Raw genomic sequence first — 114,021 nt, 5'->3', positions numbered from 1 at the left:
CGCCCGGTCCTTCGGCGCCACCCGCGCGCTCGACGGCGTGGACATCGCCGTGCGCGCCGGTGAATCGCTCGCCGTGATGGGCCCCTCGGGCTCCGGCAAGTCCACGCTGCTGCACTGCCTCGCCGGGATCGAACGCCCCGACGCCGGGCAGGTCCTGCTCGACGGGACGCGCGTGGACGAGCTGCGCGAGCCGCACCGCAGCGAACTGCGCCGCACCCGCTACGGCTTCGTCTTCCAGTTCGGCCAGCTCCTGCCCGAACTGCCCGCCGTCGAGAACGTCGCCCTGCCGCTGATGCTCGGCGGCACCGCGCGCCGCGAGGCCGAGCGCCGCGCCCGTGAGTGGTTCGAGCCCCTGGGCCTGGCGGGCAAGGAGTCCAGCCGCCCCGGCGAACTGTCCGGCGGCCAGGCCCAGCGCGTGGCCCTGGCCCGCGCCCTGGTCGCCGGGGCCCAGGTCGTCTTCGCCGACGAACCGACCGGCGCCCTCGACCAGGCCACGGGCCAGGACGTGATCGCGCTGCTCACCCGCGTCACCCGCGACCAGAACGCCGCCCTCGTCGTCGTCACCCACGACGCCACGGTGGCCGGCTGGTGCGACCGTACGGCCCACATGCGGGACGGCCGGATCGTACGGGAGGACGTGGGACGCGAGGGCGCGCAGGTTCCGGCGGGGGCCCTGTCGTGAGCGCCTTCGACCGGACCACCTGGACGCTGACGTGGCGCCTGCTGCGCGGCGGCGGACGGCACGCGCGCCTCGGCGCCGCGCTCTCCGTGGCCGCCGCCGCGGTCTCCACCACGCTGCTGCTCCTCTGCGTCGCGGCGAACCTCGGCTTCGACTCCCGCGCCGCGCACGCGGACTGGCGTACGCCCGCGAAGGCGTCGGCGTCCCACGCCGTCGCCGTCCAGGCGACGGGCACCACCTTCAGCGACGGGGAGCCGGTGACGGTCGTGGACGTCGCCGCGATGCCCGGCAAGGGGGACCCGGCGCTGCCCGCGCCGCCCGGCATGCCGCACTTCCCCAAGCCGGGCGAGGTGTGGACGTCCCCGGCGCTCGACGGCGAACTCCCCGGCGTGGGCAAGGCGTCGGGCACCCTCGGCCGCGATGCCCTCGTCCGGCCCGGCGAGAAGGTCGCCGTGGTCGGGCACCGCGCCGACGACCCCGCCGTCACCGCCTCGCGCGGCACCGACCCGCGCCGCGACGGCGACCTCGCGGCACCCACCCCCGTCGCGGACTTCACGGGCGAGCGCACCCCCGCGGGCCTCGGGGAGCGCTATCTGGGGCTGATGAAGTTCGCGACCGTACTCGTCGTCGTACCGCTGCTGGTGCTCGGCGCCTCCTCGGCGCGGCTGTCGGTCGCGCGCCGCGACGCCCGGCTGGCCGCGCTGCGCCTGGTGGGCGCGACGCCGGGCCGCATCGCCGGGATGACGGCGGCCGAGGCGGCGCTGACCGGCGCGGCGGGGGCCCTCGCGGGCGTGCTCGGCTACGCGGCGCTGCTGCCGCTCGCCGCGCGCGTACGGGTGGGCGGCGGCGACTGGTACGTGGCGGACCTGTGGACGGGGACTCCCGTACTGCTCGGCGTCGTCGCCGGAGTGGTGCTGATGGTGGTCGTCAGCGCGCTGGCCGGGCTGCGGCAGGTGGTGGTGGGCCCGCTGGGCGTCGCGCGCCGCTCGCGCCCGCCGCGGATGAAGGCCGCACGGGCGCTGGTGTTCGCGGGAATCCTCGTCGTCTACTGGCAGGTCTCCGACGACAGGGACGTCGAGATCAACACGATCGTCTACCTCTTCGCGACCGTCTTCCTCGCCCTGTCCCTCGTCGGCCCCTGGGTCGTGAGCACGCTGGGCCGCCTCGTCGCCCACCTCGCGCGCCGCCCCGCGACGCTGCTGGCCGGGCGGCGGCTGACCGACGACCCCAAGTCGGCCTGGCGCGCGGTCTCGGGCCTGACGCTGGCGGGCTTCGTCGCCGGGTTCTTCGCCCTCTTCTCCTTCTCCTCCGGCCCGATGGCCTGGGGCAGCCAGGACACCCTCGCGCTCGCCGTGCCGAAGGCCCGCGTCGCGGCCGTCCAGCACGAGGCACGCGAACGGCTCGAACGCGCGGGCGTACGCGCCGAGGTCGGCGCCGACGACGACTGGGTCGCCACCGGCTCCGCCGGCCCCGGCGCCCGCTCCGAACGCCAGGTCACCGCCCAGGTCGCCGACCCCGCCCGGCTCGACACGGCACGCGCCGCGCTGACCGGCCTCGTCCCCGGCCAGTACCCGGTGACGGGCGAGGACGTGGACTGGCAGGACCGCGTGTTCAGCGGGGACTTCAAGCCCGCCACTCTCGCGGTGCTCGGCGCGAGCTTCGCGGTGGCCATCGCCTCGGCGGGCATCACGGCCGCCTCCGCGATCCTCGACCGCCGCCGCACGTACGGCCTGCTGCACCTCGCGGGCACGCCGCTCGCCGTACTCAACCGCGCGCGCCGTACGGAGACGCTGCTCCCCGTCGCGATCCTCGCGGGCGGCTCGGTCCTCACGGGCCTCTTCTGCGCGGCCCCGCTCACCTTCGCGGGCGGCACACCCGACTTCGACGGAACGAGCGTGGCCCTCCTCGCGGCCTGCCTCGCCCTCGGCGCAACAGGCATCGCAGCGGCAAGCGCGGCCACCCGCCCCCTCCTCCGCGCCGTCGCCACAGGCACGGGCCCCCGCCCGGACTGACCCCGCTCCCCGGGGGCCCAACTTGTGGCTGCTGGGCAGGGGTAGCCCCTCGCCGCGCGTTGCAGGCTGCGGGTTGTGGGTGGTTGCTCGCGCAGTTCCCCGCGCCCCTGAGGCCTAAGGGGCGCGGGGAACTGCGCGACAAGCCACGACGCACCCGCGGACTGCATGGCACGGCGAGGGGCAGCCCCTGCTCAGCAGTCACAACACAGCAGTCACTCCGACTGCCTACGGGCATCGCGGTACCACGTCAGAAGGACCAGCGCCGCGGCGACGTACATGACGCCCGCGGCGTTGGTCACGGACGACACATACGACTCGTAGCCGTCCGTGCGCAACTCGCCCGCGAACACGCCCAACACGGTCCCGAGCGCCGCCAGCGCCCCGGCCAGAGCGCCGAACTGAGGCTTCCCCATTACCTCTCCTCCAGACAAGCAAGCGAGCAGAAACGATCACGCCGAGTCTACGAACCCCCGGCCACCTGCGACACGCCTGCCCCGTCCGGCGAGGATCAACAGTCATGACCGCCATGAACAACGCCATGAACGACAACCCGGAGGACCGGCCCTCCTGGACCGTCACCCTCATCTGTGGCGCCTCGGGCGTCGGCAAGTCCCGCGTCGCCGCCCCGCTGGCCACGCGCTACGGCGTCCCGCTCGCCGAGGCCGACGACCTCGTCACCGCCGTCCAGGCCCTGACGACCCCGCGGCAGGCCCCGCTCCCGCACTTCTGGAACACCCACCCCGAGGCGGCGTCCTGGGCACCGGAGAAGGTCGCCGAGCAGCACTTCGCGGTCGCCGCCGCGCTGCGCCCCGCGTTCGAGGCGGTGATCGCGGACCACCTCGCGTTCGACGCGCCCGTCGTGTTCGAGGGCGACTATCTCGTGCCGGAGCTGGCGTCCGGGCACGGCGGCCGGGTCCGGGCCGTCGTCGTCGACGAGGCCGACACCGCGCGGATCACGGCGAACTACCGGGAACGGGAACCCGGGGCGGGCGACCAGCGGCACCGCGCCGCCGTCAGCGCCCTCGTCGGCGCGCGCCTCGCGGAGCGCGCCGCGGCGGCCGGCGTGCCGGTCGTCCCCGCCCGCCCCTGGCCGGACGGCCTCGCCCGCGTGCACGCGGCACTGGAGGCCACGGTCTGACCACGCCCTCCGGCCACGCACGGGTACACGAATCCCGTACGGGAATCCGTACCGCGCGGCGATGAGTTCCGCGGGCGGCCCCGGTCTATCTTTCGACGGCACCGAAAGCCGTACAGACCGACCGGAAAGAGGCCCGACATGGCTCGCATGATCTTCGTCAACCTGCCGGTGAAGGACCTGGACCGCGCCAAGGACTTCTTCACCAAGCTCGGTTACGAGTTCAATCCCCAGTTCACCGACGACAACGCGGGCTGTCTCGTCCTCGGCGAGAACATCTACGCGATGCTGCTGACCGAGCCCTTCTTCCAGGGCTTCTCCCAGCGGGACCTGCCGGACAACATGAAGACCACCGGGACGATCGTCGCGCTGAGCGCGGAGAGCCGCCAGGAGGTCGACGAGTACGTGGACCGCGCTCTGGCGAACGGCGCGACGGAGGGGCGCTCCGGGGTCGACGAGGGGTCGATGTACGGCCGCAGCTTCCACGACCCGGACGGGCACCTGTGGGAGTACATGTGGATGGACCCGTCCGCCGTCGAGGGCTGAGCCCCGCCGGAACCCCGCCGGAACCCCGGCGGCTCAGCGGAAGTCCGCGACGTGGTCGCGGGCCCATCGCGCGTAGGTGCGGGCCGGGCGGCCGGTGATCCGTTCGACCTCCGGTGACACCTCGGGGTGCGTGTCCACGCAGCGGGCCGCCAGGTCCAGCAGCGTGTCCGCGACATCGCCCGGCACCCCGGCGGCGGTCATCGCGGCGCGCGCCTCCGCCGCGGGGATCTCCTCGAACCGCACGGGACGTCCGAGCGCCTCGCCGATCAGCCGCACCTGTTCGGCCTTGGTCAGCGCCTCGGGCCCGGTCAGGACCGGGGCCTGTCCGGCGAGTCCGCCGGTGAGCAGGGCTCGTGCGGCGACGGCGGCGACGTCGTCCTCGTGCAGGGGGACGGAGCGCGACCACCCGTAGGCGTCCCGCACCACCTCGCCCGCGCGGATCTGCGACGCCCAGCCCCGCGTGTTGACGGCGAACACGTCGGCGCGCAGATGCGTCCACTCCATCCCGGACGCCTCGACCTCCGCCTCCAGTTCGTGGTGGTGGCGCGAGATCGGGTTGTCCGCGGGCATGTCGAGCGTGCCCGTCACGGAGGACGAGGAGAGCGCGACGACCCTCCGTACCCCACTCTCGCGCGCCTGCCGCAGCAGCGGTCCCGCGCCGCCGTCCCAGACGACGGCGGCGTTCAGGAAGAGGGCCTCGACGCCGTCCATGGCCGCCGGATCGTCCGTACGCGCGGCCTCCACGCCCTCGGGGAACCGGGCCGCCGCCGGGTCGCGGGTCAGCGCGCGGACCTTGGCGCCCGCCGCGGCCAGTTCGGCCACCAGCGGGCGTCCGACGTTCCCCGTCGCGCCTGTCACCAGAAACACATGTCCTCCTCGGTGGTGCGGTTCATCGGTCTCTTCAATCGGCTCCCGTACTTTCATCCATCGGGTTGAAGTTGTCAAACGGTTGGATGAAAACGCGGAGACGCGGCTACCCTGACCCGGTGACGACGGAGCGAGAGCAAGGGCGCGAGCGAGAGAGAGCCCAGAACCGGACCCGGCGCGCGCCCGCGCCCGGCGAGCGCAGGCAGGACGCCGAGCGCTCGCGGCGGCTGCTGCTGGACGCGGCGAAGGAGGAGTTCGCCGCGAAGGGATTCGCCGGGGCCCGGGTCCAGGACATCGCCGACCGCGCGGGCCTCAACAAGCAGCTCATCTCGTACCACTTCGGCGGCAAGGAAGGCCTCTGGAACGCGCTCACGCAGCAGTGGCTGGAGCACGAGAAGGCGCTCGACGAGCCTGAGGTGCCCCTCGACGAGGTGGTGGAGCGCTATCTGCGCGCCCAGTTCGCCGACCCGCGCGGCCCCCGCCTCAGCGCCTGGGCCGGACTCACCGGCACGGCGCCCACCGGCCCGGACGAGGACCTGACCGGCATGGAGGCGCGCCAGGCGGCCGGGGAGATCGGTGCCGACCTCGACCCGGCCGCCGTCCTGCTGATGCTCACCGGCGCGACCGCGGTGCCGCTCGTGATGCCGCAGGTCGCCCGCGCCATCTGCGGGCTCGACCCGGACTCCCCCGAGTTCCAGGACCGTTACGCCGAGCAGCTACGCCGCATCGTGCGCCGCCTCGCATGACGCCGACGTCGGCGCTGGCCCTGGCGCTGACCCTGGTCCTGGTCCTGGCGCGGGCGCGGGCGCGTCCGCCGCGACCCGGCGCGCCAGCCCGTACGACCCGGCGAGCAGCACCGTCGCCACCGCCGGGACCCAGGCGGCCTCGCCGCCCCCGATCTTGAGGATCAGTCCGCCGAGCGCGCTGCCCACGCCCGTGCCGAGGTACATGGCGGAGATGTTCAGCGCCATCGCCGTCGTGGCCGCCTGTGGCGCGATGCCCATCAGGACGCCCTGCGCGGGCGGGTTGAAGGCCCAGGCCACCACCGACCACGCCCCGACCACCAGCACGAGCCCCGCCAGGACCCACACGCCCCCGCCGCCAGGCCCGGCCAGCCCCACCCCCGCGGCCGCCGCCATCGCGAGCACGTGCCCGCCGACGGAACGGCGCAGCGTACGGTGCGGCCCCCAGACGTCCACCGCGCGCCCGCCCAGCAGCGCTCCCGCGACGCCCGTGACGCCGACGAGGAAGAGCGCCCCGACGACGAGGGGCCGCGCCTCCTGAGCCGTCCGGTCCGCGACGTCCGCGACGTAGGGCGCGAGATAGCTGTAGAACATCAGGCCGCCGGTGGCGCCGACGAACGTCACGCCCAGCAGCCGTACGACCGGCAGGCTGCGCAGCGGCGCCAGCCGTTCCCGCAGGGGTGCCGCCGCGCCGCCCGGCAGGTCGGGCGCGGTCGCCCGGACGGCGACCGCGGCGACCGCGCCGACCGCCGTGATCAGCCAGAACGTGCTGCGCCAGCCGTACGCCCCCGCCAGCCAGGCGCCCAGCGGCACCCCGGTGAAGAGCGCGACGGTGATCCCCGCGACCACCACCGACAGATACCGCCCCTGCCTGCCCTCCGGCGCGCCCTCGGCGGCCACCGCGAACGCCGCCGAGGTCACCACCGCCGCGCCCACCGCCGACAGCACCCGCGCCGTGAGCAGCACCGCGTAGCCCGGCGCGAGCGCGGCCAGCGCGTTGGCGAGGGTGAAGACCACCAGTCCGGCGACCATCACCGCACGGCGCGGCAGCCGGTCGGTGATCAGCGAGAGCAGCGGGGCGCCCAGCGCGTAGACGACGGCGAACGCGGTCACGAGCTGGCCCGCGGCGGCGACCGGGACCCCCAGGTCGCGGCCGACCTCCGGCAGTACGCCCGCGATCACGAACTCGTCCGTCCCCGCGGCGAGCAGGACCACGAACAGCACGAACAGCCACCCCGGCAGCCCTCTCACGAGGCGCCCTCCCCCGCCTCGTGGGCCCGTTCCGCGAGCGCGCGCAGGTGCGCCAGACGGCCCGCGATCTCGCCCCGGTACTGCTCCAGTTCGGCGGCGCGCTCGTCCAGGACGGCCAGCCGCTTCTCGTACATCCCGATGGCGTGCGCGACGTCCTCGCAGGCCAGGAAGTCCGCGTGCTCCTGCTGCAGGCACGGGGCCACGTCCTGGATGTCCTCCAGGGTGAGCCCGGCTGCGAGGAGGTCGCGCACGTTGCGGACGCGGTCGACCGCGTCCTCGTCGTACTCGCGCCAGCCCTTCGGGGACCGGCGCGGGTGCAGCAGCCCGTGCTGCTCGTAATGGCGAAGGGACCGGCGGCTCGCTCCTGTGCGCTCCGCGAGCTCACCGATCTGCACAGCGACTCCGTTCATGGCCGTGACCGTAGGTACTGACACCCGTGTCAAGGTCAACCCCGGCGGGCGGCGGGGTCTTCCGGGTCTTACGTCGTAGGACCGGCCTAGGCCGAAGGGCCGAGCCGGAGGGTGAAATTCCACGCGGTGGGCGGGAGTTGAGCACAGTGAACGCGACAGCACCGAGCGTCACCAAGGAGGAGTCCACCATGGCCATCGACCTCAACCACACCATCGTGCACGTCAGGGACAAGAAGGCGTCGGCGGAGTTCCTGGCCGGGCTGCTCGGCCTCAAGGTGGAGCCCGAGTTCGGCCCGTTCCAGCCCGTGCTCACCAGCAACGAGGTCGGCCTCGACTTCATGGACGTGGAGGGCGAGATCGTCCCGCAGCACTACGCGTTCCTGGTCTCCGAGGACGAGTTCGACCAGATCTTCGGCCGCATCAAGGACGCGGGGCTCACGTACTACGCGGACCCGTCCCGCTCACGCCCCGGCGAGATCAACCACAACGACGGCGGCCGGGGCGTCTACTGGCTCGACCCCGACAACCACGTCCTGGAGATCATCACGAGGCCGTACGGGAGTGGTGGCCGCCAGGGCTAGCCGCTATCCGCTAGCCGCCACCGTTGCCCGCCGTGTCCTGATCCTTCTGCTCATCCTCCCCGTCAGGGCACGGCGTCCCGCGCGGCAGCTTGTACGGCGCCGCGATGCGGTACGTGCCGGGGCGCGGGGCCTCCAGCATCGTCCAGGTGTCCAGCACCGGGTCGTCCTTGCCCTCGGGCGGCCGTCCGCCGAAGGTCGGCTCGGCCTTGCGCAGGCACCCGTGCTCGTTCGCCGAGGGCCACTCCGGCGGCTGGATCCGCTCGCCGTCCTTGTCGACCAGGCCGAGCCACGGCGAGTACGGGACGCGGACGAGGACCGGCCCCTTCTCCCGTACGCGCACGGTCACGCCCTCCGCGTCGGCCCGCTTGACCGTGGCGGGCGGCGCGGCGAGCGGCGTCGGGTCGGAGACCTTGTAGAGCCGCCAGTTGGCGTCCGACCAGATCTCCTTCAGGAACGGCAGGCCCTTCTTGACGAGCCGCGCCTCCTCGATGCCGCCCGAGATGTCCGGGTCGTCCGAGGGCAGCACCACGTAGTGCACGGCCCAGCGGCGCAGCCACTCGTGGTACTCGTCGGCGCTGAGGTCCTTCTCGTAGAAGAGCGGGTTCCGGTCGAGGTCGGCCTGCCGGTTCCAGCCGCGCGCGAGGTTGACGTACGGCGCGAGGGCGGACGCCTCGCGGTGGCTGTTGACCGGTACGACCTCGACCCGGGCCTTGGCGGCGTCGCGCTGCTTGAGCTGGTGCACGAGCGGCGCCAGCTCGCGGGCCCAGGAGGCGTCCGGGGTCGTGTGCACGACGTCCCAGGTCGGCTTGGCGATCTGCCAGCCCGCCGTGACGATCAGCGCGGTCACCATCGCCACGCCCTTCCACGACAGCCACGCGCGCCGCCCCGGCCCCATCACGACGGGGATGGCGGCCAGCAGGGCCACGGTCGCGAAGAGCAGCCCGAGCCGCTCGACGTTCGAGCCGACCTGCGAGGGGATCAGCCAGGTCAGCACGATCCCCACGGCGTAGATCGCGCCGCCGAGCCGCACCGCCATCCACCGCTTCGGCATCAGCAGCACGGTGACCACCGCGCCCAGCACGGGGAAGATCAGCGAGACGAAGGGCATCGGCATGTTGCCCTGGAAGGGGAAGAGCAGCGCCGAGACGGCCACCACGGCGGGCATCGGCACGGCGAGCGCGAAGGCGGCGGCCCGGCGGCGCTGCAGCAGCAGCGCGGCGGCCACGACCTCCAGGAAGAGCCCGGCGACGGGACTCGCGGCCGTCGCGAGCGCGCCGCACAGTATGGCGACGGCGGCCCGTACGTACCGCTGCGACTTGCTCCCGGGACGGAGCCAGCTCTCCGGCCAGGCCCAGACGGCGACCACGGCGGCGAGCCCGAAGAAGACCCCGAGCGCGAAGGTCACGCGCCCCGAGGCGGCGTTGCACGCGAAGGCGAACGCGCCCCACAGCGCGGGCGGCATCGGCCTCTTGACGCTGGGGATGCGCGTGAGCAGCCAGGCCAGCAGCCCGGCCGAGAGCACACCGGAGACGATCAGCGTCGCGCGGACGCCGATCACCGCCATCAGATACGGCGAGATGACGCTGTACGAGACGGGGTGCAGGCCCCCGTACCAGGCCAGGTTGTACGCCGAGCCCGGGTGGCGGCCCGCGAACTCCGCCCACGCGTCCTGCGCGGCGAGGTCGCCGCCGCTGCTGGCGAAGAACCAGAACCAGACGAAGTGCAGCACGGTCGCGCAGGCCATGGCGGCCAGCGCGACGTTCAGCGCGGGCGGCAGCCGCCGGAAGGGGCCCCAGGGGCCGCGCCGGGAACCGCGTGCGGGTAGGCGAGTGGACAGCCCGGCGTCTCCTGCTGGGCTGTCTGTCTCACCGGCGGCTTCGTCCTCGTCGTCCTCGGACGTCCAGGGCCGCTGCACAGTGGTCACTGCGCTTCTTCTCCCCGTGCGGCTGCTACGAACTGCCGACGTTACCGGACACCCGCGGGAACACGGCCCGCGGGTGTCCGACGGATCACAGGATCCGGCCCAGGATCACAGGATCCTGGTCAGCTTCGAACCGAAGCCCGGCTCGGTCATCGGCTCCTGGAGCGCCACCGGAACCTTGACCTGTCCCGGCCCCGCGCCCACGGTCAGCGTGCCGACCTTGTCGCCCTTCTCGCCGGTGTGCGGGATGGACTTGTCGCCCTCGGTGAGCCCGAGCTTGACCTTCAGCCCGGACCAGCCCACTGCCGTCACGTCCTTGGTCGCCACGACCGGCGTCTCGCCGCCGAGCTGGTCGTCGACGTGCCCGACGACGTCGCCCTTCTTGACGACCTTCCGGGCCTGGAGCGCGTCCTGCCCGGCGTCTATCAGCTTCTTGCTCTCGCCGAGCACCGTGTCCAGGATCGACGGCTTGTACTGCCCGAGCACCGCGCCCACGATCAGCTGCTTGGTGCCGCCGATCTCCTTCTCGGCAGCGAACAGCAGGTTGCCGCCCGCCTTGGTGGTGGTGCCGGTCTTGATCCCGACGACGCCGTCGAGGGGGACCAGCTTGTTCCAGTTCGGCTGGGTCTTGCCGTTCAGGTCCTTGTACTGCGGCTGCTTCACGATCTCCCGGAAGAGCGGGATCTCCATGACCTTCTTGCCGAGCTTGACCTGGTCGGCGGCGGTGCTGCGGGTCTCGGCCTTCAGACCGCTGGGGTCGGTGTAGGTCGAGTTGGTCATGCCGAGTTCCTTGGCGGCGTCGTTCATCTTCTTGACGAACGCCTTCTCGGAACCCGCGTCCCAGCGGGCCAGCAACCGCGCCACGTTGTTCGCGGACGCGATCATGATGGCGTTGATCGCTTCCTTCTCGGTGAGCGTCTGGCCCTTCTTGACGTCGACCGTCGACTCGTTCTGCGCGCTGAGCCCCGCGTCGTCCTCGGCCTTCTGGTCGACCGGGATCTTCGCCCCGGTCGTGCCCTTCTTCACCGGGTGGTCACGCAGGATCACGTAGGCCGTCATGACCTTCGCGACGCTCGCGATCGGTACGGGCTTCTCCTTGCCGTACGAGCCGAGCGAGCCCAGCCCGTCGACGTCGACCACGGCCTGCCCCTCGGACGGCCACGGCATGGAGGGCTTGCCGCCCGCGAAGCCGTACGTCTTGGAGGCGGTCATCTCCAGCTCGGCGGCGGGCAGCGGGCGTACCGCCTGGGCGACGACGAAGAGCACCAGGAGCAGCAGCGCCAGCGGCGTCCAGATCTTGACCCGGCGCGTGAGCGTCCGGATCGCCGTCTCGGGCGGCGGCGGGGTGTTGGTGAGCTGCGCGAGCAGGTCGAGCGGCTGCGGCTGCCCCCCTGCGGCGGGCTGGCCGCCGTCCGGCAGCGGCTGCTGCCGGGTCCGCTCGACCTCGTCCGGCTGAGCCTGTGGCTGAGGCTGCGCCTGCGACTCCGGCTGAGCGGCGGGCTTGCCCGGAGGCTGCGGCGGCCGGGGCGGCTGCGGCGGCTGCGCGGGCGCCTTCTTGGGCTCGGCCTTCGGATCGGCCTTGGACTGGGCCTTGGACTCGGCCTTGGCGCCCTGCTTGGGCTCCAGCTTCGGCTGCGCGGGCTTGCGCGGAGCGTCGGTGGACTTCAGCGGAACGAACTGGCTGGTCCTCTCGGACTCCGACTCCTCCTCGCGCCGGTACGGGGCACGGGGATCGGCCTTGGGCCTGTCCGTGGAGGGGAGCTTGAGGACGGTGGTGTTCTCGTTGACCGACGGCTTCTCGTCGGACTTCTCCCCGTCCGCCCCCTTCTTCCGCTCTTCCCTGTCCTCCTTCGGATCCTTCTCTTCCTGCGGCTTCGTCCGGAAGGTCGCGGTGGGCTGGTCGACGGCCTTGTTCTCGCGCGCCGCCTTCTCCCCCTCGGCCGGCTTCTTCCCGGCCTTCTCCTCCGGGTCCGAGGTCTTGGCCGCGGTCTTCGGCGCACCGAAGAACGCGGTGGTCAGACGCTCGGCACGCTCGGCGGCGTCCTCGACCTCGTCCTTCGGGCGCAGGACCCCGAACATGGCCGTGGGCGGATCGCCGTCGTCGCTCTTGTCCGGCTTGCCACTCTTCGGCTCCCGCACGGGAAGATCGCCGGACGAAGGGCCGGAATCCGCCCCCTCCGCCCCCCGCGCATCGGCCTGACCGCTTCTTACGCCTTCACCGGCATTGCCACGCTTGACACCTGTGGCGCCATTGCCGCTCGTAGCACGCTCGTCACCCTTGCCCTGCTTGGCGCTCGCGGCACCTTCGTCAGCCTTGGCGGACTTGGCGGACTTGGCGGACTTGGCGCCGGTGGCACCTTCGTCACCAATGCCTCGCTTGGCACCCGCAGCACCCTGGTCGCCCTTGCCACGCTTGGCGCCTGTGGCGCCTTCGTCGGCCTTGGCGCGCTTGGTGCTCGCAGAACCACCGCCGGTCTTGGCGCCGCCGGCATCCTTCGCGCCTTCGCCGCCCTGTTCGCCGCCGGGGCCCTCATCGGCCTTGGCACGCCCGGCGCTCACGGCACCTTCGTCGGCCTTGGCGCCATTGGCACCCTTCGCACCCTTGGCACCTTCGCCGCCCTTGGCGCCCCGCGAGCCGTCGGCACCCTCGTCAGCCTTGGCGCCGTCGGCACCCTCGCCGACCTGGCCATCCGACGCACCCTCGGCGCCGTTGGCGCTCGTTGCACCCTTGGCACCCTCGGCTCCGCCGCGCCCCTCGGCCGCCTTGCCCCCCTTGCCGGACTTGCCAGACTTGTCCGTCTCACCGGAATTCACGGAATCACCGGAATTATCACCCTCGCCGGAATCATCGAGCCGGTCGCTCTTGCCGCTGCCGCCTTCGCGGGCGACCCAGGCGGCCACGGCGGACTTGAGCCGCTCGTCGCCCTCATCGCCCCCGTCGCCGCTGGCGCCGCCCTCGCGGCCGTCCTCCGCTTCCGGGTCGGATTTCCCGGGGTCGGCGCTCCCGTCGCCCTCAGTGGGCGTCGAGGCGTCCTCCGGGGCATCCTCGGGGGTTACGTCCGCCCCCGCCGCGCGCTCCTGCGCGCCCCCCTCGGCCGTCTCCTCGGCAGTTTCCCCGGCCGTCTCCTCGACGGCCTTCGCCGGGGCCCCCGCGTCACGTTCGTTTTCGGCCGTGTTCTCGGGGCGCGCAACCCCGTCACCGCTCTCCGTCGTCTCCCCCGACGACCTCTCCCGCTCCACCTTGTCGGGGGACTCGCCCGCCACCGATGCCTCCTGCTGATGCTCGCCCGTCGCCATACCAGTTAACAGTGTCCTGTGCACCGCGGCCGCCACCCGGTGTGGCGACGCTCCTCAGAGTCGACCTCTGGCCTCCCCTACCGGCAGACGAGAACGACATACCTACTGGTTCCCGCCCATAACACCCGCGCACTCTCGACAGACCATTGTGAGAGGGGTCACCCTGTCATTCATCCACGCGGGGAGGCATGGATGGGCAGGAGCCGCAGAACAATTCCGGAGGAGCTTCTGTTGCTCGCCTTGGACCCGGCCACGGGCACCACGGCGCAGCCTCAGTCGCTCGACCTCGGCCTGGCCGGGGCCCAGCTAGTGGAGCTGGCTCTGGCAGGACGGATAGCCCCTGATGGGGATCGTATCGCCGTGGTGCTGCCACGGCCGACCGGAGATCCGACGCTGGACTCCGCACTGGAACTGCTGCGCAGGCGCGGCAGTCCCGTGCGCGCTGTCCACTGGATCGGCGGGCCCCGGCTGGGGCTTCGCCAAACCTATCTCACGCATCTGGAGCGCTGCGGCATGGTGCATGCCGTTTCCGGCCAGATGTGCGGGGTGTTGCCGACGACTCGCTACCAGGCGACGGAGACGGCCATCAGCCGGGAGATCAGGACCCGGCTGGATTCCGCGATCCGCACCGGCGTACCGCCGGACCCGCGGACGGCGGCGCTCGCAGCGCTGGCGCACGCGGTCGGCCTCGGCAAGCACCTCTATCCCGGGAACGAGGGGCGGTCGTGCCGCTCCAGGCTCCGGGATCTGATCAGGCACGACCCGATGGGCGGCCTCGTCGCGCACGCCGTGATGGACGTGCAGAACGGTGTCGCGGCGCAGCCGCGGCGGGCACCGGGCGGCGGAGCGGCAGGACGTCCCGCACCGGCACGTGCGACGGCGCCACCCGCGCCGGCTCGTCACGTTCCGGAACAGGCACGGCACGCGACGGCGGGCGGCATGGCCCGCGCCGGAGTGCGCTGAGCCCGGCGGGCTGTCACACCCCCGGCAAGACAGCACCGCGGGGTACGGAACCGTACGTACCGACAGCACGAGCGTGACGTACAGACAGCACGAGTACGGAGCGCACTCGACGCACCACCAGCACCAGCATCAGCACCACCAGCACGCGATTCCCTTGTCCGCAAGACCATTCCGGGAGCCGCTGAGACGTGCGGGGTGGCGGTCCGGCCGCCGAGGACGACGGCCGGATTGCCACCCCGCGCGTGCGCTTTCTGAGCCGACTGCTGTACTCGGGCCCGCACTCTCTGTTGCCATTTGCCAGCGGTGGTGCACATGTTGGTGGCAACCTGCTGGAAGTAGTCGTACTTACGCGGAGGTGCGGTCCCGTGGCGTCGAACGTCAATCCCACAGTCCGGCGACGCCGACTGGGCCAGGAGTTGCGCCGCCTGCGTGAGCAGAGGGGCATGACGGCCGAGGAGGTCGCGGACCGGCTGCTGGTGTCCCAGTCGAAGATCAGCAGGCTGGAGAACGGACGGCGCAGCATCAGCCAGCGCGACGTACGCGACCTGTGCGGGGTGTACGAGGTCGAGGACCGCCGGATAGTCGACTCCCTGATGCAAATGGCGAAGGAGTCGCGCCAGCAGGGGTGGTGGCACGCGTTCGGCGACATCCCGTACAGCGTCTACATCGGCCTGGAGACGGACGCCGCCTCGCTCCGCGTCTACGAACCCCAGGTGGTCCCGGGCCTGTTGCAGACACCGGCGTACGCGGAGGCCGTCGTCGCGGGGGCGCTCCCCGAGGCGAGCGGCGCGGACATCGAGCGGCGTGTGCAGGTGCGTATGCGGCGCCAGGAGCGGATCCAGGAGGGGCGGCATCCGCTGCGGCTGTGGGCCGTGCTCGACGAGTCGGTGCTGCGGCGCGAGGTCGGCGGCAAGGCGACCATGGCCGAGCAGCTCGAACACCTCAACACGGTCTCGCGGCTGCCGCACATCACGCTCCAGGTGATGCCGTTCTCGATGGGCGCGCACCCGGGGGTGAACGGGCAGTACGCGATCCTGGAGTTCCCGGACGCGTCGGACTCGACCGTCATCTACCTGGAGGGCGTGACGAGCGACCTCTACCTGGAGAAGGCGAACGACGTGCAGAGCTACAGCGTGATGTACGAGCATCTGCGGGCCCAGGCGCTGAATCCGGACCAGACCCGGGAGTACATCGAGAAAGTGGCGAAGGAATACGCCAGAGGCTGAGGCCTCCCGCACACCCTCTCCTTCACACACCTGCTCCTGGGCCGGGCCCGGAGGTTACACCCCGTCAGAGTCCGGTGTGAAGAGCTGCCTGGAATATGCCATCCGGTCGAGTGAACGACCGCTTCGTGGCCCGAAATTGCCGCGTAATGTCACCCACACGTCACGAACAACCGGAACACCGGAGCAGACATGTCTATTCAGCAGGGAACGACCCACAAGTGGACCAAGTCGAGCTACTCCGCGGGGAACGGCGCCTGCGTGGAGGTGAGGTCCCCCGAGACGCGCGTGGTCGCCGTGCGCGACTCCAAGGACACCGGCCTTCCGGCGCTGAGCTTCGGCCCGGACGCGTGGAGCGGCTTCGTCGCACGCGTCAGCCGCGGCTGAGTCGCGGCTGAGTCGCGGTTGAGCGGCGCCTGAGCGCGTCGTTCGACGTCACGCAGGAAGTCACACAGGGAGTCACACAGAAGAGCCCTCTCGACTGGTCGCCGTCCCGGCCGAGGGGGCTCGGCCCTTCCCGCGCAAGCCTCCCCGCTCAGCGCAGCTCGTCCACGTACATGTCCGTGCCCGGGATCGTCGGGACGAACGGGGCCATCAGTTCCACCCGCCCCAGCCCCGACCCCGCGACGTCGCCGCCCAGGCCCGCGAAGCTCTCCTCCCAGCACTCGCGCGGATCCGCCTCCAGGAACCAGAGCAGCGTCAGCCGGGTGTCGACGCCCTCGACCTGCTTCACGTACGTCATCCGGTCCCCCGGCAGCGGGGTCGGCCGGAACACCGTCACCATCGCCGACGCCGAGCCCTTCAGCCGGGCGGGCAGGTGCTCGTCGCGCAGCCACTCCAGCAGCTCGGCGCGCTGCCCCGCGTCCGCGCTGTCGATCACCTCGACGACCAGCCCCTGGTAGGGGTGGTCCAGGGCGTGGAAGTCCCTCGGGCCCTTGTCGGCGTCGCGGTAGAGCGTCGCCTCGTGGTTCTGGAAGCTCGTGAAGACGTGGGTGCGGTCCTGGTGGACGCGGTCGTCGCGGTTGAGGCGCTTGTTGATGGCGACGGTCCACTTCATGTGCTCGTCGTAGCGGCCCTCCGTGATCCAGTACGTCGAGATGTAGCACCCGGCGGTGACCGGCCGGGCGACCGCCGAGTCGGCCGGGTAGCGCAGGAGCTGGAGGTCGCGGGTGGCCACCCAGCGGCGTCCGGCGTAGATCCAGGGCATCGCCATGGCGCCCGCGATGTAGTGGTCGTCCTCGTACCAGCGGTTGTAGGCGCGTTCGTGGCCCGGGTGGGGCTCGACCATGGTGATGAGCGCGTGTCCCGGGCGTACGCCGTAGGGCCCGACGGCGGCGAGTTCGGCGTACGTCTCGCTCCGAGTCTCCTCAGACATTCCCTCTCCTCCCGTCTCCCCCTACGGTGTATCTGACTTGCCGTCAGATAGCGAGAGGCGGGACGCCATGCTGCTGCGTGACAGGACCGTGGTGGTGTCCGGGGTCGGGGCGGGCCTCGGGCACCGGGTCGCCGCCGCCTGTGTGCGCGAGGGCGCGCGGGCCGTGCTCGGGGCGCGGACGGCGGCGAACCTCGCGCGGTGCGCCGCCGAGATCGACCCGGGCGGCGACCGTACCGCCCACCTCGCCGTGGACATCGCCGACGAGAAGCAGTGCGAGGCGCTCGCCGCGCTGGCCGTCGAGCGGTTCGGCGGCATCGACGCGGTGGTCCATGTCGCCGCCCTCGACACGGTGATGGGCGGCCTGGAGGACGCGGACTTCGAGGAGTGGAGCCGGGTGCTCGACGTCAATCTCCTCGGCACCCTGCGGATGACCCGCGCGTGCCTGCCCGCGCTGAAGGAAGCGGAGAGCGGCTCGGTCGTCATGATCGGCACGCAGTCGTCGGTGGCCGCGCCGACGCAGGTACGGCAGGCCGCGTACGCGGCCTCCAAGGGCGGCCTGGTCTCGGCGATGTACTCCCTCGCCCGCGAGCTGGGCCCGTACGGCATCCGCGTCAACACCGTTCAGCCCGGCTGGATGTGGGGCCCGCCGGTGCAGGGCTTCGTCGCCGCCAGTGACGACGGCGAAGCCCTGCTGGCGCGGCTGAACGGCCGTATGGCCCTCCCGGAGATGGCGACGGACGGCGACGTCGCGGAGACCGCCGCCTTCTTCGCCTCGCGGCGGGCGAAGGGGGTCACGGGCCAGTGCCTGCTGGTGAATGCCGGCGAGGTCATGCGCTAGGCCGTGCCTGCGGTTGCCCTCGTCTCTGGGCTGGGCAGGGGCTGCCCCGTGCGGTGCGTTGCAGTCTGCGGCTGTGGTCGTGGCTTGCTCGCGCAGTTCCCCGCGCCCCTGAGGCCTCAGGGGCGCGGGGAACTGCGCGAGCAAGCACCCACAACCCGCAGCCTGCGACACACAGGCAGAGGCAGCCCCTGCGCAGCAGGCTCGCTACGCCGGGTGCGCTGACACCCACGCCCGTTCGAACAGCTCCGGCACCGGGCACGACGGCACCGCCGCCATGTGCGCCGTCGAGCGGTGCTCGGCGGTCAGGGGGAGCAGGGCGCGCTTGGCCGACTCGAACGGGAGGCGCGGCGCCTTGGTCTCCTGCCAGTGGCCGCGCAGGAACAGCGTGCGGCCCGCGCGCGGGCGGGAGGTGCGGATGACGAGGCCCGTGCCGTCGAGCGCGGCGCAGGCCGCCTTGAAGCGGGCGGGCTTCCAGCCCGTCCACTCCTTCACGTTCCGGTCCGTGGGGTCGGGGAGCGCGAGCAGCATCAGGTAGAGCGCCGCCGCGTCCTCGTCCAGGCCGTGGCGCTCCGCGCACTCCGTCACCAGGTGCGGGACCGAGCGCGCGGGGTGCTGCTCCCAGCCCTGGGCCGCCGCGGCACTCTCGGCGGCCAAGTGCGTGCCCAGCGCCGCGAATCCGTCGTCCAGGAGCAGCCGCAGGTCCGCGAGCGCGGGCAGTCCGGCGGGCGTCGGCAGCCACTGGGACGGCAGGGCGGAGTCGAGGTAGGTGTCGAGAGAGTCCAGGAGCGGGTCGTCGGCGCCTTTCAACAGGGCCGGGTCGACGCGCAGATGGCGTATCTCGTACGTCTCGTCCTCGGTCACCGTGACCGCCTCGTGGGCCAGGAGCGCGTCGAGGGCGGGCGGGGCGCCCATCAGATAGTTGCGCTGGAGGGAGAAGAGGTGCAGCGGACCGGGACCGGACGCCAGCTCCTCGCGGAGCCGGGCCATCGCGGCGCCGAGGGCGGGGCGCAGCGGGTCGCCCGCCGGGGTGCGGTAGGCGAGCCAGGCCGCGGCGCGGGGCAGCGCGAGCAGCTCCGACTCGCCCGCGAGGCCCGAGGGGTCGGGGTCCAGGCAGGCGGCACCCGAGGCGACGCGGCCCAGCAGTGCGGGCAGGCGCAGCACGGGCCAGCCGTCCTCGCCGTACGTGTCGAGCGAGTCCCGCTCCCGCCGGAGCGGATTCTCCCCCTCCGGCGCCTTCGTCTCCTTGGTGGCGAGGGGCACCAGCGCCTGCGGCACGGGAGACGGGACGCCGATCTCCTCCCGCCACCAGGCCACCGCGCGTGCGACGTCGGGCCCGGAGGTCCACAGCGTCTCCGGGTCGTCCGGCAGCAGCCGCTCGCCGAGTGCGGCGGCGCGGTCGGGGGCGAGGGATTCACGGAGGGTGTCGTGCGCCCACTCCCCGTCCTTCTCGCGGATGCCCCACTTGCTCAGGTCGGCCCCGCGGTGGCCGGAGTTGAGTCCCATCGGCGCGTCCTGGTGCGGTGCCGCGGCGGCCCGGCCCGCGAGGATGTGGGCCGCCTCGGCCGCCGAGAGGCCCGTGCCCTCCGCCAGCGCGAGCGCGTCCTCGGGGCGCGCGGGCGGCCTGCCGCGCTCCTCGTACAGCTCGGCGAAGCGCCGGAACCACGCACCGGGCCGCACGGGCTCCAGCACGTACGCGTCGAGGAGCGTCGCCCCGGCGGAGGCCAGCGGTCCGTCCTCGGGGAAGACGCCGTCCGGGGCGTACTCCAGCAGTGCGCGGCGCGTTCCGTGCCGCCAGCCCACGACGACGGCGGCGGACGTCGGGGTGCGGAACACGTTGCCGATGGAGGCCTGATCGTAGGTGGCCTTGGGCAGTCCCTCGGCCTCGGGGACCTCGCACCGGGTGACCCGCCAGCGCCCGTGGTCCCCGGTGACGAACGGGTAGGCGGCGTAGGCACGCAGGGCGTTGAACGACGGCGTGCGATCCGGGCCCTGGACCGCGGTGCGCAGGACGTGCATGGCGGCGTGCGCGTGGACCTCGCGGAAGGAGAGGTCGTTCCGCCCCGGCGTCTCGATCTTCGCCACCGGCGCGCTCAGATCGATGTCCCCAGCCGACTCCCCGGACCCGGCCAGCGCGCGCAGTTCCTCGCAGACCCGGACCACGGGATCCTTCGGCTTGGGGGGCACGGGCTTCGCGGCGTCCTCGGGGGTGAGGCGGTCGGCGAGGGAGGCGAGGCCCGCGCGGCAGTTGGCGGCCCTCACCAGCGCCAGGTACGCCGCCCCGGTGGCCTCCTCGTCCGGCGCCAGCTCCGGCAGCTCCTCGCCGAGGACGGCGCGATTGGCCCGCACGTGCTCGCGCTCGGTCACCCACTCGGGCTCCAGCTTGTCGATCGCGGCCGCCACGCGCTCCCGCGTGATGGCCGCGGGGAAGCCGGGCAGCTCCGCCAGCGCGTCCATCAGCGGCGGCAGGACGTCCGCGGCGGCGAAGTCCGCCGCCGCCTCCGCGTCCCTGAGCACCTGGGGCACGGCCACGCCTACGTGCACGAAGCGGCCGAGGAGCAGCGTCAGCTCCTGGAGCCCGGGTCCCGCGCGGAGCCGTTCCCGCTCACTGGCGCACCAGGCGCGCATCTCCTCGCGCCCGGCGGGGTTGGCGAACAGCTCCGGGATGGACCGCCAGCCCTTGCTCTCGTGCGGCTGGTACCAGGCGTTGTTGCCTCCCATGTCGTTGTACGTCATCTCCAGGGAGCCGCGCATCCGGGCACGCAGCTCGCGTCCGTACCGCTCGTCGGCGGCGAGGTGGGCCAGCTCGGGGCGGTGGGCCATCCTCACGTAGCTCAGCAACGCCGGGCCCAGGGCCTCGGGTGGATCGCAGACGGGCGCCCCGTGCTCCAGGAGGACGTCGATGAGGTCGAGCACGATCGCGTCCTTCTCGCGCTGGACCTTCGCCAGGAAATGGAACTCGACCGGCACCCCGTCGGCCTTGAGGCGCGGCGCGACCAGCTCCGCCACCTCGTACAGCTCGGCGGGCGGGCCGTTGTGCGGGTCGTGGTGGCGGGCGCAGGCCGCGAGCCAGCGCGCCGCCTCGCCGTCGGGCAGTCCCGGCTCCTCGCCGGTGAGCAGCGCGAGCGCGCCCGTACGGTCGAGGAGCTCGCGCCAGAGCTCGCCGGCCGTGCCCCAGCCGTGCGGGCGGAGCCGGAGCGCGGCGTGGGCGGCCTCCGGGCCGCGGGCGCGCAGCAGCTCCATGGCGCGGCCCTTGAAGCAGGCCTGCCACAGCTTGTCGTCGTCGAGCGACATGCCGTTCGCCGAGGCGATCGCGTGGAGGCAGTCGGCCAGCGTCTCCTCCGGGTCGAGCCGGGCGGCCTTCGCCATCTTCCGTACGTCGGCGGCGAGCTGGGGATACAGCTCCTGTGTCCCGGCCAGCCGGGCGAGGACGAGCGCGCGGAACCGGGCCACGTCCTCCGGCCCCGCGTCCCCCGGCTTCCCCGTGCCCATCAGCTCGCGCGCCCGCGCACGCAGGACGGTGGCGGAGAGGGCGCCCCCCTCGGCGTACGTGAGATAGCGCGCGTCGAGCCAGCGCTGGTCCACGTCGCGGGCCTGGAACTGTTCGAGCTTGCGCGCCCGGCCGAACCAGGCCGTCGCCATCGCCGGCTCCCCCTTCGCCAGCGCGAGGTCCGCCACCCCGTCGAGGAGGGTGATCTCCAGCGCGGGCGCGGTCTGGTCGAGGCCCGCGAGGACCCGGTCGATGTCCTTCTTGGCGGGGTACAGCCAGTCGTGGGTCTCCTTGCGCAGCTCGCTGATCTTCTCCAGAACGAGCGTCTCCATGCCCGGGTGCGCGGCGAGCGCCCGCTCGGGGAACGGCAGTTCGCCCGCGGCCGGGTCCGGGATGCCGGTCGCGAAGAGCCCGTCCGGCTCCCAGTCGTCGGCGCGCATCAGCGTGTCCCGGTACGGGACGAGGGCCTCGCCGAGCAGTTGCGTACGGACGAGGCCCAGCGGCCCGGTGTACGTACGGGCGAAGAGCGTGTCGTCCTGCTCCCCGTCCTCGGGGCGCTCGTCCGTGACCGGCACGCCCTCGTCCTCCAGCACGTCCCGCCAGACGGGATCGGCCTCGGCGAGGGCGCGGGGCGCCTGCTGTCCGGCCTCCGCCCACTGGCGGGCGAGGGCGCGGCACTTGTCGCGGTGGCCCTTCAGCACTCTGCGCGTCTCGTACAGCGTCCAGGTCTCCGGGATGGTGGTCCTCAGCTCCCGGGTCTCCTTCTTGAGCTGATGGCCCGATGTGCCGTAGAAGACGAGCTCCAGGTCGTCCGTCAACTCGACGCTGTAGCCGTCCCTCTCGATACGCGCGCGCATACGGCGCCGCCCTCCCCCGTGTGGATGATCAACCGTTCCGCACAGCGTAGAGGTGCCCGCTGACAACGGAACGGCGCCCTCCGTCAGGGCCCCCGGGGGCCCGTCAGGCCCGGGGGTAGCGGGAGAGCCAGGCCGGGGACGCCGCCCCCGGGCCGTGCAGCGCGGGGCCCTGGGTCATCTCCATGGCGAAGTCGTCGGCGAGTTCGAGGACCGTCGCGCGCCCCTCCAGCTCCGCGACCCAGCCGGGCGGCAGGGCCGTCTCGCCGTGGATGGTGCCGAGAAGATTGCCGCAGATCGAGCCCGTGGAGTCGCTGTCGCCGCCGTGGTTGACGGCGAGCAGCAGCCCGTGCCGTACGTCCTCGGCGACCAGCGCGCAGTAGACGCCGATGGCCAGCGACTCCTCCGCCGTCCAGCCCTCCCCGAGCGCCTCCACTCTTTCCGGTGACGGCATCCCCTGCCGGACCGCGCCCAGCGCCTGCTTGAGCGCCTCGGTCGTCTCCTCGTGCCCGGGCCGCGCAGCGAGCTGCGCGAGGGCGCGCTGCACGGCGCCGTCCAGGGCCTCGCCGCGCGCGAGGGAGTGGATGATCGACGCGAACGCGCCCGCCGCGAGGTATCCCGTGGGGTGGCCGTGCGTCTGCGCCGCGCACTCCACGGCGAGCTGGAAGACGAGCTGCGGCTCCCACCCCACCAGCAGTCCGAACGGCGCCGAACGCATCACCGTCCCGCACCCCTTCGACTGCGGGTTCTTCGGCTTGTCGAGCGTGCCCATACGGTCGTCCGCGAGCCCCGACAGACAGGCGTTGCCGGGCGCGCGGCGCGCGTACAGCCACTCCTCGCGCGCGAGCCAGCCGTCCTCGTCCCGCCGCTCGTCGGGCCCCCAGTCGCGCTGGGTCGCCGCCCAGCGGAGATACGCGGCGTGCAGGTCCGTGGGCGGGTGCCAGGCGCCGGTGTCCCGGCGCACGTGGGCCCTTATCAGGCCGTCGACCGTGAAGAGCGTCATCTGCGTGTCGTCGGTCACCGCCCCCCGGCGGCCGTACGCCGGAACGTAATCCGTGACGCCCTGTTCGCCCCACTTCAGTTGGATCTGCTCCAGCGAGTCGAACTCGATGCCCGCGCCGAGGGCGTCACCGACCGCCCCGCCCAGCAGGCAGCCCCGCACCCGGCTCCGGAAGTCCTGCTGCTCGGCCCGGCCCCAGATCGCGACCGCCGGGCCCGCACCGCTCCCGGCCCCGGCACCGCTCCCGGCACCAGCGCTCTCCGTCTCGGTCACGCCCCGCCCCTCCCTCGATACGCCCCCCTTGTCCGGGCGGCACTCTAACTGAGACGGGGTGTGCCGGACATGGGCCCATGTCCGGCACGTACGGGCCCTACTCCAGCACCGGCAGCAGTTCCGGAAGGTGGCCGTCCGAGTCGTGGGCCGCGCGCCGGCGTTCCTCCGGGACCGGGCCGTACGAGGTCGTGCGGGGGCGGGAGGGGCGGCCCGCCTCGTCCGCGATGGCGACAAGGTCGCGGACCGAGCGGTACGAGCCGTAGGACGAGCCCGCCATGCGGGAGATCGTCTCCTCCATGAGCGTGCCGCCGAGGTCGTTCGCGCCGGAGCGGAGCATCTCGGCGGCGCCCTCCGTGCCGAGTTTGACCCAGCTCGTCTGGATGTTGGGGATCCAGGGGTGGAGGAGGAGGCGGGCCATGGCCGTCACCGCGCGGTTGTCCCGCGTCGTGGGGCCGGGGCGGGCGATTCCGGCGAGGTAGACCGGGGCGTTCGTGTGGATGAAGGGGAGCGTGACGAACTCCGTGAAGCCGCCCGTCTCCCGCTGGATCTCCGCGAGCAGCCGCAGGTGGCCCAGCCAGTGGCGGGGCTGGTCCACGTGTCCGTACATCATCGTGGAGGACGAGCGCAGGCCCACCTCGTGCGCGGTCTTGATCACCTCGACCCAGGTCGCGGTCGGCAGCTTGCCCTTGGTGAGGATCCAGCGGACCTCGTCGTCGAGGATCTCCGCAGCCGTCCCCGGGATCGAGTCGAGGCCCGCCGCCTTCGCCTCCGTCAGCCACTCGCGGATGGACATGCCGGTGCGGGTCGTGCCGTTGACGACCTCCATGGGCGAGAAGGCGTGGACGTGCATCCCCGGCACGCGCTCCTTCACGGCGCGCGCGATGTCGAAGTACGCCGTGCCCGGCAGGTCCGGGTGGATGCCGCCCTGCATGCACACCTCGACGGCGCCGACGTCCCACGCCTGGGCCGCGCGGTCGGCGACCTGGTCGAGCGAGAGGGTGTACGCGTCGGCGTCCGTACGGCGCTGCGCGAAGGCGCAGAAACGGCAGCCGGTGTAGCAGACGTTGGTGAAGTTGATGTTGCGGGTGACGATGTACGTGACGTCGTCGCCGACCGCGTCCCGCCGCACGGCGTCCGCGACGCCGCACAGCGCGTCCAGCGCGGGGCCGTCCGCGTGGAGGAGGGCGAGGGCCTGCTCGTCGCTGAGCTTCGTGGGGTCGTCGGCGGCGACGGACAGGGCCTCTCGCACGTCCGCGTCGACGCGCTCGGGGGCCATGCCGGGCGCGGCCTGCGCGGCCAGCTCGCCCCAGTCCCCGTACACCTCGTCGAAGTCCTCGCGCCGGTCGCCCGTACGGCCCTCGGTGTCGATGGTGCGGTGCAGATCCGTACGCCCGACCGGGACGAACGCCTCCTCCGGCTCCTGCCAGGGGCGTCCCTCCACCGTCGCGTCCTCGCGCGCGAGCCCCGTCTCCGGGTCGGCGAGCGCGGCGACGTGCGGGCGGACGCGCGGGTCGAGCCAGGGCTCGCCGCGCCGTACGAACTCCGGGTAGACGGCGAGCCGCTCGCGCAGCGTGAAGCCCGCGTCCGCGGACTGTTCCGTCAGCTCCTCGATCTGGGGCCAGGGCCGCTCCGGGTTGACGTGGTCGATCGTCACCGGGGACACCCCGCCCCAGTCGTCGATCCCGGCGCCGATCAGCCGCCCGTACTCCCCCGCCACGAGGTTCGGCGGCGCCTGGAGGCAGGCGGAGGGGCCGAGGATGTGGCGGGCGACGGCGACGGTGGCCACCAGCTCGTCCAGCTCGGCGTCCGGCATCCCGCGCATCGCCGTGTCCGGCTTGGCGCGGAAGTTCTGCATGATCAGTTCTTGGATGCCGTGGTACGTGCGCGAGATCCGGCGCAGCGCGAACAGCGACTCGGCCCGCTCCTCGTACGTCTCGCCGATCCCGATCAGCAGCCCGCTGGTGAACGGTACGGACGAGCGCCCCGCGTCCTCCAGCACCCGCAGCCGCACCGCGGGCTCCTTGTCCGGCGAGCCGTGGTGCGGGCCGCCGGGCTCGCTCCACAGGCGCTCGGCGGTGGTCTCCAGCATCATCCCCATCGACGGCGCGACGGGCTTGAGCCGCTGGATGTCCGTCCAGGACATCGCCCCGGGGTTGAGGTGCGGCAGCAGCCCGGTCTCCTCCAGGATCCGGATCGAGATCGCCCGTACGTAGGCGACCGTGTCCTCGTACCCCTCGGCCTCCAGCCACTCCCGCGCCTCGGGCCAGCGCTCCTCGGGCTTGTCCCCGAGCGTGATCAGCGCCTCCTTGCACCCGAGGGCCGCGCCCTTCCTGGCGACGTCGAGAACCTCGTCCGGCGACATGAACATCCCGTGCCCGGCGCGGCGCAGCTTGCCGGGGACGGTGACGAAGGTGCAGTAGTGGCACTTGTCGCGACAGAGCCGGGTGAGCGGGATGAACACGCTCTTGGAGTACGTGATGACACCGGCGCGCCCGGCCGCCTCCAGTCCCGCGTCCCGCACGCGCGCGGCCGAGGCGGTGAGGTCGTCCAGGTCCCCGCCGCGCGCCTGCAGCAGCACGGCCGCCTCCCCGGCGTCGAGCGCGACCCCGTCCCGCGCCCTCTTGAGCGCACGACGCATGGCGTTGGCGGTCGGCCCGCTGGGCCCGCTGGGTCCGCTCGGTCCCTGTCCCTGCTCGTTCGAGGTCATCGTACGAGCGTAACGATCCCGCTCCGGGGGACGCCTACGCAGGTCAGGTCAGGTCGGCGGCGGCGTTCCGGTCACAGATAGCGGGCGTAGTCGTCCAGGGCGCGGAGGACCTCGCCCTCGTCGCCGTCCGGGAGCTGGAGGATGACCTCTTCCGCGCCCAGGTCGCGGTAGTGGGCGAGCTTGCCGGGGGTGGGGAGGACGAAGGCGGGGACCAGGGTGGGGGCGCCCTCGCGGCCCGCCTCTTTCCAGGCGGCGCGGAGGCGGGGGACGGATTCGGTGAGGCCCGAGCCGCCGACCGGCATCCAGCCGTCCGCGTAGGCGGCCACCGCTGCGAAGAGGCGGGGGCCCGCGCCGCCGCCGACGAGGACGCGGGGGCCTCCCGGGCGTACCGGCTTGGGGTGGGCGTGGCTCGGGCGTACGGACGCGAAGGAGCCGTCGTGGCCCGTCGGTTCCGGGGACCACAGGGCCCGCATCAGCGCCATGCGGTCCTGGACGAGCGCGCGGCGGGTGCGCCATTCGACGCCGTGGTCGGCGGCCTCCTCCCGGTTCCAGCCGAAGCCGAGGCCCAGCGTGAAGCGGCCCTCGGAGAGGAGGTCGAGGGTGGCGATCTCCTTGGCCAGGACGATGGGGTCGCGCTGCGCGACGAGGGAGACGCTGGTGCCGAGGGCGAGCCGCTCGGTGACCGTGGCGGCCGCGGCGAGCCCGACGAAGGGGTCGAGCGTGCGGTGGTACGCGCGCGGGAGCTCGCCGCCCATCGGGGGCGGGGACTCCCGGGAGGCGGGGATGTGGGTGTGCTCGGGGAGGTAGAGGCCGCCGAACCCGCGCTGCTCCAGTTCGCGCGCGAGACGGGCCGGACGGATGGACTCGTCGGTCATCAGGATCGTCGTGGAGATGCGCATCCGGCCACTGTGCCCCCGCCCGCCCGTGAACTCCATGTCTTCCACACTGTCTTCCGCAGGGCTTTCGCCCGTCACTCGGCGCACGTAGAACCACCGTCATGGACACAGGCATCGACAGACGTGACGTGCTCAAGTTCTCCGCGGTGGCGGGAGCCGTCACCGCGCTTACGCTTCCTGCCATGAGCTTCGCCCACGCGGAAGGGGCGGACGGACAGGACAGCCGGACCCTCCGGGGGCATCTGCCCACCGGGGCTCCCGACTTCGTCTACCTGCCCGTCGAGGTGCCCTCCGGGATCCGCGAGATCGCCGTCTCGTACCGCTACGACAAGCCGACCGTCCCCTCCGGCACGCCCGGCAACGCGCTCGACATCGGCGTCTTCGACGAGCGCGGGACCGGGCTCGGCGGGCGGGGGTTCCGGGGGTGGTCGGGCGGGTTCCGGGACTCGTTCGCGATCAGCGCGGAGAAGGCCACTCCCGGCTATCTGGCCGGTCCGGTACGGGAGGGGACGTGGCATGTCGTCCTCGGGCCCTACACGGTCGCGCCGCAGGGGATGGACTACGAGGTGACCGTCACGCTGCGGGAGGGGGATTCCGGGGAGACGCCGCGCCCCGTGTATCCGCCCGAGCGCGCCAAGGGACGCGGCCGGGCCTGGTACCGAGGTGACAGCCATTTGCACACGGTCCACTCGGACGGCGCCCGTACGCCGGAGGAGGTCGCGACGGCCGCGCGGAAGGCGGGGCTGGACTTCCTGACGACCACCGAGCACAACACGACCTCGGGGCACGGGGCCTGGGAGGGCCTGTGGGGCGATGACCTGCTCGTTCTCTGCGGCGAGGAGATCACCACGCGCAACGGGCACTGGCTGGCGCTCGGAACGGACCCCGGGACGTTCCTGGACTGGCGTTACCGGGCGCGCGACGACGCGTACCCGCGCTTCGCGCGCGCCGTGCACCGCGCCGGCGGACTCGTCGTGCCCGCGCACCCGAACTGCCCGTTCGTGGGATGCCAGTGGAAGTTCGGTTACGAGCACGCCGACGCCGTCGAGGTCTGGAACGGCCCCTGGACCGCCGACGACGAACTCGCCCTCGCCGCCTGGGACAACACCCTCGTCGCCCAGGACGACTGGCTGCCCGCGATGGGCAACAGCGACGCGCACCGCGAGCCGCAGGTCGTCGGCCTGCCGCAGACGGTCGTGCACGCCGACGGCCTCAACCGCCGCGACCTGCTGCGCGGCATCCGCGCGGGACGCTCGTACCTCGCCGAGTCCTCCGCCGTCTCCCTCGACCTCACCGCGACGGGCCCGCGCGGCGCCCACGCGACGATCGGCGGCACGCTCCGTACGGCGGAGAAGGACGAGGTCACCGTCGCGCTGACCGTGAAGGGCGCGCCCGAGGGCGCCACCCTCCACCTGGTCACCGACGAGGGCACGATGCGCACGGCGCCCGCCGCCTCGGGCCCCCTGACCTGGAGGACCACCGCGTCCCTCGCCACCTACGCGCGCGCCGAGGTCCGCCACCCCGCGAAGGAGGGCTCGGGCCTGCCGGGCGCGATGGCGGCCCTGAGCAACCCGGTCTGGCTGACCGCCTGAGCGAAAGGGCCGGGCAGGACGGAATGCAGTGTTCCGCGCCGCGCCACGGGGGATCCCTGCGGGACACGGGGATGGGGAGGGTGAGGGTGAGGGTGAGGCGACGATGAGCGACCGGTTCCCGTCGGACAACTCCGACCTGGAGGGGTCCGAGGAGCGCAGGATGGGCTACATCACGAGCCTGATCGAGCTGGCCGGGGAGGACGCACGCCATGTGACGCTGTACGTGACCGTCACCCTCTCCGCCGTCCTAGTCGTCGTGACGCAACTGCCCTTCGCGCGCCTGCTGGATCTGCCGCTCGGGCTGCGGATCACGCTCGTCCTGAGCACCGTGTGCGCCCTGCTCGGCGCGGGCGGGCTCTTCCGGTACGTCCAGGCCCTGCACCGCACGCGCATGCTGCTGGTCCGGTGCCTCGCCTCGGCGGACGCCCCACACGCACGGGCCATATGGGCGGGCGAGCAGGGGGTGTGGAAGCGGACGGGCGGCAACTACCTGTGGGGACTGCGTCTCACGCTTCTGGGCGGAGCCGGCATCGTCACCGTCGTGGCGTGCATGCTGCTCGCCGGGGACTGACGTGCCGCTCCGGGTACTCGGGCAGGACCGGGCGGCGGCCGTCAAGGGTTGAGGGAACCCGAGAGGCGGCGCAGGGCCGCCTCCGTCGGGGAGCCGGGGTCGGCCGTGTACGTGCACAGGGTCTGCGCCTCGTCCGTCGCCAGGCGGAACGTCTCGTAGCTGACCTCCAGATCGCCCGCCTCGGGGTGCCGGATCAGCTTGCGGCCCGACATCTTCTCGCGCACCTCCTGGTCCTCCCACAGGGCGCGGAACTCCGCGCTGCGGGAGACGAGCTCGCTGACCACGCCCTTGACGCGCGGGTGGCAGGGGTGCCGACCCGCCTCGGAGCGGAGCGCCGCGGCCGTCTCGGCGGCCACCGCGTCCCAGTCGGGGTGCAGGGCGCGGCTCTCGGGGTGGAGGAAGACCAGCAGCGCGGCGTTGCGCCGCTCCGGGGGCAGGTCGGCCATGTCGAAGGCGATCCGGGCGCCGAGCGCGTTCCAGGCGAGGTAGTCGAGGCCGGGTCCGACGACGAAGGCGGGCACGGCCTCGCCCATCGCTTCGAGCAGGCGGCGGATCTCCGGCCGTACGACGGGCAGCCCGTCCGGGCCCTCGGCGAAGGGCGGCGCCGCCATGTTGCGCAGATACGCGCGCTCGTCCTCGTCCAGCCGCAGCGCACGCGCCACCGCGTCGAGCACGGAGCCGGAGATCCCCTGGGCGCGGCCCTGTTCGATACGGATGTAGTAGTCGACGCTGATCCCGGCGAGCTGCGCGACCTCCTCGCGCCGCAGGCCCGGCACGCGCCGGGGGTTGGGGGCCGGGGGCAGCCCCACGGTCCCGGGGTCGAGCGCGGCGCGGCGGGACTTGAGGAACGCGGCGATCCCCATCGTCTCCTGGACGCGCGCACGCGAGCTGTCCTGCGCCGTCGTACGGCCGGTGGTCGTCATGCGTCCCAGTATCCGCCGGGTGGTACTGGCGGACCCAGGTTGAGCCTGATCTGGTCCGCCGCCGGGAACGGCCGCAGAGTTCCAGGTACGGCAACCCGACCAACACAGACACGACAGAAGGACCCGAAGGAACCCCCATGCGGCACACCACCCTCGGCGGCACCGGCATCTCCGTCAGCGACCACGGTCTCGGCGCGATGATGTTCGGCACCGGCAACAGCGACCAGGACGACTGCGTACGGATCATCCACCGCGCCCTCGACGCGGGGATCAACCTCGTGGACACGGCCGACGTCTACGAGCAGGGCGTCAGCGAGGAGATCGTCGGCAAGGCGCTGCGCGGCGCCCGCCGCGACGACGTCGTCCTCGCGACCAAGGGCCATATGCAGATGGGCGAGGACCCCACCCACCAGGGCAACTCCCGCCGCTGGCTGACCCGCGCGCTGGACGACAGTCTGCGCCGCCTCGGCACCGACCACGTCGACCTCTACCAGCTCCACCGGCCCGACCCGCACACGGACATCGATGAGACCCTGGCCACGCTCACCGACTTCGTACGGGCCGGGAAGATCCGCGCGTTCGGCACCTCGACGTTCCCCGCGGAGCAGCTCGTCGAGGCCCAGTGGGCGGCGGACCGGCGCGGCCATCTGCGTCCGCGCACCGAGCAGGCGCCGTACTCGATGCTGGCGCGGGGCGTGGAGCGGGCGGTGCTGCCGACGACGCGGAAGTACGGCGTGGGCGTGCTGGTCTGGGGGCCGCTGTCGGCGGGCTGGCTGTCGGGGCGGATCCGTTCGGCGGCGGACATCGACCTGTCCCAGGGCAGGACGGCCATCGAGGCCCACAAGTTCGACCCGGCCCTCCCGGGCAACGCGCGCAAGCTCGACGCCGTCCACGCGCTGGCCGAGCTCGCGAAAGAGGCAGGGCTTCCGCTGCCGCACCTGGCCACGGCGTTCGTCCGCGCGCACCCGGCGGTCTCCTCGGTGCTGATCGGCCCGCGCACCATGGAGCACCTGGAGTCCCTGCTGACGGGCGTGGACGTGACGCTCCCGGCCGACGTGCTGGACCGTATCGACGAGATCGTCCCGCCCGGCACCGACCTGAACAGCGACGACTTCTACTACACCCCGCCGTCCCTGGAGGACCCCGCGCTGCGCCGCCGGTGACGGGGGCAGGACAGCGGCGTGCGAGGCTGGCCGTGTGACCGAGGTGACGCAGGACGACGACGGCCCGCTCGGCATCTTCGAGGCGCACCGCGCGCGGCTGTTCGGCCTGGCCTACCGGCTGCTGGGCGAGGCGGCCGAGGCCGAGGACGTGCTCCAGGACGCGTATCTGCGCTGGTCGGCAGCGGCGGCGCAGGGGTCGGTGGAGGTGCCTGGCGCGTGGCTGACGAAGGCCGTCACCAATCTCTGTCTGACCCGCCTCACCTCGGCCCGCGCCCGCCGCGAGCAGTACGTCGGACCGTGGCTGCCCGAACCGGTGTTCACGGGAACGGGCGGACCGGGTACGGGTACAGGCACGGGCGGCACCGTTCCCGGGCCGCTGGAGACGGCCGAGCAGCGCGACTCGGTCTCGATGGGTGTCCTGGTCCTGCTGGAGCGGCTGACGCCCGCCGAGCGCGCCGCGTTCGTGCTGCGTGAGGCGTTCGGCCACCGGCACGCGGAGATCGCCGACGTCCTCGGCATCTCCGAGGCGCACTCCCGCCAGCTCCACCGGCGCGCCCGCGAGCACGTGCGCCGTCCCGGGCGCCGCTTCGAGGCCGACCCGGAGCGCCGCGCGGAGGTCGTCCGGCGCTTCATGGCCGCCGCGCTGGAGGGGGACGTCGAGGCGCTGGAGCGGACGCTCGCCGAGGACGTCACCGCCTGGTCGGACGGCGGCGGGAAGGTCACGGCGGCGCGGCATCCCGTCACCGGCCGGAGCCAGGTGGCGCGGCTGCTGGCGGGGATCGGGACGCATCCGCGCGGCGCGGGCGCGGACGTCACGCTCCGCGAGGTCAACGGGGAGCCCGCGATCGTCGTCCACCTGGACGGCGCGCTCTACCTGGTGATGTTCCCGGAGGTCGAGGACGGCCGCGTGACGGCCGTACGGTCCGTGCTCAACCCGGAGAAGCTGGCCCACGCCGCGCGGCACAGCATGTGACGCGGAACACTCCGCGGCCTGTCACGGAACGGCTCCACCATCCAGTCATCCCTTCGGCGTCACAGCGCCACAACGAAGGGAGCGCCGGAATGACAACGCGCATCGTCGTCCTGGGAGCGGGCTACGCGGGACTGTCCGCGGCCAACGGGATCGCCCGACAGGCACGGGGGACCACAGAAGTCACGCTCGTGAACGACCGGAACACGTTCACCGAACGCGTACGGATGCACCAGCTCGCCGCGGGCCAGACCGTACGGCAGCGCCCCGTCGCGGAGCTGCTCGGCGACGCGCCCGTACGGTTCGTCGTCGGCCGTGCCGTCTCGATCGACGCGGCGGCGCGGGAGGTCGCGCTCTCCGACGGCTCCCGGCTGCCGTACGACACGCTCGTGTACGCGCTGGGCAGCAGGGCAGAGGCGGATGCCGTGCCGGGCGCCGCCGCGTACGGGTACCCCGTCGCGGACGCGGAGGACGCGGCCCGGCTGCGCGCCCGTATCGCGGAGCACCGCGCAGAGGCAGCGGGCACGGTCGCGGTCGTCGGCGGCGGTCTCACCGGCATCGAGACGGCGACCGAACTGGCCGAGTCGCACCCGGGCCTGAAGGTCGTCCTGCTGACCGGCGGGACGCTCGGCGCGGCCCTCTCCGCGCGCGGGCGGCGGCACCTGCTGCGCGTCCTCGCCCGTCTCGGCGTCGGGATCCGCGAGGACGCCCGTGTCGCGGAGGTCAGGGAGGACGGTGCGGTGCTGGCCGACGGCACGCTCGTACCGGCGCGCACGGTGGTGTGGACGACGGGATTCCGGGTGCCGGAGCTGGCGCGCGAGGCGGGCTTCGCGGTGGACCGGCACGGACGGGTACGGGTCGACGCGTCCCTGCGCTCGCTCTCGCACCCCGAGGTCTACGCGCTGGGCGACGCGGCGGCCGTCCGGCACCCCAACGGGCGCCAGGAGCTGCGCATGGCGTGCGCCACGGGGCTGCCCGCCGCCGCGCATCTGGCGCGCGTCCTCCCCGGTGCGCGGCGCCCGGGACGAACGGGCGGTGCGGGCGGTACGGGCGGTACGGACCCGGCGGAACGCACGCTCCGCTTCCGGTACCTCAACCGGTGCGTCAGCCTGGGCCGCAAGGACGCGCTCATCCAGTACGTACGGGCCGACGACACCCCCGTCGAGTTCGTGCTGACCGGCCGTGTCGCCGCGCTCTACAAAGAGGTCATCGTCCGCACCGCCTTCGCGGCGCAGCGCCGCCCCGCCCTCCTGCCGCTCCTCTCCCCGCCCGGCGGTGCCCGCGCGGCACGGACGGGGGCCGTTGTCAGTGGGGGCGTCTAGCGTGGCGCCATGACCGAGAATCCGGGTGGGTCCCTGAAGATCGTCGAGCTGCGGCAGTACACGCTGCGTCCCGGCCGCAGGGACGAGCTGATCGAGCTGTTCGAGCGCGAGTTCGTGGAATCGCAGGAGGAGTCCGGGATCCGGCTGCTGGGCCTGTTCCGGGATCTGGACCGGCCCGACAAGTTCGTCTGGCTGCGCGGCTTCCCGGACATGGCGTCCCGCACGGAGTCCCTCGCGGCGTTCTACGAGCGCCATCCGGCCTGGAAGCGCCACGGCCCCGCGGCCAACGCGACCATGGTGGACTCGGACGACGTCCTCCTGCTGCGTCCGGTGACGGGCGATCTCGAAGGGGCTCCCCCGGCCGGAGAGAAGGACGGCGTCATAGGCCTGACCGTGCGCGGGTTCCGGGACGCGGGGGAACTCAGCGCGCAGGTCCGCGCGTTCACCCCGCGTACCGGATCGCAGCACGGGACGCCGCTGGCGACCCTGCGCACCGAGCCCGCGGCGAACTCGTATCCGCGTCTCCCCGTCCGCGAGCGCGAGCACGTCTTCGTCCACCTGGTCCGGCATGCCGACGAGGCCGCCTGCCGGGCCCAGTCGCCGACGCTCGTCCTGGCGCCCACGGAGCGGTCACGGATGCGCTAGTGAGGAGCCAACTCCCCGCTCTCCGCTGATCGTTGGTGCAGCCGGAATGATCTCCTGGAGGGTTCCGGGAATCGCTGGAGCGCCCGCTCTACGCGTGTCACGATCACCGCCATGCGTACTCAGAGGGCCGCGGCGGCGGTATGTCTCATCGCCGCGGCGGCGCTGCTGGCGACCGGGTGTTCCGGCGGCGGTGGCAAGAAGAAGGGCTCCGCGGGCGGGGACACGAAGGTCGGCTCCGGGGCCGATCAGACCGCCACGGTCGAGATCAGGATGACGGGTGACTCCCCCGCCGGTGTCTACGTCCCCGGGATCCTGGGCGAGCGCGGCGCGAACAGCAAGGACCTCGACCTGGAGCACGTCAAGACGCCCTGGTCGAAGAAGTTCAAGGCGGTGAAGGGGGACATGATCAACATGCAGGCGGCCTCCGAGGACCCGAAGGCGCACATCTCCTGCCAGGTCCTCGTCGACGGCAAGGTGAAGAAGCAGAAGACGGAGAAGGCGAAGGAAGGCAGCACCCTCGTCTCGCACTGCTCCACCACGGTCTGACGCGGCCGCCGTTCCGCCGTTGGACGCCGCCGCCTGGGAGAGCGCCGTCGAGGCGCCCTCCCGGCGCGGCGCGGGCGAGCCAGTCCCAGCTCAGTGGGGGGCTCGGACTGGCATCCGCTCGCCCCCGGCGCCCCCAGGCCCCCGCACGCACTCACCGTGTGCTGACCGTCTCCGTGTCCCGCCCGGAGCGCAGCACCGTCCCCGGCACGGCGCCCGTGACCACGTCGTCGCGGAGGGTCTCGACGCCGTTGACCCAGACGGCGACGACGCCGATCGCCGCGGAGTCCAGCCGGGGGCTCTCCCCGGGCAGGTCGTGGACGAGCGTGGCCTGGCCCGCGTCGATCCGTTCGGGGTCGAAGAGCACCAGGTCGGCGTGGTATCCCTGCTCGATGCGGCCGCGTTCGCGCAGCCCGAAGAGCCGGGCCGGGTCGTCGGTGAGCATCTTCACCGCCCGCTCCAGACCCACCAGTCTCCGTCCGCGCAGGCAGTCGCCGAGGAACCGCGTCGTGTACGGCGCCCCGCACATCCGGTCCAGGTGGGCGCCCGCGTCGGAGCCGCCGAGCATGACGTCCTCGTGCTCCCACGTCTCGCGGCGCAGCTCCCAGCTCGCCGGGTCGTTGTCGGTCGGCATCGGCCACAGGACCGTACGCAGCTCGTCGTTGGCGCAGATGTCCACCAGGCACGCGAACGGGTCCTGGCCGCGCTCGGCCGCGATGTCCCGTACGACGCGCCCCGTGAGGCCCTTGTTCGCCTCCGAGTAGGTGTCGCCGATGACGTAGCGGTCGAACTTCGCGAGCCGCCGGAAGACCCCGGCCTCCTTGCTGTCGGCGCGGCGCAGCATCTCCGTGCGGACGTCGGGGTCGCGCAGCTTCGCGATCCGCTCGGGGACGGGCAGGCTGAGGATGTCGCCCCAGCCGGGGATGAGGTTGAGCGCGCAGAACGTGCCCAGGGACATGTTCATCGGCGTCAGGATCGGCATCGTCAGCGCGACGATCCGTCCGCCCTCCTTGCGGGCGCGCTCGCTGGCGGTCAGCTGACGCGGTACGCGTTCGGGCACGGCGGCGTCGATGGTCAGCACGTTCCAGTTCAGCGGGCGTCCCGCGGCGGCCGACATCCGCACGAAGAGGTCGATCTCCTCGTCGCTGAACTGGTCGAGGCATCCGGCGACGATCGCCTCGATCTGCGTCCCCTCGTGCTCGGCGACGGCCTCCGAGAGCGCGAGCAGTTCCTCGGGCCGCGCGTGGCGGGAGGCGACGGGCTGGCCGTCGCCGTCCGCGTGCGTGGAGGACTGTGTGGTGGACAGCCCCCACGCGCCCGCGTCCATCGCCTCGTGGAAGAGCCGCAGCATCTCCTCCATCTGGTCCTCGCTGGGCTGTCCGCCGACGGCGTCCGCGCCCATGACGTGCCGCCGCAGGGCGCAGTGGCCGACCATGAAGCCGGCGTTGACGGCGGTGCGGCCCTCCAGCGCGTCGAGGTACTCGCCGAAGGAGTGCCAGTTCCAGGGCGCGCCCTCTTCGAGCGCGACGAGGGACATGCCCTCGACCCGCGACATCATCCGCCGCGTGTAGTCGGCGTCCTCGGGCCGGTCCGGGTGGAGCGGCGCGAGGGTGAAGCCGCAGTTGCCGCCCGCGACGGTCGTCACGCCGTGGTTCATCGACGGGGTGGCGTACGGGTCCCAGAAGAGCTGGGCGTCGTAGTGCGTATGGGGATCGACGAAGCCCGGCGCGAGGACGAGGCCGGTCGCGTCCTCGCGGTGGCGCGTCTCCTCCTGGACCTCGCCGGGCGCGGCGATCACCGCGATGCGCCCGTCGCGGACCCCGACGTCGGCGACGTACGAGGGCGCCCCGGTGCCGTCCACGACCGTCGCGTTCTGGATGAGGTGGTCGAGCATGACTCCCAACAACTCCCTTCTCGGCCCTTCGCGGCCCTTCGCGGCCCTTCCCGGTGCGGTCCGCTCAGCTCCGGGCGGCGTCCCGGAACCGCGTGGTGCGGTGCACCGGGTCCGTGTCGATCTGCGGGATCACGTGCTCGCCGATCAGCTTGATCGTGTTCATCGTGTCCTCGTACGGGACGCCGATCGGCAGCCCGAAGGAGAGCTGGTCGGCTCCGGCCTGCTCCCACCTCTTGCACTGCTGGAGGACCTCGTCCGGGTTGCCGCAGATCATCAGCTCCTCGGAGATCAGCAGTTCGACGACCTCCTCCGTGTACTCCGGGATCAGCTCGGGCCACTCCGGGATGCCCTCGGGGCGGGGGAAGGTGTCGTGGTAGCGGAAGAGCAGCGACTGCAGGTAGTTCAGTCCGGCGTTCACCGCGACCTGCCGGGCCTTCTCCGTGGTCTCGGCGCATATCGCGGTCGAGGTCACCATCACGTTGTCGTTGACGAAGTCACCGACCGGCTCGGCGTCCTTGATCGCGCCCTTGTACGAGTCGACGACCCACTCCATGTCGGAGACCTTCTGCACGCTGAAGCCGAGGACTCCGAGCCCCTTCCGCGCCGCCATCGCGTACGAGGAGGGCGAGCCCGCCGCGTACCACATCCCCGGGTGTGAACCCCCGTACGGCTTGGGGAGAATCTTGCGTGGGGGCAACGACCAGTGCTTCCCCTGAAACCCCTGGTACTCCTCCTGGAGCCACATCCTGGGGAACTCGGCGATGGTCTCTTCCCAGATCTCCTTCGTGTGGTTCATGTCGGTGATACCCGGCAGGAACCCCAGGATCTCGTGCGAGCCCGCGCCGCGCCCGCTGCCGAACTCGAAGCGTCCGCCGGACAGATGGTCGAGCATGGCGACCTTCTCGGCGACCTTCACGGGGTGGTTGACCGTGGGCAGCGGGTTGAAGATGCCGGAGCCGAGGTGGATGCGCTCCGTGGCGTGGGCGAGGTAGCCGAGGAAGACGTCGTTGGCGGACAGGTGCGAGTACTCCTCCAGGAAGTGGTGCTCGGAGGCCCAGGCGTACTTGAAGCCGGACTTGTCCGCCTGGATGACGTACTCGGTCTCCTCGACCAGTGCGTGGTGCTCGGCCTGCGGGTCGGCCTGCGCCCGCGAGGCGGGCACGTATCCCTGAACAAAGAGCCCGAATTCCACGGCGGTTCACTCCTCCGGCGAGCCTATGGGTGCTGACGCTGAGTTTCTGACGAGTTTCTGACGATCCGTCAGATGAGACGGCACCACGACTCTGGCACCACGGGATGGGAGCGTCAATAGCTGACGAGGCGTCAGAACACCGACACCCCGGCCAGCCACCCGCCGTCGATGACCACGGGCTGGCCGGTGATGTACGAGGAGTCCTCGCCAGTGAGGAAGAGCGCGAGCCGCGCCACCTCCTCGGGGCGCCCGATGCGGGCCTGCGGCACGACCTTGGCGTAGAGCGCGTCCAGCGCGTCGTCCGTACCACTGCCCGTACCGCTGCCGCTGCCGCTGCCCGAACCGCTGCCCAGCCCGAAGGCGTCCGGGGGTCTGGCCATGGGGGTGTCGATGGCGCCGGGGCAGACCACGTTCACCCGTATCCCCTTGCCCGCGAGCTCCAGCGCGGCCACCCGGGTCATGCCGAGGATCGCCGCCTTCGTCGCCGCGTACGAGGTCAGGAAGGCCATGCCGGAGAGCGCCGCGTACGAGGCGACGTTCACGATCGTGCCGCCCCCCGCCGCCTCCAGTTCGCCGGCGACCGCCTTCATGCCCAGGAAGCAGCCGACCTGGTTGACCTCCACCACCTCGCGGTACTCCGCCACGGGGGTCTCCGTCAGCTCCCGGAAGCGGAGGACGCCCGCGTTGTTCACGAGCCCGTCCAGGTGTCCGAAGCGCTCCCTCGCCAGGGCCACGGCTCCGGCCCAGTCCCCTTCCTCGCGCACGTCGAGACGGACGTACGCCGCCCGCTCCCCGCCGATGTCCTCGGCCACGGCCTCGCCCTGCTCGTCCAGCACGTCGCCGAGCACCACCCTGGCGCCCTCCTCGGCGAAGAGCCGCGCCTCCTGCTCGCCCTGGCCCCGCGCGGCCCCGCTGATGATCACGACCCGGCCGTCGAGCTTGCCCATGCCTGTTCCCTTCTAGAGGAGGGGAGCGACCTCGTCCCCGAACGCGGCCATCTGGTCGGTCAGTTCGCTCACGGAGCGGCTCCGGAACCGCACCTGGATCTGCTGCACGCCCATGGCCGCGTACGCCCGGAGCGACTCGGCGATCCGTTCCGGTTTGCCGGAGACGGTGCGGCGTCCCACGTGCCAGCCGGGCTCGCCGACGTACAGCGGCTCGGCGATGGCGCCGATGACCGGCGGCTCCTCCACCCCGGCCGCGGCGCGCAGCTCCCGCAGCCGCGCGATCTGCGCCGGGAGCGCGTCGCGCGGGTCACCCTGGGGCAGCCACCCGTCTCCCCGCACGGCGGCCCGCCGCACCGCCGCGCGGGACGAGCCGCCGACCCACAGCGGCGGGCGCGGCGACTGCGCCGGGCGGGGGCGCTGACCCAGGTCGCGGAAGGAGAACCGTTCCCCCTCCCAGACCGGGAACTCCTCCTCGCCGAGTGCCGCCTTCAGCGCGTCGATCGTCTCGTCGAGCACGCCGCCGCGCCCCGCGAAGTCCGCGCCCAGCGCCGCGAACTCCTCCTCCACATGTCCGGCGCCGACGCCCAGGATCAGCCGTCCGCCGGAGAGATGGTCGAGCGTGGCGTACTGCTTGGCCGTCGCGAGCGGGTGCCGCAGGCCCACGACCGCGACGTGGGAGAGCAGGCGCACCCGTTCGGTCGCCGCCGCGAGGTAGGCGAGCGTCGCGACGGGGTCGTACCAGACCGTCGACATCGCGCTCGCGAGCCGCCGCGGAATGGCGACGTGCTCGCAGCAGGCGACGTACGCGAATCCGTGCCGCTCGGCCGCGCGGGCGACCGCGAGCAGCTCGGCGGTGCCCGCTCCGGCCTCCCACGGCTCGGCGTAGAGGGTGCTCTGAGATTGAACGGGCAACTGGATGCCGTATACAAGTCGGCCAGATTTCACGTCGAACGGGGCGGCGAACGGCGCCACGAGCGGTCCCCTCCTCAGCTGGTGGCGGTGTCCGTCCCGGCACTCGTCCCGGAAGTCCCGGAAGCCTTCGGCGCGTCGGCCCACAGCCCGTCCGGGGTCAGCCCGAGCAGGTCGATCGCGTTGCCGCGCACGATCCGTTCGACCACGTCCGGGGCCAGATGCCCCATCTGCTCCTCGCCGACCTCCTTGGACTTGGGCCAGGTGGAGTCCGAGTGCGGGTAGTCCGTCTCGTACAGCACGTTGGGCACGCCGACCGCGTCGACGTTCCGCAGCCCGAAGGCGTCGTCGAAGAAGCAGCCGTAGACGTGCTGCGCGAAGAGCTCGGACGGCGGCTTGAGCACCTTGTCCGCGATGCCGCCCCAGCCCCGGTTCTCCTCCCACACCACGTCGGCGCGCTCCAGGATGTAGGGGATCCAGCCGATCTGGCCCTCCGCGTACATGATCCGCAGCCCGGGGAAGCGGTCGAACTTGCCGCTCATCAGCCAGTCGACCATCGAGAAGCAGCAGTTCGCGAAGGTCAGCGTGGAGCCCACGGCCGGGGGCGCGTCGGCCGAGGTGGAGGGCATCTTGCTGGACGAGCCGATGTGCATCGCGATGACGGTGCCGGTCTCGTCGCAGGCGCGCAGGAAGGGGTCCCAGTCGTCGCCGTGCACGGAAGGCAGCCCGAGCCGGGGCGGTATCTCCGAGAAACAGACGGCCCGCACCCCGCGTGCGGCGTTCCGCCGTACTTCTTCAGCCGCGAGTTCCGGGTCCCAGAGCGGCACGATGGCAAGCGGAATCAGCCGCCCGTGCGCGTCGGGTCCGCACCATTCCTCGACCATCCAGTCGTTGTACGCGCGCACGCACAGGAGGCCCAGTTCGCGGTCCTTCGCCTCGGTGAAGGTCTGTCCGCAGAAGCGCGGAAAAGTCGGGAAACACAGGGCGGACTGGACGTGGTTGACGTCCATGTCGGAGAGGCGTGCCCGCACGTCGTACGAGCCGGGGCGCATCTGCTCGTAGGTGATGGCCTCCAGCCTGACCTCCTCCCTGGAGTAGCCAACAGCCGTATCGAGCCTGGTCAGGGGCCGGTGAAGATCCTCGTAGACCCACCAGTCGGCGATCGGGCCCGCGTCCCCCTGGGCGCCCATCTTGGGGGCGAACTTCCCACCCACAAACGTCATTTCCTTGAGAGGGGCCCGGACGATACGAGGTCCTATGTCGTGGTATTTCGACGGGAGCCGGTCCCGCCAGACGTGGGACGGCTCAACCGTGTGGTCGTCCACCGAAATGATCTTGGGGAAGGTCTCCATGCCGACCACGGTAGCGCCGATCTGACGATCCGTCAGCTACTGTGCGATGGGCGATAGGAGCAAAGCGCAGGGGTTTGCGAAGGCTTGGCAAGGGTTGGCGAAGAGGCTGGTACCCGAGCTGACGGAATTGCCAGGGACAAGGCAGACTGGCCCCTGCGGCAGTGGAGCGCGGATTCGCAGGGGGCACCATGGGCGCCGAGGACCTCAGAGGACCCGAGATGGAGCAGCGGGACACCCAGCTCCGCTTCGCGGTGCTCGGTCCCGTCCGCGCATGGCGCGGCGAGCGGGCACTCAGCATGGGCTCACCGCAGCAGCGCGCGCTGCTCGCGGCCCTGCTGCTGCGCGGCGGACGGACGGCCACGGCCGAGGAGCTCATCGACGCCATCTGGGGCGAGGAGCCCCCCGAGCAGGCCAAGGCGGCACTCCGCACGTATGCCTCCCGTATCCGCAAGTCCCTGGGCGCCGACGCCGACCAGCTGGTCAGCGAGTCCGGCGGGTACGCGATACGGACGGGCGGCGAGGCCGTCCTCGACCTCGACACCGCCCAGGACCTGGCCACGCACGCCGAGAAAGCCGCGAGCTGCGGCGACCACCTCCGCGCCCGCGACCTCTACAGCAACGCCCTCGCGGAGTGGGACGGCGAGCCCCTCGCCCACGTCCCCGGGCCCTACGCGGAGACCCACCGCACCCGTCTGGAGGAATGGCGCCTCGGCCTCCTCGAACACCGCCTCGACCTGGACCTCCAGACCGGCTGCCACGCGGAGGCCGTCAGCGAGCTGACGGCCCTGACGGCCGCGCACCCCCTCCGGGAACGCCTCCGCGAACTCCTGATGCTGGCCCTCTACCGCAGCGGCCGCCAGGCGGAAGCGCTTGCCGTCTACGCCGACACGCGAAGGTTGCTCGCCGACGAACTCGGCGTCGACCCCCGCCCCGAACTCTCCGAGCTCCAGCAGCGCATCCTGGAAGCCGACGAGGAGCTGGCGTACCAGACCGACTCCACCGCCGACACCTCCACGGTCACCGTCACCCGCCCCGCCCAGCTCCCCGCCACGGTCGCTGACTTCACCGGCCGCGCCTCCTTCGTCAGCGAACTCAGCGACCAGCTCGCCGAGGCCGACGGCACGGTCATGGCGGTCTCGGCGGTCGCGGGCATCGGCGGCGTCGGCAAGACGACGCTGGCCATCCACGTGGCCCACGGCGCCGCCGACCGCTTCCCGGACGGGCAGCTCTACGTGGACCTCCAGGGCGCGGGGTCCTCCCCCGCCGACCCCGAGGCCGTCCTCGGCTCCTTCCTGCGCGCCCTGGGCGCCCCGGACTCCACCATTCCGGACGGCGTCGACGACCGCGCGGCCCTCTTCCGCTCCCTCCTGGCCGGACGCCGCATCCTGGCCCTTCTGGACAACGCCCGCGACGCGGCCCAGATCCGCCCCCTCCTGCCCGGCACGGCAGGCTGCGCGGCCCTCGTCACCAGCCGCGTCCGCATGGTCGACCTCGCGGGCGCCCACCTGGTCGACCTGGACGTCATGAGCCCCGACGAGGCCATGGCCCTCTTCACCCGCATCGTCGGCGAGGAGCGCGTCGGCGCCGAGCGCGAGGCCGCCATGGACGTCGTCGCCGCGTGCGGCTTCCTCCCCCTGGCCATCCGCATCGCCGCGGCCCGCCTCGCCTCCCGCCGCACCTGGACCGTCTCGGTCCTCGCCACCAAGCTCGCCGACGAACGCCGCCGCCTCGACGAACTCCAGGCCGGCGACCAGGCCGTCAAGGCCACCTTCGAACTCGGCTACGGCCAGCTCGACCCCGAACAGGCCCGCGCCTTCCGCCTCCTGGGCCTGGCCGAGGGGCCGGACATCTCGCTGTACGCGGCAGCGGCGCTCCTGGACAGGGCTCCGGAGGACACAGAGGACATCCTCGAATCCCTGGTCGACACCTCGCTCCTGGAGTCCGCGGCGCCCGGCAGGTACCGCTTCCACGACCTCGTCCGCCTCTTCGCCCGCGCCTGCGCGGAACGCGACGAGCAGCCGCCGAGCGTCCGGGACGCGGCCCTGTCCAGGCTCCTGGACTTCTACCTGGCCACGGCGCGCAACGTGCACGCGATGGAACGCCCGGCAGAGCGACTCGTGGACCACCTGGAGCCCACCGAGCACGAGGGCCTGCACTTCTCCAGCCAGAGCTCCGCGATCGACTGGCTGTTCGCCGAGTCGGCCTGCTTCCTCGCCTGCGCCCGCCAGATGGCCGTCGGCAGCACCCTGCGCGGCGCGGTGGATCTGCTGATGGCGACGAGCGCACTCGCCGAGTCCGGCGTCAACAGCCGTCAGTACGAGCAGGCGGCCGAGGCCATGAAGCAGGCCGCGCACGCGGCGGACAACCAGTACGCCGAGGCTCGCGCCCGTTCCATGCTCACCGGGCTCCACATCACCGCGGGACGCTTCGACGAGGCCGACGACGAGGCCCGCCTGGCGGGCGTACTGGGCTGTGCCGTCGAGGACCCGATCTCGTACTCCTACGCGCTGAACGACCGCGGAATCGTGGCCAATTACCAGGGACGCCACCTGGACGGGGAGCAGTACCTGAGCCGCGCGCTGGAGAGCTTCCGCTCCTACGACAACCAGATCGCCGAAGCCAGCGCGCTCTGCAACCTCGCGAGGTCGAACTCAGGACTCGGTCGGCCGAACGAGGCCGTCACCCTGGCCGAGCAGGCGCTCGCCATCCACGACCGGCTCGGCGTGTCCATCCGAAGGGGCACCACGCTCTACACCCTGGGTATCGCACTCGTCCGTGCCGAACGCCTCACGGAGGCACAGCGACACTTCGACGACGCGCTCGTCATCTTCAAGCACAGCCGTCAACGGCTGTGGGAAGGCATGGCCTACTTCCGCCTGGGGGAGGTTCACCTCGCCACGGAACGCCCCGCAGCGGCCTCGGGGCTGGCGGACCAGGCGCTCACCTTGCTCCGTACCGTCGGCGGGCCCTGGCGCCGTGCCAATGCCTTGGCTCTGCTCGGCCGGGCGCTGGACGACCTGGGGCAGAAGCGCCGGGCCCAGGCGTGCTGGCAAGAGGCCCTTGAGCGGTACGAGGAGCTGGGGGCGGAAGAGGCGCACGACGTGCGGAAGCTTCTCACTCCGGCCGCCGTCGCGTAACAGGCCAGTACCCGCCGGAACCGTCACCAACGGATCGTTCATCGTTCGTTTATCGAGGCCCGCCATGCTCGATGACGTCGAACCGGCGCCACGGGGGGCAGGCGGGTCGGCAAGGGGGAACAGGGCCGCTGCCCCGGCATGGTGAGCGGCCTTCGTCCGTCCGGCGACCCACGGGGGAGTCGCTGGGCGGGCGTCCCAACTCAATATCAGACGAGGAGACGCCACCATGGGTACGCACGAGCAGAAGAGCGACGACAAGAAGGTCAGCACCAAGGACCGCACCCAGACCATCAACCCGGAGAAGACCGAGGAAGAGGGCGCGGACGACATCGGTACCAAGGACCGCACTCAGACCATCAAGCCGTCCAACTGATGGGCTGATTCCCTGGGGGGGGGATACGGGGGGATACAGGGACCGCTGTCGACGGCCGAGAGGGGGAGCCGTCGACAGCGGTCCCCCATGTGTGGCACCACCCACACACCGGAAAGCAGAATTCGGCGTTCGCGCAACACGGCTGAATCAGCCCTTCCTGGCCTGATCCGAGCCATCGAGGAACGTCCTACTGCCAGCAATCGCACAACGACCTAACGTAACTGTTAGATAACGAACGCTTTCACCCCCGAAGGAGCCGATATGAGCCGTTCGAAGAAAGCCCTCGCCATCTGCGCCCTCGCTCTCGGCCTCATCGGCGCGGTCGCCAGCCCCGCTGTGGCAGACCGTGCGCAGACCCTGGCCCCGAGCCATCAGACGCACGATGCTTCCGGGACGGCTCATTCCTCACACTGAATCCTCCTCGCCCACGGGCGAGGAGCGTCGACCAGCGCCTCTCGGCACACGGTCAAACGGATGCGAGGAGGGCCGCCACCTCGACGGCCTCCCTCGCTTCTGCCTTTTCGAAGATCTCCAGCGCCTCACGCCAACTGACCACCGCCTCGTCCCTGCGGCCAAGCGCGTCATACGCCCGTCCCAGGACGACCAGCACGGTGGCGCGGCGCCATTCGCCTCCGATGCAGCGGAGTTCGAGCGCCAGCCCGGCGTGCTCGGCGGCCTTCTCCGCGCGGCCCGCGAGCAGATACGCCTCCGCCATACGGAACGAGGTCACCCCCTCCCACAGGGGCTGACGGCTCTCCCTGAAGGACATTGACGCGCGCTTCAGTTCGGCCAGCCCTTCATCCGTACGGCCCGCCTGTGTGAGGGCGCAACCCAGGGTGTAGCGGGCGTTGCCCATACGGAAAGTGCTGCCCATGTCGTGGTATATCGCCAGACCCTGTTCGGCGAGTGACACCGCGCTGCCGTAACGCCCGAGTGCGGCGCGCGTGCGAGACAGGTTGCACAGAGCGCTGGCCTCGGACGGGCGGTTCCCGTCCTTCCGGAAGGCGTCGATGGCCTGCCCCAGGCACACCTCGGACTCCTCGTGCCGCCCCATGTAGTACGTGATGATCCCGAGGTCGTTCGCCGCGTACGCGCGGGACAGCGCGTCATCGGCCTCTGCGCCGAGCCGGGCGGCTTCCCTCGCTTCCTCCTCGGCACGGGAGAAGCGCCCCGTGACACTGAAGAAGTGCGTCAGGATCATGCGGGCACGCGCCTCAGCCCGCGTGTCCCCGGCGCGCTGCGCGGCCTCGCACACGGACAGCGCGCACCTTTCGAAACGGGCCGCGTAGTCGCCCCTGTCGGCGAGAGGCTTCACCGCGATGAGCAGGTCGGCCGCGAGCCCCGGCCGTTCCGACGCGGCGAGCTGAGTCACACAAGCCAGCAGGCACCCGGACTCAGTGAGGAGCCAGTCGATCGCCGATTCCCGGTCGCCGAACTCCAGACCGTCCTGCCGCGCGGATGTCAGATGGTCAACAGTGCGGTCGCCAGGGTGCTCGCCCACAAAAGCCCGCACCGCCGTCGCCAAGTAGAAGTGGGCCATCCGAAGCGGCGCCCCGTCCTCGCGGCCCGCTTCCGCCTTGCCCCGCGCGAACAGCCGCACCAGATCGTGAAACCGGTAGCGACCGGGCGCCACCGACTCCAGCAACGACGTGTCGACCAGCAACTCCAACACATCCTCGGCATCATCCGACGGCCGCTCCAGCAGGGCAGCCGCCGCCGGAAGCGAGAGATCCGGACCGTCCACCACCCCCAGCAGACGGAAGGCCCGCGCCTGCTCCGCCTCCAACTGCCCATAGCCCAGCTCGAAAGTGGCCGTCACCTCCAGGTCGCCCACCCGGAGCTCGTCCAGGCGGCGGCGCTCGTCCGCGAGCTTGGACGCCAGCAGGGCCACGGTCCAGCCCCTCCGCGCCGCCAGACGGGACGCCGCGATGCGGATCGCCAGGGGGAGGAACCCGCAGGCCGACACCACCTCCTCCGCCGCACGCTCCTCTGCGGCCCGGGCCCCGCCCCCGACCTCGGCGAAGAGCGCGAGTGCCTCGTCCGCGCCCATCACCTCCAGGTCGACGAGGTGGGCACCGGCGAGGCCGGTCAGGCGGGCGCGGCTGGTGACCAGTGCCGTGCAGCCCTTCGCGCCGGGGAGCAGAGGCCGTACGTGGGCCGCGTCCCGCGCGTTGTCCAGGACGACCAGGACGCGCCGTTCCGAGAGGAGCGAACGGTAGAGGGCCGCGCGTTCCTCGGCGTCGTCCGGAATGGCGGGTTCGGGCACGCCGAGTGCCCGTATGAAGGATGCGAGGACGCCCTCGGGGTCCGCCGCGGACGGGGACGCGCCGTGCAGGTCCGCGTAGAGCTGCCCGTCCGGGTACCGGGCGCGCACCGCGTGCGCGACGTGCAGCGCGAGCGTCGTCTTGCCCACCCCGCCGATCCCGGCCACCGCGACGACCGACGAGGCCCCCGACCCGACCTGCTCCTCCAGTTCCGCGACTAGGGACGTACGCCCGGTGAAGTCGTCCACGCCGCTGGGGAGCTGCGCGGGCCGTACGTCGGCCACGGGCAGGGGGTACGCGGGGTACGCCTTTCCCTCCGCCTGTACGGGGGACGGCCCGCTCATGACCTGCACCGTCCCGACATGAACGGTCCCCACGTTCACCGTCTCCGCCGACACCGCACCGACGTGCGCCGTCTCCGTGTGCACCGTCGCGGCACGCACATGCCCCGTAGCGGAGGGCGGCGGGACCGTTCCTTCGTCCTCCGCGCGCAGGACGCGACCGTGCAGAGCGGCCAGTTCCGGGGACGGGTCCACGCCCAGCTCCTCGACCAGGGAACGACGTACGTCCGCGTAGTGCGCGAGCGCGTCCGCGCGCCGGCCGCTGCGGTGGAGGGCGAGGATGTACTGGCCCGCCACCCGCTCGTCCAGCGGATGCGCCGCCGCCCGCGCCGCGAGCTCCGTGAGCAGTTCCGCGTGACGGCCCAGGCGCAGCTTGCGGTCGGTGAGGTCGAGCTCCGCCGCGCGGCGGGCGTTCGCGAGGGTGACGCGCAGGTCGTTCAGCCAGGGGACGTCCTCGCCCGCGAACGCCTCGCCCCGCCACAGCCCGAGCGCCTCCTCCAGCAGACCGACGGCCGTCCCGTCGTCCGCTCCCCGCGCGCGGCCGGACAGCGCGGAGAACCGGTGCAGGTCGACGGCCGCGGGGTCGGCGGTCAGCACGTAGCCGCCCGCGCGACGCGTCAGGGCCGCCTCCCCCACGACGGGGGCCAGCGCCTGCCTCAGCCGCGACAGATACGAGTGCAGCGTCCCTCGCGCCCGTTGCGGCGCGTCCCCGCCCCATACCCGCTCCACGAGCTGGTCGACGGTCACGACCCGGTTCACGTCCACGAGCAGCGCCATCAGCACCAGGCGCTGCCGCGCGTGCCCGATGTCCACCTGCCGCCCGTCGACCCGTACCCCTACGTCCCCGAGCAACCGGAATTCCGCCCTCATCGCCCTCTCTCCGCCCCCGCCGTCCGCTTCCGACGGCCGTGTCATGTCAGGCCACGCCCGTCCAGAAGGGCCGAGACCTCGGCCACCTCCTTCGCTCCCCGCTCCTCGAAGACCTGGAGCGCCTCCCGCCAGCACTCACGCGCTCGCTCCCGCTCTCCGAGGACGTGCAGCCCCCTGCCGAGGGCGGTGAGGGTCTTGGCCCGCATCCACTCACCGCCGATGGCGCGCAGCGCGAGTGCCCGTTCCGCGTGGTGGACGGCGTCCTCAGGACGGTCGGCCGCGAGCAGCGTCTCCGCCAAGCGGGCGTGTGTCGTGCCTTCCCAGAGGGGCTGCTGTGTTTCGCGGAAGAGTTCGAGGGAAACGGCGAACTCCTCCAGCGCCTCATCGATCCGTCCGGCCTGGGTCAACGCCCGCGCCAGGACGTTACGCGCGTTGGCCACGCGCATCCGGTGTCCCAGGTCCTGGTAGATCCGGAGGCCGCGCCGTGCCAGGTCGACCGCGCTCTCGGTGCGGCCGAGGGCCACATGGACATGGGCCAGGGTGCAGTACGCGCTCGCCTCGCTCGGCAGGTTCCGGTCCGCGCGGAACGCCTCGATGGCCAGAAGGTGGTACTCCTCGGCACGTTCGAACTGCCCCTGCACATTGGCGAGCAGGGACCTGTTGTGCAGGGCGTAGCTCCTGGCGAGGGTGTCGCCGCACGCCTCGGCGAGGGGAAGCGCGTCCTGCAGGTTCCGCTCCGCCTGGTCGAACCGGCCGGACACGAACTGTACGTGCGACAGCATGTTCAAGGACCGCGCCTCCGCCGAGGCGTCCGCGCTGTCGCGTGCCGCTTCCCGTACGGCATGGGCCGCCCGCTCGAACTGCGCCGAGTGGACCCCGGAGTCCCCCAGGTCCTTCGCCGCGAAGAGCAGGTCACCGGCATGACGGAACCGACCGGTACCGACTGCTTGGACGACCGCCGCGAGCAGACAGTCGGCCTCCTCGAAGAGCCAGCCCAACGCGCCTTCGCGGTCCCCGAACGCGAGACCGTCGCGCGGGACCTTCATCAAATGGTCGACGGCCCGTTCCCCGGGCCGCTCGATGGCGAACACCGAGGTGGTCGTCGCCAGATAGAAGTCCAGGAGCCTCACGACGGCGGCGTCCCGTTCCGCCCGCGGCTGTTCATCGCGTTCGGCACGGCTCCGGGCGAAGAGCCTCACGAGGTCGTGGAAGCGGTAGCGGCCGGGCGCCATGGACTCCAGCAGGGAGACGTCCACAAGGGACTCAAGGAGGTCCTCGGCCGTGCGCGGATCGCGGTCGAGCAGCGCGGCAGCGGCCGCAAGCGAGAGGTCCGGACCATCGGCGAGACCCAGCAGCCGGAACGCCCGAGCCTGCTCCTCCTCCAACTGCCCATACCCCAGCTCGAAAGTGGCCGTGACCCCCAGGTCACCCACCCGGAGTTCATCCAACCGGCGCCGCTCATCCGCGAGCTTCGACGCCAGCACCTCCACCGACCAACCCCGCCGCGCAGCGAGACGCGACGCCGCGATACGAATCGCCAACGGCAAGAACCCACACGCCGCCACCACCCCCTCCACAGCCGTCGAGGACGAGGCGCGCTCCTCGCCCACGATGCGCGAGAAGAGAGACAGGCCCTCCTCCGGGGACATCACGTCCAGGTCGACGGAGGACGCGCCTTCGAGGCCGATGAGGCGGGCGCGGCTGGTGAGCAGGGCTGTGCAGCCTGCCGTGCCGGGGAGGAGGGGACGTACCTGGGCGGCGTCGCGGGCGTTGTCGAGGAGGACGAGGACCTGGCGGCCCGCGAGGAGCGAGCGGTACAGCGCCGCCCGTTCCTCCGTCTCGTCGGGGATGGAGGATTCCGTCACGCCCAGGGCGCGCAGGAACGCCCCCAGGACCGCGCCGGGGTCGGCGGGGAGTTCGGCCGCGCCGTGCAGGTCGACGTAGAGCTGACCGTCCGGGAACCGCCCCCGCGACGCGTGTGCGACGTGCAGCGCGAGCGTCGTCTTGCCCACCCCGCCGATCCCGGCCACCGCGACGACCGGGACTCCGGCCGCCAACCGGCCCACCAGCTCGCTCGCGAGCGATTCGCGCCCCGTGAAGTCCGGCACGGCGGTCGGGAGTTGCGCGGGCCGGACAACGGACGGGGTCGCTTCGGCGACCGACAGGTTCGCCACATGCACCGTGTCCACATGCACGGTGTCCGCGCGCACCGTGTCCGCGCGCACCGTGGCCACCCGTACGTCCCCCGCCTCCCCCGCCTCCCCCGCGCCTCCCGGCGGGAGGGCCGCCGCTCCGCCCGCACCCTCCTCCGCCCGGAGGATCCGCTGCTGCAGCGCGGACAGTTCGGCGCTCGGGTCGATGCCCAGCTCCTCCGCGAGCGTCCGTCGCACCCTCCGCAGATGGGCCAGCGCGTCCGCCCTCCGGCCGCTGCGGAACAGCGCGAGGACGTACTGGCCCGCCACTCGCTCGTCCAGGGGGTGCGCGGTCGTGCGTAACGCGAGGCTCGTCAGGAGGTCGGCGTGGTGCCCTAGACGGAGGCGTACGTCCGTGAGGTCCAGCTCGGCCGTACGGCGCTCGTGGGCGAGGCTGTCGCGGAGTCCGGCGAGCCAGGGGGTGTCCAGGCCCGCGAACGGCTCCTCGCCGCGCCACAGGCCCAGCGCCTCCTGGATGAGGGAGGCGGCACGCGTGTCGGCCGTCCCTCCCTCCCGGGCACGCGCCAGGAGATGGCGGAAACGGTGCAGGTCCACGGAGAGCGGATCGACGTTCAGCGCATAGCCGCCCGGGCGGCGCGTGAGCGGCGACGTCCCGGTGTCCCCGGGAGCGAGCGCGCTCCGCAGCCGCGAGAGGTACGAGTGCAGGGTCCCCCTGGCGCGCTGCGGCGGCTCCTCGCCCCAGACGCGCGACATCAGCTGCTCGACGGTCACCGCACGGTTGACGTCGACCAGCAGGGCCGCCAGCACGACGCGCTGCCGCGCATGACCGATCTCCACGACACGTCCGCCCTCGGCACGCGCTTCGACGTCCCCGAGAAGCCGGAACTCCGCTCTCATTTCCCCCCAGAAATCCGCGGTTCCCCCACCCTCTCTCCTCAACCCCTGTCTAACCCGCCCCAGCAGCGGATTCAAGACACCCTCAAGAGTCCCCCACGACCGGCACGGCAACGTGTTCCCCGTCGCCTCGCACGGTGTCCGGACAGACGGTGCGGGGCGACGCCACGAGCCACGTACGGCGCACGGGGCCGAGGCGCAGGCAGAGGCTGAAGCGGTCGGCTGAAGCGGTCGGCGGAGGCGGAGGCGTTCCGATGGGGAGGATGACCCTCGCGGTCTACCGGATCGACCCCGCCACCGGCGAGAAGCGCATGCTGCGGTTCTGGGCGTGCGACGACTCGTACCGGCCGAAGCTCTCCGCCTGGGCGAGCAGATGGCCACCGTGCAAGTGCGCTCGTTGTCGGCAGGAAGCGGTACCTGGAAGCGGTACGGCGCGACACCGGACGGGACAGGACGTCTGATGGAGCGTCGGGCAAGGGCGCTCCGTAAGCGCTTCTTTCCTCCGTGCGCCCGCTTCCGGCCGACGGGTGCGGGACCGGCCCACGGCGGTGGGCCGGTCCCGCTACTGCCGAACGCAGAGACAGGGGACCGCTCGGACACCGCCCCCGGCCCGTCCGAGCCGTCCCCGGAAGACCGGCCCGCCCGTGGGGACGGACGGGCCGGTCAGGGGGAGCCCCTGGGCCGGTCCGGGAGCCGCACCCGGACCGGCCCGGGCAGGCGGAACAGGCAGGCGGAAAAGGCAGCGCCCTCTTAAAGAGAGCCCAGGTCCGCTGCGTTCCACCGTTCGGGCCGCATGCGGAAGGTGACCAGTGCGGGGAGGTCCGACGCCTCGACGTACGCGTCGACCTTGCCCTCCGGCATGTAGCGCGCGGACATCTCGCGCAGCTCGGCCTCCGTCGTCGCGGCGGTGGCGGTGACGGGGCCCTCCACGGAGACGTAACGGATCGACGGGTCCACCCGTTCGGCCAGGAGCGAGAAACGGCCCGCGCGCCCGATCAGCGCGGCCTTGCGGGAGTCGCGCCCGGTGAGCACCCACAGGTCGCCGCCCGGCTCGTACTGGTACCAGATCGGCACGGCGAGAGGGCCGCGTCCCTCCCCGGCGTCCACGGCGAGCGCGCCGATGTGCGGCTCGGCGAGGAACTTCTCGCGGTCTTCACGGCTCAGCGGCATAGGGACTCCTCCGTGCGAGGTGCGGCGTACGAGTGGGCGTGCGTTTCCGGCAACTTTCCCGGCGTGTGTCGAATTCCGGTCCGCCGCTCCGACGTCACGGTGTCAACAACTACGGACATCGGGATGAAAGGTATGTGACGGAACATGTTGCTGCGGGACAAGGTAGCCGTGGTGTACGGGGCGAGCGGCCCGATCGGCGGCGCCGCGGCGCGCGCCTTCGCCCGCGAGGGGGCGCGGGTCTTCCTGGCGGGGCGCGACAAGGCACGGCTCGACAAGGACGCCGGGCTGGCCGCGCTCGGCGAGACCGCGTCGGTCGACGCGCACGACGAGGAGGCCGTGAACGCCTACGTGGACGGCATCGTCGCCCGTACGGGCCGGCTGGACATCTCGTTCAACGCGCTGGGCTACGGCGACGTCCAGCAGCCCCTGACGGAGATCTCGCTGGCGGACTTCCTCCAGCCGGTCAGCAACGCCGTGCGGACCCAGTTCCTGACAACCAGGGCCGCCGCCCGCCACATGGCGGAACGGGGCTCAGGCGTCGTCCTCGTCTTCGGCGGCGGAGGCACCCAGACGCTCCCCGGGCTCGGCGGGTTCAAGATCGCCCTGGACGCCCTGGAGGGGCTGCGCCGCCAGTGGGCCTGCGAACTGGGCGCCCAGGGCATCCGCGTCGTCACGCTCAAGTCGGGCGGCGTGCCCGAGGGCATCCCGGAGGGATTCCCCGGCCGCGCGGAGATCGAGGCGGAGCTGATCGGCACGACGCTCCTCGGCCGCACCGCGACCCTGGAGGACGTCGGCGACGTCGCGGCCTTCGTCGCCTCGGACCACGCCCGCGCCCTGACGTCGACGGACGTGAACATCTCCTGCGGAGCGATCGTGGACTGAATCCGTCCGTCAGCTCCGGGCCCCCGCCACGGTCCCCACCGTCCCCTCCCCGATCACCGGCGCGAGGGAGCGGGCGAAGGACGAGCCGGGCGTCATCCTGAGCCCCATGTTCCGCAACGCGGTCAGAGCGGGCGAGGACCATTGGGCCGCCCCTCCGACACGACGGGAGCGCCGGACGATCATCTGGGCACGCGGCCTCCGGGCCCGGTCGTAGGCGTCGAGCCCGGCGGCCGTGTCACCGCCCGCGCGGTCCAGCGCGGCGGCCAGTCCGGCCGCGTCCTCGATCGCCTGGCACGCCCCCTGGCCGAGGTTGGGCGTCATCGCGTGGGCCGCGTCCCCGAGGAGCGCGGTCCGGTGCCCCACGAACGTCGGCAGGTCCGGCAGCTCGTACGTGTCGTGGCGCAGCACGGCGCCCGGCTCGGCGGCGGCCAGCAGGGACGGGATCGGCTCGTGCCACCGTGCGAAACGGCTTCGCAGTGCGGCCATTTCGTCCTCGGGCGAGCCGTTGCTGTGCCCCTGGGGCGCGTTCGCCATCACGTAGCAGTAGACGCGCCCATCGGGCAGAGGCGCGTAGCCGAACCGTTCGCCCCTGCCCCAGGTCTCGACGCTTCCTTCGGCGACTGCGCCGGAGAGAGGCGGGGCGATGAACCGCCAGGTGCTGTATCCGGCGTAACGGGGCGCCGGGGCGTCCGGAAGGACGGCCTGCCGGGTGACGCTGCGGATGCCGTCCGCGCCGACGACGAGGTCACCGGCGCTCTCCCCGCCTCGGTACCGAACGGTGCCGTCCGGCCGTACGTCCGTCACCGCGGAGCCCGGCCGCAGCGCGCCTTCGGGGATACGGGCGCGCAGGAGGTCGATGAGTTCGGCGCGGGGCAGCATCACCCACCGGCCGTAGCGCCGCTCCAGTTCGGCCGTGTCGTTACGGATGAGCCAGCGGCCACCGGCGTGCCGTATCCCCAGGGGCGGTTCGGTCGCGGCCCGTTCCCGTACGGCGTCTCCGAGGTCCAGCGCGTCCAGGGCGCGCAGGGCGTTCGGCTGCACGGCGAGGCCCGCGCCGATCCCGGTGAACTCCTCCGCCCGCTCGTGGACTTCGATGTCCCAGCCGCGCGCGTGCAGCGCCACGGCGGCGGCCAGCCCGCCGATGCCGCCGCCGACCACGACGGCCTTCACCGCGCCGCCCTCTTCCCCGCGCCCTTCCCCACGGCCCGGCGCGTGTGCGCGGCGCGCGAGGCGCCCCACCAGGTGGCCGTCACGAGCAGCAGCGCGGACAGCGCGAGGACCGTCCACCAGCCGGGTGTCATCGAAGGCATGCGTCAGCCTTTCCTCGGAAGAGTTTCACTTAGAGCCTCTAGGTCACCTACGGCCTCTAAGTAAATATAGATGCCCTAAGCTGTCAAGCGGTGGGCGAGGAGAAGGAGAGCGACAGGCCATGGCAGCCGCAGGGAAGCGAGCAGCACAGACGCAGGAGGCGAAGGAGCGGGCCGGGCGCGCGCCGACCCGCAGGGACCGGCAGCGGCAGGCCACCCTCGCCGAGATCCACGCGACCACGCGCAGGCTGCTCGTCGAACGGGGCTCCCCGGCCGTCACGATCAACGCGGTGGCGCGCGAGATGGGCGTGAGCGGCCCGGCGCTCTACCACTACTACGCCAGCCATGAAGCACTCGTCGGCGCCGTGACGGCGGGCTTCTTCCAGGAGCTGACCGCGGCGATGGAGCAGGCCCGGGACGCGGCTCCCGAACGGCCGCGCGGGAGCCGCCTGATGGCCACGTGCCGTGCGATGCGGACCTGGGCGACGGCGCACCCCGCCGAGTTCGGCTGGATCTTCGCCGCTCCGACCGCCCCTCCGGGTCGCGAGCCGGACCCGGAGCGCCGAATGGCCGGACAGCGCTTCGAGCGCGTCCTGCTGGACCAGGTGGTGGAGCTCTGGAAGGAGCGTCCCTTCCCGGCGCCCGACCTGTCCGACCTGGAGCCCTCCCTGCGCGCGCAGCTGGAGGCCCATGCGGCGTCGCTCGACGGCCGTCTGCCGCCGGGCGCCCTCCATGTCTACCTGGGCTGCTGGATCAGGCTGTACGGCCTGCTGTGCATGGAGGTCCTGCACCAGCTGGACTTCGCCTTCACCGACCTGGACCCGGTCTTCGAGGAGTGCCTGCGCGACCTGGGCGCCGCCCTCGGCCTGGAGACCCGTGCGCGGCGGAGCGCACGAGAGAGCGAGCGCCATGACTGACACCCTCGTCCTCACCTGGGACGTGATCGAGAGCGTGGGCCACGAGACCGCCTGGGTGCGGTTCGCCGACGACCTGAACTCGTTCAGTGCGCACGGCCGCGCGGTCGGCACCACTCCGGAGCCGTACTGGATCTCGTACGAGCTGGAGACCGGCGAGGGCTTCGTCACCCGCCGCCTCCGGGTACGCGCCGAACGGGCCGACAGTACGCGCACCCTGGAGCTGCTCCACGACGGCGAGGGACGCTGGACGGCGAACGGAGCGCCCGTACCGGACGTGGACGGGGCGCTCGACTGCGACCTGGGGCTGTGCCCGCTGACCAACACCATGCCGGCCCTCCGGCACGGACTCCACCGGTCGGAGGGCGAGCGGGAGTTCCTCATGGCGTGGGTGTCCGTACCGGATCTGGGCGTCCACCCGTCCCGTCAGACGTACACGCATCTGGGCCGTACGGAGACGGGCGGCGCCCGTGTGCGGTTCGCCTCGGGGACGTACCGCAGCGATCTGGAGGTCGATACGGACGGCACGGTCGTCGACTACCCGGGAATGGCCCGCCGACTGGACGCCCGCACCGTCCGCACGGCCTGACCGTACGGACGGCTCTCCCGCCCGTACGGCCTGACCGGTCCTAGCTCACGAGGTCGGCCAGCCGGTCGACCTGTCCCGGGTCGGCGGCCCAGCAGTAGAAGACCAGCTCGTCCGCGCCGATGGCCTCATAAGAGGTGACCGCCTCGCGGATCCGGTCCGGCGTGCTGAGCAGACCGTCGACCATGTACTCCGCGCGTCCGGTGAACGCGTAGTAGGCCCCGATCTCCTTACGGGCCTCCTCGACCACCTCGTCGGACCCCAGGGCCGCGTTGACCTGGGCGACGAGACGGGGGCGCCCCTCGCGCCCGTGCCGCTCCCAGCCGCGCTCGACCTCGCGGAACTTCTGGTCCATGTACGGCGCGGGCAGCCCGGCGCCGAGGAAGCCGTCGCCCCAGCGGCCTACGCGCTCCAGCGCTGCGGGGACGAAGCCGCCGAAGAGGACCTCGGGGCCGCCCGGGGTCGCCGGGGCAGGGCCCACGGGCCCCGCGTCGTCCCCGTACGGCTCGCCCGCCCACGTACGGCGCAGCAGGGCCATCTGCTCGTCCAGGCGGCGGCCCCGGCGGCGCGGGTCGATGCCCGCCGCCGCGGCGTCGTCCGCGCGGCCGCCGACACCGATGCCGAGCGTGAAGCGGCCGCCGGAGAGGCGGTCGAGGGTGGCGGTCTGCTTGGCGAGGACGGCCGTGCCGTAGTGCGGGGCGAGCAGCACCTCCGTCTGCACCCGGACGCGCGAGGTGGCCCCGGCGAGGGTGGCGAGGGTGACCAGGGGGTCGGGGTTGCCGTAGACAAGGCGGTCGAGCAGCGCGACCGTACGGAAGGGGGACGCCTCCGCGCGGCGCGCCCATTCGGCGAGCAGGGAGAGGTCGTTGACGGGCAGGCCGAGGCCGAAACGCATGGACAGGACTCCTTCGGAAAAGGGCAGGCGGAATGGATTCCGTTGCCGCCCCCTCCTGTTCACGCCGTGCGGACGCGCGTGGCACGCCCGTCCCGCGTGCGCTCCCGTTCTGCGGCTGTCCTTCTGGGGAGCGTGTGTTCCAGCGGAGTGGACGTACCCTAACCCGCGCGCCGCCGGCCGCGCAGCCGGGTTTTGAGGATCTTCCCGCTCGCGTTGCGCGGCAGCTCCGTGACGAACTCGACCTCTCTGGGCACCTTGTAGTTGGCCATTTCGCGGCGGGACCAGGCGATCAGGTCGTCCGCCGTGACGGTGGCCCCTGCGTGCCGTACGGCGAACGCCTTTCCGGCCTCGCCCAGGCGCGGATCGGGGATGCCGACGACGGCCACGTCGGCGAGGTCCGGATGGCGCGCGAGGAGCTGCTCTATCTCGGCCGGATAGGCGTTGAAGCCGCCGACGATGAACATGTCCTTGATGCGGTCGGTGATGCGCAGGTTCCCGTCGGCGTCCATCACGCCGACGTCGCCCGTGCGCAGCCAGCCGTCCGGGGTGACCGCACGGGCCGTCTCCTCCGGATCCTCGAAGTAGCCGCTCATCACGTGGTAGCCGCGCACCAGGACCTCGCCGGGCTCGCCGGGCGGCAGGGAGGCACCGTCGGACGCGACGACCTTGACCTCCGTCCCGGGAATGGCGCGTCCGGAGGTGCCCGAGATGACCTCGGCGGGGTCGCCCCTGCGGCACATGGACACCGTTCCGGACGCCTCGGTCAGTCCGTAGGCGGTCAGTACGGTGCTCACCTTCAGCTCGGAGCGCAGCCGTTCGACCAGTTCCAGGGGGACGACGGCCGCGCCCGTGACGACCAGACGGAGTGCGGAAAGATCGTGCTGAAGGCGGGCCGGATGGTCCAGAATCGACTGGTGGAGGGTGGGCGGTCCGGGCAGCACGCTCACCCTCTCCGCGGCGATGTGCGCCAGCGCCGCGTCCACCGTGAAGACCGGCTGGGGGATCATCGTGGCGCCCCGCATCAGACAGGCGATGATGCCCGCCTTGTAGCCGAAGGTGTGGAAGAACGGGTTGACGATCAGATAGCGGTCGCCCGCTTCCAGGCCCGCCAGTTCGCTCCACGTCTCGTAGACGCGCAGGGTCTGTTCGTGCGAGATGACCGCGCCCTTGGGGTGGCCCGTCGTCCCTGACGTGAAGGTGATGTCCGAGGGGGACGAGGGAGCGACCGCGTCGGCCCGTTCCCGTACGGAGGACGCGGGGACGGACTCGCCGCCCGCCAGGAAGTCGCTCCAGGTGCGGAAGTCCTCCGGCGCGTCGTCGGACAGCACGACCACCTCGCGCAGGTGCGGCAGCCCGGGAAGCGGTCCCCCCGTCCCGTCGCCCTCCCGGGTGGCACGGCGCAGCGAGGCGACGTACGAGGTCCCGAGGAAGGTCCCGGTGATGAACAGGAGCCGCGCACGGGTCCGTTCCAGGACGTACGCCGCCTCCGCGCCCTTGAAGCGGGTGTTCACGGGGACGAGGACGCCGCCCGCCGTGACGGCGCCCAGGGCCGCGACGATCCACTCCAGGGTGTTCGGCGCCCAGATCCCCACCCGGTCCCCGGGCCGCAGACCGGCCGCCAGGCACGCGGCGGCGGAGCGCTCGACCCGGGCGCCCAGCTCGGCGTACGAGACGCGTGTGCGGCCCTCCACGACCGCTTCACGGTCGCCGTGGCGCGCCGCCGCCGTCCGTACGAGCGCGGGGACGGTGTCCCAGTCCTCGGGGAATCCCCGGAAACCCTGGAGTCCCTGCATGGTCCGCCTCCCGCCCTCGCCGCGTAGCTGACACTCCGTCAGATTAGCTGTAGCCTCCTCCGCTGTCAGCACACCTGACCGACTACGGTCGGGTCGGTCCGCAGCACCGGAGGTGAACTCCAGTGAAGGACGCCACGGCGATCGTCGGCATAGGCCAGACCGCCTTCGCCAAACAACTCCCCGAGTCCGAGAAGACACTCGCGTGCCGCGCCATCCTGACCGCGCTCGACGACGCGGGGATCGCCCCGTCCGAGGTCGACGCGTTCGCCTCGTACACGATGGAAGAGACCGACGAGGTCGAGATCGCCAAGTCCGTCGGCGCCGGAGACGTCACGTTCTTCTCCAAGGTCGGCTACGGAGGCGGCGGTTCCTGCGCCACCGTCGCGCATCTGGCGGCGGCCGTGGCGACCGGACAGGCCACCGTCGGCGTCGCCTGGCGCTCGCGCAAGCGCGGCTCAGGGGCACGCCCCTGGAAGAACACCGCCGTCCAGCTCCCCACGCCGGCCCAGTGGACGCGCCCCTTCGGCCTGCTGCGTCCGGCCGACGAGATCGGCATGCTGGCGCGGCGCTACATGCACGAGTACGGCGCGACGCGCGACCATTTCTTCAACGTCGCGCTGGCGTGCCGCAACCGGGCCAACCAGAACCCCGCGGCGATGATGTACGAGCGCCCGCTGACCCGCGAGATGTACATGACGGCCCGCTGGATCAGCGAGCCGCTCTGCCTTTTCGACAACTGCCTGGAGACGGACGGCGCGCTCGCCTGTGTCGTCGTCTCCGCCGACCGTGCCCGCGACTGCCGCCGCAGGCCCGTCTACGTCCACGCGGCGGCACAGGGCCTCCCGGCCCAGCACCACGGGATGGTCAACTACTGGAACGACGACCCGCTGACCGGCCCCGCGTGGACGGCGGGCCAGCATCTCTGGAAGAAGGCGGATCTCTGTCCACAGGATGTGGATGTCGCCCAGATCTACGACGCGTTCACGCCCCTGATCCCGCTCTCCCTGGAGGGATACGGCTTCTGCGGACGCGGGGAGGGCGCGGCCTTCACGGAGGGCGGGGCGCTGGAGATCGGCGGACGGCTCCCCCTCAACACCAGCGGCGGCGGCCTCAGCGAGGCATACGTGCACGGGTTCAACCTGATCACCGAGGGCGTCAAACAGCTGCGGGGCACGTCCACCGCACAGGTCCCCGACGCCTCGACCTGCCTGGTCACGGCGGGCGAGGGCGTCCCCACATCGGCACTCCTGCTGAGGAGTTGAGACACCCATGCCAGCCACGTCCCCGTACATGACGGACTCCGGCCTGCTGCTGCCCGTACCGGACGACGACGGCGCGCCCTTCTGGTCGTACGCCGCCGAGGGCGAACTGCGCGTCCAGAGCTGCGCCTCCTGTGAGGCGTTCCGTTTCCCGCCGCGCCCCTGCTGCCCGCGCTGTCACTCGTTCGACGTCGAATGGCGGCGCATGAGCGGGCGGGGCCGCGTCTGGTCGTACGTCCTGCCGCATCCGCCCCTGCTGCCCGGATACGCGGAACAGGCGCCGTACAACGCGGTCGTCGTCGAACTGGCCGACGCGCCCCGCATCCGGATGGTCGGCAATCTCGTCGCCTCTCCCGACGCCCCGCTCAACTCGGTCGATCCGTCCAAGCTGCGCATCGGGGCCCCCGTGAAGGTCACCTTCCACCGGATGGCGGACGGTGTGACCGTGCCGCGCTGGATGCTGGAGCGGCCATGAGCATCCGTACGGAAGTGCGCGAAGGGATCGCCACGGTCACCCTGGAACGCCCGGAGAAGCTCAACGCGCTCGATCTGGACGACGCGCGAGAACTCACGGCCACCTGGCGCGCGTTCCGCGCCGACCCGGACGTCCGCGCGGCGGTCGTCACGGGCTCCGGCACCAAGGCGTTCTGCACGGGCATCGACCGCGCGGCCGTCGTCGGGGGCGAGATCGGCCAGCCGCCCTCCCCGTACGCGATCGAGGACCCCCTGCTGTCCATCGGGCCCAAGGCCAACGACCTGTGGATCCCGGTCCTCGCCGCCGTCGAGGGCATGGCCTGCGGAGGGGCCTTCTACCTGCTCGGCGAGGCCGAGTTCCTCATCGCCTCCGAAGAGGCCGTCTTCTTCGACCCGCACACCACCTACGGAATGGTCAGCGCCTACGAGGCGATCGGCATGTCGCAGCGCATGCCCTTCGGCGAGGTCGCGCGCATGTCCCTCATGGGCACGGCCGAACGCATCTCGGCCCGCCGCGCCTACGAGACCGGGCTCGTGTCCGAGGTGACGCCCGTCGGGGGCACCCTGGAGGCGGCGCTGCGGTGCGCCACCGTGCTCGCCTCGTACCCGCCGGAGGCGGTGCAGGGCACGGTGCGCGCCGTATGGGCGGCGAAGGAGGGCGCGAGGGCCCAGGCGATGGCCCAGGCCCCCCAGCTGATCGCCCTCGGCAACCTGCCGCCGGAACGGCAGGGCGAACTGTTCACGGGACGGGCGGGCAGAGCGTCCGCCCCACGCGTCCGCTGACGAACGGAACGAGCGCTCCGGGCGGGCTCCCTCAGTTGACCGAGACGACCACGCAGTCGCTCACCTTGTCCGCCTGGCCCGGGTTGGTCATCGGGACCTTCACCCGCTTCGTCCCCGACCCGGGCACCCGGACGGTGGCCGAGCCGGAGTCCAGGGAGATGCCGTCGGTGCCGTTGAAGTCCATGCGCACCGTGAGGCTCCTGGCGCTGCTGCCGGAGTTCCTGACCTGGACCGTGGCGCTCGGCCGCGCGGTCGTCACGCACTCGGTGACATGGCCGCGCGCCGACCCGTTCCCCGAGCCGCTCGTGCTCCCGCTGGAATTGGTGGAACCGGAGCTGGAACTCGAACCGGAGCTGGAGCCGGACGAGGAGCCCGAGCTGGAGCTGGAACTGTCGTAGTCGCTGTGGCTGCTGGACTTCTTGCTGCTGCACCCGCCGCCGCCCCCGCTGGAGCTGCCGCTCGTACGGCTCTTCCCGCCTCCGCCGCCCGAACTACGGGCCGGGCTGAAGCCGCTGAGAGCCATCAGCACGATGGTGACGGCCGCGAGCAGTTTGAGATGGCGTGCTGTCTTCATGAACACTCCCCCGATGCCGAATTCTTGTCGCGTACGGTACAACGCCGTTCGCCGGACGAAGACACCCCCGGTGGCGGCGTGGTTCCCGCAGGCGTAGCGTCGGTCGCGGATCACGCACCGCGCGGTGCCGCGCTCGTGGCGGCGCCGGAAAGAGAGGCGAAGCCGATGATCCGGAACGCTCTCGGATCCCTCCTCGCTCTCGTCGGAGCGGCGGCCGCCGTATGGAGCCCCTTCCAACCTTGGTACGACGGCCGTCACGGGCGTGATTTCCGCATCGGCCAGCTCTTCGACAGCGAGGGAATCACCGGGGACGGTGCCTCCCTGCTGAACGGGCTGTTCCTTCCGATGCTCGTCGCCGCGGTGGTGACGCTGCTGGGACTGCTCCTGCGGTCCCGTCCACTGGTCCTCCTGGCGGGCGTCCTGACGCTCGGTTTCACCATCCTGTGGATGGTCCGCCAGACCCAGGCGGAGGGCAGCCTCACCGCCGGGGGCGACGGCCTGGACGTCGGCGCGGGACTCGCCTTCGGTGCCGGTGTCCTGCTGCTGGCGGCCGCACTGGTCATGCGGGGCCGCGGAGCGAGCGCCGCCCGCCACCGCCGGGACGACCGTACGGAGGCGCCTCCGGAGGGACCGTACGGCGGTGATCCGTACCGCGGTGATCCGTACGGCGACGTGGACGACACCACCGTGCAGCCCCTCCCCGAACGACCCGAACGGTCCGACCGCCGCGACGCGGCTTGAGGGCTTGGCGAGGGGACGGGACGGTCAGGAAGGCTCAGGAAGAGGAACGGGACTGACCGGTCCCCTTTGCCGCGTCGAGCGCGTACACGCAGCGGTCCTTGCTGCACGCGTAGACCACGCCACCGGAGGCGACGGGCGAACCCGTGATCTCCCCTCCCGTGGCCAGCTTCCAGCGGAGCTGCCCGCCGACCGCGTCCACCGTGTAGAGGCAGTGGTCGGCCGAGCCGAAATGGACGCGCCCCTCGGCGACGACGGGAGCGCCCACCACGTCGGCGCCGGTGGCGAATCGCCAGCGGGGCGTGCCGCTCACCGCGTCGAGCGTGTAGAGCGCGCTGCCGCTGCCCAGGTGGACGAGGCCGTCGGCGGTGATGACCGGTTCCGTCGAGTGGCGGGCCTCGGTCGCGATGCGCCAGCGGTCGTGGCCGTTGGCCGCGTCGAGCGCGTAGACGGTGCCCAGATAGTCCGCCAGGTAGATGCCGCCGCCCGCGACGGCGGGACCCGGCACGAAGGCGGGCGGACAGAGGAAGGCGGCGGGCGCGTCGAAGCGCCAGCGCTCGGCCCCCGTCGTCGCGTCCAGCGCGAAGACGCGCGACCCGGCGCACACGTACACCGCGCCGTCGTCGGCCACGGTCAGCCGCACCGGCACGCCGCCCGTCGCCGAGGCGTCCCCCACGGGGTACGACCAGTGCTCGGCGCCCGTACGGGCCTCCAGCGCGTACAGCCTGCCGTCGCCCCACATGTAGACGATGCCGCCGATGATGACGGGGCCGCCCTCGGGGGTCTCGAAGTCGGCCTGGGCGCCGGAGAGTTCCCAGAGCTTCTCGCCGTTGGCGGCCTCCCACGCCTGGACGCCGCCGCCGCGCGTACCGGTGACGACGGTGCCGCGGTCGACCTGGAGGGAGTAGACCCACCCGTCGGTCGCCAGGCGCCACCGCTCGGAGCCGTCGGTGGCGTCGAGCGCGTACAGGCTCGGCCCGTCGGAGGCGTGCACACGCCCGCCGGACACCGCCATCGACCAGGCGACCTCGCGGGTCTTGAACTGCCTGCGTCCACTGGCCACATCGAGGGCGTGCACCTCGAAAGAGGTGACGTACAGCAGGTCGTCGGCGACGACGGGGGAGCCCCACACGTCGTTCGACATCCGGAAGCGCCAGGGGCGCCAGCGGGGCGGCGCCGCCGAGTGCTGCGCCTGGGGCGGCGGCCCGGTGGGCGGGCCGTGCTGGGTGCGGGGCGCGTGCGCCTCTGACCCGTGCCGCTGGTGCGGCTGCGGGGCGGCGGGCCCACCGCCCCCCGCGTGGTTCGCCGCTCCCGCGCCGGTCCCGGGCGTGCCGTGGACGGACGGGGCGTGCGAGGGCGGCGGAGCGTGCGGCGCTGCCCCGTTGGGCGGGCGCACCCATCCGGTGGCGGGGCCCGCCTCCGGATCGCGCGCCGGGTCGTCGGAACGGCGCGGTCCGGGCCCGATGGGCACGTGCGAACCGGGCAGCCGTACGGGCCCGCCGTCCAGGGGGGCGCCCTGCGGCGGGGCGGGTGCCCCCTGGTCGTAGAGCTTCTGGGCGGGCGCGGCGGCTCCGGGGCCGCCGACGGCCGCGGGGCCTCCGGGCCCGCCGGGGATGCCGTGGCCCGCGGCGTCGTGCCCGCCGTGCCACGCGTGCGCGGGCTCGGCGGCGGGATGTGCGGGCTCGTGGGGCCCCGGCCCCTGCTCGCCGTGCGGCGCCCCGTGGACGGGCGGCGCGGCCACGGAGGGCCCGGCACCGTCGCCGGAGGCCCGTACGGGCGCCGCGTGCGCGCCGCCGGGACCGCCGGGACCGCCCGCGCCGCCGGGGCCGTCAGGGGCCCCCTGAGCGCCTCCGGAGACCCCCGAGGGGGCCGCCTGCCGGACGCGTGAGGAACGGCCGCCCCTGCGCCGCTCGATCAGCGTGACGGCGGTCGAGGGCAGCCAGGCCGACACCGTGCCGCTGTCGTCGCTGCCCGAGGAGAAGAGATGCGGGGCGAGCTGCGACTGGAGGTCGGCGGGCGAGGGACGCTCCTCGGCCGCCATGCGCATGCAGGACTCGATGAGCGGACGCAGGTCGTCGGAAAGGCCCTCCAGGTCGGGGCCCTCGCGCAGCAGCATGAAGACCGTCTCGACCGGATTGGCGCCGTGGAAGGGCGCGTGCCCCGTCGCGGCGAAGACGAGCGTCGAGGCGAGCGAGAAGATGTCGCTCGCACCGGTGACGCTGCGTGAGTCCCTCGCCTGCTCGGGCGACATGTAGGCGGGCGTGCCGACGGCGACGTTGGTCATCGTCAGCCGGGTGTTGGAGACGCCCGAGGCGATGCCGAAGTCGATGACCCGGGGGCCGTCCTCGACCACGAGCACGTTGGACGGCTTCAGGTCGCGGTGGACGAGACCGGCGCCGTGGATGGACTGGAGGGCCTCCGCCACACCCGCCGCCAGCCAGCGCACGGCCTGGACGGGTAGGGGGCCGCAATCAGTGACTATTTCTTCGAGCGAGGGGGCGGGGACGTAGGCGGTGGCCAGCCACGGCACGGCCGCGCGGGGGTCGGCGTCGACGACTGCGGCCGTGTAGAAACCGCTGACCGCCCGTGCCGCCTCGACCTCACGCGTGAAACGCACACGAAAGAGCTGGTCCTCCGCCAGCTCGGTCCGCACCGTCTTGATCGCGACGCGCCTGCCGGAGGCCGAGCGCGCGAGGTAGACCAGCCCCATTCCGCCGGCACCGAGACGGCCGAGCACCTCGAACGGGCCGATCCGCCGCGGATCGTGCTGCGTAAGCTGCTCCACCACTTGCCTGCCACCTCCCCGTGGGGCCTTGCGTCCTCGCGGCTGCTCTGCCCTGCTCACCGCGTGCTGCGTACTCCGTACTACCGCCCCGTGCAGCTTCTCACTGCCGTGCCGGACCTGGCGGTCCGGAGGCTGATTCTTCCTGGCGAAGGCCACGGTTGCGAACCCGGGGGCGGCTCGTAAGTGTCTTCGTGCCACGGCAAAGCGCCTCAGGTACGGATGAGTCCGGCATTCCTCTCTCCTACTGGTCAGCCACCGGCCTTCCGCTGGTCAGCCAGGGTGTCATCCCTGGCCCGCGGATCCGGGACGCATGACGGCGAAGTCGGCCCCCTGATCGTCGACGAGCAGCGCGTGCCGACCGTAAGCCGTGTCCGTCGGGCCTCCGCGGACCCTGCCGCCCAGCCGGACGGCCGTGTCGACGGCGGCGTCGCAGTCGGTCACCGAGAAGTACGTAAGAAAGTGCGGAGGCATCTCAGGCGGATGGGTGGCGCCGAGAAATCCGCGCCCGCAGACCGCCGCGGCGTCCTCCGCGCCGCCGCCCTGCGCCCCGTCACGCACGCCGCCGTCCGCCCCGCCGCCGTCCGCCCCGCCGCCGTCCGCCCCGCCGCCGTCCGCCCCGCCGCCGTCCGCCCCGCCGTCCACGCCGCCGTCCGCGCCCGCGTCCCCGCCGGGGGCCGCCGGGGTCCATACGGCGAAGTCCTCACCGGCGGCCTCGCTGTCCGCGCCGAAGTCGGCCTTGTGCGTTCCGTACCCGAAGACGGCGGTGTAGAAGGAATCGACGGCCCCGGCGTCCTCCTCCCGGGTCAGCAGCTCGCTCCAGACGTACGCGCCCGGTTCCCGTACGACACCGAAGCCGGAGCGCTCCTCGGGCTGCCAGAGGCCGAAGACGGCGCCGGACGGGTCGGTCGCGAACGCGTTGGTGCCCATGCCGGGCACGAGCGTCGGCCCCATCAGCACCTGTCCGCCCGCCTGCCGCACACGGGCGAGGGTCGCCCCGGCGTCGTAGGTGGCGAAGTAGAGGTTCCAGGCGGTCGGCATCCGGCCGTCCGGCTTGGCGAACAGGGCCGCCGCCTCACGCCCCTGGAGCAGCGCGACCGTATAGGCGTCACGCTCGGCGACCGGACCGCCGAACGTCCAGCCCAGCAGCTCGCCGTAGAACCGCTTGCCCGCCTCGACGTCGGACAGCATGGCGTCCGTCCAGCAAGGCTCCCCCTCGGCGAAGTCCCGTGCCCCTCCGGCCATGTTCCGTTCCTCCCGACCACGCGTCCGTCCGGTGCGTTGAGATGTGGAGTTCGTGGAATCCCCCGGGAGGAACCGTAACGGCGCCGGGGCGGGCGTGCCGGGGAACGCGGCCATCCCGTCGGCCACCCGGCCGGTTCTGAACGCTCCTCTGTCCCAGGGGGCCGCTTTACGGCCACGGAGGGGCGCGTTCCTGGTCCCTACGGCCGTTTTCTCGTGCCATTCCGTGGTTTTCTCGCGCCATTCCGACTGGTCACTCGCCCCGCCCCGAAAGCCCTCGCACCCATTTGCATGCGGACGAATCGCGGGTGGATCACCCCTCGGTAAGCTGACGGCATGACAGGACAAGTTCGAACCGTCGACGGCCGGGTGGCCGGTCGCCGTGGTCAGGCGACGCGGCAGAAGCTGCTCGACTGCCTCAGCGAGATGCTCAGCTCGTCGCCGTACCGCGACGTCAAGGTCATCGACGTCGCGCGGAAAGCGGGCACGTCCCCTGCGACCTTCTACCAGTACTTTCCCGACGTCGAAGGCGCGGTCCTGGAGATCGCCGAATCGATGGCGAAGGAAGGCGCTTCCCTCACCGAACTGGTCGCGGGGCGCTCCTGGGTGGGCAAGGCGGGGTGGCAGACGGCCCAGGACCTGGTCGAGGGCTTCCTGTCGTTCTGGCGGAAGAACGACGCGATCCTGCGCGTGGTCGACCTGGGAGCGGCGGAGGGCGACAAGCGGTTCTACAAGATCCGCATGAAGATCCTGAACTCCGTGAACAACTCCCTGGCCGACTCGATCAAGGAGCTCCAGTCCAAGGGCAAGGTCGACAAGGACGTGAACGCGACCGCGGTCGCGGGTTCCCTCGTCGCCATGCTGGCCTCCGTCGCGGGGCACCAGAAGGGCTTCCAGAGCTGGGGCGTCAAGCAGGCCGAGCTGAAGCCCAGTCTGGCGCTGCTGGTCTACATGGGCGTGACCGAGAAGAAGCCCACCAAATAGCACCCTCGAACAGCCCCCTCCCGCTTGCCCCTCCCTCCGCGTCCCCTCACCATGCGCCCGGGCTAGAGCGGTGCCCTGCGCTCCAGCCGGAAGATCCGGATGCGCCGTTCGACGCGCTCCTGGTACACCGCGTACGGCGGCCAGAACCGGAGCAGCTCCGCCCACGCCTCCTTCCGTTCCTCCCCTTCCAACTGGCGTGCCCGTACGGCGATGTCGGCACCGTTCCAGCTGATCTCGGCGTCCGGATGGCGCCGCAGGTTCGCCGTCCAGCCGGGGTGTCCCTGTCTGCCGAAGTTGCTGCCCACCAGCAGCCAGCTTCCGCGTCCCTCCTCCGGCATGCACGCCAGTGGCGTACGGCGCGGCTGCCCGCTCCTCGCCCCTGTCGAGGTGAGCACCACCCCGGGCAGCATTTGCGTGCTGATCATCGTCCGGCCGCGCGTCGCGCGGTGGACCGCGCGGTCGAGCACGGGGATCACATGCGGGGCGACCTTCGCGAACGTACGGGTGGACGACACCTTCTGGATCGCCTTCATCCTGTCCATCAGACGGTCACCTTCTCCGGCCGTGCCGCCGTACGCTCCGTACGCTCCGGCGCGTCCCGCGCGAAGAGACCCGCGCGTTCGGCCGCGTGGGCGCGCAGCCGATGGACGGGCCCGAACAGCAGGTCGTCCCCCGCGGCGCGCTTGAAGTAGAGGTGCGCCGTGTGCTCCCAGGTGAAGCCGACACCGCCGTGCAGCTGGACGGCCTCACCGGCCGCCAGCCGCAGCGCCTCCAGGGCCTGCGCGAGGGCCAGCCCGCCCGCCGTCTCCGCCTCCGCTGGGTCGGCGTCGGCGGCCCACGCGGCGTAGTAGGTGGCCGACCGCGCGGAGCGCACCTGGACGTACACATCGGCGAGCCGGTGCTGCACCGCCTGGAACGAACCGACGGGACGGCCGAACTGTTCGCGCAGGGTGGTGTATTCGACGGTACGGCCGAGCGCGCTCTCCGCCGCGCCGACGGCCTCGGCGGCGAGCAGCGCGGCCACCCGCGCCCCGGCCCGTACGAGCGCCGAGGGCACGTCCGCCTCGTCGCTCTCCCCCAGCAGCACGGCGGGCACGTCGCGCAGTTCGAGCCGGGCGACCGTACGGGTCTCGTCGAGCGAGGTCTGACGGACACGGACGAGCCCTCGCGGGCCGTGCCGTACGTCCTTGCCGCCGCGGCCGTCGCGGCCGCCGCAGCCGTCGCGCTCCGCCTCGCTCCCGACGAGGAAGAGCAGGGTCCGGCTGCGCGCGAAGCCGCCCGTGTGGGCCGCGACGAGCAGACGGTCGGCGGTGTGACCGTTCAGGACCTGGGCGGCCTCTCCGTACAGCCTCCAGCCCTCCCCGTCGCGCCGCGCCTGGATGCCGCCGGCACGGCCGTCGCCGGACCATCCGTTGACGGCGCCGCCGCCATGCGTGCCGTCCCCGGCTGTGCCGTCGCCGGTACCGCCGCCCGTACCGCCGCCCGTCAGCCCCAGTGCCAGCGGGAGCGCCCCCGCGGGGACCGCGAGGGTCGCCGTGAGCTCTCCGGAGGCGAGGGGCGGCAGCAGGGCCCGGCGCTGCTCCTCGGTGCCGAGAGCGGCCACCAGGGGGGCCACGAGCCCCGCCGTGGCGAGGAGCGGCGAGGGCAGCAGGGCGCGGCCCGCCTCCTCGAAGGCGAGGGCGAGTTCGACGGTGCCGCAGCCCACCCCGTCGTACTCGGCGGGCAGCGCCAGCCCCGGCAGCCCCAGCTCCCGCGCGAGGCTGCCCCACAGCTCCCTGTCGTACCCGGCCTCCGTGCGTACGGCCGCCCTGACGTCGTCGGGCTCCGACCGGGCGGCCAGGACGTCCCGCAGGGCCCGCTGGATCGCGCCCTGCTCCTCACTGAACGAGGCATCCATCGACAGCTCCCCTCATCTGACGGGCCGTCATGTTAGGGACACGCGCGGAAGAAGCCCAGGGGTACGCACGCGCCGGGGGGCACATCCGGAACGCCCCTGGAAAGCTCCCGGAACGCTCCCGGAACACCCCGGGACGCGCCCCCATATCTGATGTACCGTCAGATTCATGTCTCCTCGCCGGGTAGCCATAGCCGGAGCGGCCCTGTCGGACACGGGCCGCGTCGACCACGCGACGGCGTACGCGCTGCACGCGCAGGCCGCGCGCAGGGCGCTGGCCGACGCGGGCGGGGGCATCACTCCCGACCGGATCGACGGCCTGGCCTCCGCCGGACTGGGCACGCTCGCCCCGGCCGAGGTCGCCGAGTATCTGGGGCTCCGTCCGACGTGGACGGACTCGACGTCGGTGGGCGGCGCGACCTGGGAGGTGATGGCGGCGCACGCGGCCGACGCCATCGCCCAGGGACACGCGAACGCCGTCCTGCTGGTCTACGGTTCGACCGCGCGGGCCGACCTCAAGGCCGGCCGCCGCACCGCGAACCTCTCCTTCGGCTCCGGCGGCCCGCTCCAGTTCGAGGTCCCCTACGGGCACACCCTCGTCGCCAAGTACGCGATGGCCGCGCGGCGCCATATGCACGAGTACGGCACCACTCTGGAGCAGCTCGCCGAAGTGGCCGTCCAGGCACGCGCCAACGCGGCGGCGAACCCGGACGCCATGTACCGCGACCCGATCACCGTGGACGACGTACTGGCCGGTCCGGTCATCGCCGACCCGTTCACCAAACTGCACTGCTGCATCCGTTCGGACGGAGGATGCGCCGTCCTGCTCGTCGCCGAGGAGATGATGGCCGACGTCCCGAAGCGGCCCGTATGGGTGCTGGGTTCGGGCACCTCCCTCTCGCACACCACCATGTCGGAATGGGACGACTTCACGGTCTCGCCCGCCGCCGCGTCCGGACGGGACGCCTTCGCCCGCGCGGGGGTCGCTCCGGCCGACATCGACCTCGCCGAGATCTACGACGCCTTCACCTACATGACCCTGGTGACGCTTGAGGACCTGGGCTTCTGCGCGAAGGGCGAGGGCGGCGCGTTCGTCGAGAAGGGACGACTGCTCCGCGACGGCGAGCTGCCGGTGAACACCGACGGGGGCGGCCTCTCCGCCTGCCACCCAGGGATGCGCGGACTGTTCCTGCTCGTGGAGGCCGTACGGCAGCTGCGGGGCGAGGCGGGCGAGGACCGCCAGGTCGTCCGCCGGGACGGCACGCCGCCCGCGCTCGCGGTCGCCTCGGGCACGGGCGGCTGGTTCTGCTCGTCCGGAACGGTCGTCCTAGGCCGCGACTGAGCCCACCCGGCACCTCGCCCTACCCCCTTCGACGCCCGTCGCCCCTCTTCGGCTCAGCTATACACGCCGTCTATACTCACCCTCTCTAATCGACGTATCCACGCTCTCTCTATACACTCGATATATACATCGCGTGTATAGTGGCAGACGTGATGATCAAAGGCATGCGAACGAGAGCGACAGCGTCCCTGTCCCTGCTCACAGCGGTGGCCGCCACGCTGGCGCTGAGCGGGTGCGCCGAGGTCGACACGACGTCCCCGGCGGACGCGCGCAACCACCCGGCGCCGCAGGCGGCGGGCAAGGGACAGGGCAAAGCCGTGGTGACCTCGGGGCATCCGGACTGCCGCGAGGCGAAGTGCGTCGCCCTCACCTTCGACGCGGGGCCCAGCGCGAACACGCCCCGGCTGCTGGACATCCTCAAGAAGGAGAAGGTCCCGGCGACCTTCTTCCTGCTGGGCAAGAAGCACATCACCAAGCACCCCGACCTGGTGCGCCGCATCGCGGACGAGGGGCACGAGGTGGCCAACCACACCTGGTCGCACGGGATCCTGACCGACCTCAAGGACGACGAGGTGCGCGAGGAGATATCCCGCGTGCAGCGGTCGGTCGAGAAGCTCACCGGCACCGAGCCCTCACTGATGCGCCCGCCCCAGGGGCGTACGGACGAGAACATCACCAAGATCTGCGAGGACCTCGGCGTCTCCCAGGTGCTCTGGAGCGTCACCGCGAAGGACTACCAGACGACCGATTCGGCGCTCATCAAGAAGCGCGTCCTGGAACAGACCGACCGGGACGGCATCATCCTGCTCCATGACATCTACAAGGGCACGGTCCCCGCCGTGCCGGGGATCATCAAGGCGCTGAAGAAGAAGGGGTACACGTTCGTCACCGTGCCCGACCTGCTCGCCCCCGGGGCCCCGGAGCCCGGGAAGATCTACCGGCCCTGAGAGCCCTCAGGGCCCTGAGAGCGCCGTTCAGAGCCGCTGGTACATGACGTGCAGCCCGACGTAGCCCTCCGCCGGGTGGTGGAAGCTCTCCGGCACCGTGCCGATGACCTCGAAGCCGAGGGACTTCCACAGGGCGACGGCGGGGTGGTTGCACTCCACGACGGCGTTGAACTGGACACCCCGGAAGCCGCTCCGGCGCGACCAGTCGAGCATGTCCTCGCCGAGGGCCCGCCCGACGCCCCGGCCGCGGGCGTGCGAGGCGACCATGAAGCTGCCGCTGGAGATGTGGGCGCCACCGCCCGCACGGTTCGCGTACATGTTGGACGTGCCTAGCACCCGTCCGTCGTCCGCGGCGTCCACCGCGACGGCCGTACGGCCGGGAGGGCCGGTCATCCACAGCTCGCGCCCCGCCTCCGCCCCGATGTCGCGGGGGTACGGAATGGTCTCACCGGCCGCGCAGATCTCCTGGAAGAACGGCCAGATGGCGGGCCAGTCGGCCGCTGTCGCTTCTCGGATGGCGATGTCCACGCACGTCAGGATGCCGCGTGCCTCTCAGGAGCGCGAGGCATTAACGGCGGGCCGGAAGACCGGTACGGCCGTATCGGCAGCATCCGCCCCGTCCTCCCCGCCAACGGCCCGGAAAGACACACGGAGCGCCAATCCGACGCACAGTTCCTCGTCCGGACAGTCCCTGATCTCGGTCATCATCCGGGGCCCCTCGGCCAGTTCGACGACCGCGGCGACATAGGGAACGCGTTCCCCGAACGGCGGCAGGTCGTTCCGGTGGACCACCGACCATGTGTAGAGGGTCGCGTCACCGCTCGCCTCCTCCCAGACGACGTCCTCGCTCCAGCAGCGCGGACAGAACTCGCGCGGATAGTGGTGCGCCCGTCCGCACCCGTCCGCACGGCAGCGGCGCAGCAGCAGCTGTCCGCGCGCGGCCGCGTCCCAGTACGGACGCGTGAACGCGTCCGGCTGCGGAAGGTCGAACCGCGCACCCGGCGCGCCCGTTCCGGTCCCCATCAGAACAACCCCCATGCGGCGTCGAGCGACCAGGTCTGCCAGCTCATCCCCAGGAGCGCGACGAGCGAGATGAGCGCCATCATGCTGTTCTGCCCCTGCTCGGCCCAGTCATGGATCATCAGGACGAGATAGAGCAGGTTCAGCAGCAGCCCGCCCACGAGCGCGACGGGCGTCAGGAAGCCCACGACGAGGCCGAGCCCCACGGCGAGCTCCGCGTAGACCACGACGTACGCCATGGCCCTGGGACGGGGCTTCACGACCGTGTCGAAGCCCTTGGTGACCGTCGGCCAGCGGTGCTTGGAGGCCACGTCGGCGGCCCAGGCGATGCCCGTGCCGCGCTCGAACCAGCCCTTCTTGTCCTTGTGCCGCCAGCTCTCCAGCCACCACAGGCCGAGCCCTACGCGCAGCACCGCGAGCCATTCGGCCCCGCTGAGCCAGACGGTCTCCATGGGTCACCCCGCACTCCACCCCGTACTTCCGGGCACTCGGAATCTGACGGCTCGTCAGTTCACCGGACGGGGTGCGACTTGGCAAGGGGCGTTCACCATGGAATTTCCGGGGGCGCTCACCGCACAGTCACCGGGCGGTCACTAGGATTCTCGTCATGCCCATGTCCGACGACGGCTCGCCCGTCCAGATCATCGGCGCCGGCCCGGGCGGCCTGGCCACCGCGGCCGCGCTCAAGGAACGCGGGATCAGCGCGGTCGTGCTGGAGAAGTCCGACTCCGTGGGCGCCTCCTGGCGCGGACACTACGACCGGCTCCGCCTGCACACCACCCGCGCCCTGTCGGCGCTGCCCGGCCTGCCCATCCCGCGCGAGTACGGCCGCTGGGTCGCCCGCGACGACCTGGTGCGCTACCTGGAGGCGTACACGGCGCACCACGGGATCGAGGTCGCCACGGGCGTCGAGGTCGACACCGTGGAGCGCCGGGACGACCGGTGGGTCCTCCACGCCAACGGGGGACGGCGCCTCACCACTCCCGCCGTGGTCGTCGCCACCGGCTACAACCACACGGCCCACGTGCCCGACTGGCCGGGGCGCGACTCCTTCACGGGCGAGCTGCTGCACGCCTCCCGCTACCGCGAACCGTCGCCGTACGCGGGCCGCAACGTGCTGGTCGTCGGCGCGGGCAACACCGGCGCCGAGATCGCCGCCGAGCTGGCGGCGCACGGTGCGGGGCGCGTACGCCTCGCGGTGCGCACCCCGCCGCACCTCGTGCGCCGTACCACGCTCGGCTGGCCCGCGCAGCGCAGCGCGATCCTCTGCCGCAGGCTGCCCGCCGGACTGACGGACCGTATCGCCGCCCAGTTCACCAGGGCGTCCCTGCCGGACCTGACCGCGCACGGACTGCCGCGTCCGGAGACGGGCCTCTTCACGCGCGCCCGGGAGGGCGCGATCCCGGTGCAGGACGTCGGCCTCATAAGAGCCGTACGGCGCGGGCACGTCGAACCCGTACCGGCCGTCGAGTCCTTCGACGGGCCCGTGGTTCGCCTCGCCGGGGGCGGTACGGCGCGCCCGGACGTGGTCATCGCGGCCACGGGGTTCCGGCGCGGCCTGGACGACCTGGTGGGCCATCTCGGCGTCCTGGACGCCAAGGGGCACCCACGCGCCCACGGGCGCCGCACGCACCCCTCGGCCCCCGGGATGTACTTCACGGGGTTCACCAATCCCATCAGCGGGATGCTCCGCGAACTCGCGCTGGACGCCCCGAGGATCGCCCGCGCCATCGCCCGCGCGGCGGCCTAGCCGTTCGGGCGACGACAGGGCCTAGGCACCCGGGCGGGGCGCGCGGCGGTCGCTGCGGGCGGCGAGCTCCTCCTCGTCCACGAGGGTGAGCATCTCCTCGCCGGGGACGCCGACCATGACGACGACGAAGCGGCTCCAGCGGTCGGTCAGATGGTTGGCCGTCTGGTAGTGGATCAGGTCACCGCCGGGCTCCCAGAAGGCCTCTCCGGCGCGGATGACACGTTCGGGCTCGCCTTCCAGCTCGAAGACCATCTCGCCCTCCAGCATGTAGCCGAACACCGGCCCGCTGTGCCGGTGCGGCGGCGTCCCCGGGTCGCCCGGTGGGATGTCGACGGTCATGGTCATCACTTCGGCGCCCTCGGGAAGGAACGGGGGCACCTCGTGCATAAGCGTCGTCAGGACGGAGTTGGTTCCGTTCGGCGTCTCCATGTGAGTGACGCTATGCGGCGCCCCGTACGAAAGTCGGGACCATTCCGAGCCAGGGTGAGAGGACCACTCATTCGGCGAGAAGGCGGGCCGGGACCGCGACGGCCTGGGCCCGTGGGTTCGCGCTCAATCCGCGGGGTCGGCCTCGGTGGGATCCGCGGCGCGCAGGGCCCGTGCCAGCCACTCCAGTTCCCCGGTCGCGTCGGGCGCGGAGTCCTGCCCGCGCACGCGGGCGACAAGCCTGCGATAGCGCTCCGCCCCTGCCTCCATTCCGGCATCCAGGCTGCTCAGCACGGCAGCCCGATCGGCGACGCCGAACAGCTCGGACAGCGTTTCGGCCGCCTCCGGTCCCTCGGGGGTGACCCCGCGTTCTCTGGCCTCCGCGACGGTCTGCACGACGTGCCTGGCCCACCAGATGGACGCCCCGGGGGGACGGCCCTGCCCCGGTACGGGCGTGTTGAGCTCCATCCAGGTGCGCAATCGGGCGCGAAAGCCGGGGTCCCGGACCAGTTCGGCCAGTTCGATCCAGGCGTCGACCTGCTCAGGGGTGGGATCGTCGGGCAATTCGACGCTGAAGGTGCGCAGGCGGTCGCGCAGATCCGGATCGATGTCGAGGCCGCCGAACACCTCCTTCTTGAACTCGTCGATGATCTGCTCGCGTTCGGCGGCGGAAAGCCGCGCCAACCGGTTCATCAGTGCTGTCTCCTCAGCGGTGGAACCGCGTGTCGCCACGGTGGACAGGACGGCCCGGCTCACCTTGAGTGAGCGGATCCGCGCGTCGAGCGCGGCCACCTGCGCATCGGCGACCTCGGCGACCGTGGTCCGGCCGCTCAGCACCCGGCACACGTCGTCGAGCCCGAGGCCCAGCTCCCGCAGAGTTCGGACCAGCTCGACGCGGGCCACGGACTCGGCGTCGTACAGCCGGTAGCCGCTCGCGGAGCGGGCCACGGGCGGCACCGCTCCCTCGTCCGACCAGAAGCGCAGGGTGCGCACCGGAAGTCCGGTGCGGCGCGCGAGCTGGCCGATGGTGAGCACGTCGGGGCGTTCATCGTCCATGGGCAAGATCCTGGACTCTCCAGCCACTGGAGACTCAAGCGGCTCAGTGCGACATCCGGTGAGCCCTCCAGCGCTCCGCACCGGTGATGTTGGCGCTCGGAGTGACCGCCGGGGCGTACGCGCGGGCGGGGCGGGGGCGCGCGGTGGCCACATGGGAGCGGCGGGCGCGGGGTAGACGAGAGAGGAGCCCCCTCCGGCGATCGTGCCGCCACACTTCCTGACAACCTGTCAGTTCAGTAATCTGACAGGGCGTCAGTTATATTGGCCACCAACAGGAGTGGGCGAGAACGATGCTCGGATCGACTCACGGCACCCTCACCACCACCCCCCGTTCGGCACGCGTGCTGGCCTGTGGCGAGCAGCTCACCGGCGTCGGCGTCGTCCACGGACAGGCGCCCGGCGGCGTCCGCTCCGGCACGGGCGGCACCTGCTCCGACGGCACCGCGGACGCCGCCGCCCTCGACGTCAGCGGACGCCCCCTGCACGCGGACGTGCCCGATCTGGACCGCCTCTTCCGGCCCGAGTCCGTCGCCGTCGTGGGCGCCTCCGACGCCGAGGGACGCCCCAATACGGGGATCACCCGGCAGCTCCTCGCCTGGGCCGAGCGCGTCGGCGCACGGCTGCGTCCCGTGCACCCCACGCGCGAGGCCGTCTTCGGCCTGCCCTGCGTCCCCTCCGTCACCGACCTCCCCGAACCCGTCGATCTCGCCGTGCTCCTCGTCGCCGAACCGCTGCCCGTGATCGAGCAACTGGCGGACACCAAGACCCGTTTCGCCGTCGCCTTCGCCTCCGGCTTCGCCGAGACCGGCGAGGACGGCGCCGCCGCGCAGGCCGAGCTCGCCGAGATCTCCGCCCGCTCCGGGCTCCGACTGCTCGGCCCGAACACCAACCTCAACGCCTTCGAGCACTTCCGTGACGACCTCGAAGGACCGGCCATCGCGCTGATCACCCAGTCCGGCCACCAGGGCCGCCCCGTCTTCGCCCTCCAGGAGCTGGGCATACGGCTCTCCCACTGGGCGCCGACGGGGAACGAGGCCGACCTGGAGACGGCCGACTTCATCTCCTACTTCGCCTCACGGCCCGAGGTCGGCGCCATCGCCGCGTATGTGGAAGGGCTCAAGGACGGGCGTGCCTTTCTGCTCGCCGCCGACCGGGCGGCGCGCGAGGGCGTACCCGTCGTCGCCGTGAAGGTCGGCCGCACCGAGACGGGCGCCCGTACGGCCGCGTCCCACACCGGCAAGCTGACGGGCGCCGACGCCACGGTGGACGCGGCGATGCGGCAGTACGGCGTGATCCGGGTGAACGGCCTGGACGAGCTCCAGGACACCTCGGCGCTGCTGGCCCGCGCGCGCCCGCCGCAGGCCGACGGCGTCGCCGTCTACGCGATATCGGGCGGCACCGGCGCGCACTTCTCGGACCTGGCGACCGCCGAGGGACTCACCCTCCCCACGCTCTCCGAGGCGAAGCAGGCCGAGCTGCACCAGTGGATCCCGGACTATCTCTCCGTGGCCAACCCGATCGACAACGGCGGCCATCCCGTGGGCGACTGGCGCGGGCGGAAGATCATCGACGCGATCCTCGCCGACCCGGACGTGGGCGTGCTGATCTGTCCCATCACCGGCCCGTTCCCCCCGATGAGCGACAAGCTCGCCCAGGACCTGGCCGACGCGGCGGAGGCGACGGACAAGCTGGTCTGCGTCGTCTGGGGCTCCCCCGTCGGCACCGAGGACGCCTACCGGCACACGCTGCTGGGCTCCTCCCGTGTCGCCACCTTCCGGACCTTCTCCAACTGCATAGGCGCCGTCCGCGCCTATCTCGGCCACCACCGCTTCACCCGCGGCTACCACTCCCCCTTCGCGGAGGCGCCGCGCACCCCCTCCCCCTCGTACCGCAAGGGGAAGGCCCTGCTCCGGCCCGACCAGCAGCTCAGCGAGCACTCCGCTAAGCAGCTGCTGCGCGCGTACGGCATCCGCGTCCCCCGCGAGAAGCTGGTCACCAGCGCCGCGGGCGCCGTGCGCGCCGCCGCGCAGGTCGGCTACCCCGTCGTGATGAAGGCGTCCGCGCCGCAGCTCGCGCACAAGAGCGACTACGGCCTGGTGAAGGTCGGGCTGACGTCCGCCAGCCAGGTCCGCGAGTCCTACCGCGAACTCACCGAGATCGCCCGCGTCGAGGGCATCGAGCTGGACGGCGTGCTCGTCTGCCAGATGGTCGAACCCGGCGTCGAAATGGTCGTCGGCATCACCCAGGACGCGCTCTTCGGGCCGACGGTCACGGTCGGCCTCGGCGGGGTGCTGGTGGAGGTCCTGCGCGACTCGGCCGTCCGCGTCCCGCCCTTCGGCGAGGACCAGACCCGCGACATGCTGGGCGAACTGCGCGGCGCCGCGCTCCTCGACGGCGTCCGCGGACGGCCGCCCGCCGATGTGGACGCCCTCGTCGAGGTCGTCCTCCGGGTGCAGCGCATGGCGCTGGAACTGAGCGGGGACGGGCCGGGACAACTCGCCGAGCTGGACATCAATCCCCTGGTGGTGCTGCCGCGCGGGCAGGGCGCCGTGGCACTCGACGCACTCGCCGTCTGCGGCTGACTCACCCTCTGCGACTGAAGGGAGCTCGCACACGATGTCCTCCTCTCCCGAACCCCACGCACCTGGAACCGGATCAGCTACGGAATCTCCCCGGGCGTCCAACGCCCCCGTGTCGACGCCCGGGGAGTCCCTGGAGACAGTTGTAGAGCACGCCACTGACAACGGCGTCTCGTGGATCACCCTCGACCGCCCCCACGCCCTCAACGCCCTCACCTGGGACCAGCGGGAACGCCTGATCTCGCTGCTCTCCGCCGCCTCCGCCGACCCCGCCGTGCGCGCCGTCGTGATCACCGGGAGAGGCCGGGGCTTCTGCGCCGGCGCCGACCTGCGGGGCACGCCGGACTCCGGGCGCGAGCGCGTCGCCGGGGACGTGGCGCGGACGATCGAGCACGGCGCGCAGCGGCTCGTCGGCGCGGTGCTGGACTGCGAGAAGCCGGTGCTCGCGGCCGTGAACGGCACGGCGGCGGGCATCGGCGCACACCTCGCGCTCGCCTGCGACCTCGTGCTGGCCTCCCAGGAGGCGAAGTTCGTCGAGGTGTTCGTGCGGCGTGGCCTGGTGCCGGACGGCGGGGGCGCGTATCTGCTGCCGAGGCTGGTGGGGCCGCAGCGGGCGAAGGAGCTGATGTTCTTCGGCGACTCGCTGCCCGCGCCGGAAGCGGAACGCATGGGTCTGGTGAACCGCGTGGTCCCCGCCGACGAGCTGGAGAAGACCACACGGGCCTGGGCGGAACGGCTTGCCCAGGGCCCGACCCGGGCGCTGGCGCTGACGAAGCGGCTGGTCAACGACGCGCTGGACAGCAGCCGTTCGGTGGCCTTCGCCGCCGAGGCCCAGGCGCAGGAGATCAACATGACGACGCGGGACGCCCAGGAGGGCGTGGCGGCTTTCAAGGAGCGCCGCACGCCCGTCTACGAGGGCCGCTAGGGCATCCACAAGAGGCACGGGGACCCTCTTCCGGATCCCTCCGGCCCTCTTCCGGGGCCCTCCGGTCCTCTTCCGGGGCCCGCCCACCCCTTCCCATCTGACGCTCCATCAGATTCAATGAGGACATGATGGGACACGCAGGGATGGCGGCCACCGCAGTGCGCTACCTCCGCGCGGTCGGCGCGGCGCAGCCCGCGACAGCACCGGCGCCCGCACCGGACCCGCTCCCCCGCCAGCGCCTGCGCGCCGTCCGCGAGGACGAGCGCGCCCCCGTCGACGGCGCCGAATTCCGCCGCGTGCTCGGCCATTTCGCCTCGGGCGTCACCGTCGTGACGGCCCCGGCGGGCGAGGGCGAGCGCGAGGAGGGCGGGGCGGCGGACGGGGCGGCCCCCGCCGGGTTCGCCTGCCAGTCCTTCGCCTCCCTCTCGCTGGACCCGCCGCTGGTCTCGTTCATGGTCGCCCGTACGTCCACGACGTGGCCGCGCATCGCCCGCGCCGGGGTCTTCTGCGTGAACGTCCTCGCGGCGGACCAGGGCGAGCTGTGCCGGGGGTTCGCGGTGAGCGGCGGCGACAAGTTCGCCGGGGTGACGCACGCGCCGTCGCCCGTGACCGGATCGCCGCTCCTGGAGGGCGTCGCCGCGTGGATCGACTGCGAGATCCACGCCGTGCACACGGGAGGCGACCACCTCATCGTCGTCGGCCGGGTGCGCGCGCTGGACGCCTCGCAGGACGAGGACGTGGCACCGCTGCTGTTTCACCGGGGGACGCTGGGCACGTTCTCGTCGTAGTGCGCGCCGTAGTTCTCGTCGTAGTGCGCGTCGATCCCCGTGCGCCCCGGGGCCACGTCCGCCCGTAGCACCAGGTCGGCGTCGTAGTCGCCGCCCGCCTCGCGCCGGAAGGGCAGGGGCGTGTCCGATTCCAGCCCCTCCAGGCGTGCGCGGAGGGCATCGGCGTACTCCTTGAAGTCCCGTTCGGTGAAGCGCCTGTTCGCGCCGTAGACCGCGAAAGGCGGCAGCGCCTCCATGCCCGTGTACCAGAACACCCCGTGGTGCACGGGGAAGAGAACGCCGTTGAGGTCGCCGTGCACACCGCGCGGGCCGAACGAGGACTCCCGCGCGCCTACGGACGTCACCACGAGGGCGCGCTTGCCCGCGAGGCCGCCGTCTCCGTAGCGCCGGGTGCGTCCCTCCGCGTCGGTGACCACCTGCGCGTACCCCTGGACGAGCACCCTGTCGAACCAGCCCTTCAGGATGGCGGGCGGCCCGAACCACCACAGAGGGAAGTGCAGCACCACCGTGTCCGCCCAGTCGAGCTTCTCCTGCTCGGCACGGATGTCGGGACTGAGCGTTCCCGCCCGGTAGGCGGCCTCCTGCGCGTCACCGACGACCATCCGGCCGTCGCCACCGTCCTCGTCCCCGCCACTGTCGAACGCGACGTCCGTACGGTCCACGGTCGCCTTCCAGCCCATGGCGTACAGGTCCGACTCCCGTACCTCGTGCCCCTGCTCGCGCAGGGCGCGCACGCCCTCGTCGCGCAGGGAGCCGTTCAGTGAGCCCGCTTCCGGGTGGGCGAATATCCAGAGCACCTTCATGCCCACGATCCTGCGCGGACCGGGAGGGAGGAACGAGTGGCCATACTGCCAGCATGTGAAAGAATCTGGCCATGAGTGTCTTCCGGCAGCGGAACCCACGGAACGGCGACGAGGGCCCCCACCGGGTCGCGGTGCTGGTCCGCGAGGGCGTGATGCCCATGGAGCTGGGCCTCGCGCACCAGCTCTTCGGGTACGCGGAGTCCCCCGGGGGCGAGCCTCTGTACGAGGTGGTGACCTGCGCCCCGGTCCCCGGTCCTGTCCGTACGGACGCCGATTTCCCCATCCATGTCGCACACGGCCCCGAGGCGCTGGAAGAGGCCGACACGGTGCTCGTCCCGGCGACACACGTGGCCGACGAGACCGAGACGGACGGCACGCTGCCCCCGGCGCTCGCCGCCGCCATGGCGCGCATCCGGCCCGGCGCCCGTATCGCCTCCATCTGCACGGGGGCCTTCGTCCTGGCGGCTGCCGGGCTGCTGGACGGGCGCAGAGCGACCACCCACTGGCGCTCGGTCGACGATTTCCGCGCGAGATACCCCGGCGTCGAGGTGGACCCGGACGTGCTCTACGTGGACGAGGGCGATGTCCTCACCTCCGCCGGGGAGGCGTCCGGCATCGACCTGTGCCTGCACATCATCCGCCGCGACCACGGCACCGCCGTCGCCAACACGGTGGCCCGCAGAACGGTCGTACCGCCCCACAGGGACGGCGGACAGGCCCAGTTCATCCCCCGCCCGGTGCCGCCCGCGCAGCGCTCCTCGACGGGCAACGCGCGCGCCTGGGCGCTGCGCCATCTGGACCGCCCGGTGACCCTGGGCGAAATGGCGGCACAGGAGGCGATGAGCGTACGGACGTTCACGCGGCGTTTCCGCGAGGAGACCGGGCAGACCCCGGTGCAGTGGCTGACGCGGCAGCGGATCGACCACGCGCGCCAGCTGCTGGAGGAGACGGATCTGAGCGTCGACCGTATCGCCGCCGACGCGGGCTTCGGCACGGGCGCGTCCCTGCGCCAGCATCTGCGGGCCAGCATCGGCGTCTCCCCACGCGCCTACCGCCGCACCTTCCGCGTCCAGGAGCAGGACCAGGAGCAGGACCAGGACCGGCCCCAGGACCGGCGCGCGGCCCCTGCCGCCTCTTATTAGGCCCGCATTATTAGGCCCGCTCTTATTAGGCCCGCACCGCGTCCACCAGTTCGTCCGCGCGGCCCCTCCGGATCACCAGGGCCATCAGCGCCGCGACGGCGCACAGGGCGCCCGAGGAGTACCAGACGACGTCGTACGAGCCGAAGACGTCCCGTGCGACGCCGCCCAGGAACGCGACCAGTCCGGCGCCCACCTGGTGCGAGGCGAGGACCCAGCCGAAGACGATGGCGCTGTCCTCGCCGTAGTGCTCGCGGCACAGGGCGAGCGTGGGCGGGACGGTGGCCACCCAGTCGAGGCCGTAGAAGACGATGAAGAAGATCATCGGCGGATGGACGGACGGGGCGAGCAGCATCGGCAGGAACATCAGGGAGACGCCGCGCAACGCGTAGTACAGCGACAGCAGGCGGCGCGCCTCGAAGCGGTCGGTGAACCATCCGGACGCAATGGTGCCCACGACGTCGAAGACCCCGATCACCGCGAGCAGCCCGGCCGCCGCCGTCACCGGCATGCCGTGGTCGTGCGCGGACGGCACGAAATGGGTCTTCACCAGGCCGTTGGTGGTCGCGCCGCAGATCGCGAAGGTCCCCGCGAGCAGCCAGAAGGGACCCGTCCTGGCCGCGTCGAACAGGACGCGCAGGGCGCGTTTTCCCGCGCCCGTACGGGGCGGAGGCTTGGGCACGAACTCCGTGGCGCCGTACGGGGCGAGGCCGACGTCGGCCGGATGGTCGCGCAGCAGGAGCCAGACGAACGGCACCACCGCGAGCGCCGTCAGCGCGACCGTGACGGCCGCGGGGCGCCAGTCGTACTGCTCGATCAGGTAGGACAGCAACGGCAGGAAGACCAGTTGGCCGGAGGCGCCGGCGGCGGTCAGGATGCCGGTCACCAGGCCCTTGCGTCGCACGAACCAGCGGTTGGTGACCGTCGCGGAGAAGGCGAGCGCCATACAGCCGCTGCCCAGGCCGACGAGGACGCCCCAGAAGAGCACCAGCTGCCAGCTCGCGGTCATCACGGTCGTCAGGGCCGCCCCCACGGCGATGGTGGTGAGCGCGACGGCCACGACCCTGCGGATGCCGTAGCGGTCCATCAGCGCGGCGGCGAACGGCGCGGTGAGCCCGTACAGCGCGAGGTTCACCGACACGGCGAAGCCGATGGTGCCGCGCGACCAGCCGAACTCCCCGTGCAGCGGGTCGATCAGCAGGCCCGGCATGGAGGCGAAGCCCGCAGCGCCGATGATCGTCACGAAGGCCACGGCGGCGACCGTCCACGCGCGGTGCACCCGTGGCGGCCGTGCGCCCCTGTCGCGTTTTTCGGGCGGCCCGGAGGAGGGCGGCTCGTCTCCGGCACGCGGTGCGTGCGATGCGGTCGTCTGCGTCACGGAACGAGTCTCGGCGGGACGATCACGCCGCACGAGTGGCCGGAAGGCCATCATGTGCGAGGATCGGGCCATGAGCGTGTTCCAGCATCCTGAGCGTCACCGGGTGGCCGTTCTGGTGCGCCCCGGGCTGCTCCCCATCGAGCTGGGCATCCCGCACCGTCTGATGGGCCGCTCCAAGACGGCGGACGGGAAGCCGCTGTACGAGGTCGTGACCTGCACCGCGTCCGTTCCCACGCCGGGACCGGTCCGTACGGACGCGGACTTCACCGTCAACGTCGGCCACGGCCCCGAGGCCCTCGCCGAGGCGGACACCGTGATCGTTCCCGCCGCGCACGAGACGGACGCCTCGTACCATCTGGGCACCCTGGAGCCACCGCTCGCCGACGCGCTCGCCAGGATCCGGCCGGGCACCCGTATCGCGTCCATCTGCACGGGCGCCTTCGTCCTGGCGGCGGCCGGACTGCTGGACGGGCGGCGGGCGACGACCCATTGGGCGTCGGCGGACCATTTCCGTTCGCTGTATCCGCGCGTCCGTCTGGAGCCCGATGTGCTCTATGTGGACGAGGGAGACGTGCTGACCTCCGCCGGTGTGGCCTCCGGCATCGATCTCTGCCTCCATATGGTGCGCTCGGACTTCGGCTCCGAGGTGGCGAACTCGGTCGCGCGGCGTACGGTCGTCCCGCCGCAGCGCAGCGGAGGGCAGGCCCAGTTCGTCGTCCGTCCGGTGCCGCAGTCCGACATCCGCACGACGGGCACGGCCCGCGCCTGGGCGCTCGACCATCTGGACAGACCTCTGACCCTCCGCGAACTGGCGGCACGGGAGTCCATGAGCGTACGGACGTTCACCCGGCGCTTCCGCGAGGAGACCGGGCTCAGTCCGCAGCGCTGGCTCATCGAGCAGCGCGTCGAACGGGCCCGGCACCTGCTGGAGAGCAGCGACATGGCCATCGACCGGATCGCGGAGACGGCCGGTTTCGGCTCGCCCTCCTCGCTGCGCTCGCACTTCCAGTCGGCACTCGGGGTCTCCCCCGCGGCCTACCGGCGCACGTTCGCGGTCAAAACGTGATCCCCGGCGTCCTGAACACGTTCAGAACGTGAGCACCCCCCGGGCCACCCGGCCGTGGTGCGCGTCGTCGGCCGCCTTGTCGAAGTCCTCGACCGGATAGACCTCGGTGACCAGTTCGTCCAGGAGCAGCCGTTCCCGCCGGTACAGGTCGGCGTAGAGGGCGATGTCCCGCTGCGGACGGGACGAGCCGTAACGGCAGCCCAGGATGGACTTGTCGAGGTACATGGCGGAGACCCGGAAGGACGCCTCGGCGTCGGCGGGCGGCACGCCCAGCAGCACCGCCTGTCCGTGCCGGTCGAGCAGATCGACGGCCTGCCGGATGAGCGTGGTGCTGCCGACGCACTCGAAGGCGTGGTCGGCGCCGTCCGGAAGGGTCTCCCGGACCGCGGCGACCGTGTCGTCCACGGCGGACGCGTCCACGAAGCGGGTGGCGCCGAACCGCCGCGCCACGCCCTCCTTGGCCGGATTGGCGTCCACGGCGACGATCTCCCCGGCCCCGGCGATCCGCGCGCCCTGGATGACGTTCAGCCCGATGCCGCCCGTGCCGATCACCACGACCGAGTCGCCCCGGTCCACCTTCGCCCTGTTGAGCGCGGCGCCCACTCCGGTGACGACGCCGCAGCCGATCAGCGCGGCGGACGGGAAGGGGATGTCCTCGGGAATCCGTACGGCCTGGACCGCCTTGACGACGGTGCGCTCCGCGAAGGCCGAGAGCGCGGCGAAGTTGTACAGCGTCCCGCCGCCGCGCGTGAAGGGGCGCTCCGGCCTGCCGATGGCATGGCGGCACATGGTGGGCCTGCCGCGCCCGCACTCCGCGCACGTGCCGCAGTTCGCGATCGTGGACAGCGCCACGTGATCGCCGGGCGCGACGTGCGCGACGCCCTCCCCGACCGCCTCCACCACGCCCGCGCCCTCGTGCCCGAGCACGACCGGGCGGGGGAACGGGATCGTCCCGTCGATCACCGACAGGTCGCTGTGGCAGAGCCCGGCGGCCCGGACGCCGACCTGGACCTCGCCGGGCCCGGGGCCGCGTACCTCCAGGTCGCCGACCACCTGGGCCCGTTCACCCTCGAAGATCACACCTCGCATGACCCCTCCCTCACCAGACGATCGACTGGAGCTCGCTGTACGCGTGCAGCCCGAAGGAGCCGCCGTCCCTGCCGACGCCGGACTCCTTGAAACCGCCGAAGGGCGTCTCGGGGTGCCGTTGCACGGTGTTGATGCCGACGTTGCCGCTGCGCAGCCGCCCCGCGAGGCGCCAGGCCCGGCCCGCGTCGCCGCTGAACACGTAGTCGTAGAGGCCGTACGGCGTCCCGTTCGCGATCCGCACGGCCTCGTCGTCGTCCTCGAAGGGCATGGCCACGACGACGGGCCCGAACAACTCCTCACGGGCCACGGTCATCTCGGGGGTGACCCCGGCGATGAGCGTCGGGGCGACGTAGAAACCGGTGGCGGGCGAGGACGGGCGCTCACCGCCGGCGAGGATCTTGGCGCCCTGGTCCCGGGCACCCTCGATGTACGCCTCGACGCGGTCGCGCTGCGCCGCGGAGATCAACGGCCCGACGAGAGTTCCCTCTTCCGTGGGATCCCCAACCGTCATCGACGCGGCGTACTGTGAAAGCGCAGTCACGAACTCGTCGTAGTGCGAGTGGTGTACGAGCACGCGCGTCGGCGCCGTGCAGATCTGGCCGCTGTGAAATGCCCAGGTCGAGGCGACCGAGCCCAAAGCAGCACTGCGGATGCTCTCCCCGGCATCCTCCATGATCAGCGCTGCCCCTTTTCCCCCCAGTTCCATCAAGGTGCGCTTCATCGTGCGCGCCGCGGTCTCAGCGATCTTCTTTCCCACGGAGGTGGAGCCAGTGAAGCTGATCATGTCGACGTCCGGGTGCGCGACCAGGGCCTCCCCTGTCGCCGCGCCGGAGCCGGTGACGACGTTGTAGAGGCCGTCCGGCAGCCCGGCCTCCTGGAGCAGTGGGCCCAGCTCCAGGCAGGTCAGCGGGTCCTGCGGGGCGGGTTTGCACACGACGGCGTTCCCCGTCGCGAGTGCGGGCGCGACCTTCCCGGCCAGATTGGCCACGGGGAAGTTGTAGGAGGTGATGCAGCCGACGACCCCGACGGGGCGGCGCACGGCCGCCGCGCCCAGCAGTCCGCCGGGAGCGAGCGCGCTGGCCTTCACGGGCTGGGGCGCGAGCGGCACGGTGTCCGGTTCGAGCGCGCCGCGCGCGTAGCGGCGGAAGCGGTCGGCGGCGGTCGGCATCTGCATGCCGCGCGCGACCTTCATCGTGGCTCCGGTCTCGGCCTGGAGCAGCGGGACGAGGTCGGGCCCCCGTTCGGCGAGGAGCGCGGCGACGCGGCCCAGCACGGCGGACCGTTCCCCGGGGTCGGTGGCGGCCCACGCCTCCTGGGCGGCGCGCGCCGCGCGTACGGCGGCGTCGATGTCGTCCGCGCCGCCCTCGGGCGCGTGGCCGACGGGCTCCTCGGTGGCAGGGTTGGTGATCTCGTAGTGCCCGGCCGCCGGCTGGTGCCACGAGCCGTCGATCCAGTGCTGGTGGGCGCGGGGTGCCGGGCCGGTTCCGGGCGGCGTGGGTGTGCGCGGTGTCGTCGTCACGTGCGGGCCTCTCTCGGTCACGTGCGTGCGTCTCTCGGCAGGCCCAGCACGCGCTGGGCGAGGATGGTGCGCTGGATCTCGTCCGAGCCGCCGTAGATCGTGTCGGCGCGGGTGAAGAGGAACAGCCGCTGCCAGGCGTCGAGCTCGTAGGGGCGTTCCGGCGACCAGTCACCGGGGCCGAGCGCGGCCTCCGCGCCGCGTACGCGCATGGCCAGTTCGCCGAGGCGCTGGTGCCAGCCGCCCCAGAGGAGCTTGGCGACGCTGGGGGCGCCGGGGTCCTCGGCGCCGCCGAGGGTGGCGAGCGCGTTCCAGCGCATGGTCCGCAGTTCGGCCCAGGCGCGGACGAGCTGATCGCGCAGGACGGGGTCGCGGCGGGTCGCGCCGGTGCGGAGGGCGGAGCGGAGCACGTCGTCGAGTTCGGCGGCGAAGCCGATCTGCTGGACGAGGGTGGACACGCCGCGCTCCAGGGCGAGCAGTCCGGTGGCGACGCGCCAGCCGTCGCCCTCGGCGCCCACCCGGTGCTCGGCGTGGGCGACGGCGCCGTCGAAGAAGACCTCGTTGAACTCGGACGTCCCCGACATCTGACGGATCGGCCGGACCTCGATCCGGCCCGGCTGGTCCATGGGCACGAGCAGGAAGGAGAGACCGCGGTGTCCCCGGGCGCCCTCCTCGGTGCGGGCCAGGACGAAGCACCAGTCGGCCTCCTGGGCGAGCGAGGTCCAGGTCTTCTGGCCGGTGATCCGGTAGTGCTCCCCGTCGCGCGCGGCAGAGGTGCGAACGGCGGCGAGGTCGGAACCGGCGCCGGGTTCGCTGTAGCCCTGGCACCAGAGTTCCTCGCCCCGGGCGACGGCGGGGAGGAAGCGGTGGCGCTGTTCCTCGGTGCCGTAGGTGAGGAGGGTGGGGGCGAGGAGGTTCTCGCCGATGTGGCCGACGCGTCCGGGGGCGCCCGCACGGGCGTACTCCTCGGCCCAGACGACCTGCTGGATGAGGGTGGCGGACCTGTTGCCGTAGGTGCCGTGCGCGTGGTCCCAGCCGAGGCCGATCCATCCGGCGGCGCCGAGTTCGCGTTCCCAGCGGCGGCGTGCGTCCGTGGCCTCGTGCTCGCTGCCGGGGCGCCCCTGCCCGGCGGCGCGGGCGTACTCGCCGACGAGGTGCGCGTCGAGCCAGGCGCGGGCCCCGGCGCGGAACTCCTCGTCCTCGGGGGTGAAGGCGAAATCCATGGCTGGCCCTTCCTGCCCGTCAGGCGTTGGGGCGTTCCTTCTTCGCCGCCGCCTCGGCCATCTCCTTCAGCCGCTCCAGCATCGGCATCGGGTCCTTGCCGACCGTGCCGGGCAGATGGTCGGCTATCTGCTCCGGCGTCCAGTGCCCGTCGGCGTACGCGGCGCGCAGTTCGCGCGGCTGGGCCCATACGGCGATCTTGGGTCCGGCGACGGTGTAGACCTGCCCGGTGATCTCCTCGTCCCTGGCGCGGTCGCTGAGGAGGTAGACGACGAGCGGGGCGACGTCCGCGGGCTCGCCGATCTCCTTCAGCTCCATGGGCACGTTGGCGGACATCCGGGTGCGGGCGACGGGTGCGACGGCGTTGGCGATGACGCCGTACTTGTGCAGGCCCAGGGCCGCGCTGCGGACGAGGGAGATGATGCCGCCCTTGGCCGAGGAGTAGTTGGCCTGGGAGACCGAGCCCTGGTGGTTGCCGCTGGTGAAGCCGATGAGGGCGCCGGACCCCTGCCGCCGCATGACGGCGCTCGCGGCACGGAAGAGGGTGAAGGTGCCCTTGAGGTGGGTGGCGACGACGGGGTCCCACTCCTCCTCGCTCATGTTGAAGAGCATCCGCTCGCGCAGGATCCCGGCGACGCAGACGACGCCGTCCACCCGCCCGAAGTGCGTGAGCGCGGTGTCCACGATCCGCTGGCCGCCGTCCATCGTCGAGACGTCGTCGGCGACGGCCACGGCCTCGCCGCCCGCCGCGACGATCTCCTTCGCCACGGCCTCGGCGACCTCGCTCTCGGGCTCGCCGCCCTCGATGGAGACCCCGTAGTCGTTGACGACGACATTGGCGCCCTCGGCGGCGCAGGCGAGCGCGACCGCGCGCCCGATGCCCCGTCCCGCGCCTGTGACGGCGACGACCTTGCCTGACAGGAAGTTCCCCACGCCGCGCCCCTTCCCGGGTTTTCTGACGGACCATTAGATTCTTGAGCAGACGCCGGGTGAACACAAGACCCGGACCCAAGACCCGTACGCGCACAGGCAGTCCAGCCCCGGGAGGACCGATGACGCTGCCGCAGGAGTTCCAGGACATCGCCAAGCGCGTGAACAACTGGGGGCGCTGGGGCCGGGACGACGAGACCGGCACGCTCAACCTGATCACCGACGAGGTCGTCCGTACGGCCGCCGCGGCCGTACGCTCCGGCCGCCGCGTCCCGCTCGCGCTCCCCCTCCAGCAGGACGGCGTGCAGACCGGGATGATCCCCGGCCGCGTCAACCCGCTGCACACCATGGTCGCGATCAACATGGAGATCTTCGGCCCCGGCACCGTCGCCACCAGCGACGACGCGGTCACGATGGGCCTCCAGGCCGCCACCCACTGGGACGGCCTCACCCACGTCTCGCACGGCGGCAGGCTCTACAACGGCCGCCCCGCCGACACCGTGACGGCGCACGGCGGCGCCACGTTCGCCGGGATCGAGAAGATCTCCTCGCTCGTCTCGCGCGGCGTCCTGCTCGACGTGGCGCGCGCCAGGGGCGAGGACCGGCTGCCGGGCGCGCACGCGGTCGGGCCCGACGACCTCGCCGCGGCCGAGGAGTTGGCGGGCACCCGGGTCCGCGCGGGCGACATCGTCCTGGTCAGGACGGGGCAGATCCAGCACGTCCTCGCGGGCGACAAGCAGGCGTACGCGTACCCGTCGCCGGGCCTGTCGCTGTACGCGCCCGAGTGGTTCCACGCGCGGGACGTGGCGGCCGTCGCCGACGACACGCTCACCTTCGAGATCTTCCCGCCCGAGGTCGAGAACCTGTGGATGCCCGTGCACGCCCTGCACCTCGTCGAGATGGGCATGCTCCAGGGCCAGAACTGGAACCTGGAGGGCCTGTCCGAGGCGTGCGCGGAGGAGGGCCGTTACGCGTTCCTGCTGACCGCGACCCCCGAACCGTTCACCGGCGGTACGGGCGCGCCGGTGGCGCCGGTCGCCGTGCTCTGAGCCAGGAGGCCGCCCCGCTCAACAGCCCGCGTTCTTGTACGACCTCGCGGCGGTACGTTCGACCAGCGTCGCGAGGTCCTTCTTGTGGTGCCCACCCGGGGGCGTGGTGACGAGGACGCTCAGCGCCCGCTTTCCCGGGCAGGGGACATACAGCGCGGCGGCGCTCCCGCTGACGTAGCCGCCGCCGAACTTGTCGAGGCGCTCCTGGTCGCGGCCCCACTTCACCGCGGCGATCATGTCCGCCTGCCAGTCCTCCTCGCTGCGCGCCGGTTCGACGGCGAGGGTGACGGCCTTCTTCCCGTCGGCCTTCACGGCGCAGCGCCCCTTGCCCGCGGAGATCCCGAACGTACGGGCGTCCGGCACGATACGGCCCAGCTGGGCGGCTTCGCTCCCGCCCGTCAGCGGCTCGCACTGGCCCTTGTACTGCGTACGGAAGCTCTTCAGGTCCCCGGAACCGGATCCGGAACCGGAACCGGACGAGCTGGAGGAGCCGGAGGAGTCCGAGGAGCTGCACGCGGTCACGCCCGTGACGCCGACGAGCCCGGCCACGAGCAGCAGCACCGCGCCGGAGAGCGGCGCCCTGCGACGGGAGCGGTGCTCCGTGAGGCGGTGGTGGTCCATGAGCGCAAGAGCGTAGTCCGCGCCCGGCCGGGAGGAGCGCCGGGGGCGTGCGGGACGGCCGGTCGGGTGGCGGTGCGCCTATGCGCACCCCGAGCACGGCACAGCGGACCGCCACCCGGCTCCGGCGCTCAGGCCCTGCCTCCGTGGAGGCTGACGCCGGACCGCGACCCGCACTCGCCGAGGAACCTCATGCTCCTCGGCGTCCCCTCGCGACGAATCGCTCCACCCAAGGGTGATCAAACAGACACGACACGTCAACACCTGGTCTGGACTTTGGGATTTATGCCCCTTTTGTCGCGGCGCGCCGCTATCCGAACGCGCCCAGCCCCAGCGCCTCCGGCACCGCCGTGCCCCGCATACGGGTACGGGGATCGACCGGCTCCGGCCTCGCGCTGTCGCGGGCGGCGCCGTCGCGGGCGCGGTCGAGCTCGCACCAGACGCGCTTGCCCCCGTCCTCCTGCTCCCAGCCCCAGCGGTCGGCGAGCCCGGAGACCAGTTCCAGTCCGCGGCCGTTGGTGTCCTCACCCTCGGCCTGGCGCTGGCGCGGCGGGCGGCTGCTCGCGTCCGCGACCTCCACGCGCACGGAGTCGACCACACCCTGCCCCGATCCCGGCCCCGGCAGAAGCATGCACAGCACAGCCGGACAACCTGTGTGCACAACCGCGTTGGTCACGAGTTCCGAGATCAGCAGAATCAGCGTCTCGGACAGGGATTCATCCGCGTCCACCCCGGCACCCGCGAGCCGGGAGCGGGCCCACCTCCGGGCACGCCCCACCTCCATCGGGTCGGGGCCGATCTCCAACTGCTCCTGAAGCACCTGCACCGCTCACACCATCCGAACTGGCGGACACGTCGCCTCGCGTCTCCATGAAGTCACGGATTGTGACTTCAACGAGGAACAGCATGGTTGACGCATAGTCACTGCAACAAGCGCTTCAGGCATATTCCGGCGCAAAGGAGTAGACGTGCTGCATACTGTGCGGCGCCGATCGCGACCACTCGAACGTTCCGGCGACGATCCCCCGCGCCACCTCCGGCTTCCCTTCCCCGCCTGCCTGGACACCAGGAGCGGGGCGGCCGTGGAAGGCTCGCCGCGGGAAGGACTCGGTACGTGCACCCGAGGGAGCGTACCCGAGCGGAATGTGATCTCCCGCTTGAGGGTGGTCACATCCTGGACACGACGCGATATCAACGCAGCGTAATCGCGCAACGGTTAATTACCGGGATGAATTTGGACATCATTTGGCTAAACGCTCTTTAGAGTACTGCCGCCAATTTCTCCTCAGCAGTCACAACTCTCTGCCACTGCCGGGCGCGCAGCCAGGCCCGCTTGAGGTGGAGGTGGACGTCGGCCTCCCAGGTGAACCCCATGCCGCCGTGCACCTGGAGACAGTCCCGCGCGTTGCGCACCGCCGCCTCGTCGGCCAGCAGCTTCGCCGCCGCCGTCTCGCCCTCGTCTTCCGTCAGCGCCGCGGCGTAAACCACACTTCTGGCTGTTTCCGTGCGCACCAGCATCTCGGCGCAGAGATGCTTGACCGCCTGGAAGGCCCCGATCGGCTGTCCGAACTGTTCGCGCTCCCGTGCGTATCCGACGGCCATCTCGACGGTCCGGCCCGCGCTGCCGAGCTGCTGCGCCGCCGTCAGCAGCGCCCCCTCCCGGCGCAGCCGCGCCCCGTCCACGCCCTCCAGCACCTCCCCGTCCTCCGCCGTTCCCGTCACCGTCCCCGTCACCGCCCCCGTCACCCGGTGCAGCGGCGAGAGCGGGTCCACGGACCGTACGGGCTCGGCGCGCAGGGCCTCCGGCGCGACCGTACGGGGCGGCCCGTCGCCGTCGAGCACCAGGACGCGTCCGGCGGCCTCCAGATGCTCCACAGGCCCCTCCGCAAGCCGCTCCGACAGCCCCTCCGCCAGCTCCAGCGCCGTCACCACCACCGTCCCGTCCGCCGCGCCCGGCACCAGTCCGGCCGCCAGCCGGCTCGCGACGAGCGGTCCCGGCAGCAGCGCCCGTCCCGCCTCCTCCAGGACGAGCACCGACTCGGGCAGCCCGAGGCCCACCCCGCCCTCCGCCTCGGGGAGTGCGAGCGAGAAGAATCCCGCCTCGCCCAGTTCGCGCCACAGGGCGCGGTCGGGCCGGGGAGACCCGGAGTCGTCGTCCACGGCCCGCCGCAGCGCGTCCCGTCCGAAGCGCGCGTCCATCAGCTCCCTGGTGCCGCGCCGCAGCGCCTCCTGGTCGTCCGTGAGCCGGAAGTCCACCCCGGGGTCACCGTCCCTTCGGAAGGCCGAGGATGCGCTCGGCGACGATGTTCCGCTGGATCTGCGAGGTGCCCGCCGCGATGGTGTACGAGAGCGAGGAGAGCCGGTCGGCCGTCCACGGCACGTCCGTGTCGAGCGCGCCGTCCGGGCCCAGCACCTCGGCCGCGGCGTCGTACAGCTCCTGGCGGGCCTGGGAGTAGCGCAGCTTGAACACCGAGCCGCCGACCCCCGGAACGCCCGTACCGCCGCGGCGCAGCGCGTGCTCGGCCTCGCTGACGTTCCACTGGGTGAGCCGCCACAGCGCGGTGAACTCGGCGTTCAGCCGCCCCAGCCCGCGGCGGAGCGCGGCGTCGTCCCAGCGCCCGTTCGCGCGGGCGGCGGCGGCCAGTTCGCGCAGGGTGCGGCGGCACGCGACGACCTCCCCCACGAAGGCCGTCCCGCGCTCGAAGGAGAGCGTGACCATGGTGACGCGCCAGCCGTCGTTCTCCTCGCCCACCCTGTTGGCCACCGGGACGCGCACCTCGTCCAGGAAGACCTCGGCGAACTCGGCCGTGCCCGCGAGGGTCCGCAGCGGCCGTACGGTCACTCCGGGCGCGTCCATGGGCAGTGCGAGCCACGAGATACCCCGGTGGCGAGGTACCTCGGGGTCGGTACGGACGAGGAGTTCGCACCAGTCGGCCACCTCGGCGTGCGAGGTCCAGATCTTCGAGCCGGTGACCACGTAGGAGTCGCCGTCCCGGACCGCGCGCGTACGGAGCGCCGCCAGGTCCGATCCGGCGTCCGGTTCGCTGAAGCCCTGGCACCAGACCTCGTCGCCGCGCAGGATCGGCGGCAGCCATCTGCGGCGCTGCTCCTCCGTGCCCTCGGCGGCGATCGTCGGCCCGGCGTGCAGGAGCCCGACGAAGCCCGCGCCCACGTACGGTGCGCCCGCGCGCTCGGTCTCCTCCAGGAAGATCAGGTGCTGGGTGGGCGTGGCTCCCTGGCCGCCCGCGTCCTCGGGCCAGTGCAGTCCGGCGTATCCGGCGTCGTGCAGCGTGCGCTGCCAGCCCATGTCGTACGCCCGGCGCGCGGGCCAGTCCAGCGGGTCGGGCTTCGGCGGCAGCTTGGGCAGCGTCTCGGCCAGCCAGGCGCGCAGCGTCCGCCGGAACTCCTCTTCCTCCTCCGTGTGCCCGAGGTCCATCGCGCGCCCGTCAGCTCACCCGCGCCGCGCGCGAGCGGTACTGCTCGGGCGTACGGTCCAGGTCGAGGCCGAGCATCCGGATGGCGTTGCCCCGCATCAGTTTCCACACGGTCTCCTCGTCGAGCCCCTTCACATGCTCCAGGGCGACCTCCTTGGTGTGCGGGAAGGTCGAGTCGACGTGGGGGTAGTCCGTCTCGAAGGTCGCGTTGTCCCGGCCGACGGCGTCCAGCGCGGAGACCCCGTGTTTGTCGCGGAAGAAGCAGCAGAAGATCTGCCGGTAGTAGTACGTGGACGGGGGCTCGGGGATCAGGCCCCGTACGCCGCCCCAGGCGCGGTGCTCCTCCCATACGTCGTCGGCGCGCTCCAGGGCGTACGGGATCCAGCCCATCTGGCCCTCCGCGTAGGCCAGTTTGAGGCGGGGGAAGCGGACCAGGACGCCGCTGAAGAGGAAGTCCATCATCGAGGCCATCGCGTTGTTGAAGGAGAGCGAGGCCTGCACCGCCGGGGGCGCGTCCGGGGAGGCGGCGGGCATCTGCGAGGACGAGCCGATGTGCATGCACACCACCGTCCCCGTCTCCTCACAGGCGGCGAAGAACGGGTTCCAGTAGCCGGAATGGATGCTCGGCAGCCCCAGATGGGTGGGGATCTCGCTGAACGTCACGGCCCGTACGCCCCGTTCCGCGTTCCGGCGCACCTCGGCGACGGCCAGTTCGACGTCCCACAGGGGCACGATGCACAGCGGGATGAGCCGTCCCCCGCTGCCGCCGCACCACTCCTCCACCATCCAGTCGTTGTACGCGCGCACGCAGGCGAGGGCGACGTCCTTGTCGTGTGCCTCGGCGAAGGTCTGGCCGCAGAAGCGCGGGAAGGTGGGGAAGCAGAGCGAGCCCTCGACATGGTTGGCGTCCATGTCGCGCAGCCGCTCGGCGGGGTCCCAGCAGCCGCGCCGCATCTCGGCGCGGGTGATGCCCTCCAGGGTCATCTCGTCGCGGTCGAAGCCGACGGCGGCGATGTTGCGCTTGTACGGGAACTTGAGGTCCTCGTAGATCCACCAGTCGGTCGGCGGACCCTCCGGGTCCATGGTGATCTGGTACTTGCCGCCGACGTACTCCAGCTCGCCGATCCCGGCGGTGAGCGGCTGCGGACCGCGGTCGCGGAACTTCTTCGGCAGCCAGGTCTCGAAGAGGTGCGCGGGCTCGATCACATGGTCGTCGACGCTGATGATGCGCGGTAGTTCCGTCACCGGAGTATCCCCTCACCCGTTGCTGCCTACGTCTCCGCATATCTGATGGACCGTCAGAAAGAGGCTAGACCCGCGACCTCTGGACCGACAAGGCACCGGGGCTTACGCTTCCGGCCATACCTGACGATGCGTCAGCTCGGGAGGCGGACCGCCATGCCCACCACGGCCACCAGCGACACACCCCACGCCCTCGGCGCGTCCCGCACGCTGTGGGAGCTGCTCGACCGGCGCGCGGGGCTCACCCCGGACGCGCCTGTGCTGATCCAGGCGGGAGACACCCCCGACGGCGACAGGACCCTCACCTTCGGCGCGCTGCGCGACGGGGCCGAACGGACGGCCGCCGGGCTGCGTGCCCTCGGGGTCGCCCCCGGGGACACCGTCGCCTGGCAACTGCCCACCCGTATCGAGACGGTCGTGCTGACCTTCGCCCTCGCCCGCCTCGGCGTACGGCAGACGCCCGTCATCCCCTTCTACAGAGAGCGCGAGGTCCGTCTCGCCCTCCGGGCCACAGGGGCACGCCATTTCGCCCACCCCGGCCTCTGGCGCGGCTTCGACCACGGCGAAATGGCACGAGGGATCGCCGCCGGGCTCGACCATCCCCTGAACGTGTTCAGGGCGTACGACTCCCTCCCCGAGGGCGATCCCTCCGAACTGCCGCCCCCGCCCGACGACGGCACGGCCGTACGGTGGATCTACTGGACGTCCGGGACGACCTCGTCGCCGCGCGGCGTCCTGCACACCGACCGCAGCCTCATCGCGGGCGGCGCCTGCCTCGCGCATGCCCTGCGCCTGCGCCCCGACGACGTCGGCTCGATGGCCTTCCCCTACGCCCACATCGCCGGGCCCGACTACACGGTGATGCTGCTGATGTACGGCTTCCCCGCCGTGCTCTTCGAGCGCTTCGCGATGCCGGACGCGCTCGACGCGTACCGGCGGCACGGCGTGACCGTCGCGGGCGGCTCGACGGCCTTCTACTCGATGTTCCTGGCCCAGCAGCGCGCACACCCCGGCAGCCGCGTCGTCCCCAGCCTGCGGCTGCTCGCGGGCGGCGGCGCGGCGAAGCCGCCGGAGCTGTACCACGAGGTCGTCGCGGAGATGGGCTGCCAGCTCACCCACGGCTACGGGATGACCGAGGCCCCGATGATCACGATGGGCGCCCCCGACGACACCCCGGAGCACCTGGCCACCACCGAGGGACGGCCCCCGGAGGCCATGGAGATCCGGATCACCGACGCGGACGGCAAGCCCCTGCCGACGGGGACGGACGGCGAGGTCAGGCTGCGCGGCGAGGCGGTGTGCCAGGGGTATCTGGACGCGGAGGACACGGCCGGGGCCTTCGACCACGACGGCTTCCTGATCACGGGCGACCTCGGGCATCTCACAGAGGGTGGCCATCTCGTCCTCACCGGCCGCACCAAGGACATCATCATCCGCAAGGGCGAGAACATTTCGGCCAAGGAGATCGAGCAGCTGCTCTACGAGCATCCCGCGGTCGGCGACGTCGCCGTGATCGGACTCCCCGACGCGGAGCGGGGGGAACGGGTGTGCGCGGTGGTCGAGCAGCCCGCGGGGGCCGAGGCGCTGACGCTGGAGGGGGCCACCGCGTATCTGCGGGAGCAGGGACTGGCCCCGTACAAGCTCCCGGAGCGGCTGGAGGTCGTGGACGCGCTGCCGCGCAACGACGCGCTGCGCAAGGTGCTCAAGTACAAACTGCGGGAGCGGTTCGCGTGACGCCCCTACCGGCTACCGGCTACCGGGACACCCCCTGCCGTGACCCCCGCTACGCCGTCCTGGGCCGGACCGTGGAGGACGCCGTCGTGCCCGGCGGCACCGCCACCGCGGCGTGGCCCGTCGCGGCGGCCAGGTCCGGGTAGCAGTCGAAGAGCCGGCGCACCCCGAGCGCGGCCAGCACGCGGTTGACGTGCGAGCCGTCCACGGCGCCCTGCGCGGGCAGGATCAGCCGGAGCTGCCCCGCACACGAACGCATCAGCCGGCGCGAGGCGATCAGCACCCCCACGCCGCTGGAATCGCAGAAGAGCACCTCGGACAGGTCGAGCACCAGACTGCGGCGCCCCTCGGCCACCGCGTCATGCACGTGCTGCCGCACCGCCGGAGAGGTCACCAGGTCCATCTCGCCGGAGACGCGCAGCACGGCCCACTCCCCCCGCGCCTCCTCCAGCACTTTCAACGACACGTCCCCGCACCCCTTCGTCGTTCGCCTACAGCTTTCGGCTGCCCGTCCGACTACTGCCAAAACTGGTCCCGTAGGACGACCCTATGTCGTCACCAGGTCGTACTTCTGAGGACTTCTGTCATGGGTGCGCACTGTGACGAAATCAGCACCTTCAGCAATCGCCCTGGGGCGCACATTGCCGTAAAGGGGCGTGCGTTGTCAGCCCCTCGCACTACATTCGAGGTGTTGACGAACGTCACGAGGGCGGGCATGAGGGCGGGGCTTCCATGGCGAACGACACACAACCGCGCTGGGACCGGAAGATGCAGCAGCGCCTCGCGCGGGGCGAGGCCGCCGCGCTCGGCGAGCTCTACGACAGATTCGCGTCCCTCGTCCACAGCCTCGCCCACCGGGTGCTCGACGACGACGAGGCGGCCGACAGCACGACCCGCGACGTGTTCGGTTACGTCTGGGAGAATCCGCACGCGTTCGATCCCCGCGAGGGTCCCCTGCGCTCCTGGATCGCCGCGCTGACCCAGCGGCTCGCGGCGAGCAGGCTGCGGCAGCAGCAGCGGGGAGGCGGGCCGCTGGGCCCCGAGCGGGCCCGGCAGATCGAGGAGAAGGTGCGCGCGGCCTCGACGGCGGCCCGCGCCGACTACATCGTCACGTCGATGCCCGCCTCCCTGCGCGCCGCCTTGGAGCTGGCCTATTTCGAACGGCGCGATTACCGACAGACGGCCGAGCACCTCGGCGTCACCGAGGACGAGGCCCGCCGCCGCCTGCGGCTCGGCCTCCAGCTCCTCTCCTCGGCGATGACCCTGCCGCCGGGGGTCGCCTCCCCCGCCCCCGGCGAGACCCCCGCCCCACCGCACCGCATGGGACAGCAGCAGTGAACGCGCCCCTGGACCCCGGACGCGACAAGACCCCGGGACCTGACCGATCCGACCGATCCGACCGATCCGACCGGGTCCCGAAGCAGTCCTCCGGCGGACCCCGGCAGGACGAGCACACACGTCCGCCGGACGCGCATGCCGCACCCGGCGCACGAGCCGCACAGGACGCAGAGGGGCACGTGTACGACCACAACGTCCTCAGATCGCTTCTCGGCGCCTGGGCGCTGGCCGCCTGCTCCGCAGAGGAGACGGCCGCCGTCGAGGCGCACCTCACCGACTGCGCGGCCTGCGCCGACGAGGCGCTGCGCCTGCGCGACGCGGTCGGGCTGCTGCACGCCGAGGACAGCCTGGATCTCGACCCCATGCTGCGCACCCGCGTGCTGGAGGGCTGCCTCGTGCGCCGTCCGGCCCGTATCCCGGTCCCGGACTGGGTCGCGCCCTACGACGCGGAGACGTCCCGTCTCGACGCCCTGCTGCGCGACATGGCGGAGGACGAGTGGCGGGCGCCCGTCAGGCTGCGCTGGTTCGACGGGGAGGGCGAGGCGGAGCGCACGACGACGGTCGCCGGGGTGATCGGCCACCTGCTGGCCGTGGACGGCCTGGTCGCGACCGCGCTGGGCCTGCCCGACCCCCTCGGCCAGGCCGCGCACCTCCCGGACGGCGCCGGTGGCACCCCGGTCGCGATGGACGGCGGCCCGCTGGGGCCCGCGGCGCGCACGGAGGCGTTCTGGGCGCTGGAGGACCCCAAGACGCAGGGCTCGCCCGCCACGCGGGAGCGGTGGCGCGGCCAGACGCACGCGATGGTGCGCACCGTCTCGTTCGCCGACGGGGACGCGGCCGGGCTGGACGTCACGTACGGGGACTTCGCGCTGCCCCTGCGCGACGCCTTCCTGGACCGCGCCTTCGAGTGTTGGATGCACGCCGAGGACATCGCGGAGGCCGTGGACTACCCGTACAGCCCGCCCGTCCCCGCGCACCTCAACATGCTGGTCGACCTCGCGGCCCGGCAGCTCCCCGGCACCATCGCCGGACGCCGCCGGGCGGGGCTCGCGGCACCGCCCCGCAAGCTCGCCCCCGCGGGCAGGCCGGGGCGGACGCTGCATCTGGAGGTCGAGGGCAGCGGCGGCGGGCACTGGTACATCCCGCTGGACTCGCCCGGCGCGACCGCGTCGCCCGAGGACGCGGTGGCCCACGTGGCGCTGGACGGCATGGAGTTCTGCCAGCTCGCCGCCGGGCACGTGCCGCCGCAGGACGCGGCGGCGGGCCAGGACGGGGACCGGGAGGCGATCAGGGACGTGCTGTTCGCGGCGGCGTCGCTCTCCCGGCTGTAGCCGGGCGGGCGCCGCGCCCCGGGTCGCCGGCCCCCGGTCGCCGGCCCCCAGACGCCGGCCGCCGGCCGCCGGTCGCTACGCGAAGACGACCGTGCGGTGCCCGTTGAGCAGCACGCGGTGCTCGCTGTGCCACTTCACGGCGCGCGCCAGGGCCTGGCACTCCACGTCGCGGCCCACGGCGACCAGCTGCTCCGGCGTGACCTCGTGGCCCACGCGCTCGACCTCCTGCTCGATGATCGGGCCCTCGTCGAGGTCGGCCGTGACGTAGTGGGCCGTGGCGCCGATGAGCTTCACGCCGCGCGCGTGCGCCTGGTGGTACGGCTTCGCGCCCTTGAAGCTCGGCAGGAAGGAGTGGTGGATGTTGATGATCCGGCCGGAGAGCTGCTTGCACAGGTTGTCCGAGAGGACCTGCATGTAGCGCGCCAGGACGACCAGTTCGACGCCCTCGTCCTCGACGAGCTTCAGCAGCCGCGCCTCGGCCTCGCTCTTGGTGTCCCTGGTGACCGGAATGTGGTGGAACGGGATGTCGTACGAGCCGACCAGTTCGGCGAAGTCCGTGTGGTTCGAGACGACGGCCGCGATCTCGACCGGGAGGGCGCCGATGCGGGAGCGGAAGAGCAGGTCGTTCAGGCAGTGCCCGAACTTGCTCACCATCAGGACGATCCGCATCTTCTTCTCGGCCTCGTGGATCTGCCAGTCCATCTGGAACGAGTCGCCCACCGCGGCGAAGCTCGCCCGCAGCTTCTCCAGGGTGACCTCGCCCGCGAAGTGCACCCGCATGAAGAAGAGACCGGTGTCACGGTCTCCGAACTGCTGACTGTCCTCGATGTTGCAGCCCGTCATGAAGAGGTAGCTGGAGACGGCGTGCACGATGCCCTTGCTGTCGGGGCACGAGAGGGTGAGGACGTACTGCCCCGGCTCCGCGGCGGCGTAGGGGGCAGGGGCGGCGGCTTGCGACTGGCTCATGGCCTCAAGACTGGCATACCGCGCGGGGCGTGACGTCCGTCACACCGTCACACCGTCCTGAGCATGATCGCGAGGACGTCCAGCGAGCGCGGGGGCTCGTCCGGGTCGTCCCCGTCGTTCGTCGCCAGCAGCACGTGCGCCTCGCGGGCCGCGTGTACGGCCTCCGGCCAGGACTGATGCTCCATGTACGAGGCGACGGGGGCGTCGGCGCCGACCTGGTGCATGATCCGCAGCACCTGGAGCACCGCGGCGTCGACGAGCCCGGCCTCCTGGGCGTCGCGGAAGATCGTCCCGACGTACTTGTCCGCGGACCAGTTGTCCAGCCAGGTGTCCTCGACGAGGCGGTAGACGGCGTCGGTGACGTCGCCGTACCCCGGGCGGCCCGCGAGCCAGCACTCCTGCTGGAAGGCGGGGTCGGAGAGCATGTGCAGCGCCGAGCGCACGTTGCTGCGCCAGCGCCACCAGGGCATGTCGTTGACAGGCATGCCGCCCATGGTGGTGGAACCACGGCCACGGCGGGAAGACCTCACGGAACCTTGCTGCATGGTCGTCGACCATACGTTCCGTGCCGATCCCCCCGCGCGGCGGCTCTACAGCTCGCCGAACTGCCGCGTCGTGAGGCTGTACTTCTGGGCCGTCGGGTTCCACAGCGACGCGGCCTGCTTCTTCGCCGCCGTCGCCGTCCCGCTCGCGCGGTTGCCCGCCGCCGCGCTGGGCGTCGAGCGGGCGTGGCCCTTGGGGCAGGTCTTCTTCTTGCCGCGCGCGACCTGGTCGGCCCAGTTCGCGTAGTGCGCGTCGGCCGAGGCGGAGGACTTCCAGGCGCGGGTGAGGGAGCCGGTGAGCTGCGCTCCGTTCGGGATCTTGTCCGTCTTCAGCTCGCCGAGCCGCGTCACCAGCCCGTTGCGCTGCTTCGCGGCGCCGCGCAGGTCCGCGGCGGCCTTGCCGAGCATCTTGCAGGCCCGGATACGGGCGACCGAAGTGACGACCGTGGAGCGGCTGTTGTTGCTGTCGTTCAGCAGCTTGTCGAGCTTCTCCGCCTGGCCCTTGGCCGGATCCGGCGGCTTGGTGGTCTCCTTGTGGCCCGCCGGGGCCGTGGACGCCTTGGGCTTCTCGCCCTTCGCGTCGTCGCCCTTCCCGCCGGAGAGCGTCGCGCCGACGATCAGCCCGACGACGGCGACACCGACGACGCCGCAGGCGATCAGCAGCCCGGGCTGCGACATACGGCCCCGCTGCATGCGCTCGGCCGAGCGCCGGGCGGCGCGGCCCTGCGGCTCGTAGTCGTCGAACTCCTCGGCCGCCTGGTCGAAGAGGGGCAGGCTCTGGGTGGACCCGGGGTCGTCGTTGCCGGGCGGCGGCGCGGCCGCGCCCATCTTCACGGACGGCTCGGGGCGGAAGAGGCTCTCGAACCCGGCCGGGGGCTGCCGCTTCACGGGCGGCGGCCCGCCCGGGCCGTTCTGCGCGTCCTGTGCGCCCGGGAGGGGCTGCGGCTGGGGCTGGGCCTGCCCCTGCGGACGTACGGGCCTCTGCACGGCCCGCAGCTTCTGCGTCGACTCCGCGCTCGTCTCCGGCTGCGCGTCGACGACGGGCGGCATGTACTGCGTCGCCTCCTCGTCCATGGCGGGCACGGGCGGCAGGACCTGCGTGCCGTCCTCGGCACCGGGAACTCCGGGAACCCCGGCGCCGGGTATGCCCACGGGAGGCAGCATTTGCGTGGCTTCCGACTCACCGTCCGGATTGCCCGGACCGAGCGGCTCCGGCATTCCGGTCACCTGCGGGGCGGGCGGCACCTGAGCCGTCTGCGGCCCGGGCGGTACGGGCGGCTGCGCGGGCGGCATCGGCGGCTGGGCCGGAGGCTGAGACGGGGGCTGAGCCGGAGGCTGTACGGGCGCGGCGTGCGCGGGCCCCTGCACGGGCTGCTGCGGCGCCGGGGCGCCCTCCGGCGGCAACGGCTGAGCGACGGCGGCACGTTCCCCGCCCTCGGCACCCGCGGCGGCGACGCCGTCCGGCGAGGCGGGCACGCCCGGCTGCGGCGGGGCCGTGTCCGCGCCGGGACCCCAGGGCTGGCCCCACGGCTGCCCGGCGGGCGGCTGCACCTGCTGCTGGGCGGGCTGGACCTGCTGCTGATTCGTCCACGGGGCAGCGTTCGCCGGGAGCACGACCCCCTCCTGCGGGGTCGTGGCCGCAGGCAGTTCGGCATCCCCGGATGGGCCGGGGATGCCGTCCTGTCCGCGTCCGTTGTGCGTTGTCACCGAGACTCCTCGTTCGCATGGCCGGAATCGTCGGCTCACGCTACCGGGTGAATCGGAGGGAGGACCAAGAACCCAGGTGACCGAGGGATACACCACACCAGCACCCCGTCAACACCGCACCGGCGCCCGGCCCGCACCCCGCGGGCGCCGGTGGCGCTCCCCCGTTACGCCACCGCCGCCAGCTCCAGGCGGGCCGAGAACTCCCTGACCACGGTCTCCTCGCCGTACGGCTCCAGGCGCTGGCGGAAGTCGTCCAGGTACTCGGCGCCCCGGTCCGAGCGCAGCCCGCTCAGCAGCTCCGTGGCCTGCGTGCCCGTATGGCAGGCGCGCTCGATCTCGCGCTGCTGCACCTGGGCGCTCGCGAGCAGGAAGAGGCCGATCGCACGGCGCCGCGCACGGCCCTCCGGGTGCCCCTCGACGGCCTCCTCGGCGGCAGCGGCGGCGGCCTCCGCCTGGCCCAGGTCGCGGTGGCAGTGCGCCAGTTCGTCGGCGAGGTAGGCGCGGTCGAAGTGCGCGATCCAGGGCGGGTCGTCGCCCGAGCCCTCCGCCCCCTCGGCGCGGTCCATCGCGGCTAGCGCCTGGGTGACCGACGACTGGTTCGCGCGCGCGTCGCCCATCAGCGCGTGCCCCCGCGCCTCCGCCGCGTGGAACATCGCCTCGGCGCGCGGCGTCACCCGCCCCCTGGCGCCCTCCTGCGCGGCGCGCGCCAACTGCGCGATCTCGCGCGGGTTCCCGAGCGAGGCGGCGAGGTGGCTCATGCTCGCCGCGAGCACATAGCCCCCGTAGGCCCGGTCGCCCGCAGCCTGCGCGAGGCGCAGCGACTGGATGTAGTAGCGCTGCGCGAGGCCGTGCTGACCGGTGTCCACCGCCATGTAGCCCGCGAGTTCGGTCAGCCGCGCGACGGCGGCGAACAGCTGCCGCCCCACCGACTCCCGGTACGAGCCCGCCAGCAGCCCCGAGACCACGCTGTTCAGGTAGTGCACGACGACGGGGCGGATGTGCCCGCTGCCGTAGCGGTGGTCCAGGTCGGAGAGGGCCTCGGTCATCGCCCGTACGGCCTCGACGTCGGCCATGCCCACGCGGGCGCCCGAGGAGCGGGCGACCTGGCTGTCCGGCTGGGTGATCAGCCAGTCGCGGCTGGGCTCGACGAGCGCCGAGGCGGCGACCGTGGAGCCGGTGAGGAAGTCACGGCGGCCGACGTCGCTGCGCCACAGCTCACAGACCTGCTCGACGGCGCCGAGAACGGTCGGTGCGAACTGGAGCCCCACGCCGGACGCGAGGTTCTTGCCGTTCGCCATGCCGATCTCGTCGATCGTGACCGTGCGCCCCAGCTTGCGGCCGAGCGCCTCGGCGATGATGCCGGGGGCGCGTCCGCGCGGCTGCTGCCCGCGCAGCCAGCGTGCGACGGAGGTCTTGTCGTAACGCAGGTCGAGTCCGTGCTCCGCGCCGCACATGTTCACGCGGCGCGCGAGCCCGGCGTTGGAGCACGCGGCCTCCTGGATGAGAGCTTGCAGCCTTTCGTTGGGCTGCCTCGCGACGAGCGGCCTGGCGGCCATGTGATCCCCCTACTGGATGAAGGCTATGGATGATCACTGCCCAGCGCATATGCACGTGATTCACGAAAAACCCCGCCCTTCACGGCACAACGCTCAGAGAGGGGCTACCCACCCAGGACCGCCCACTCGGTACGCGCCCCCGCACTTGCACCCATGCGCCCTCGTGAGCGCGGGCTGCCACCTCCAGGCGCCCCGTAACCCTTGCTGACAAGGGGAGTTGTGAAGTGCGTGGATAAGACCATCGGAGTCACAACTGGAGTTACGACGACCACGCGCATCCCCCGGCAGCGATCAGAACCCCTCCTTGAGCACGCCGTGCGCTACGCGGAGGAGCGGCACTGGGACGTCTTCCCGGGGACCTGGCTGGAGGCCGTCGACGGCATGCCGCGCTGCACCTGTGGTGAGGCCCGCTGCCACGCGCCCGGCGCACACCCCGTGCGCTCCAGTTGGTCGGGCGAGGCCACCGGCAGCGCGGCCACGGCACGCCGGATGTGGACCAAGGAGCCCCGCGCCTCCGTCCTGCTGCCCACGGGCCGCACCTTCGACGCCATCGAGGTCCCGGAGACGGCGGGCTGCCTGGCGCTGGCCCGGCTGGAGCGCATGGAGCTGACCCTCGGCCCGGTCATCTGCGCCCCCGACGGCCGGATGCTCTTCTTCGTCCTCCCCGGCGCCACCGCCAAGGCCACCGATCTCGTACGGAAGCTGGGCTGGTCCCCCAGCACGCTCGACCTCCGCGCGCGCGGCGAGGGCGACTGGGTGGCCGCTCCCCCGACCCGGCTGGGCACCAGGGGCTCCGTGCAGTGGGCACGGCAGCCGACCGCGGCGAACCGGTGGCTGCCGGACGCGGAGGAGATCGTGCCCACCCTCGCGTACGCCTGCAGCCGCGTCTGACCCCCGCGTCCGGCCCTCGCGTCCGGCCCCCTCCCGTCCGGTCGAACACATAGCCTGACCGGGACGCAGGAAGGGGGCACTCGTGGCCGAGGACCCGACGAGCACGGGGGAGACGAGCACGGGGGAAGCGGCCCAGGCGGCCGTGACCGTCGAGGGGCTGTGGAAGCGGTTCGGCGAGCAGATCGCCGTGTCCGGCATCGATCTCGCCCTTCCGGCGGGCCGGTTCATCGGCCTCGTCGGTCCCAACGGGGCGGGCAAGACCACCACGCTCTCCATGGTCACGGGGCTGCTCAGGCCCGACGCGGGCACCGTCGTCATCGGCGGGCACGACGTGTGGCGGGACCCGGTCGCGGTCAAGTCCCGCATCGGCGTGCTCCCCGAGGGGCTGCGGCTCTTCGAACGGCTCTCCGGTGCCGAACTGCTCACGTACATGGGCGCGCTGCGCGGCATCCCCGCCGCCGAGGTCGAGCGCCGCTCCGGCCAGCTGCTGGAGGTGCTCGACCTCTCGGGGGCACGGCACAAGCTCGTCGTCGACTACTCGACCGGCATGCGCAAGAAGATCGGGCTGGCCACCGCGCTGCTGCACAACCCCGAAGTGCTCTTCCTGGACGAGCCGTTCGAGGGCGTCGACCCGGTCTCCGCGCAAACCATCCGCGGCGTCCTGGAGCGCTACACCGCGTCCGGCGCCACCGTCGTCTTCTCCAGCCACGTCATGGAGCTGGTCGAGTCGCTCTGCGACTGGGTGGCCGTGATGGCGGCGGGGCACATCCAGGCGCACGGCCCGCTCACCGAGGTACGGGGCGAGGCCCCGAGCCTCCAGGACGCCTTCCTCGAACTCGTGGGCGCACGCGGCCGTTCGGCGCAGGCGGGCACCAGCCTCGACTGGCTGGGCGGCACGGGATGACCGCCGGGCCCTTCACGGCCGTCGAGACGGCGCCGGTGACGCGGGTGTTCGTACGGCTGAAGTGGTCGCTGCTGAGCAACGGGCTGCGCCAGTCGCCCGGCAGACGGGCCGCGTTCCTCACCTCCGCCGTGCTGGCGCTGCTGCTCGCGCTGCTCCAGGTCCTGGGGCTGCTGCTGATGCGCGGCCACGAGCACGCGGTGACCGTCGCCGTCGTCCTCTCCGGACTGCTGGCGCTGGGCTGGGCCGTGGTGCCGCTCTTCTTCCCGGGCGGTGACGAGACGCTGGACGCGACGCGCCTGGTGATGCTGCCGCTGCGCCCCCAGCGGCTGGTCGTCGCGCTGCTGGCGGCGTCGCTGGTCGGCATCGGCCCGGTGTTCACGGTGCTGCTGGCGGCCGGGGCTGTCGCCGCGCCCGCGGAGGGCGCCGCCGGGTGGGCGGTGGCGGCGGTCGCGCTGCCGCTGCTCGTCCTCTCCTGCGTCGCGCTCGCGCGCGGGGTGGCCACGGCGAACGTACGGCTGCTGACGAGCCGCAGGGGCCGCGATCTCGTCCTGCTGAGCGGGCTGTTCATCGCGATCGGCGCCCAGTTCGTGAACGTCGGCGTCCAGAAGGTCTCCGAGCCCGGCGGCCTCGCGCTGCTGGAGCCGGTGGGCGCGGTGCTGGGCTGGCTGCCGCCCACCTCCGCCGTGTACGCCGTACGGGACGCGAGCGAGGGCGCGTACGCCGTGGCGGCCGTACGGCTGCTGCTCGCGGGCGGCGCGCTCGCAGGGCTGCTGGCCTGGTGGCGGCAGAGCCTGACGCGGCTGATGACCACGCCGGACGCCTCGACGCTCCAGGCGGCGACGACCGCCCCGGAGCCCTCGCCGGAGACGGCCGCCACGGGGCGTACGCGCGGGGTGCTCGGGCTGCTCGCGCGGCTGCCGGGCGACGACCCCGGCGGGCGTACGGCCGCGGTCGTGCAGCGCACGCTGCGGTACGCGTGGCGGGACCCCAAGACCAAGGTGGGCTGGGTCTCCTCGCTCGGCATCGGGCTGCTGCTGCCGGTGGTGCTGAGCGTCCAGGGCACGGGCAGCCCGTACAACGCCTGCTGGGCGGCGGGCGTGCTGGGCCTGCAGATGTACAACCAGTTCGGGCAGGACTACTCGGGCTTCTGGCTGGTGGCGTCGACCATTTCGACGCGGCGCGACGCCCATCTCGAACTGCGCGGACGGATGCTGGCCATCGCGCTGGTGGCCGTGCCGTACGTCGGAGTGGTGGTGCTGCTGTCCTCGCTGCTGATGGACGACTGGGCCGTCGTCCCCGAGGTGCTGGGGCTGGCGTCGGCGGTGCTCGGCGCGCTGCTGGGCACGGGGGCGCTGGCCTCGGTCTGGTTCCCGTACTCGATCCCGCAGGACAGCGGCTACAAGAACGTCGCGCCGGGGCAGGGCTCGCTCGCCTACATCAGCTTCCTGGGCGGCATGTTCGCGGCGGCGGTGCTCTGCGCCCCGTTCGTGGCGGTGACCGTCTGGCTGCACGCGGCGGGCGGCTCGGCGGCGGGCGCGGGGGCGTGGCTGATGCTGCCCGTCGGCGTCGCGTACGGCCTGCTGCTGGCCGTGCTCGCGCTGCGGCTGGCGGCAACGCGAGCGCTGGCCAGGCTCCCCGAGATCCTGACGGCGGTCAGCAAGGGCTGAGCGGGGGCCCCTGCACCCTCGTGCTCTCGTGCCCCGTCAGCTTCCGGAAGGAAGCGCGTGCTGGAGGAAGGGCTCGACGACGCGGCGCCAGCCCTCCGGCTGGTCGTAGTGCACGAGGTGCCCGGCGTCCTGCACCTCCGCGTAGATCCCCCGGGGCAGCACGCGGACCATCTCCTGGGCCTCGGCCCTGCCCAGTTCGCCGTCGATGCCGCGGACGACGAGCGTGGGGCACTGGACCTGGGCCAGCTCGTCCCAGTGCGCGTCGTACACCCACGTCTCGCGGGCCCTGAGCATCTGGCGCGGGGAGAAGGCGGGCCGCCAGCCGTCGGCGCGCTCGGCCATGACCTCGGCGAAGAACTCGCCCCGCGACGGGTTCGTACGCTCCAGGATCGGGTCGTCCTCGCCGAACCAGCGGCGCACGTCGCCCAGCGTCGCGAACGGGACGGGCCACGACTTGAACCACGCCTCCCACTCGCTCTGCGACTGCTCCCCCAGCGCCGTGGCCCGCATGTCGGAGATGACCAGGGCCTGCACCAGGTCGGGGCGCTTGGCCGCGAGCTGCCAGGCGGTCAGGGCGCCCATGGAGTGGCCGATGATCGCGGCGGGGGCCAGATCGAGCTGTTCGAGCGCGGCCTCGGCGTCCTCGACGTACGCCTCCCGGTCGTACGGCCCGTCGCCGGGCTTGTCGCTGCGGCCGTGGCCCCGCTGGTCGACGGCGACGGCACGGTACCGCCCGGAGAGCCAGCGCGCCGTCTCCGCCCAGTGCGAGGCGCGGCCCATCAGCCCGTGCAGTAACAGCACGCCCGGGGGCCGACGGCCCTGGGGCCCGGCCGGACCGGAGGTCTCGCCGCCCGGCCGGACGACCGAACCGGCCGGTGCCTCCGCGCCGGATTCGCTGTCCACGCCGTCCACGGGCCCCTTGGGCGGATCCGCGAACTCCCAGGCAGCCAGCCGGATTCCGCCCGCGCCCGTCACGTTGATCCGTCGCACCATGCGTCCTGGCACCCCCACTCCCTCTGACCGCCGCTTCACCCTATCGAACTTCTATTCGAACAGTCTGGTCTCCGGGCCAACACCCCACCATCGAGTGACAACGCTCCAGGGTTGTCGCACGTCCCCAGGGGGAGACAGGAACCGGGAGGGGGGCCGACCCTGAGAGCTCGGGGCTCCGGGTCGTTCCGGGGGGACATGGGGAAGCGGGGCCCCGGCGGCTGAAGGCGCCGGGGCCCTCGCTGTGGGCCGCCCGTCGCGGTCCCGCGCGGAACACGGCATCGACGGCTCCCCTTCCGCCCGGTGCGCGGCTGTGCTGCTGCTCTCCCCGCTCCGGCATCGCGTCCCCGGCACACGTGCCCTGATTCTGGTCCCAGCGACAGCGTCGCACGCCAGGGGCGCCATCGCTCGCATTCCGGCAACTCTGATACCGGTCGGGCCAATTGGGAAGGTGCGACGTATGGTGCGCGCCCCCTCGCACTCCGCGCGTGGCGTCAAAGTGACAGCACGGGAGGCGCGGGAACGCCGCGTCCGGGGCCGTCACAACCGCCCCGGGCGGCACAAGGGACCCGCCCGCCGCGGGAGCCCCGTGCCCCCCCGGCGCGGCAGGAGTGCCCCGTAAGGGGCGCGGGGAACTGCGCGACTGGCCACGGCGAGTGGCCCGCAGTCAGCGGGCCCGCTCAGCGGACCGTCGTCGCGGGTGCGCTCAGCGCTTGGCCACGAAGACGTGGGCCGCGACCTCCGAGCCCAGCTCGGCGGCCTCGCCGCTGCTGCCGACCTGGACACCGCCCGCCGCGCCCGCGTTCACACTCACGACCGCGCCGGGCTGCACGCCCGCACGCCGCAGCGTGTACATCAACTGGGCGTCCATCTGGATCGGCTCGCCGATCCTGCGGACCACGACCGTCTTGCCCTCGCCGCCCGGCTCCAGCTCGCTCAGGCTCACCAGCCCGTCCAGGAACGAGTCGGCCTCCGCCTTCTCGCCCAGCTCCTCCAGGCCCGGGATCGGATTCCCGTACGGCGACTCGGTGGGGTGGCGGAGCAGCTCCAGGACGCGGCGCTCGACCGCCTCGCTCATCACGTGCTCCCAGCGGCACGCCTCCGCGTGCACCTGCTCCCACTCCAGGCCGATCACGTCGACCAGGAGACACTCGGCCAGCCGGTGCTTGCGCATCACGCGCGTGGCCAGCTGGCGCCCGTCGTCGGTCAGCTCCAGATGGCGGTCGCCCGCGACCTTCACCAGGCCGTCCCGCTCCATGCGGGCGACGGTCTGGCTCACCGTCGGACCGCTCTGATCAAGGCGCTCGGCGATGCGGGCACGCATCGGGACCACGCCCTCTTCCTCCAGCTCCAGAATGGTGCGGAGATACATCTCCGTGGTGTCGATGAGTCCGGACATGCGCGCCCCTAGTCAGCTCGTGCGGTGGCCCTGGCATCAATTCTGACGCATAGCACTGACAAGCGTGCCGTCGCGACGGAACGCGGTATTGACAGGCTACTGGTCCAGACCTCAACGTGATCGCGTCATCGCGCGACCCCCACCGACTCCAAGGATCTTGACAATGAGCGACGACAGGCGCGTGGACGGCCTGGCAGGCGAATTCCTCGACGCCGCGATCGACCTGTTGCGGCAGGTCAGGGACGGTGAGGCGAAGAACGTCGCGGCGGCGGGCGCGCTGATCGCCGAGGCCGTCGCGGACGGCCGCCGGGTCTTCGCGTTCGGCGCCGGGCACTCGTCGCTCCCCGCCCAGGACGTGGTCTACCGCGCGGGCGGCCTCGCCGTGATGAATCTGCTCTCGCTCCCCGGCGTCGTCGGCGTCGACGTGCGGCCCGTGACGCTGGGCAGCGCCCTGGAGCGGGTCGACGGGCTCGCGGGCGCGGTCCTGGACTCCAGCCACGTCCGGTCCGGCGACGTCCTGATCATCATCTCCCTCTCGGGGCGGAACGCGCTCCCGGTCGAGATGGCCATGAACGCGCGGGCGCTCGGCCTCAAGGTCGTCGGCGTCACCTCGGTCGCGTACGCGACGGGGACCCGCTCCCGGCACACCACCGGCACCTTCCTCAAGGACCACTGCGACGTGGTGATCGACAGCCGGATCGCGGTGGGTGACGCGGAGCTGACCGCGGAGGGCGTGGAGGCCCCGTTCGCGCCCGCCTCGACGGTGGTCACCAGCGCCCTGATGCAGGCCGTCGTGGCGAGCGCCGCCGAGGAGCTGGTGCGGCGCGGCATCGAGCCGCCGCTGCTGCGCTCGGCGAACGTGGACGGCGGGCACGACTGGAACGCCCAGGTCATGGAGCGCTACGCGGACCGGATCTTCTACCGCTGACCCCTCGGCCGGCCCCTCAGCGGCGGGCCTGGAGCGCCAGGTCCACCGAGCCGGCGACATGGGCCGCGATCCCCTCCGCGTACACCGCGTCCGTACGGTCGAAGGGGCGGCGGCCCGCGTCGCGCAGGAAGGTCACGACGCCCAGCGTCCTGCCCCTGCTGCGCAGCACCGTGCACAGCCCGTGCGTGGTGCCCTGCGGCCACTTACGGGCCTCCGCCCAGCCCTCCGGCACCGCGGTGGCGCCGACGCTCGCGCGCACGGAGCCGCAGCGCTGGTACGCCTGGAGGGCCGGGTGCCCCTCGACGTAGGCCACGGGGAGGCCGCTCTCGGTGCCCGGCTCGATGTGCAGGCCGTGCCCGTGCACCGCGGCCGGGGTGGTCGCGGCGCGCACGAGGCGGGGCACGGGCACCGGATCAGGCCCGTTCTCCGGCGGGGTCAGCACGTCGAGCACGGCGTGGTCGGCGAAGCCCGCGAGGGCGAAGTCCAGGTGGACGGTCGCGGCCTCCATCGGGTCCTCGCACTCGGCGGCGGCGCGCGCCGCGCGGTGCGACTGGCTGTCCCGGAAGCGCAGCCGGGCCGCCGCCTGCTCGGCCCGCTTGGCCTCGGTGACGTCCTGGAAGAGCCACGCCACCCCGAGCGGCACCGGCTCCTCCGCGAGCGGGGTGGCCAGCCGCAGGAAGCCGCTGCGCCAGCAGCACTGCCGGTCCAGCTCGCCCCGCTCGGCCTGGGGCGGCGGCCCGGCGCCGGGCGACAGCTCGGCCTCCAGCGAGTCCCGCTCCTTCTCCGCGTCCTCGGCGCCGCGCAGCCGGACCCAGATCTCCGCCGGTCCCGGCGGGGCGCCCTCCGCGAGAACGTGCTGGAGTGCGCCCTCCAGCTCCTCCACGCCGTGCTCCAGCAGCTCGCCGAGCGGGCGGCCCAGCATGGACGTGCGGGAGGGGACGCGGAACGACCGCGCCGCGTACGCGTTCGCCACCGCCGGGCGGAGGTCGGCGTCCACCAGGACGACGCCCCAGCAGGCGTCCTCCAGCAGGGCCTCGCTGAGCGCGATCGAACGCTCCAGGTCGATCTGCGCGTGCACCTCGCTGAATGCGCAGTAGACCCCCTTGGGCCTGCCGTCGGCCCCCGCGACGCCGGAGGACTGGACCCGGACGAGGACCCGGCCGCCGTCCTTGGTCAGCAGCGCGAACTCGTGGACCTGCCGTCCCGGCGCGTCCATCGCGCCGAGCAGCCGCCCCTCGACCTCCTCGGCGTCCGCCGCGCGGACCGCCCATCCGGCCAGGCCCCGGCGGCCCACGGCCTCGTGCTGGGTCCAGCCGAGCATGCGCTCGGCCTCGCGGTTCCAGTGCGTGACGACGCCGTCGGCGTCGAAGGCGCACAGCGCCGCGTCCATGCCGTCCAGCAGCGCGGCGAGCAAGAGTTCGTCGTCGGCACCGCCAGGTCCTCCGTCGTCCCCGTCGGATGACGACGCGGAGTGAGTCTTGGATTGAGCCGACACCTCGGCACCCCCTGCGTTGTGCCTGAACCCCACCGTGTGCAGGGCCCATTCAAGTCGAACGTGACCCAGCACACACCGGATTCGAGAAAATCGTTGCCGCCCCGAAATTCGTTTGCCCGCGGGTGCGGCGCTGCATAACGTGCGGGGCACACAGGAAAGGAGGTGATCCGACTGATGATCGATCAGCGGACGTGTGAGGTGGCTGCGGCCTAGGGCCGACCACCAGCGTGTGGCCGGTCCTTCCCGGCCAATCCAGAGCAGTCACCCGGCCCGTGGGCTCGTCGGACTCGTCCGACCGGCGCCCTTCGCCTCCGGCGAGGGGAGCAGCCCACGGGCCGTTTCCTGTCCCCGGGCCAGTCCCCTGCTCGGCTTGCCCCCTAAGGGCGCGGGGCTGTGTTGGTTTTGCGGCTCCGCCGCGTGGGCGCGCCGGTCACGACACCTCGGGGCTTGCCCGATCAGGGGCGCGGGGAACTGCGCGACAAGCCACGACGCAGGGCGCAGCCCGCGAACCACAGCCCGGGGCACCCCGGGCGCGGCCCCGTTACGCGGGGCACCCTGCGTGGGGGGCTGCGCTTGCCAACCCTGCGCCTTGCGCAGACTTCCCAAGCACAGCCGAGGGAGAAGCGCAGAGCTCCCAAGCGCTGTGGGGCGGAGGGAGAAGCGCAGACATCCCAAGCACAGCGGGGTGGAGGGAGGAGCAGGGGCCTGCCCCGGCAGGGGCGCGGGGAACTGCGTGGCGGGCCACGGCGCAGGGGCAGGCCCCGTGCAGGGCTCTAGGCGGTGTCTTCAATTGATCTTGCGTGGTGGATCATGTCGGGGTGATACGTCGCCATGAACTGTCCGATGAGGAGTGGGAGTTCGTCCGGCC

At 72.4% G+C, this 114,021-nt stretch carries 97 protein-coding genes (1 of these 97 only partly in view); 44 read left to right on the top strand and 53 right to left on the bottom strand.

The genetic code is table 11. The features are described from left to right. Nucleotides 1-682 carry the 3' portion of an ABC transporter ATP-binding protein gene (locus ACGF3A_RS37820; RefSeq protein ID WP_393735054.1) on the top strand. The gene continues 101 nt to the left of window position 1, outside the view, so 682 of the gene's 783 nt are visible here — the last part of the coding sequence; its start codon lies beyond the left edge, outside the window; its stop codon occupies nt 680-682. Continuing rightward, the gene (locus ACGF3A_RS37815) at nt 679-2,691 is read left to right on the top strand and encodes an FtsX-like permease family protein (RefSeq protein ID WP_393735053.1); all 2,013 of its coding nucleotides are present in this window, start codon (nt 679-681) and stop codon (nt 2,689-2,691) included. The genes ACGF3A_RS37820 and ACGF3A_RS37815 overlap by 4 nt, the downstream gene beginning before the upstream one ends. Nucleotides 2,692-2,903: 212 nt before the next feature. Here the strand turns inward: ACGF3A_RS37815 and ACGF3A_RS37810 are convergent, their stop codons facing one another. Further along, a complete protein-coding gene (locus ACGF3A_RS37810) occupies nt 2,904-3,104 on the bottom strand; it encodes an SCO3870 family protein (RefSeq protein WP_393735052.1) in 201 nt (66 codons plus the stop codon). Between the two features lie 104 nt (nt 3,105-3,208). On the opposite strand from ACGF3A_RS37810, the gene ACGF3A_RS37805 reads away from it, so the two are divergent. Continuing rightward, the gene (locus ACGF3A_RS37805) at nt 3,209-3,829 is read left to right on the top strand and encodes a hypothetical protein (protein ID WP_393735051.1); all 621 of its coding nucleotides are present in this window, start codon (nt 3,209-3,211) and stop codon (nt 3,827-3,829) included. A 138-nt stretch (nt 3,830-3,967) separates the two neighbouring features. Beyond that, nucleotides 3,968-4,372, top strand: a complete 405-nt coding sequence (locus tag ACGF3A_RS37800; RefSeq protein ID WP_393735050.1) for a VOC family protein — start codon at nt 3,968-3,970, stop codon at nt 4,370-4,372. Nucleotides 4,373-4,405: 33 nt separating this feature from the next. Here the strand turns inward: ACGF3A_RS37800 and ACGF3A_RS37795 are convergent, their stop codons facing one another. Further along, a complete protein-coding gene (locus tag ACGF3A_RS37795; protein WP_393735049.1) occupies nt 4,406-5,239 on the bottom strand; it encodes an NAD(P)H-binding protein in 834 nt (277 codons plus the stop codon). A gap of 119 nt (nt 5,240-5,358) precedes the next feature. On the opposite strand from ACGF3A_RS37795, the gene ACGF3A_RS37790 reads away from it, so the two are divergent. Next, nucleotides 5,359-5,985 (top strand): TetR/AcrR family transcriptional regulator, encoded by a 627-nt coding sequence (locus ACGF3A_RS37790; RefSeq protein WP_393735048.1) that lies wholly within the window; start codon nt 5,359-5,361, stop codon nt 5,983-5,985. Here the strand turns inward: ACGF3A_RS37790 and ACGF3A_RS37785 are convergent. Next, a complete protein-coding gene (locus tag ACGF3A_RS37785; RefSeq protein WP_393735047.1) occupies nt 5,956-7,233 on the bottom strand; it encodes an MFS transporter in 1,278 nt (425 codons plus the stop codon). The genes ACGF3A_RS37790 and ACGF3A_RS37785 overlap by 30 nt on opposite strands. Further along, nucleotides 7,230-7,643, bottom strand: a complete 414-nt coding sequence (locus ACGF3A_RS37780; RefSeq protein WP_393735046.1) for a MerR family transcriptional regulator — start codon at nt 7,641-7,643, stop codon at nt 7,230-7,232. The genes ACGF3A_RS37785 and ACGF3A_RS37780 overlap by 4 nt, the downstream gene beginning before the upstream one ends. Nucleotides 7,644-7,831: 188 nt before the next feature. Here ACGF3A_RS37780 and ACGF3A_RS37775 point away from each other — a divergent pair, with 188 nt between their 5' ends. Beyond that, complete coding sequence (locus tag ACGF3A_RS37775) at nt 7,832-8,224, top strand: VOC family protein (RefSeq protein ID WP_393735201.1); 393 nt, start codon at nt 7,832-7,834, stop codon at nt 8,222-8,224. Nucleotides 8,225-8,234: 10 nt separating this feature from the next. On the opposite strand, the gene ACGF3A_RS37770 is transcribed toward ACGF3A_RS37775, so the two are convergent. Both ACGF3A_RS37770 and ACGF3A_RS37765 read right to left on the bottom strand, forming a co-directional pair. Then, nucleotides 8,235-10,148: an MFS transporter gene (locus tag ACGF3A_RS37770; protein WP_393735045.1), complete on the bottom strand. Its 1,914-nt coding sequence runs from the start codon at nt 10,146-10,148 to the stop codon at nt 8,235-8,237. Between the two features lie 105 nt (nt 10,149-10,253). Continuing rightward, on the bottom strand, nt 10,254-13,442 hold the full coding sequence (locus tag ACGF3A_RS37765) for a serine hydrolase (RefSeq protein ID WP_393735044.1): 3,189 nt from the start codon (nt 13,440-13,442) through the stop codon (nt 10,254-10,256). Between the two features lie 192 nt (nt 13,443-13,634). On the opposite strand from ACGF3A_RS37765, the gene ACGF3A_RS37760 reads away from it, so the two are divergent. The 3 genes from ACGF3A_RS37760 (at nt 13,635) to ACGF3A_RS37750 (ending at nt 16,015) form a co-directional block, all read left to right on the top strand. Continuing rightward, the gene (locus ACGF3A_RS37760; RefSeq protein ID WP_393735043.1) at nt 13,635-14,405 is read left to right on the top strand and encodes a GPP34 family phosphoprotein; all 771 of its coding nucleotides are present in this window, start codon (nt 13,635-13,637) and stop codon (nt 14,403-14,405) included. A 365-nt stretch (nt 14,406-14,770) separates the two neighbouring features. Next, nucleotides 14,771-15,631 carry a helix-turn-helix domain-containing protein gene (locus ACGF3A_RS37755; protein WP_393735042.1) on the top strand — a complete coding sequence of 287 codons (861 nt, stop codon included), beginning with the start codon at nt 14,771-14,773 and terminating at the stop codon, nt 15,629-15,631. 189 nt (nt 15,632-15,820) lie between these two features. Next, nucleotides 15,821-16,015: a DUF397 domain-containing protein gene (locus tag ACGF3A_RS37750; RefSeq protein ID WP_393735041.1), complete on the top strand. Its 195-nt coding sequence runs from the start codon at nt 15,821-15,823 to the stop codon at nt 16,013-16,015. A 148-nt stretch (nt 16,016-16,163) separates the two neighbouring features. On the opposite strand, the gene ACGF3A_RS37745 is transcribed toward ACGF3A_RS37750, so the two are convergent. Beyond that, nucleotides 16,164-17,003, bottom strand: coding sequence for a hypothetical protein (locus ACGF3A_RS37745; RefSeq protein WP_393735040.1), 840 nt, complete (start codon nt 17,001-17,003; stop codon nt 16,164-16,166). A gap of 67 nt (nt 17,004-17,070) precedes the next feature. Here ACGF3A_RS37745 and ACGF3A_RS37740 point away from each other — a divergent pair, with 67 nt between their 5' ends. Continuing rightward, a complete protein-coding gene (locus ACGF3A_RS37740; RefSeq protein WP_393735039.1) occupies nt 17,071-17,841 on the top strand; it encodes an SDR family oxidoreductase in 771 nt (256 codons plus the stop codon). 204 nt (nt 17,842-18,045) lie between these two features. On the opposite strand, the gene ACGF3A_RS37735 is transcribed toward ACGF3A_RS37740, so the two are convergent. From ACGF3A_RS37735 to ACGF3A_RS37720, 4 genes are all read right to left on the bottom strand, one after another. Then, complete coding sequence (locus ACGF3A_RS37735; protein ID WP_393735038.1) at nt 18,046-22,185, bottom strand: hypothetical protein; 4,140 nt, start codon at nt 22,183-22,185, stop codon at nt 18,046-18,048. Nucleotides 22,186-22,288: 103 nt separating this feature from the next. Then, nucleotides 22,289-23,383, bottom strand: coding sequence for an ADP-ribosylglycohydrolase family protein (locus tag ACGF3A_RS37730; protein ID WP_393735200.1), 1,095 nt, complete (start codon nt 23,381-23,383; stop codon nt 22,289-22,291). A gap of 169 nt (nt 23,384-23,552) precedes the next feature. Next, nucleotides 23,553-26,162 (bottom strand): bifunctional FO biosynthesis protein CofGH, encoded by a 2,610-nt coding sequence (locus tag ACGF3A_RS37725; RefSeq protein WP_393735037.1) that lies wholly within the window; start codon nt 26,160-26,162, stop codon nt 23,553-23,555. A 71-nt stretch (nt 26,163-26,233) separates the two neighbouring features. After that, nucleotides 26,234-27,061 (bottom strand): TIGR03619 family F420-dependent LLM class oxidoreductase, encoded by an 828-nt coding sequence (locus ACGF3A_RS37720; protein WP_393735036.1) that lies wholly within the window; start codon nt 27,059-27,061, stop codon nt 26,234-26,236. A gap of 98 nt (nt 27,062-27,159) precedes the next feature. On the opposite strand from ACGF3A_RS37720, the gene ACGF3A_RS37715 reads away from it, so the two are divergent. Together ACGF3A_RS37715 and ACGF3A_RS37710 are read left to right on the top strand one after the other, a co-directional pair. After that, complete coding sequence (locus ACGF3A_RS37715) at nt 27,160-28,650, top strand: CehA/McbA family metallohydrolase (protein WP_393735035.1); 1,491 nt, start codon at nt 27,160-27,162, stop codon at nt 28,648-28,650. A gap of 103 nt (nt 28,651-28,753) precedes the next feature. Further along, nucleotides 28,754-29,221 carry a hypothetical protein gene (locus ACGF3A_RS37710; protein WP_393735034.1) on the top strand — a complete coding sequence of 156 codons (468 nt, stop codon included), beginning with the start codon at nt 28,754-28,756 and terminating at the stop codon, nt 29,219-29,221. A 41-nt stretch (nt 29,222-29,262) separates the two neighbouring features. On the opposite strand, the gene ACGF3A_RS37705 is transcribed toward ACGF3A_RS37710, so the two are convergent. Continuing rightward, complete coding sequence (locus ACGF3A_RS37705) at nt 29,263-30,144, bottom strand: helix-turn-helix transcriptional regulator (RefSeq protein WP_393735033.1); 882 nt, start codon at nt 30,142-30,144, stop codon at nt 29,263-29,265. 137 nt (nt 30,145-30,281) lie between these two features. On the opposite strand from ACGF3A_RS37705, the gene ACGF3A_RS37700 reads away from it, so the two are divergent. The 5 genes from ACGF3A_RS37700 (at nt 30,282) to ACGF3A_RS37680 (ending at nt 34,790) form a co-directional block, all read left to right on the top strand. Then, on the top strand, nt 30,282-31,307 hold the full coding sequence (locus ACGF3A_RS37700) for an aldo/keto reductase (protein WP_393735032.1): 1,026 nt from the start codon (nt 30,282-30,284) through the stop codon (nt 31,305-31,307). 34 nt (nt 31,308-31,341) lie between these two features. Beyond that, on the top strand, nt 31,342-32,280 hold the full coding sequence (gene sigJ / locus ACGF3A_RS37695) for an RNA polymerase sigma factor SigJ (RefSeq protein WP_393735031.1): 939 nt from the start codon (nt 31,342-31,344) through the stop codon (nt 32,278-32,280). Between the two features lie 89 nt (nt 32,281-32,369). Continuing rightward, nucleotides 32,370-33,599 (top strand): NAD(P)/FAD-dependent oxidoreductase, encoded by a 1,230-nt coding sequence (locus ACGF3A_RS37690; protein WP_393735030.1) that lies wholly within the window; start codon nt 32,370-32,372, stop codon nt 33,597-33,599. A gap of 9 nt (nt 33,600-33,608) precedes the next feature. Then, nucleotides 33,609-34,244: an NIPSNAP family protein gene (locus ACGF3A_RS37685; RefSeq protein WP_393735029.1), complete on the top strand. Its 636-nt coding sequence runs from the start codon at nt 33,609-33,611 to the stop codon at nt 34,242-34,244. A gap of 111 nt (nt 34,245-34,355) precedes the next feature. Beyond that, nucleotides 34,356-34,790 (top strand): MmpS family transport accessory protein, encoded by a 435-nt coding sequence (locus tag ACGF3A_RS37680; RefSeq protein ID WP_393735028.1) that lies wholly within the window; start codon nt 34,356-34,358, stop codon nt 34,788-34,790. A 151-nt stretch (nt 34,791-34,941) separates the two neighbouring features. On the opposite strand, the gene ACGF3A_RS37675 is transcribed toward ACGF3A_RS37680, so the two are convergent. The 5 genes from ACGF3A_RS37675 to ACGF3A_RS37655 all read right to left on the bottom strand — a co-directional run bounded on the left by ACGF3A_RS37675 (nt 34,942) and on the right by ACGF3A_RS37655 (nt 41,081). Next, complete coding sequence (locus tag ACGF3A_RS37675) at nt 34,942-36,681, bottom strand: amidohydrolase family protein (RefSeq protein WP_393735027.1); 1,740 nt, start codon at nt 36,679-36,681, stop codon at nt 34,942-34,944. A 64-nt stretch (nt 36,682-36,745) separates the two neighbouring features. Next, a complete protein-coding gene (locus ACGF3A_RS37670; RefSeq protein WP_393735026.1) occupies nt 36,746-37,873 on the bottom strand; it encodes an LLM class flavin-dependent oxidoreductase in 1,128 nt (375 codons plus the stop codon). A gap of 131 nt (nt 37,874-38,004) precedes the next feature. Continuing rightward, on the bottom strand, nt 38,005-38,820 hold the full coding sequence (locus ACGF3A_RS37665; protein WP_393735025.1) for an SDR family NAD(P)-dependent oxidoreductase: 816 nt from the start codon (nt 38,818-38,820) through the stop codon (nt 38,005-38,007). Between the two features lie 12 nt (nt 38,821-38,832). Continuing rightward, entirely contained in the window at nt 38,833-39,765 is a 933-nt protein-coding gene (locus ACGF3A_RS37660; RefSeq protein ID WP_393735199.1) for a TIGR03619 family F420-dependent LLM class oxidoreductase, read from the bottom strand. A gap of 41 nt (nt 39,766-39,806) precedes the next feature. Further along, entirely contained in the window at nt 39,807-41,081 is a 1,275-nt protein-coding gene (locus ACGF3A_RS37655; protein ID WP_393735024.1) for an amidohydrolase family protein, read from the bottom strand. Nucleotides 41,082-41,269: 188 nt separating this feature from the next. Between ACGF3A_RS37655 and ACGF3A_RS37650 the strand changes: the two genes are divergently transcribed. Both ACGF3A_RS37650 and ACGF3A_RS37645 read left to right on the top strand, forming a co-directional pair. Then, entirely contained in the window at nt 41,270-44,218 is a 2,949-nt protein-coding gene (locus ACGF3A_RS37650; RefSeq protein ID WP_393735023.1) for a BTAD domain-containing putative transcriptional regulator, read from the top strand. A gap of 226 nt (nt 44,219-44,444) precedes the next feature. Continuing rightward, nucleotides 44,445-44,591: a hypothetical protein gene (locus tag ACGF3A_RS37645; protein WP_393735022.1), complete on the top strand. Its 147-nt coding sequence runs from the start codon at nt 44,445-44,447 to the stop codon at nt 44,589-44,591. Between the two features lie 466 nt (nt 44,592-45,057). Here ACGF3A_RS37645 and ACGF3A_RS37640 read toward each other — a convergent pair whose 3' ends face one another. The 3 genes from ACGF3A_RS37640 to ACGF3A_RS37630 form a co-directional block, all read right to left on the bottom strand. Beyond that, complete coding sequence (locus ACGF3A_RS37640) at nt 45,058-48,066, bottom strand: BTAD domain-containing putative transcriptional regulator (RefSeq protein ID WP_393735021.1); 3,009 nt, start codon at nt 48,064-48,066, stop codon at nt 45,058-45,060. A gap of 41 nt (nt 48,067-48,107) precedes the next feature. Continuing rightward, a complete protein-coding gene (locus tag ACGF3A_RS37635) occupies nt 48,108-51,056 on the bottom strand; it encodes a BTAD domain-containing putative transcriptional regulator (protein ID WP_393735020.1) in 2,949 nt (982 codons plus the stop codon). Between the two features lie 807 nt (nt 51,057-51,863). Next, entirely contained in the window at nt 51,864-52,283 is a 420-nt protein-coding gene (locus tag ACGF3A_RS37630; protein WP_393735019.1) for a pyridoxamine 5'-phosphate oxidase family protein, read from the bottom strand. Between the two features lie 144 nt (nt 52,284-52,427). On the opposite strand from ACGF3A_RS37630, the gene ACGF3A_RS37625 reads away from it, so the two are divergent. Further along, nucleotides 52,428-53,165 (top strand): SDR family NAD(P)-dependent oxidoreductase, encoded by a 738-nt coding sequence (locus ACGF3A_RS37625; RefSeq protein ID WP_393735018.1) that lies wholly within the window; start codon nt 52,428-52,430, stop codon nt 53,163-53,165. Between the two features lie 9 nt (nt 53,166-53,174). On the opposite strand, the gene ACGF3A_RS37620 is transcribed toward ACGF3A_RS37625, so the two are convergent. Both ACGF3A_RS37620 and ACGF3A_RS37615 read right to left on the bottom strand, forming a co-directional pair. Then, complete coding sequence (locus ACGF3A_RS37620; protein ID WP_393735017.1) at nt 53,175-54,335, bottom strand: FAD-dependent monooxygenase; 1,161 nt, start codon at nt 54,333-54,335, stop codon at nt 53,175-53,177. Then, on the bottom strand, nt 54,332-54,475 hold the full coding sequence (locus tag ACGF3A_RS37615; RefSeq protein ID WP_393735016.1) for a hypothetical protein: 144 nt from the start codon (nt 54,473-54,475) through the stop codon (nt 54,332-54,334). Before ACGF3A_RS37615 ends, ACGF3A_RS37620 begins: the two co-directional genes overlap by 4 nt. Nucleotides 54,476-54,594: 119 nt before the next feature. Here ACGF3A_RS37615 and ACGF3A_RS37610 point away from each other — a divergent pair, with 119 nt between their 5' ends. Together ACGF3A_RS37610 and ACGF3A_RS37605 are read left to right on the top strand one after the other, a co-directional pair. Further along, nucleotides 54,595-55,389 carry a TetR/AcrR family transcriptional regulator gene (locus tag ACGF3A_RS37610; RefSeq protein ID WP_393735015.1) on the top strand — a complete coding sequence of 265 codons (795 nt, stop codon included), beginning with the start codon at nt 54,595-54,597 and terminating at the stop codon, nt 55,387-55,389. After that, nucleotides 55,382-55,975 carry a putative glycolipid-binding domain-containing protein gene (locus ACGF3A_RS37605; protein WP_393735014.1) on the top strand — a complete coding sequence of 198 codons (594 nt, stop codon included), beginning with the start codon at nt 55,382-55,384 and terminating at the stop codon, nt 55,973-55,975. Before ACGF3A_RS37610 ends, ACGF3A_RS37605 begins: the two co-directional genes overlap by 8 nt. Nucleotides 55,976-56,015: 40 nt before the next feature. Here ACGF3A_RS37605 and ACGF3A_RS37600 read toward each other — a convergent pair whose 3' ends face one another. Together ACGF3A_RS37600 and ACGF3A_RS37595 are read right to left on the bottom strand one after the other, a co-directional pair. Continuing rightward, nucleotides 56,016-56,867 (bottom strand): LLM class flavin-dependent oxidoreductase, encoded by an 852-nt coding sequence (locus ACGF3A_RS37600; protein WP_393735013.1) that lies wholly within the window; start codon nt 56,865-56,867, stop codon nt 56,016-56,018. Between the two features lie 158 nt (nt 56,868-57,025). Beyond that, on the bottom strand, nt 57,026-58,660 hold the full coding sequence (locus ACGF3A_RS37595; protein ID WP_393735012.1) for a FadD3 family acyl-CoA ligase: 1,635 nt from the start codon (nt 58,658-58,660) through the stop codon (nt 57,026-57,028). 122 nt (nt 58,661-58,782) lie between these two features. Between ACGF3A_RS37595 and ACGF3A_RS37590 the strand changes: the two genes are divergently transcribed. From ACGF3A_RS37590 to ACGF3A_RS37580, 3 genes are read left to right on the top strand one after another with little or no spacing between them, the layout of a single operon-like run. Beyond that, nucleotides 58,783-59,922 carry a lipid-transfer protein gene (locus ACGF3A_RS37590; RefSeq protein WP_393735011.1) on the top strand — a complete coding sequence of 380 codons (1,140 nt, stop codon included), beginning with the start codon at nt 58,783-58,785 and terminating at the stop codon, nt 59,920-59,922. Nucleotides 59,923-59,929: 7 nt separating this feature from the next. Then, a complete protein-coding gene (locus tag ACGF3A_RS37585) occupies nt 59,930-60,394 on the top strand; it encodes a Zn-ribbon domain-containing OB-fold protein (protein ID WP_393735010.1) in 465 nt (154 codons plus the stop codon). Then, entirely contained in the window at nt 60,391-61,176 is a 786-nt protein-coding gene (locus ACGF3A_RS37580; protein ID WP_393735009.1) for an enoyl-CoA hydratase/isomerase family protein, read from the top strand. The genes ACGF3A_RS37585 and ACGF3A_RS37580 overlap by 4 nt, the downstream gene beginning before the upstream one ends. Before the next feature lie 31 nt (nt 61,177-61,207). Here ACGF3A_RS37580 and ACGF3A_RS37575 read toward each other — a convergent pair whose 3' ends face one another. Then, nucleotides 61,208-61,366 carry a hypothetical protein gene (locus tag ACGF3A_RS37575; protein WP_393735008.1) on the bottom strand — a complete coding sequence of 53 codons (159 nt, stop codon included), beginning with the start codon at nt 61,364-61,366 and terminating at the stop codon, nt 61,208-61,210. Here ACGF3A_RS37575 and ACGF3A_RS37570 point away from each other — a divergent pair. Together ACGF3A_RS37570 and ACGF3A_RS37565 are read left to right on the top strand one after the other, a co-directional pair. Then, nucleotides 61,359-61,574, top strand: coding sequence for a hypothetical protein (locus ACGF3A_RS37570; RefSeq protein ID WP_393735007.1), 216 nt, complete (start codon nt 61,359-61,361; stop codon nt 61,572-61,574). The genes ACGF3A_RS37575 and ACGF3A_RS37570 overlap by 8 nt on opposite strands. Before the next feature lie 341 nt (nt 61,575-61,915). Then, nucleotides 61,916-62,491 carry a hypothetical protein gene (locus ACGF3A_RS37565; RefSeq protein WP_393735006.1) on the top strand — a complete coding sequence of 192 codons (576 nt, stop codon included), beginning with the start codon at nt 61,916-61,918 and terminating at the stop codon, nt 62,489-62,491. Between the two features lie 34 nt (nt 62,492-62,525). Here ACGF3A_RS37565 and ACGF3A_RS37560 read toward each other — a convergent pair whose 3' ends face one another. Both ACGF3A_RS37560 and ACGF3A_RS37555 read right to left on the bottom strand, forming a co-directional pair. Beyond that, a complete protein-coding gene (locus ACGF3A_RS37560; RefSeq protein ID WP_393735005.1) occupies nt 62,526-65,276 on the bottom strand; it encodes a PQQ-binding-like beta-propeller repeat protein in 2,751 nt (916 codons plus the stop codon). 279 nt (nt 65,277-65,555) lie between these two features. Then, nucleotides 65,556-66,515 carry a VOC family protein gene (locus tag ACGF3A_RS37555; RefSeq protein WP_393735004.1) on the bottom strand — a complete coding sequence of 320 codons (960 nt, stop codon included), beginning with the start codon at nt 66,513-66,515 and terminating at the stop codon, nt 65,556-65,558. A gap of 333 nt (nt 66,516-66,848) precedes the next feature. Here ACGF3A_RS37555 and ACGF3A_RS37550 point away from each other — a divergent pair, with 333 nt between their 5' ends. Next, on the top strand, nt 66,849-67,496 hold the full coding sequence (locus ACGF3A_RS37550) for a TetR family transcriptional regulator (protein WP_393735003.1): 648 nt from the start codon (nt 66,849-66,851) through the stop codon (nt 67,494-67,496). 62 nt (nt 67,497-67,558) lie between these two features. On the opposite strand, the gene ACGF3A_RS37545 is transcribed toward ACGF3A_RS37550, so the two are convergent. Beyond that, on the bottom strand, nt 67,559-68,038 hold the full coding sequence (locus tag ACGF3A_RS37545; protein ID WP_393735002.1) for a nitroreductase/quinone reductase family protein: 480 nt from the start codon (nt 68,036-68,038) through the stop codon (nt 67,559-67,561). After that, on the bottom strand, nt 68,038-69,393 hold the full coding sequence (locus ACGF3A_RS37540) for an acyl-CoA dehydrogenase family protein (RefSeq protein ID WP_393735001.1): 1,356 nt from the start codon (nt 69,391-69,393) through the stop codon (nt 68,038-68,040). Before ACGF3A_RS37540 ends, ACGF3A_RS37545 begins: the two co-directional genes overlap by 1 nt. 166 nt (nt 69,394-69,559) lie before the next feature. Between ACGF3A_RS37540 and ACGF3A_RS37535 the strand changes: the two genes are divergently transcribed. Both ACGF3A_RS37535 and ACGF3A_RS37530 read left to right on the top strand, forming a co-directional pair. Further along, nucleotides 69,560-70,732 (top strand): acetyl-CoA acetyltransferase, encoded by a 1,173-nt coding sequence (locus tag ACGF3A_RS37535; RefSeq protein WP_393735000.1) that lies wholly within the window; start codon nt 69,560-69,562, stop codon nt 70,730-70,732. Between the two features lie 164 nt (nt 70,733-70,896). Continuing rightward, on the top strand, nt 70,897-71,679 hold the full coding sequence (locus tag ACGF3A_RS37530; RefSeq protein WP_393734999.1) for a polysaccharide deacetylase family protein: 783 nt from the start codon (nt 70,897-70,899) through the stop codon (nt 71,677-71,679). Nucleotides 71,680-71,706: 27 nt separating this feature from the next. Here the strand turns inward: ACGF3A_RS37530 and ACGF3A_RS37525 are convergent, their stop codons facing one another. Genes ACGF3A_RS37525 through ACGF3A_RS37515 form a run of 3 tightly spaced genes read right to left on the bottom strand, consistent with a single transcriptional unit; the run spans nt 71,707 to nt 73,151 of the window. Beyond that, entirely contained in the window at nt 71,707-72,201 is a 495-nt protein-coding gene (locus tag ACGF3A_RS37525; RefSeq protein WP_393735198.1) for a GNAT family N-acetyltransferase, read from the bottom strand. Between the two features lie 30 nt (nt 72,202-72,231). Continuing rightward, complete coding sequence (locus ACGF3A_RS37520) at nt 72,232-72,702, bottom strand: Zn-ribbon domain-containing OB-fold protein (RefSeq protein WP_393734998.1); 471 nt, start codon at nt 72,700-72,702, stop codon at nt 72,232-72,234. Continuing rightward, complete coding sequence (locus ACGF3A_RS37515; protein WP_393734997.1) at nt 72,702-73,151, bottom strand: DoxX family protein; 450 nt, start codon at nt 73,149-73,151, stop codon at nt 72,702-72,704. The genes ACGF3A_RS37520 and ACGF3A_RS37515 overlap by 1 nt, the downstream gene beginning before the upstream one ends. Before the next feature lie 161 nt (nt 73,152-73,312). Between ACGF3A_RS37515 and ACGF3A_RS37510 the strand changes: the two genes are divergently transcribed. Beyond that, on the top strand, nt 73,313-74,449 hold the full coding sequence (locus tag ACGF3A_RS37510) for a flavin-containing monooxygenase (RefSeq protein ID WP_393735197.1): 1,137 nt from the start codon (nt 73,313-73,315) through the stop codon (nt 74,447-74,449). Between the two features lie 21 nt (nt 74,450-74,470). Here ACGF3A_RS37510 and ACGF3A_RS37505 read toward each other — a convergent pair whose 3' ends face one another. Beyond that, nucleotides 74,471-74,878 carry a cupin domain-containing protein gene (locus tag ACGF3A_RS37505; RefSeq protein ID WP_393734996.1) on the bottom strand — a complete coding sequence of 136 codons (408 nt, stop codon included), beginning with the start codon at nt 74,876-74,878 and terminating at the stop codon, nt 74,471-74,473. Between the two features lie 123 nt (nt 74,879-75,001). Next, nucleotides 75,002-75,931: a MerR family transcriptional regulator gene (locus tag ACGF3A_RS37500; protein WP_393734995.1), complete on the bottom strand. Its 930-nt coding sequence runs from the start codon at nt 75,929-75,931 to the stop codon at nt 75,002-75,004. A 290-nt stretch (nt 75,932-76,221) separates the two neighbouring features. Here ACGF3A_RS37500 and ACGF3A_RS37495 point away from each other — a divergent pair, with 290 nt between their 5' ends. The 3 genes from ACGF3A_RS37495 to ACGF3A_RS37485 all read left to right on the top strand — a co-directional run bounded on the left by ACGF3A_RS37495 (nt 76,222) and on the right by ACGF3A_RS37485 (nt 80,223). Continuing rightward, on the top strand, nt 76,222-78,513 hold the full coding sequence (locus ACGF3A_RS37495; protein ID WP_393734994.1) for an acetate--CoA ligase family protein: 2,292 nt from the start codon (nt 76,222-76,224) through the stop codon (nt 78,511-78,513). 109 nt (nt 78,514-78,622) lie between these two features. Further along, nucleotides 78,623-79,435, top strand: a complete 813-nt coding sequence (locus ACGF3A_RS37490; RefSeq protein WP_393734993.1) for an enoyl-CoA hydratase/isomerase family protein — start codon at nt 78,623-78,625, stop codon at nt 79,433-79,435. A 125-nt stretch (nt 79,436-79,560) separates the two neighbouring features. Next, entirely contained in the window at nt 79,561-80,223 is a 663-nt protein-coding gene (locus ACGF3A_RS37485) for a flavin reductase family protein (RefSeq protein WP_393734992.1), read from the top strand. Here ACGF3A_RS37485 and ACGF3A_RS37480 read toward each other — a convergent pair. After that, on the bottom strand, nt 80,190-81,026 hold the full coding sequence (locus ACGF3A_RS37480) for an NAD(P)H-dependent oxidoreductase (protein ID WP_393734991.1): 837 nt from the start codon (nt 81,024-81,026) through the stop codon (nt 80,190-80,192). The two genes, ACGF3A_RS37485 and ACGF3A_RS37480, sit on opposite strands and share 34 nt — an antisense overlap. 71 nt (nt 81,027-81,097) lie before the next feature. Here ACGF3A_RS37480 and ACGF3A_RS37475 point away from each other — a divergent pair, with 71 nt between their 5' ends. Then, nucleotides 81,098-82,168, top strand: a complete 1,071-nt coding sequence (locus ACGF3A_RS37475) for a GlxA family transcriptional regulator (RefSeq protein ID WP_393734990.1) — start codon at nt 81,098-81,100, stop codon at nt 82,166-82,168. A 25-nt stretch (nt 82,169-82,193) separates the two neighbouring features. Here ACGF3A_RS37475 and ACGF3A_RS37470 read toward each other — a convergent pair whose 3' ends face one another. Then, entirely contained in the window at nt 82,194-83,543 is a 1,350-nt protein-coding gene (locus ACGF3A_RS37470) for an MFS transporter (RefSeq protein WP_393734989.1), read from the bottom strand. 70 nt (nt 83,544-83,613) lie between these two features. Between ACGF3A_RS37470 and ACGF3A_RS37465 the strand changes: the two genes are divergently transcribed. Next, nucleotides 83,614-84,609: a GlxA family transcriptional regulator gene (locus tag ACGF3A_RS37465; RefSeq protein ID WP_393734988.1), complete on the top strand. Its 996-nt coding sequence runs from the start codon at nt 83,614-83,616 to the stop codon at nt 84,607-84,609. A 21-nt stretch (nt 84,610-84,630) separates the two neighbouring features. On the opposite strand, the gene ACGF3A_RS37460 is transcribed toward ACGF3A_RS37465, so the two are convergent. The 4 genes from ACGF3A_RS37460 to ACGF3A_RS37445 are packed head-to-tail and all read right to left on the bottom strand — an operon-like array spanning nt 84,631 to nt 89,368. Next, the gene (locus ACGF3A_RS37460; RefSeq protein ID WP_393734987.1) at nt 84,631-85,698 is read right to left on the bottom strand and encodes a Zn-dependent alcohol dehydrogenase; all 1,068 of its coding nucleotides are present in this window, start codon (nt 85,696-85,698) and stop codon (nt 84,631-84,633) included. Nucleotides 85,699-85,708: 10 nt separating this feature from the next. Beyond that, a complete protein-coding gene (locus ACGF3A_RS37455) occupies nt 85,709-87,217 on the bottom strand; it encodes an aldehyde dehydrogenase family protein (protein WP_393734986.1) in 1,509 nt (502 codons plus the stop codon). Nucleotides 87,218-87,234: 17 nt separating this feature from the next. Next, nucleotides 87,235-88,437 (bottom strand): acyl-CoA dehydrogenase family protein, encoded by a 1,203-nt coding sequence (locus ACGF3A_RS37450; RefSeq protein ID WP_393734985.1) that lies wholly within the window; start codon nt 88,435-88,437, stop codon nt 87,235-87,237. 19 nt (nt 88,438-88,456) lie between these two features. Further along, nucleotides 88,457-89,368 (bottom strand): SDR family NAD(P)-dependent oxidoreductase, encoded by a 912-nt coding sequence (locus ACGF3A_RS37445; protein ID WP_393734984.1) that lies wholly within the window; start codon nt 89,366-89,368, stop codon nt 88,457-88,459. Nucleotides 89,369-89,487: 119 nt separating this feature from the next. Here ACGF3A_RS37445 and ACGF3A_RS37440 point away from each other — a divergent pair, with 119 nt between their 5' ends. After that, complete coding sequence (locus ACGF3A_RS37440; protein WP_393734983.1) at nt 89,488-90,414, top strand: cyclase family protein; 927 nt, start codon at nt 89,488-89,490, stop codon at nt 90,412-90,414. Nucleotides 90,415-90,432: 18 nt separating this feature from the next. Here ACGF3A_RS37440 and ACGF3A_RS37435 read toward each other — a convergent pair whose 3' ends face one another. The 5 genes from ACGF3A_RS37435 to ACGF3A_RS37415 all read right to left on the bottom strand — a co-directional run bounded on the left by ACGF3A_RS37435 (nt 90,433) and on the right by ACGF3A_RS37415 (nt 95,711). After that, nucleotides 90,433-91,035 carry a hypothetical protein gene (locus tag ACGF3A_RS37435; RefSeq protein WP_393734982.1) on the bottom strand — a complete coding sequence of 201 codons (603 nt, stop codon included), beginning with the start codon at nt 91,033-91,035 and terminating at the stop codon, nt 90,433-90,435. Nucleotides 91,036-91,342: 307 nt separating this feature from the next. Further along, a complete protein-coding gene (locus tag ACGF3A_RS37430; protein ID WP_393734981.1) occupies nt 91,343-91,858 on the bottom strand; it encodes an ATP-binding protein in 516 nt (171 codons plus the stop codon). A gap of 434 nt (nt 91,859-92,292) precedes the next feature. Beyond that, nucleotides 92,293-93,288, bottom strand: a complete 996-nt coding sequence (locus ACGF3A_RS37425) for an acyl-CoA dehydrogenase family protein (protein ID WP_393734980.1) — start codon at nt 93,286-93,288, stop codon at nt 92,293-92,295. Between the two features lie 7 nt (nt 93,289-93,295). Then, complete coding sequence (locus tag ACGF3A_RS37420) at nt 93,296-94,468, bottom strand: acyl-CoA dehydrogenase family protein (RefSeq protein ID WP_393734979.1); 1,173 nt, start codon at nt 94,466-94,468, stop codon at nt 93,296-93,298. A gap of 10 nt (nt 94,469-94,478) precedes the next feature. Next, the gene (locus tag ACGF3A_RS37415) at nt 94,479-95,711 is read right to left on the bottom strand and encodes an amidohydrolase family protein (protein WP_393734978.1); all 1,233 of its coding nucleotides are present in this window, start codon (nt 95,709-95,711) and stop codon (nt 94,479-94,481) included. Nucleotides 95,712-95,864: 153 nt separating this feature from the next. Between ACGF3A_RS37415 and ACGF3A_RS37410 the strand changes: the two genes are divergently transcribed. Next, nucleotides 95,865-97,442, top strand: a complete 1,578-nt coding sequence (locus ACGF3A_RS37410) for a class I adenylate-forming enzyme family protein (protein ID WP_393734977.1) — start codon at nt 95,865-95,867, stop codon at nt 97,440-97,442. Between the two features lie 49 nt (nt 97,443-97,491). Here the strand turns inward: ACGF3A_RS37410 and ACGF3A_RS37405 are convergent, their stop codons facing one another. Further along, nucleotides 97,492-97,905 carry an STAS domain-containing protein gene (locus ACGF3A_RS37405; protein WP_393734976.1) on the bottom strand — a complete coding sequence of 138 codons (414 nt, stop codon included), beginning with the start codon at nt 97,903-97,905 and terminating at the stop codon, nt 97,492-97,494. Between the two features lie 266 nt (nt 97,906-98,171). Here ACGF3A_RS37405 and ACGF3A_RS37400 point away from each other — a divergent pair, with 266 nt between their 5' ends. After that, complete coding sequence (locus ACGF3A_RS37400; RefSeq protein ID WP_393734975.1) at nt 98,172-98,777, top strand: sigma-70 family RNA polymerase sigma factor; 606 nt, start codon at nt 98,172-98,174, stop codon at nt 98,775-98,777. A gap of 179 nt (nt 98,778-98,956) precedes the next feature. After that, nucleotides 98,957-100,108, top strand: coding sequence for a zf-HC2 domain-containing protein (locus ACGF3A_RS37395; protein ID WP_393734974.1), 1,152 nt, complete (start codon nt 98,957-98,959; stop codon nt 100,106-100,108). Nucleotides 100,109-100,183: 75 nt separating this feature from the next. Here the strand turns inward: ACGF3A_RS37395 and purU are convergent, their stop codons facing one another. From purU to ACGF3A_RS37375, 4 genes are all read right to left on the bottom strand, one after another. Further along, on the bottom strand, nt 100,184-101,074 hold the full coding sequence (purU, locus tag ACGF3A_RS37390) for a formyltetrahydrofolate deformylase (protein ID WP_393734973.1): 891 nt from the start codon (nt 101,072-101,074) through the stop codon (nt 100,184-100,186). A 47-nt stretch (nt 101,075-101,121) separates the two neighbouring features. Then, nucleotides 101,122-101,619, bottom strand: a complete 498-nt coding sequence (locus ACGF3A_RS37385; RefSeq protein ID WP_393734972.1) for a hypothetical protein — start codon at nt 101,617-101,619, stop codon at nt 101,122-101,124. Between the two features lie 45 nt (nt 101,620-101,664). Continuing rightward, entirely contained in the window at nt 101,665-103,323 is a 1,659-nt protein-coding gene (locus tag ACGF3A_RS37380) for a hypothetical protein (RefSeq protein WP_393734971.1), read from the bottom strand. Between the two features lie 164 nt (nt 103,324-103,487). Continuing rightward, the gene (locus ACGF3A_RS37375) at nt 103,488-104,879 is read right to left on the bottom strand and encodes a transcriptional regulator (protein ID WP_393734970.1); all 1,392 of its coding nucleotides are present in this window, start codon (nt 104,877-104,879) and stop codon (nt 103,488-103,490) included. Nucleotides 104,880-105,107: 228 nt separating this feature from the next. On the opposite strand from ACGF3A_RS37375, the gene ACGF3A_RS37370 reads away from it, so the two are divergent. The 3 genes from ACGF3A_RS37370 (at nt 105,108) to ACGF3A_RS37360 (ending at nt 108,341) form a co-directional block, all read left to right on the top strand. Next, nucleotides 105,108-105,770, top strand: coding sequence for a bifunctional DNA primase/polymerase (locus tag ACGF3A_RS37370; RefSeq protein ID WP_393734969.1), 663 nt, complete (start codon nt 105,108-105,110; stop codon nt 105,768-105,770). 82 nt (nt 105,771-105,852) lie between these two features. Then, nucleotides 105,853-106,674 (top strand): ABC transporter ATP-binding protein, encoded by an 822-nt coding sequence (locus tag ACGF3A_RS37365; RefSeq protein ID WP_393734968.1) that lies wholly within the window; start codon nt 105,853-105,855, stop codon nt 106,672-106,674. Beyond that, nucleotides 106,671-108,341, top strand: coding sequence for a transporter (locus ACGF3A_RS37360; RefSeq protein WP_393734967.1), 1,671 nt, complete (start codon nt 106,671-106,673; stop codon nt 108,339-108,341). The genes ACGF3A_RS37365 and ACGF3A_RS37360 overlap by 4 nt, the downstream gene beginning before the upstream one ends. A gap of 36 nt (nt 108,342-108,377) precedes the next feature. Here the strand turns inward: ACGF3A_RS37360 and ACGF3A_RS37355 are convergent, their stop codons facing one another. Beyond that, nucleotides 108,378-109,334 carry an alpha/beta fold hydrolase gene (locus ACGF3A_RS37355; RefSeq protein ID WP_393734966.1) on the bottom strand — a complete coding sequence of 319 codons (957 nt, stop codon included), beginning with the start codon at nt 109,332-109,334 and terminating at the stop codon, nt 108,378-108,380. Between the two features lie 703 nt (nt 109,335-110,037). Beyond that, nucleotides 110,038-110,730, bottom strand: a complete 693-nt coding sequence (locus ACGF3A_RS37350; protein ID WP_393734965.1) for a metal-dependent transcriptional regulator — start codon at nt 110,728-110,730, stop codon at nt 110,038-110,040. A gap of 163 nt (nt 110,731-110,893) precedes the next feature. Here ACGF3A_RS37350 and ACGF3A_RS37345 point away from each other — a divergent pair, with 163 nt between their 5' ends. Beyond that, nucleotides 110,894-111,658, top strand: a complete 765-nt coding sequence (locus ACGF3A_RS37345; protein ID WP_393734964.1) for an SIS domain-containing protein — start codon at nt 110,894-110,896, stop codon at nt 111,656-111,658. 16 nt (nt 111,659-111,674) lie between these two features. Here ACGF3A_RS37345 and ACGF3A_RS37340 read toward each other — a convergent pair whose 3' ends face one another. Further along, the gene (locus ACGF3A_RS37340; protein ID WP_393734963.1) at nt 111,675-113,153 is read right to left on the bottom strand and encodes a PAS domain-containing protein; all 1,479 of its coding nucleotides are present in this window, start codon (nt 113,151-113,153) and stop codon (nt 111,675-111,677) included. Nucleotides 113,154-114,021 lie beyond the last annotated feature (868 nt).

This window comes from Streptomyces sp. NPDC048172 (assembly GCF_043202595.1).
In the GTDB taxonomy this organism is placed as follows: Bacteria; Actinomycetota; Actinomycetes; order Streptomycetales; family Streptomycetaceae; genus Streptomyces.
The sequence above is the reverse complement of the archived record's forward strand: the minus strand, read 5'-3'. Positions and strand labels throughout refer to the sequence as shown.

Bases quoted from the DNA above. Each gene is read 5' to 3' on its own strand.
- ACGF3A_RS37460 (WP_393734987.1), bottom strand. From the start codon at position 85,698: ATGCGAGGTGTGATCTTCGAGGGTGAACGGGCCCAGGTGGTCGGCGAC.
- ACGF3A_RS37565 (WP_393735006.1), top strand. From the start codon at position 61,916: ATGATCCGGAACGCTCTCGGATCCCTCCTCGCTCTCGTCGGAGCGGCG.
- ACGF3A_RS37360 (WP_393734967.1), top strand. From the start codon at position 106,671: ATGACCGCCGGGCCCTTCACGGCCGTCGAGACGGCGCCGGTGACGCGG.
- ACGF3A_RS37385 (WP_393734972.1), bottom strand. From the start codon at position 101,619: ATGCAGCAAGGTTCCGTGAGGTCTTCCCGCCGTGGCCGTGGTTCCACC.
- ACGF3A_RS37725 (WP_393735037.1), bottom strand. From the start codon at position 26,162: ATGACCTCGAACGAGCAGGGACAGGGACCGAGCGGACCCAGCGGGCCC.
- ACGF3A_RS37810 (WP_393735052.1), bottom strand. From the start codon at position 3,104: ATGGGGAAGCCTCAGTTCGGCGCTCTGGCCGGGGCGCTGGCGGCGCTC.
- ACGF3A_RS37615 (WP_393735016.1), bottom strand. From the start codon at position 54,475: ATGCCTTCGATGACACCCGGCTGGTGGACGGTCCTCGCGCTGTCCGCG.
- ACGF3A_RS37555 (WP_393735004.1), bottom strand. From the start codon at position 66,515: ATGGCCGGAGGGGCACGGGACTTCGCCGAGGGGGAGCCTTGCTGGACG.
- ACGF3A_RS37495 (WP_393734994.1), top strand. From the start codon at position 76,222: ATGCTCGGATCGACTCACGGCACCCTCACCACCACCCCCCGTTCGGCA.
- ACGF3A_RS37535 (WP_393735000.1), top strand. From the start codon at position 69,560: ATGTCTCCTCGCCGGGTAGCCATAGCCGGAGCGGCCCTGTCGGACACG.
- ACGF3A_RS37750 (WP_393735041.1), top strand. From the start codon at position 15,821: ATGTCTATTCAGCAGGGAACGACCCACAAGTGGACCAAGTCGAGCTAC.
- ACGF3A_RS37410 (WP_393734977.1), top strand. From the start codon at position 95,865: ATGCCCACCACGGCCACCAGCGACACACCCCACGCCCTCGGCGCGTCC.
- ACGF3A_RS37760 (WP_393735043.1), top strand. From the start codon at position 13,635: ATGGGCAGGAGCCGCAGAACAATTCCGGAGGAGCTTCTGTTGCTCGCC.
- ACGF3A_RS37500 (WP_393734995.1), bottom strand. From the start codon at position 75,931: ATGGACGATGAACGCCCCGACGTGCTCACCATCGGCCAGCTCGCGCGC.
- ACGF3A_RS37665 (WP_393735025.1), bottom strand. From the start codon at position 38,820: ATGGGCAAGCTCGACGGCCGGGTCGTGATCATCAGCGGGGCCGCGCGG.
- ACGF3A_RS37480 (WP_393734991.1), bottom strand. From the start codon at position 81,026: ATGAAGGTGCTCTGGATATTCGCCCACCCGGAAGCGGGCTCACTGAAC.
- ACGF3A_RS37765 (WP_393735044.1), bottom strand. From the start codon at position 13,442: ATGGCGACGGGCGAGCATCAGCAGGAGGCATCGGTGGCGGGCGAGTCC.
- ACGF3A_RS37520 (WP_393734998.1), bottom strand. From the start codon at position 72,702: ATGGGGACCGGAACGGGCGCGCCGGGTGCGCGGTTCGACCTTCCGCAG.
- ACGF3A_RS37475 (WP_393734990.1), top strand. From the start codon at position 81,098: ATGAGTGTCTTCCGGCAGCGGAACCCACGGAACGGCGACGAGGGCCCC.
- ACGF3A_RS37465 (WP_393734988.1), top strand. From the start codon at position 83,614: ATGAGCGTGTTCCAGCATCCTGAGCGTCACCGGGTGGCCGTTCTGGTG.
- ACGF3A_RS37630 (WP_393735019.1), bottom strand. From the start codon at position 52,283: ATGCCGCTGAGCCGTGAAGACCGCGAGAAGTTCCTCGCCGAGCCGCAC.
- purU (WP_393734973.1), bottom strand. From the start codon at position 101,074: ATGAGCCAGTCGCAAGCCGCCGCCCCTGCCCCCTACGCCGCCGCGGAG.
- ACGF3A_RS37605 (WP_393735014.1), top strand. From the start codon at position 55,382: ATGACTGACACCCTCGTCCTCACCTGGGACGTGATCGAGAGCGTGGGC.
- ACGF3A_RS37715 (WP_393735035.1), top strand. From the start codon at position 27,160: ATGGACACAGGCATCGACAGACGTGACGTGCTCAAGTTCTCCGCGGTG.
- ACGF3A_RS37580 (WP_393735009.1), top strand. From the start codon at position 60,391: ATGAGCATCCGTACGGAAGTGCGCGAAGGGATCGCCACGGTCACCCTG.
- ACGF3A_RS37550 (WP_393735003.1), top strand. From the start codon at position 66,849: ATGACAGGACAAGTTCGAACCGTCGACGGCCGGGTGGCCGGTCGCCGT.
- ACGF3A_RS37450 (WP_393734985.1), bottom strand. From the start codon at position 88,437: ATGGATTTCGCCTTCACCCCCGAGGACGAGGAGTTCCGCGCCGGGGCC.
- ACGF3A_RS37400 (WP_393734975.1), top strand. From the start codon at position 98,172: ATGGCGAACGACACACAACCGCGCTGGGACCGGAAGATGCAGCAGCGC.
- ACGF3A_RS37540 (WP_393735001.1), bottom strand. From the start codon at position 69,393: ATGGATGCCTCGTTCAGTGAGGAGCAGGGCGCGATCCAGCGGGCCCTG.
- ACGF3A_RS37545 (WP_393735002.1), bottom strand. From the start codon at position 68,038: ATGGACAGGATGAAGGCGATCCAGAAGGTGTCGTCCACCCGTACGTTC.
- ACGF3A_RS37640 (WP_393735021.1), bottom strand. From the start codon at position 48,066: ATGAGGGCGGAATTCCGGTTGCTCGGGGACGTAGGGGTACGGGTCGAC.
- ACGF3A_RS37655 (WP_393735024.1), bottom strand. From the start codon at position 41,081: ATGGAGACCTTCCCCAAGATCATTTCGGTGGACGACCACACGGTTGAG.
- ACGF3A_RS37345 (WP_393734964.1), top strand. From the start codon at position 110,894: ATGAGCGACGACAGGCGCGTGGACGGCCTGGCAGGCGAATTCCTCGAC.
- ACGF3A_RS37680 (WP_393735028.1), top strand. From the start codon at position 34,356: ATGCGTACTCAGAGGGCCGCGGCGGCGGTATGTCTCATCGCCGCGGCG.
- ACGF3A_RS37780 (WP_393735046.1), bottom strand. From the start codon at position 7,643: ATGAACGGAGTCGCTGTGCAGATCGGTGAGCTCGCGGAGCGCACAGGA.
- ACGF3A_RS37485 (WP_393734992.1), top strand. From the start codon at position 79,561: ATGATGGGACACGCAGGGATGGCGGCCACCGCAGTGCGCTACCTCCGC.
- ACGF3A_RS37735 (WP_393735038.1), bottom strand. From the start codon at position 22,185: ATGCGCGCGCGTATCGAGAGGGACGGCTACAGCGTCGAGTTGACGGAC.
- ACGF3A_RS37745 (WP_393735040.1), bottom strand. From the start codon at position 17,003: ATGTCTGAGGAGACTCGGAGCGAGACGTACGCCGAACTCGCCGCCGTC.
- ACGF3A_RS37505 (WP_393734996.1), bottom strand. From the start codon at position 74,878: ATGGAGACGCCGAACGGAACCAACTCCGTCCTGACGACGCTTATGCAC.
- ACGF3A_RS37375 (WP_393734970.1), bottom strand. From the start codon at position 104,879: ATGGCCGCCAGGCCGCTCGTCGCGAGGCAGCCCAACGAAAGGCTGCAA.
- ACGF3A_RS37570 (WP_393735007.1), top strand. From the start codon at position 61,359: ATGCGCACCGTGAGGCTCCTGGCGCTGCTGCCGGAGTTCCTGACCTGG.
- ACGF3A_RS37355 (WP_393734966.1), bottom strand. From the start codon at position 109,334: ATGGTGCGACGGATCAACGTGACGGGCGCGGGCGGAATCCGGCTGGCT.
- ACGF3A_RS37610 (WP_393735015.1), top strand. From the start codon at position 54,595: ATGGCAGCCGCAGGGAAGCGAGCAGCACAGACGCAGGAGGCGAAGGAG.
- ACGF3A_RS37510 (WP_393735197.1), top strand. From the start codon at position 73,313: ATGTCCGACGACGGCTCGCCCGTCCAGATCATCGGCGCCGGCCCGGGC.
- ACGF3A_RS37740 (WP_393735039.1), top strand. From the start codon at position 17,071: ATGCTGCTGCGTGACAGGACCGTGGTGGTGTCCGGGGTCGGGGCGGGC.
- ACGF3A_RS37585 (WP_393735010.1), top strand. From the start codon at position 59,930: ATGCCAGCCACGTCCCCGTACATGACGGACTCCGGCCTGCTGCTGCCC.
- ACGF3A_RS37710 (WP_393735034.1), top strand. From the start codon at position 28,754: ATGAGCGACCGGTTCCCGTCGGACAACTCCGACCTGGAGGGGTCCGAG.
- ACGF3A_RS37350 (WP_393734965.1), bottom strand. From the start codon at position 110,730: ATGTCCGGACTCATCGACACCACGGAGATGTATCTCCGCACCATTCTG.
- ACGF3A_RS37530 (WP_393734999.1), top strand. From the start codon at position 70,897: ATGCGAACGAGAGCGACAGCGTCCCTGTCCCTGCTCACAGCGGTGGCC.
- ACGF3A_RS37675 (WP_393735027.1), bottom strand. From the start codon at position 36,681: ATGCTCGACCACCTCATCCAGAACGCGACGGTCGTGGACGGCACCGGG.
- ACGF3A_RS37440 (WP_393734983.1), top strand. From the start codon at position 89,488: ATGACGCTGCCGCAGGAGTTCCAGGACATCGCCAAGCGCGTGAACAAC.
- ACGF3A_RS37595 (WP_393735012.1), bottom strand. From the start codon at position 58,660: ATGCAGGGACTCCAGGGTTTCCGGGGATTCCCCGAGGACTGGGACACC.
- ACGF3A_RS37805 (WP_393735051.1), top strand. From the start codon at position 3,209: ATGACCGCCATGAACAACGCCATGAACGACAACCCGGAGGACCGGCCC.
- ACGF3A_RS37685 (WP_393735029.1), top strand. From the start codon at position 33,609: ATGACCGAGAATCCGGGTGGGTCCCTGAAGATCGTCGAGCTGCGGCAG.
- ACGF3A_RS37435 (WP_393734982.1), bottom strand. From the start codon at position 91,035: ATGGACCACCACCGCCTCACGGAGCACCGCTCCCGTCGCAGGGCGCCG.
- ACGF3A_RS37650 (WP_393735023.1), top strand. From the start codon at position 41,270: ATGGGCGCCGAGGACCTCAGAGGACCCGAGATGGAGCAGCGGGACACC.
- ACGF3A_RS37515 (WP_393734997.1), bottom strand. From the start codon at position 73,151: ATGGAGACCGTCTGGCTCAGCGGGGCCGAATGGCTCGCGGTGCTGCGC.
- ACGF3A_RS37720 (WP_393735036.1), bottom strand. From the start codon at position 27,061: ATGCGCATCTCCACGACGATCCTGATGACCGACGAGTCCATCCGTCCG.
- ACGF3A_RS37705 (WP_393735033.1), bottom strand. From the start codon at position 30,144: ATGACGACCACCGGCCGTACGACGGCGCAGGACAGCTCGCGTGCGCGC.
- ACGF3A_RS37690 (WP_393735030.1), top strand. From the start codon at position 32,370: ATGACAACGCGCATCGTCGTCCTGGGAGCGGGCTACGCGGGACTGTCC.
- ACGF3A_RS37800 (WP_393735050.1), top strand. From the start codon at position 3,968: ATGGCTCGCATGATCTTCGTCAACCTGCCGGTGAAGGACCTGGACCGC.
- ACGF3A_RS37700 (WP_393735032.1), top strand. From the start codon at position 30,282: ATGCGGCACACCACCCTCGGCGGCACCGGCATCTCCGTCAGCGACCAC.
- ACGF3A_RS37420 (WP_393734979.1), bottom strand. From the start codon at position 94,468: ATGGACCTCGGGCACACGGAGGAGGAAGAGGAGTTCCGGCGGACGCTG.
- ACGF3A_RS37645 (WP_393735022.1), top strand. From the start codon at position 44,445: ATGGGTACGCACGAGCAGAAGAGCGACGACAAGAAGGTCAGCACCAAG.
- ACGF3A_RS37775 (WP_393735201.1), top strand. From the start codon at position 7,832: ATGGCCATCGACCTCAACCACACCATCGTGCACGTCAGGGACAAGAAG.
- ACGF3A_RS37600 (WP_393735013.1), bottom strand. From the start codon at position 56,867: ATGCGTTTCGGCCTCGGCCTGCCCGTCAACGACCTCTCCCTGCTCGCC.
- ACGF3A_RS37625 (WP_393735018.1), top strand. From the start codon at position 52,428: ATGTTGCTGCGGGACAAGGTAGCCGTGGTGTACGGGGCGAGCGGCCCG.